100 protein-coding genes, 3 tRNA genes, 2 rRNA genes and 1 riboswitch (2 of these 106 running past the window's edge) are annotated in these 113,134 nt (G+C 65.0%); of the genes, 53 read left to right on the forward strand and 52 right to left on the reverse strand.

Features of this window, described 5'->3' with window-relative positions; genetic code table 11:
* From GGD65_RS22645 to GGD65_RS22660, 4 genes are all read right to left on the reverse strand, one after another.
* Positions 1-838 (reverse strand): 23S ribosomal RNA (locus GGD65_RS22645); it reaches 2,008 nt to the left of the window's first position.
* Between the two features lie 414 nt (positions 839-1,252).
* Positions 1,253-1,328, reverse strand: a tRNA-Ala gene (locus tag GGD65_RS22650).
* A gap of 109 nt (positions 1,329-1,437) precedes the next feature.
* Positions 1,438-1,514 (reverse strand) — tRNA-Ile (locus tag GGD65_RS22655).
* Positions 1,515-1,706: 192 nt separating this feature from the next.
* A 16S ribosomal RNA gene (locus tag GGD65_RS22660) occupies positions 1,707-3,195 on the reverse strand.
* Together the 16S and 23S rRNA genes with 2 tRNA genes alongside form the textbook arrangement of a ribosomal RNA operon.
* Before the next feature lie 1,154 nt (positions 3,196-4,349).
* Here GGD65_RS22660 and GGD65_RS22665 point away from each other — a divergent pair.
* Together GGD65_RS22665 and GGD65_RS22670 are read left to right on the forward strand one after the other, a co-directional pair.
* On the forward strand, positions 4,350-6,413 hold the full coding sequence (locus GGD65_RS22665) for a M23 family metallopeptidase (RefSeq protein WP_026201632.1): 2,064 nt from the start codon (positions 4,350-4,352) through the stop codon (positions 6,411-6,413).
* A gap of 152 nt (positions 6,414-6,565) precedes the next feature.
* Positions 6,566-8,185: an SMP-30/gluconolactonase/LRE family protein gene (locus tag GGD65_RS22670; protein WP_183236664.1), complete on the forward strand. Its 1,620-nt coding sequence runs from the start codon at positions 6,566-6,568 to the stop codon at positions 8,183-8,185.
* A gap of 93 nt (positions 8,186-8,278) precedes the next feature.
* Here the strand turns inward: GGD65_RS22670 and clpB are convergent, their stop codons facing one another.
* A complete protein-coding gene (gene clpB, locus GGD65_RS22675; RefSeq protein WP_179731856.1) occupies positions 8,279-10,918 on the reverse strand; it encodes an ATP-dependent chaperone ClpB in 2,640 nt (879 codons plus the stop codon).
* Between the two features lie 239 nt (positions 10,919-11,157).
* Between clpB and GGD65_RS22680 the strand changes: the two genes are divergently transcribed.
* The gene (locus GGD65_RS22680) at positions 11,158-11,946 is read left to right on the forward strand and encodes an MOSC domain-containing protein (RefSeq protein ID WP_183236665.1); all 789 of its coding nucleotides are present in this window, start codon (positions 11,158-11,160) and stop codon (positions 11,944-11,946) included.
* A 140-nt stretch (positions 11,947-12,086) separates the two neighbouring features.
* Here the strand turns inward: GGD65_RS22680 and GGD65_RS22685 are convergent, their stop codons facing one another.
* Positions 12,087-12,746: a TIGR02594 family protein gene (locus GGD65_RS22685; protein WP_183236666.1), complete on the reverse strand. Its 660-nt coding sequence runs from the start codon at positions 12,744-12,746 to the stop codon at positions 12,087-12,089.
* 216 nt (positions 12,747-12,962) lie between these two features.
* Here GGD65_RS22685 and GGD65_RS22690 point away from each other — a divergent pair, with 216 nt between their 5' ends.
* A complete protein-coding gene (locus GGD65_RS22690) occupies positions 12,963-13,823 on the forward strand; it encodes an alpha/beta fold hydrolase (protein ID WP_183236667.1) in 861 nt (286 codons plus the stop codon).
* A 344-nt stretch (positions 13,824-14,167) separates the two neighbouring features.
* On the opposite strand, the gene metW is transcribed toward GGD65_RS22690, so the two are convergent.
* Positions 14,168-14,830: a methionine biosynthesis protein MetW gene (metW, locus tag GGD65_RS22695; RefSeq protein WP_018316242.1), complete on the reverse strand. Its 663-nt coding sequence runs from the start codon at positions 14,828-14,830 to the stop codon at positions 14,168-14,170.
* Between the two features lie 2 nt (positions 14,831-14,832).
* Positions 14,833-16,038, reverse strand: a complete 1,206-nt coding sequence (locus GGD65_RS22700) for a homoserine O-acetyltransferase (protein WP_026201634.1) — start codon at positions 16,036-16,038, stop codon at positions 14,833-14,835.
* Between the two features lie 91 nt (positions 16,039-16,129).
* Positions 16,130-16,209: riboswitch (SAM riboswitch) on the reverse strand.
* 156 nt (positions 16,210-16,365) lie between these two features.
* Here GGD65_RS22700 and GGD65_RS22705 point away from each other — a divergent pair.
* The 3 genes from GGD65_RS22705 to GGD65_RS22715 are packed head-to-tail and all read left to right on the forward strand — an operon-like array spanning position 16,366 to position 19,280.
* Positions 16,366-17,214 carry a chorismate mutase gene (locus tag GGD65_RS22705; RefSeq protein ID WP_183236668.1) on the forward strand — a complete coding sequence of 283 codons (849 nt, stop codon included), beginning with the start codon at positions 16,366-16,368 and terminating at the stop codon, positions 17,212-17,214.
* Between the two features lie 36 nt (positions 17,215-17,250).
* Positions 17,251-18,348 (forward strand): histidinol-phosphate transaminase, encoded by a 1,098-nt coding sequence (hisC, locus tag GGD65_RS22710; protein ID WP_183236669.1) that lies wholly within the window; start codon positions 17,251-17,253, stop codon positions 18,346-18,348.
* Positions 18,345-19,280, forward strand: a complete 936-nt coding sequence (locus GGD65_RS22715) for a prephenate/arogenate dehydrogenase family protein (RefSeq protein ID WP_183236670.1) — start codon at positions 18,345-18,347, stop codon at positions 19,278-19,280. The genes hisC and GGD65_RS22715 overlap by 4 nt, the downstream gene beginning before the upstream one ends.
* Before the next feature lie 105 nt (positions 19,281-19,385).
* Here GGD65_RS22715 and GGD65_RS22720 read toward each other — a convergent pair whose 3' ends face one another.
* Positions 19,386-20,570 (reverse strand): DUF2125 domain-containing protein, encoded by a 1,185-nt coding sequence (locus tag GGD65_RS22720; RefSeq protein WP_183236671.1) that lies wholly within the window; start codon positions 20,568-20,570, stop codon positions 19,386-19,388.
* 110 nt (positions 20,571-20,680) lie between these two features.
* On the opposite strand from GGD65_RS22720, the gene GGD65_RS22725 reads away from it, so the two are divergent.
* Positions 20,681-21,289, forward strand: a complete 609-nt coding sequence (locus tag GGD65_RS22725; RefSeq protein ID WP_026201635.1) for a gamma-glutamylcyclotransferase — start codon at positions 20,681-20,683, stop codon at positions 21,287-21,289.
* Positions 21,290-21,386: 97 nt separating this feature from the next.
* Here the strand turns inward: GGD65_RS22725 and GGD65_RS22730 are convergent, their stop codons facing one another.
* The 4 genes from GGD65_RS22730 to ftsE all read right to left on the reverse strand — a co-directional run bounded on the left by GGD65_RS22730 (position 21,387) and on the right by ftsE (position 24,611).
* Positions 21,387-22,160, reverse strand: a complete 774-nt coding sequence (locus tag GGD65_RS22730; RefSeq protein ID WP_018316250.1) for a 1-acyl-sn-glycerol-3-phosphate acyltransferase — start codon at positions 22,158-22,160, stop codon at positions 21,387-21,389.
* Positions 22,161-22,183: 23 nt separating this feature from the next.
* Positions 22,184-22,888 carry a YdcF family protein gene (locus tag GGD65_RS22735; protein WP_018316251.1) on the reverse strand — a complete coding sequence of 235 codons (705 nt, stop codon included), beginning with the start codon at positions 22,886-22,888 and terminating at the stop codon, positions 22,184-22,186.
* Between the two features lie 102 nt (positions 22,889-22,990).
* Positions 22,991-23,959, reverse strand: a complete 969-nt coding sequence (locus tag GGD65_RS22740) for an ABC transporter permease (protein WP_018316252.1) — start codon at positions 23,957-23,959, stop codon at positions 22,991-22,993.
* On the reverse strand, positions 23,952-24,611 hold the full coding sequence (gene ftsE, locus GGD65_RS22745) for a cell division ATP-binding protein FtsE (RefSeq protein WP_183236672.1): 660 nt from the start codon (positions 24,609-24,611) through the stop codon (positions 23,952-23,954). The genes GGD65_RS22740 and ftsE overlap by 8 nt, the downstream gene beginning before the upstream one ends.
* A gap of 161 nt (positions 24,612-24,772) precedes the next feature.
* Here ftsE and GGD65_RS22750 point away from each other — a divergent pair, with 161 nt between their 5' ends.
* Both GGD65_RS22750 and GGD65_RS22755 read left to right on the forward strand, forming a co-directional pair.
* A complete protein-coding gene (locus tag GGD65_RS22750) occupies positions 24,773-25,654 on the forward strand; it encodes an MJ0042-type zinc finger domain-containing protein (RefSeq protein WP_183236673.1) in 882 nt (293 codons plus the stop codon).
* Between the two features lie 41 nt (positions 25,655-25,695).
* Positions 25,696-26,070 (forward strand): response regulator, encoded by a 375-nt coding sequence (locus tag GGD65_RS22755; protein ID WP_018316255.1) that lies wholly within the window; start codon positions 25,696-25,698, stop codon positions 26,068-26,070.
* Positions 26,071-26,262: 192 nt separating this feature from the next.
* Here the strand turns inward: GGD65_RS22755 and GGD65_RS22760 are convergent, their stop codons facing one another.
* Entirely contained in the window at positions 26,263-27,408 is a 1,146-nt protein-coding gene (locus tag GGD65_RS22760) for a DUF4175 family protein (RefSeq protein WP_183236674.1), read from the reverse strand.
* Entirely contained in the window at positions 27,396-29,345 is a 1,950-nt protein-coding gene (locus GGD65_RS22765; RefSeq protein ID WP_183236675.1) for a TIGR02302 family protein, read from the reverse strand. Before GGD65_RS22765 ends, GGD65_RS22760 begins: the two co-directional genes overlap by 13 nt.
* Before the next feature lie 165 nt (positions 29,346-29,510).
* On the opposite strand from GGD65_RS22765, the gene GGD65_RS22770 reads away from it, so the two are divergent.
* Both GGD65_RS22770 and GGD65_RS22775 read left to right on the forward strand, forming a co-directional pair.
* Positions 29,511-29,894 carry a carboxymuconolactone decarboxylase family protein gene (locus GGD65_RS22770; RefSeq protein ID WP_018316258.1) on the forward strand — a complete coding sequence of 128 codons (384 nt, stop codon included), beginning with the start codon at positions 29,511-29,513 and terminating at the stop codon, positions 29,892-29,894.
* Positions 29,895-30,127: 233 nt separating this feature from the next.
* Positions 30,128-31,018, forward strand: coding sequence for an NAD(P)-dependent oxidoreductase (locus GGD65_RS22775; protein ID WP_183236676.1), 891 nt, complete (start codon positions 30,128-30,130; stop codon positions 31,016-31,018).
* 103 nt (positions 31,019-31,121) lie between these two features.
* On the opposite strand, the gene lysA is transcribed toward GGD65_RS22775, so the two are convergent.
* The 3 genes from lysA to argH all read right to left on the reverse strand — a co-directional run bounded on the left by lysA (position 31,122) and on the right by argH (position 34,197).
* On the reverse strand, positions 31,122-32,387 hold the full coding sequence (lysA, locus tag GGD65_RS22780) for a diaminopimelate decarboxylase (RefSeq protein ID WP_183236677.1): 1,266 nt from the start codon (positions 32,385-32,387) through the stop codon (positions 31,122-31,124).
* A gap of 23 nt (positions 32,388-32,410) precedes the next feature.
* A complete protein-coding gene (gene lptM, locus GGD65_RS22785) occupies positions 32,411-32,704 on the reverse strand; it encodes an LPS translocon maturation chaperone LptM (protein WP_026201636.1) in 294 nt (97 codons plus the stop codon).
* Between the two features lie 95 nt (positions 32,705-32,799).
* Entirely contained in the window at positions 32,800-34,197 is a 1,398-nt protein-coding gene (gene argH / locus GGD65_RS22790; RefSeq protein WP_183236678.1) for an argininosuccinate lyase, read from the reverse strand.
* Between the two features lie 101 nt (positions 34,198-34,298).
* Between argH and tlpA the strand changes: the two genes are divergently transcribed.
* Positions 34,299-34,964, forward strand: a complete 666-nt coding sequence (gene tlpA, locus GGD65_RS22795) for a thiol:disulfide interchange protein TlpA (RefSeq protein WP_018316263.1) — start codon at positions 34,299-34,301, stop codon at positions 34,962-34,964.
* 5 nt (positions 34,965-34,969) lie between these two features.
* On the opposite strand, the gene GGD65_RS22800 is transcribed toward tlpA, so the two are convergent.
* The 6 genes from GGD65_RS22800 to GGD65_RS22825 form a co-directional block, all read right to left on the reverse strand.
* Positions 34,970-35,164: a hypothetical protein gene (locus GGD65_RS22800; RefSeq protein WP_018316264.1), complete on the reverse strand. Its 195-nt coding sequence runs from the start codon at positions 35,162-35,164 to the stop codon at positions 34,970-34,972.
* Positions 35,165-35,343: 179 nt separating this feature from the next.
* Positions 35,344-36,225, reverse strand: coding sequence for a 3-hydroxybutyryl-CoA dehydrogenase (locus GGD65_RS22805; protein ID WP_026201637.1), 882 nt, complete (start codon positions 36,223-36,225; stop codon positions 35,344-35,346).
* A 210-nt stretch (positions 36,226-36,435) separates the two neighbouring features.
* Positions 36,436-37,380, reverse strand: coding sequence for an electron transfer flavoprotein subunit alpha/FixB family protein (locus tag GGD65_RS22810; protein ID WP_018316266.1), 945 nt, complete (start codon positions 37,378-37,380; stop codon positions 36,436-36,438).
* Positions 37,380-38,129 carry an electron transfer flavoprotein subunit beta/FixA family protein gene (locus GGD65_RS22815; protein ID WP_018316267.1) on the reverse strand — a complete coding sequence of 250 codons (750 nt, stop codon included), beginning with the start codon at positions 38,127-38,129 and terminating at the stop codon, positions 37,380-37,382. Before GGD65_RS22815 ends, GGD65_RS22810 begins: the two co-directional genes overlap by 1 nt.
* Before the next feature lie 127 nt (positions 38,130-38,256).
* Positions 38,257-38,829, reverse strand: coding sequence for a cob(I)yrinic acid a,c-diamide adenosyltransferase (locus tag GGD65_RS22820; protein WP_018316268.1), 573 nt, complete (start codon positions 38,827-38,829; stop codon positions 38,257-38,259).
* Positions 38,830-38,895: 66 nt separating this feature from the next.
* Complete coding sequence (locus GGD65_RS22825) at positions 38,896-39,090, reverse strand: twin transmembrane helix small protein (protein ID WP_018316269.1); 195 nt, start codon at positions 39,088-39,090, stop codon at positions 38,896-38,898.
* Between the two features lie 233 nt (positions 39,091-39,323).
* Here GGD65_RS22825 and GGD65_RS22830 point away from each other — a divergent pair, with 233 nt between their 5' ends.
* The gene (locus tag GGD65_RS22830; RefSeq protein WP_026201638.1) at positions 39,324-40,217 is read left to right on the forward strand and encodes a YihY/virulence factor BrkB family protein; all 894 of its coding nucleotides are present in this window, start codon (positions 39,324-39,326) and stop codon (positions 40,215-40,217) included.
* Here GGD65_RS22830 and GGD65_RS22835 read toward each other — a convergent pair.
* Together GGD65_RS22835 and gluQRS are read right to left on the reverse strand one after the other, a co-directional pair.
* A complete protein-coding gene (locus GGD65_RS22835) occupies positions 40,144-41,424 on the reverse strand; it encodes an ATP-binding protein (protein ID WP_183236679.1) in 1,281 nt (426 codons plus the stop codon). The genes GGD65_RS22830 and GGD65_RS22835 overlap by 74 nt on opposite strands.
* 104 nt (positions 41,425-41,528) lie before the next feature.
* Entirely contained in the window at positions 41,529-42,401 is an 873-nt protein-coding gene (gene gluQRS, locus GGD65_RS22840; RefSeq protein WP_183236680.1) for a tRNA glutamyl-Q(34) synthetase GluQRS, read from the reverse strand.
* A 122-nt stretch (positions 42,402-42,523) separates the two neighbouring features.
* Between gluQRS and GGD65_RS22845 the strand changes: the two genes are divergently transcribed.
* Entirely contained in the window at positions 42,524-43,177 is a 654-nt protein-coding gene (locus GGD65_RS22845; protein ID WP_183236681.1) for a DNA-3-methyladenine glycosylase, read from the forward strand.
* A 31-nt stretch (positions 43,178-43,208) separates the two neighbouring features.
* Here GGD65_RS22845 and GGD65_RS22850 read toward each other — a convergent pair whose 3' ends face one another.
* A complete protein-coding gene (locus tag GGD65_RS22850; protein WP_183236682.1) occupies positions 43,209-44,096 on the reverse strand; it encodes a LysR family transcriptional regulator in 888 nt (295 codons plus the stop codon).
* Between the two features lie 179 nt (positions 44,097-44,275).
* On the opposite strand from GGD65_RS22850, the gene GGD65_RS22855 reads away from it, so the two are divergent.
* The 6 genes from GGD65_RS22855 to GGD65_RS22880 all read left to right on the forward strand — a co-directional run bounded on the left by GGD65_RS22855 (position 44,276) and on the right by GGD65_RS22880 (position 51,753).
* Complete coding sequence (locus GGD65_RS22855; protein ID WP_026201640.1) at positions 44,276-45,250, forward strand: nitronate monooxygenase family protein; 975 nt, start codon at positions 44,276-44,278, stop codon at positions 45,248-45,250.
* 35 nt (positions 45,251-45,285) lie between these two features.
* Complete coding sequence (locus GGD65_RS22860; protein WP_018316276.1) at positions 45,286-46,470, forward strand: ABC transporter substrate-binding protein; 1,185 nt, start codon at positions 45,286-45,288, stop codon at positions 46,468-46,470.
* 22 nt (positions 46,471-46,492) lie between these two features.
* Positions 46,493-48,019: an acyl-CoA synthetase gene (locus tag GGD65_RS22865; RefSeq protein ID WP_183236683.1), complete on the forward strand. Its 1,527-nt coding sequence runs from the start codon at positions 46,493-46,495 to the stop codon at positions 48,017-48,019.
* Positions 48,020-48,186: 167 nt separating this feature from the next.
* On the forward strand, positions 48,187-49,950 hold the full coding sequence (locus tag GGD65_RS22870) for an NAD(P)/FAD-dependent oxidoreductase (RefSeq protein ID WP_183236684.1): 1,764 nt from the start codon (positions 48,187-48,189) through the stop codon (positions 49,948-49,950).
* Positions 49,951-50,003: 53 nt separating this feature from the next.
* Positions 50,004-50,981 carry a peptidyl-alpha-hydroxyglycine alpha-amidating lyase family protein gene (locus GGD65_RS22875; protein WP_183236685.1) on the forward strand — a complete coding sequence of 326 codons (978 nt, stop codon included), beginning with the start codon at positions 50,004-50,006 and terminating at the stop codon, positions 50,979-50,981.
* A gap of 214 nt (positions 50,982-51,195) precedes the next feature.
* Positions 51,196-51,753 (forward strand): HNH endonuclease, encoded by a 558-nt coding sequence (locus GGD65_RS22880; RefSeq protein ID WP_018316280.1) that lies wholly within the window; start codon positions 51,196-51,198, stop codon positions 51,751-51,753.
* Between the two features lie 9 nt (positions 51,754-51,762).
* Here GGD65_RS22880 and GGD65_RS22885 read toward each other — a convergent pair whose 3' ends face one another.
* Both GGD65_RS22885 and GGD65_RS22890 read right to left on the reverse strand, forming a co-directional pair.
* Positions 51,763-53,232, reverse strand: coding sequence for a GH1 family beta-glucosidase (locus GGD65_RS22885; protein WP_183236686.1), 1,470 nt, complete (start codon positions 53,230-53,232; stop codon positions 51,763-51,765).
* A 2-nt stretch (positions 53,233-53,234) separates the two neighbouring features.
* The gene (locus GGD65_RS22890) at positions 53,235-54,236 is read right to left on the reverse strand and encodes a family 16 glycosylhydrolase (protein WP_183236687.1); all 1,002 of its coding nucleotides are present in this window, start codon (positions 54,234-54,236) and stop codon (positions 53,235-53,237) included.
* Between the two features lie 236 nt (positions 54,237-54,472).
* Here GGD65_RS22890 and GGD65_RS22895 point away from each other — a divergent pair, with 236 nt between their 5' ends.
* Positions 54,473-54,694, forward strand: a complete 222-nt coding sequence (locus tag GGD65_RS22895; protein WP_018316283.1) for a dodecin — start codon at positions 54,473-54,475, stop codon at positions 54,692-54,694.
* A 173-nt stretch (positions 54,695-54,867) separates the two neighbouring features.
* Positions 54,868-56,772 carry a sensor domain-containing diguanylate cyclase gene (locus GGD65_RS22900; RefSeq protein ID WP_183236688.1) on the forward strand — a complete coding sequence of 635 codons (1,905 nt, stop codon included), beginning with the start codon at positions 54,868-54,870 and terminating at the stop codon, positions 56,770-56,772.
* Between the two features lie 13 nt (positions 56,773-56,785).
* Here the strand turns inward: GGD65_RS22900 and GGD65_RS22905 are convergent, their stop codons facing one another.
* A complete protein-coding gene (locus GGD65_RS22905; RefSeq protein ID WP_183236689.1) occupies positions 56,786-59,971 on the reverse strand; it encodes an autotransporter domain-containing protein in 3,186 nt (1,061 codons plus the stop codon).
* A 378-nt stretch (positions 59,972-60,349) separates the two neighbouring features.
* On the opposite strand from GGD65_RS22905, the gene GGD65_RS22910 reads away from it, so the two are divergent.
* Both GGD65_RS22910 and GGD65_RS22915 read left to right on the forward strand, forming a co-directional pair.
* Positions 60,350-61,393 (forward strand): helix-turn-helix domain-containing protein, encoded by a 1,044-nt coding sequence (locus GGD65_RS22910; RefSeq protein ID WP_183236690.1) that lies wholly within the window; start codon positions 60,350-60,352, stop codon positions 61,391-61,393.
* Between the two features lie 56 nt (positions 61,394-61,449).
* Positions 61,450-62,097: an HAD family phosphatase gene (locus GGD65_RS22915; RefSeq protein WP_183236691.1), complete on the forward strand. Its 648-nt coding sequence runs from the start codon at positions 61,450-61,452 to the stop codon at positions 62,095-62,097.
* A 113-nt stretch (positions 62,098-62,210) separates the two neighbouring features.
* Here GGD65_RS22915 and GGD65_RS22920 read toward each other — a convergent pair whose 3' ends face one another.
* The 8 genes from GGD65_RS22920 to GGD65_RS22955 form a co-directional block, all read right to left on the reverse strand.
* The gene (locus tag GGD65_RS22920) at positions 62,211-63,179 is read right to left on the reverse strand and encodes an ABC transporter ATP-binding protein (protein WP_018316287.1); all 969 of its coding nucleotides are present in this window, start codon (positions 63,177-63,179) and stop codon (positions 62,211-62,213) included.
* Positions 63,176-64,171 (reverse strand): ABC transporter ATP-binding protein, encoded by a 996-nt coding sequence (locus GGD65_RS22925; protein ID WP_018316288.1) that lies wholly within the window; start codon positions 64,169-64,171, stop codon positions 63,176-63,178. Before GGD65_RS22925 ends, GGD65_RS22920 begins: the two co-directional genes overlap by 4 nt.
* Positions 64,171-65,088, reverse strand: coding sequence for an ABC transporter permease (locus GGD65_RS22930; RefSeq protein ID WP_018316289.1), 918 nt, complete (start codon positions 65,086-65,088; stop codon positions 64,171-64,173). The genes GGD65_RS22925 and GGD65_RS22930 overlap by 1 nt, the downstream gene beginning before the upstream one ends.
* Positions 65,054-66,013: an ABC transporter permease gene (locus GGD65_RS22935; protein WP_183236692.1), complete on the reverse strand. Its 960-nt coding sequence runs from the start codon at positions 66,011-66,013 to the stop codon at positions 65,054-65,056. The genes GGD65_RS22930 and GGD65_RS22935 overlap by 35 nt, the downstream gene beginning before the upstream one ends.
* Before the next feature lie 29 nt (positions 66,014-66,042).
* Positions 66,043-67,833, reverse strand: a complete 1,791-nt coding sequence (locus GGD65_RS22940; RefSeq protein WP_183236693.1) for a peptide ABC transporter substrate-binding protein — start codon at positions 67,831-67,833, stop codon at positions 66,043-66,045.
* Between the two features lie 261 nt (positions 67,834-68,094).
* A complete protein-coding gene (locus GGD65_RS22945) occupies positions 68,095-69,513 on the reverse strand; it encodes a M20 family metallopeptidase (protein WP_183236694.1) in 1,419 nt (472 codons plus the stop codon).
* A 142-nt stretch (positions 69,514-69,655) separates the two neighbouring features.
* Positions 69,656-70,045 (reverse strand): hypothetical protein, encoded by a 390-nt coding sequence (locus GGD65_RS22950; protein ID WP_179731913.1) that lies wholly within the window; start codon positions 70,043-70,045, stop codon positions 69,656-69,658.
* Positions 70,042-70,656 (reverse strand): hypothetical protein, encoded by a 615-nt coding sequence (locus GGD65_RS22955; protein ID WP_183236695.1) that lies wholly within the window; start codon positions 70,654-70,656, stop codon positions 70,042-70,044. The genes GGD65_RS22950 and GGD65_RS22955 overlap by 4 nt, the downstream gene beginning before the upstream one ends.
* Positions 70,657-70,894: 238 nt before the next feature.
* Here GGD65_RS22955 and GGD65_RS22960 point away from each other — a divergent pair, with 238 nt between their 5' ends.
* The 3 genes from GGD65_RS22960 (at position 70,895) to GGD65_RS22970 (ending at position 73,249) form a co-directional block, all read left to right on the forward strand.
* Positions 70,895-71,866 (forward strand): S1C family serine protease, encoded by a 972-nt coding sequence (locus tag GGD65_RS22960; protein WP_018316292.1) that lies wholly within the window; start codon positions 70,895-70,897, stop codon positions 71,864-71,866.
* Between the two features lie 22 nt (positions 71,867-71,888).
* Positions 71,889-72,959, forward strand: coding sequence for a phospholipase (locus tag GGD65_RS22965; RefSeq protein WP_183236696.1), 1,071 nt, complete (start codon positions 71,889-71,891; stop codon positions 72,957-72,959).
* A gap of 83 nt (positions 72,960-73,042) precedes the next feature.
* Positions 73,043-73,249 (forward strand): hypothetical protein, encoded by a 207-nt coding sequence (locus GGD65_RS22970; RefSeq protein ID WP_018316294.1) that lies wholly within the window; start codon positions 73,043-73,045, stop codon positions 73,247-73,249.
* 75 nt (positions 73,250-73,324) lie between these two features.
* Here the strand turns inward: GGD65_RS22970 and GGD65_RS22975 are convergent, their stop codons facing one another.
* The 3 genes from GGD65_RS22975 to GGD65_RS22985 form a co-directional block, all read right to left on the reverse strand.
* Positions 73,325-73,981, reverse strand: a complete 657-nt coding sequence (locus tag GGD65_RS22975; RefSeq protein WP_183236697.1) for a DsbA family protein — start codon at positions 73,979-73,981, stop codon at positions 73,325-73,327.
* 114 nt (positions 73,982-74,095) lie between these two features.
* Entirely contained in the window at positions 74,096-74,572 is a 477-nt protein-coding gene (locus GGD65_RS22980) for a PaaI family thioesterase (protein ID WP_183236698.1), read from the reverse strand.
* A 3-nt stretch (positions 74,573-74,575) separates the two neighbouring features.
* Positions 74,576-75,004, reverse strand: coding sequence for a thioesterase family protein (locus GGD65_RS22985; protein WP_183236772.1), 429 nt, complete (start codon positions 75,002-75,004; stop codon positions 74,576-74,578).
* 105 nt (positions 75,005-75,109) lie between these two features.
* Here GGD65_RS22985 and GGD65_RS22990 point away from each other — a divergent pair, with 105 nt between their 5' ends.
* Positions 75,110-75,658, forward strand: a complete 549-nt coding sequence (locus GGD65_RS22990; protein WP_183236699.1) for a TetR/AcrR family transcriptional regulator — start codon at positions 75,110-75,112, stop codon at positions 75,656-75,658.
* 128 nt (positions 75,659-75,786) lie between these two features.
* Here GGD65_RS22990 and GGD65_RS22995 read toward each other — a convergent pair whose 3' ends face one another.
* Entirely contained in the window at positions 75,787-76,278 is a 492-nt protein-coding gene (locus GGD65_RS22995; RefSeq protein WP_179731924.1) for a hypothetical protein, read from the reverse strand.
* Positions 76,279-76,483: 205 nt separating this feature from the next.
* On the opposite strand from GGD65_RS22995, the gene GGD65_RS23000 reads away from it, so the two are divergent.
* Together GGD65_RS23000 and GGD65_RS23005 are read left to right on the forward strand one after the other, a co-directional pair.
* On the forward strand, positions 76,484-76,765 hold the full coding sequence (locus GGD65_RS23000) for a PsiF family protein (protein ID WP_183236700.1): 282 nt from the start codon (positions 76,484-76,486) through the stop codon (positions 76,763-76,765).
* A gap of 100 nt (positions 76,766-76,865) precedes the next feature.
* A complete protein-coding gene (locus GGD65_RS23005) occupies positions 76,866-77,951 on the forward strand; it encodes an AbrB family transcriptional regulator (protein WP_183236701.1) in 1,086 nt (361 codons plus the stop codon).
* A gap of 149 nt (positions 77,952-78,100) precedes the next feature.
* Here the strand turns inward: GGD65_RS23005 and GGD65_RS23010 are convergent, their stop codons facing one another.
* The gene (locus GGD65_RS23010; protein WP_179731930.1) at positions 78,101-78,640 is read right to left on the reverse strand and encodes a disulfide bond formation protein B; all 540 of its coding nucleotides are present in this window, start codon (positions 78,638-78,640) and stop codon (positions 78,101-78,103) included.
* Between the two features lie 157 nt (positions 78,641-78,797).
* On the opposite strand from GGD65_RS23010, the gene GGD65_RS23015 reads away from it, so the two are divergent.
* The 6 genes from GGD65_RS23015 to GGD65_RS23040 all read left to right on the forward strand — a co-directional run bounded on the left by GGD65_RS23015 (position 78,798) and on the right by GGD65_RS23040 (position 86,126).
* Positions 78,798-78,882, forward strand: a tRNA-Leu gene (locus GGD65_RS23015).
* A gap of 192 nt (positions 78,883-79,074) precedes the next feature.
* Positions 79,075-79,377 carry a hypothetical protein gene (locus tag GGD65_RS23020; RefSeq protein ID WP_183236702.1) on the forward strand — a complete coding sequence of 101 codons (303 nt, stop codon included), beginning with the start codon at positions 79,075-79,077 and terminating at the stop codon, positions 79,375-79,377.
* A gap of 736 nt (positions 79,378-80,113) precedes the next feature.
* Positions 80,114-80,341, forward strand: coding sequence for a hypothetical protein (locus GGD65_RS23025; RefSeq protein ID WP_018316304.1), 228 nt, complete (start codon positions 80,114-80,116; stop codon positions 80,339-80,341).
* Between the two features lie 245 nt (positions 80,342-80,586).
* Positions 80,587-83,349, forward strand: coding sequence for a DUF2235 domain-containing protein (locus GGD65_RS23030; protein ID WP_183236703.1), 2,763 nt, complete (start codon positions 80,587-80,589; stop codon positions 83,347-83,349).
* A 150-nt stretch (positions 83,350-83,499) separates the two neighbouring features.
* Complete coding sequence (locus tag GGD65_RS23035; RefSeq protein WP_026201644.1) at positions 83,500-84,183, forward strand: response regulator transcription factor; 684 nt, start codon at positions 83,500-83,502, stop codon at positions 84,181-84,183.
* The gene (locus GGD65_RS23040; protein ID WP_183236704.1) at positions 84,180-86,126 is read left to right on the forward strand and encodes an ATP-binding protein; all 1,947 of its coding nucleotides are present in this window, start codon (positions 84,180-84,182) and stop codon (positions 86,124-86,126) included. Before GGD65_RS23035 ends, GGD65_RS23040 begins: the two co-directional genes overlap by 4 nt.
* Positions 86,127-86,262: 136 nt before the next feature.
* Here the strand turns inward: GGD65_RS23040 and GGD65_RS23045 are convergent, their stop codons facing one another.
* A complete protein-coding gene (locus tag GGD65_RS23045) occupies positions 86,263-86,553 on the reverse strand; it encodes a hypothetical protein (protein WP_018316308.1) in 291 nt (96 codons plus the stop codon).
* Positions 86,554-86,791: 238 nt separating this feature from the next.
* Here GGD65_RS23045 and GGD65_RS23050 point away from each other — a divergent pair, with 238 nt between their 5' ends.
* Positions 86,792-87,016, forward strand: coding sequence for a hypothetical protein (locus tag GGD65_RS23050; RefSeq protein WP_026201645.1), 225 nt, complete (start codon positions 86,792-86,794; stop codon positions 87,014-87,016).
* A 65-nt stretch (positions 87,017-87,081) separates the two neighbouring features.
* Here the strand turns inward: GGD65_RS23050 and GGD65_RS23055 are convergent, their stop codons facing one another.
* Together GGD65_RS23055 and mddA are read right to left on the reverse strand one after the other, a co-directional pair.
* On the reverse strand, positions 87,082-87,504 hold the full coding sequence (locus GGD65_RS23055) for a GFA family protein (RefSeq protein WP_183236705.1): 423 nt from the start codon (positions 87,502-87,504) through the stop codon (positions 87,082-87,084).
* Between the two features lie 216 nt (positions 87,505-87,720).
* Positions 87,721-88,509, reverse strand: a complete 789-nt coding sequence (gene mddA / locus GGD65_RS23060) for a methanethiol S-methyltransferase (RefSeq protein ID WP_183236706.1) — start codon at positions 88,507-88,509, stop codon at positions 87,721-87,723.
* Between the two features lie 133 nt (positions 88,510-88,642).
* Between mddA and GGD65_RS23065 the strand changes: the two genes are divergently transcribed.
* Positions 88,643-90,190 (forward strand): winged helix-turn-helix domain-containing tetratricopeptide repeat protein, encoded by a 1,548-nt coding sequence (locus tag GGD65_RS23065; protein ID WP_183236707.1) that lies wholly within the window; start codon positions 88,643-88,645, stop codon positions 90,188-90,190.
* Positions 90,191-90,211: 21 nt separating this feature from the next.
* Here the strand turns inward: GGD65_RS23065 and irr are convergent, their stop codons facing one another.
* On the reverse strand, positions 90,212-90,697 hold the full coding sequence (gene irr, locus GGD65_RS23070) for a Fur family transcriptional regulator Irr (protein WP_183236708.1): 486 nt from the start codon (positions 90,695-90,697) through the stop codon (positions 90,212-90,214).
* A gap of 483 nt (positions 90,698-91,180) precedes the next feature.
* Between irr and GGD65_RS23075 the strand changes: the two genes are divergently transcribed.
* From GGD65_RS23075 to GGD65_RS23105, 7 genes are all read left to right on the forward strand, one after another.
* Positions 91,181-92,731 carry an ABC transporter substrate-binding protein gene (locus GGD65_RS23075; RefSeq protein WP_092255773.1) on the forward strand — a complete coding sequence of 517 codons (1,551 nt, stop codon included), beginning with the start codon at positions 91,181-91,183 and terminating at the stop codon, positions 92,729-92,731.
* Positions 92,732-93,001: 270 nt separating this feature from the next.
* On the forward strand, positions 93,002-93,973 hold the full coding sequence (locus GGD65_RS23080) for an ABC transporter permease (protein ID WP_018316314.1): 972 nt from the start codon (positions 93,002-93,004) through the stop codon (positions 93,971-93,973).
* Positions 93,970-94,809 (forward strand): ABC transporter permease, encoded by an 840-nt coding sequence (locus GGD65_RS23085; RefSeq protein WP_028139871.1) that lies wholly within the window; start codon positions 93,970-93,972, stop codon positions 94,807-94,809. The genes GGD65_RS23080 and GGD65_RS23085 overlap by 4 nt, the downstream gene beginning before the upstream one ends.
* Positions 94,810-94,811: 2 nt before the next feature.
* Positions 94,812-96,431 carry an ABC transporter ATP-binding protein gene (locus tag GGD65_RS23090; protein ID WP_183236709.1) on the forward strand — a complete coding sequence of 540 codons (1,620 nt, stop codon included), beginning with the start codon at positions 94,812-94,814 and terminating at the stop codon, positions 96,429-96,431.
* 375 nt (positions 96,432-96,806) lie between these two features.
* Positions 96,807-96,983: a hypothetical protein gene (locus GGD65_RS23095; protein WP_018316319.1), complete on the forward strand. Its 177-nt coding sequence runs from the start codon at positions 96,807-96,809 to the stop codon at positions 96,981-96,983.
* Positions 96,980-97,189: a hypothetical protein gene (locus GGD65_RS23100; protein ID WP_018316320.1), complete on the forward strand. Its 210-nt coding sequence runs from the start codon at positions 96,980-96,982 to the stop codon at positions 97,187-97,189. Before GGD65_RS23095 ends, GGD65_RS23100 begins: the two co-directional genes overlap by 4 nt.
* 160 nt (positions 97,190-97,349) lie before the next feature.
* A complete protein-coding gene (locus GGD65_RS23105) occupies positions 97,350-98,288 on the forward strand; it encodes an AEC family transporter (protein ID WP_183236710.1) in 939 nt (312 codons plus the stop codon).
* A 7-nt stretch (positions 98,289-98,295) separates the two neighbouring features.
* Here the strand turns inward: GGD65_RS23105 and GGD65_RS23110 are convergent, their stop codons facing one another.
* Positions 98,296-98,583: a hypothetical protein gene (locus tag GGD65_RS23110; protein ID WP_177237079.1), complete on the reverse strand. Its 288-nt coding sequence runs from the start codon at positions 98,581-98,583 to the stop codon at positions 98,296-98,298.
* Between the two features lie 208 nt (positions 98,584-98,791).
* On the opposite strand from GGD65_RS23110, the gene GGD65_RS23115 reads away from it, so the two are divergent.
* From GGD65_RS23115 to GGD65_RS23130, 4 genes are all read left to right on the forward strand, one after another.
* Positions 98,792-99,112, forward strand: coding sequence for a hypothetical protein (locus GGD65_RS23115; RefSeq protein WP_018316323.1), 321 nt, complete (start codon positions 98,792-98,794; stop codon positions 99,110-99,112).
* A gap of 224 nt (positions 99,113-99,336) precedes the next feature.
* On the forward strand, positions 99,337-100,062 hold the full coding sequence (locus GGD65_RS23120; protein ID WP_026201646.1) for an outer membrane protein: 726 nt from the start codon (positions 99,337-99,339) through the stop codon (positions 100,060-100,062).
* Positions 100,063-100,227: 165 nt separating this feature from the next.
* On the forward strand, positions 100,228-102,381 hold the full coding sequence (locus tag GGD65_RS23125) for a methyl-accepting chemotaxis protein (RefSeq protein ID WP_183236711.1): 2,154 nt from the start codon (positions 100,228-100,230) through the stop codon (positions 102,379-102,381).
* 326 nt (positions 102,382-102,707) lie between these two features.
* Positions 102,708-103,769 carry an MBL fold metallo-hydrolase gene (locus GGD65_RS23130; RefSeq protein ID WP_183236712.1) on the forward strand — a complete coding sequence of 354 codons (1,062 nt, stop codon included), beginning with the start codon at positions 102,708-102,710 and terminating at the stop codon, positions 103,767-103,769.
* Between the two features lie 34 nt (positions 103,770-103,803).
* Here the strand turns inward: GGD65_RS23130 and aroQ are convergent, their stop codons facing one another.
* Positions 103,804-104,235 carry a type II 3-dehydroquinate dehydratase gene (aroQ, locus tag GGD65_RS23135; RefSeq protein WP_183236713.1) on the reverse strand — a complete coding sequence of 144 codons (432 nt, stop codon included), beginning with the start codon at positions 104,233-104,235 and terminating at the stop codon, positions 103,804-103,806.
* Between the two features lie 340 nt (positions 104,236-104,575).
* On the opposite strand from aroQ, the gene hemA reads away from it, so the two are divergent.
* Together hemA and GGD65_RS23145 are read left to right on the forward strand one after the other, a co-directional pair.
* Entirely contained in the window at positions 104,576-105,805 is a 1,230-nt protein-coding gene (gene hemA, locus GGD65_RS23140) for a 5-aminolevulinate synthase (RefSeq protein WP_183236773.1), read from the forward strand.
* Between the two features lie 183 nt (positions 105,806-105,988).
* Positions 105,989-109,498, forward strand: a complete 3,510-nt coding sequence (locus tag GGD65_RS23145) for a PAS domain-containing hybrid sensor histidine kinase/response regulator (RefSeq protein WP_183236774.1) — start codon at positions 105,989-105,991, stop codon at positions 109,496-109,498.
* 37 nt (positions 109,499-109,535) lie between these two features.
* Here the strand turns inward: GGD65_RS23145 and GGD65_RS23150 are convergent, their stop codons facing one another.
* From GGD65_RS23150 to GGD65_RS23160, 3 genes are all read right to left on the reverse strand, one after another.
* Complete coding sequence (locus tag GGD65_RS23150; protein WP_183236714.1) at positions 109,536-110,096, reverse strand: cytochrome P460 family protein; 561 nt, start codon at positions 110,094-110,096, stop codon at positions 109,536-109,538.
* Between the two features lie 71 nt (positions 110,097-110,167).
* Complete coding sequence (locus tag GGD65_RS23155; RefSeq protein ID WP_183236715.1) at positions 110,168-111,196, reverse strand: alpha/beta fold hydrolase; 1,029 nt, start codon at positions 111,194-111,196, stop codon at positions 110,168-110,170.
* Between the two features lie 37 nt (positions 111,197-111,233).
* Positions 111,234-111,653, reverse strand: coding sequence for an organic hydroperoxide resistance protein (locus tag GGD65_RS23160; RefSeq protein WP_183236716.1), 420 nt, complete (start codon positions 111,651-111,653; stop codon positions 111,234-111,236).
* Between the two features lie 198 nt (positions 111,654-111,851).
* On the opposite strand from GGD65_RS23160, the gene GGD65_RS23165 reads away from it, so the two are divergent.
* Positions 111,852-113,134: the start of a tetratricopeptide repeat protein gene (locus GGD65_RS23165; RefSeq protein WP_183236717.1), read on the forward strand. Its footprint extends 1,579 nt past the window's final position; the window shows 1,283 of its 2,862 coding nt (coding positions 1-1,283); its start codon is at positions 111,852-111,854; its stop codon lies beyond the right edge, outside the window.

A 113,134-nucleotide genomic window follows, 5' to 3' on the forward strand; every position in this document is an offset into this window, starting at 1 on the left:
GCCTTTTTCAACAGGCACCCGTTCGGTCCTCCAGTGAGTGTTACCTCACCTTCAACCTGCTCATGGCTAGATCACTAGGTTTCGGGTCTAATACAACGAACTTGACGCCCTATTCAGACTCGCTTTCGCTACGCCTTCGCCTATCGGCTTAAGCTTGCTCGTTAAATTAAGTCGCTGGCCCATAATACAAAAGGTACGATGTCACCCAGAACGAATCTTGGGCTCCATCTGTTTGTAGGTGTCCGGTTTCAGGTCTATTTCACTCCCCTCGTCGGGGTGCTTTTCACCTTTCCCTCACGGTACTGGTTCACTATCGGTCGCTGAGGAGTACTTAGGCTTGGAGGGTGGTCCCCCCGCGTTCAGACAGGATTTCACGTGTCCCGCCTTACTCGTGGATACATCATCGAATTACTCGTACGGGGCTATCACCCTCTGAGGCCCAGCTTTCCTGACTGGTTCCGATTGTCTTTGATGTATCACTGGCCTGGTCCGCGTTCGCTCGCCACTACTAACGGAGTCTCTGTTGATGTCCTTTCCTCCAGGTACTTAGATGTTTCAGTTCCCTGGGTTTGCTTGAAACCTCCTATGTATTCAGAAGTCTCATACCTTCTCTTGATAACCGGAAATCCAAAACCTCGCGGTCATGGTCCCGATCATTTCTGGTCGAACACCAAGACACAAGGTCTTGGAGTTCCGGCTATCGAAGGTGGGTTTCCCCATTCGGAAATCCATGGATCAAAGCTTCTTCGCAGCTCCCCACGGCTTATCGCAGCGTAGCACGTCCTTCATCGCCTCTCAGCGCCAAGGCATCCACCGAACACCCTTAAGGCACTTGATTGCTCTCATTATCAATGTCCACACACTCGGCAGAATGTTGTCTGCAGAATTACCTTGCGGCACGCGCCCTCGATGAACGCTATCTGCAGCCGGACAATGATTAGAAAGACCAGCTTGCTTCGTAAGATCGTTCCGATAGCGAGGCGGTCAAGCTTCGCTAAAAGGATCATTTACAACTCGCTTGTCTTTCCAGCGCAGCCTTGTGAGCTACTCTTGAAAGACGCACGAGCGCCGAAATGATCCGGAGATAATGAAGTCTCGCGTAGCAATTGCTTGCTGCACGATCCAACTCGGATCGATCTCCTCTTTACGATGTCAGAAATCACGCAACTTGCTGTCTATCCAGACTAACAAGATGCGAAGTGATGTTTCGCGGACGATTGTAGGTGCACGATCAGTCGATGATCAAACCATCTGGTGGAGCCAGACGGGATCGAACCGACGACCTCATGCTTGCAAAGCACGCGCTCTCCCAGCTGAGCTATGGCCCCGTAACCAGAAGACGAATGCTTGCTTGATTAGCCTGCCTTCGCCAAGGCTACGGCACGGCAGCCTTCATATCGAAGGGCTCGCCTAGCCGAAGCAGCGAAGCGCGAAGGCTGGTGGGCCTGGGAAGACTTGAACTTCCGACCTCACGCTTATCAAGCGCGCGCTCTAACCAACTGAGCTACAAGCCCCTAACGCATATCCAGTCAAGGACCAGGGATTCTGCAAGCTTGCAGCCCCAGCGCGTGTTCGTCCGCGAAGAAAGAGAAACGAAGACGGCGAAATCCCGCCAATGCAGCTCAACAATCCTGACGATTGTTGGCCACTGATGTTTCTAAAACGATCCGATAGTGAGCCGAAGCTCGCTGAAGGATCATCCTTAGAAAGGAGGTGATCCAGCCGCAGGTTCCCCTACGGCTACCTTGTTACGACTTCACCCCAGTCGCTGACCCTACCGTGGCCGGCTGCCTCCCTTGCGGGTTAGCGCACCGTCTTCAGGTAAAACCAACTCCCATGGTGTGACGGGCGGTGTGTACAAGGCCCGGGAACGTATTCACCGTGGCGTGCTGATCCACGATTACTAGCGATTCCAACTTCATGGGCTCGAGTTGCAGAGCCCAATCCGAACTGAGACGGCTTTTTGAGATTTGCGAAGGGTCGCCCCTTAGCATCCCATTGTCACCGCCATTGTAGCACGTGTGTAGCCCAGCCCGTAAGGGCCATGAGGACTTGACGTCATCCCCACCTTCCTCGCGGCTTATCACCGGCAGTCTCCTTAGAGTGCTCAACTAAATGGTAGCAACTAAGGACGGGGGTTGCGCTCGTTGCGGGACTTAACCCAACATCTCACGACACGAGCTGACGACAGCCATGCAGCACCTGTGTTCCAGGCTCCGAAGAGAAGGTCACATCTCTGCGACCGGTCCTGGACATGTCAAGGGCTGGTAAGGTTCTGCGCGTTGCGTCGAATTAAACCACATGCTCCACCGCTTGTGCGGGCCCCCGTCAATTCCTTTGAGTTTTAATCTTGCGACCGTACTCCCCAGGCGGAATGCTTAAAGCGTTAGCTGCGCCACTAGTGAGTAAACCCACTAACGGCTGGCATTCATCGTTTACGGCGTGGACTACCAGGGTATCTAATCCTGTTTGCTCCCCACGCTTTCGTGCCTCAGCGTCAGTATCGGGCCAGTGAGCCGCCTTCGCCACTGGTGTTCTTGCGAATATCTACGAATTTCACCTCTACACTCGCAGTTCCACTCACCTCTCCCGAACTCAAGATCTTCAGTATCAAAGGCAGTTCTGGAGTTGAGCTCCAGGATTTCACCCCTGACTTAAAGACCCGCCTACGCACCCTTTACGCCCAGTGATTCCGAGCAACGCTAGCCCCCTTCGTATTACCGCGGCTGCTGGCACGAAGTTAGCCGGGGCTTATTCTTGCGGTACCGTCATTATCTTCCCGCACAAAAGAGCTTTACAACCCTAGGGCCTTCATCACTCACGCGGCATGGCTGGATCAGGGTTGCCCCCATTGTCCAATATTCCCCACTGCTGCCTCCCGTAGGAGTTTGGGCCGTGTCTCAGTCCCAATGTGGCTGATCATCCTCTCAGACCAGCTACTGATCGTCGCCTTGGTGAGCCATTACCTCACCAACTAGCTAATCAGACGCGGGCCGATCTTTCGGCGATAAATCTTTCCCCGTAAGGGCTTATCCGGTATTAGCACAAGTTTCCCTGTGTTGTTCCGAACCAAAAGGTACGTTCCCACGCGTTACTCACCCGTCTGCCGCTGACGTATTGCTACGCCCGCTCGACTTGCATGTGTTAAGCCTGCCGCCAGCGTTCGCTCTGAGCCAGGATCAAACTCTCAAGTTGGACTTGAACTTTGAACCGGCTGATCACAACGTTTGACGAGGTCCCACCATTATCGACCGAAGTCGATGTGCTGCCTGCGATTCACATCGCTGGCAACGATGGTGTTTCCTTTGAAACGTGTACCGCCGAAGTCTTTCGTCCGGTCCCGACCAGAAAAGCCGAAGCTTTTCAGGAGCGAGACCCGCAAGGACTCCGCCGTCCACGTTTCTCTTTCTTCATCTTCACTTGTCAAACAGCCCGGGACCGTGGAGGCCCCAACCTTCCTGAGAGGAAGGGTTCCGACACCCTTACCGACGATGGATGAACTCCAATCGACTTACGTCGACTGTTGTGTCACTCAACAAGGTGAGGAGCATCAGTGGCGCGTTCGCTCGCCTTGGTCAGTGACCCGGCGGCGCCGCGCTCAGTGGTCGGGTTATAGGCCCCCGCACTCGGGATTGTCAACGCCCATTGTCAACAAATCGTCGCACGGTGGATTGTCGCGAAAAACAACGTGTTTCCAGGCGGTTACAAGGACCGCAGATGCGCCGATCCGGTCGGGCCGGTGAAAAAACTTGAAAAAAGTTTGGGCCCCAGGGGGCTCCGGAGCCGACCTGGGAGGGGTTGTGGGTGGGACAGGGAAGCAACCTGGCGAGCCACCTGGGAAGCCACATCGGAAGCCACATGGGGAACGGCTTGGCGAGTGGATTGGCGCGCGGGTCGGGATCGACACAGGGTACTTGGGGAGGGCTTGAGGGGCGGCTTACCGTACCTTCGCGGTGGGAAGCAGCTTGCAGCACCCTCTCGGGAGGCCCCCGCCCTCCGGCCGTTCGGGAAACTTTTTCGATGACAGGCGCCGTACTTGAGCCACAATCCCGCGGCGTTCTGATAAGAGACAAGCTTGAATCGCAGGGATGCCAGTGGGGGCTGCCGGCGGTTTTCATGGGGTCAGAGGAAGGCGATCTTGCAGATGACGCGGCCTTCCTCCGACATTCGAGAGACATCGAGAGAGCTTCACCCGTCCAGCTGTTCGTAATTTCGGCCGGCCCCACCCGAGGGGCCTTCTGAGCACGGACGCCTGCGCGGCTTGCCTTTTCCGGCGATCCCCCTTCAAGAGGGCGACCAGGACGAGGTTCGAAAGCGGGCATCTTGGGTCGTTGATTGGGGGACTTGCGTTGAACCACAGGACATCACGCGGCGCTTACGGGCGTGAGACCGGGATCATCGATCTCGGCCACGAGCCGCCGCTGTCCGTCGATGGTTCTGAAGCCGCCGTAATCGACCGCCGCCGCGTCTCGGTGCAATGGTTCAGCGGGACAATCTTGACCGGACTCTGCGGCGCAGCCCTGATCGGCGGCGCCGTTTTCGCATCGCTCGACGGCGAGATGACCTTCGCCAAGGTGCCGGAGCGGGTCGAGGGCGCGTTGCGCGGTGCATTCGGCGCCGCCGATCGCGCCGCCACGCTGCACAAGAGCGACCGCCTGCCGCCACCGAGCGAATCCACGGCGTCCCGCAACATCATGCGCGTCTCCACGGTGGCGCGCGTCGGCAACCGCGACGTGATGCGGGTGCGCCCCTTCGTCCGAATCGCCGGCAATCTGTCGATGACGACGAGCGACCTGTCGGCGAAGATCCCGCCGTTCAACGCCCAGCGCCTGCTCACCGATGTCGGCTCCGATCCGAAGACCGCGTCCGACGATCCCAACAATCCCGAAGCGGTCGAGCCCGACGCCGAAGTGTCCTTTGTCACCAAGGACCTGTCGCCGGTGCTGCCGAAGGCCAAGATTTCCGCGGTGGTGGCGCTCGACGACATCCTGATGCGGGTGCGCGATGCCGCCAACTGGCGCGGCAATGGCGGAGTGCGCTACGCCTCGCTCGCCAATGCCGCAGCCGACGTCTCCGGCGCGACCGGCCCGTCCGACATCAGAACCGCCTACGCCGCCGAAGCTTCGCCCTCCGATCCCTATGCCGGCTTCGAGACGCGCGTGGTGCCGGAAAACGTCACGCTTCTGCCCAAGACCAAGGAGCAGATCACCGGCGGCAATCCCAACGGCGAACGCGTCCATCTGGTCAAGAAGGGCGACAGCGTCGCCTCGGTGCTGCGCGATCTCGGCGCGAACGCCGACGAGATCAAGGCGATCACCGCGACGCTCGGCCCCCGCGGCCGCGACGGCGGCCTCAAGGACGGCGAGAAGCTCCGCATCCTGATGGCGCCGGCGAGTCCTGGCGCCCGCCTCCAGCCCTATCGCGTCGTCGTCGCCAACGAGACCATGGTCGAGGCGATCGCGGCGCTGTCCGATCTCGGCAAATACGTCGCGGTCGACGTCTCCAGCATGAACACCGTCGCCGATGCCGCGGCCAGCGCCAGCAGCGATGACGACGATGATGACGACGGCTCCGGCGTGCGGCTCTACCAGAGCATCTACGAGACCGCGATGCGCAACAAAGTGCCGATGCCGGTCATCGACGACATGATCAAGATCTACTCCTACGACGTCGATTTCCAGCGCAAGGTGCAGCCGGGCGATTCCTTCGACGTGTTCTACGCCGGCGAGGACGAGGGCGTGACGTCGACGGAGAAGAACGACGTGCTGTTCGCCTCTCTCACGGTCGGCGGCGAGACCAAGAAATACTACCGCTACCAGAGCCCCGACGACGGCGTCGTCGACTACTATGACGAGACCGGCAAGAGCGCGAAGAAATTCCTGGTCAGAAAGCCCGTCAACAACGCCATCATGCGCTCCGGCTTCGGCGGCCGCCGCCACCCGATCCTGGGCTATGTGAAGATGCACACCGGCGTCGACTGGGCCACCGCCTACGGCACGCCGATTTTCGCGTCCGGCAACGGCGTGATCGAGAAGGCCGGCCCCGAAGGCGGCTACGGCAAATATATCCGCATCAAGCACAACAACGGCTACGAGACGGCCTACGGCCACATGTCGGCGTTCGCCAAGGGCATGGAGATCGGCAAGAAGGTGCGGCAGGGCCAGGTGATCGGCTTCGTCGGCTCATCCGGCCTGTCGACCGGCCCGCACGTCCATTACGAGATCCTGGTCAACGGCCGCTTCGTCGACCCGATGCGTGTGAAGCTGCCGCGCGGCCGTTCGCTCGAGGGCCCGATGCTCGCAGGCTTCGAGAAGGAGCGCGACCGGCTCGACGGCATGATGAGCGGCCGCGGCGGCGCCATCGCCCGCATGTCGGATGCGACCGGCGGCCCGTTGCAGGTCAGCAACCGCTAATTGCAACCGGTCGGCATCGGCCGGACATCTCAAGATCCGATCCGAATTGGACGTTCTCGCGCGAGGCGCGCTTGGCGGCGGCTCAACGTCAAGTTTTGTTTGCCAAAGCGGCACCAGGGGCGAATACTTTCCAAAAAACGGGAGGTCTCGCCATGAAGAACAGGCTCGCCTGCGCAGCATTCGTCGCTGCCCTTTTCGCTACCACGAGCGTATCGGCCGAGACTTGGGAGGTCACCAAGCTGGTCCAGGGCTCGGCGTTCCATGGCGTGCATGGGCTCGGCATCGACAAGGCCGGCCACCTGTTCGCCGGCAGCGTCGCCGGCGCGGCGCTCTACGAGGTCGACATATCAGGCGGTACCGCCAAGGTTGCAATCCCCTCGCCGATCGGAATGGCCGACGACATTGCCTTCGCGCCCGACGGCACCATGGCCTGGACCGGATTCCTCACCGGCGATCTCTATGCGCGCAAGGGCGACGGCCCGATCAAGAAGCTCGCGAGCGGCCTTCCCGGCATCAACTCGCTCGCCTTCCGCAAGGACGGCAGGCTCTACGCCACCACCGTTTTCCTCGGCGACACGCTCTATGAGATCGACGTCGAGGGCGTGAAGCCGCCGCGCCAGATCATGGAGAAGATGGGCGGCCTCAACGGCTTCGAGTTCGGTCCCGACGACAAGCTCTACGGTCCGCTCTGGTTCAAGGGCCAGGTCGCAAAAGTCGACGTCGACAAGTCCGAGCTGACCGTCGTCGCCGACGGCTTCAAGGTCCCGGCCGCGGTGAACTTCGATTCCAAGGGCAATCTCTTTGTGGTCGACACCGCGCTCGGCCAGCTCGTCCGCGTCGATCCCAAATCGGGCGCCAAGACCATGGTCGCACAATTGAAGCCGTCACTGGACAATCTCGCCATCGACGACAAGGACCGCATCTACGTCTCCAACATGGCCGACAACGGCATCCAGGAGGTCGACCCCGCGACCGGCCAGGCCAGGCAGATCATCATCGGCAAGCTCGCTTTGCCCGGCGGCATCGGCGTCACCTCGGAGAACGGCAAGGATACGATCCACCTCGCCGACGTGTTCGCCTATCGCACGGTGGATGGGGCGACCGGCGAGGTCACCGAAAAGGCGCGCATGCACGCCGCCGACACCACGCTCGAATATCCCATGAGCGCGACGGCGCGGGGCAACGACGTGGTGCTGTCGAGCTGGTTCACCGGCACGGTGCAGGTGATCGACGCCAAGACCGGCGCGACGCGCGACATGCTGCATGGCTTCAAGGCGCCGCATGATGCGATCGTGCTCGCCGACGGCAGCATTTTGGTCGCCGAGCTCGGCACCAAGTCGCTGGTCAAGGTGAGCGGTGAGCACGGCAAGGATCGCACCACGCTGATCGGCGACCTCGAGGGCCCGGTCGGGCTCGTTCGTGGCAAGACCGACGAGGTCTACGTCACCGACGCCTTTGCGGGCACTGTCTCGAAGATCGACAGCAACGGCGAAAAGACTGTGGTCGCCAAGGAGCTGAAGATGCCGGAGGGCATTGCGCGCGGCAGCGACGGCAAGCTGATCGTTGCGGAAGTCGGCGCCAAACGGCTGATCGAGATCGCGCCGGAGAGCGGCAAGATCACCGAGATCGCGGCCAATCTCCCGATCGGCCTCGCGGGCGCTCCTGGAGGGTTGCCGACCAACATTCCGACAGGCGTGGCGGTCGGGGCGACGGGGGTGATCTACTTCTCGTCCGACATCGAGAACGCGATCTACAAGGTCTCGAAGAAATAGCGATCGACCGGGGGGCAAGCCGGGCAAGAACAATTCGCCCCGGAGAGGATGACCTCTCCGGGGCGATAATGTTTAACGGCGACCGCCCGCGTTTCAGTTCAGCTTGCGCTTCGCCACCGGCGCCTCGAACTGGGTGATCTCGGCGGTCTGCGGCGCCTTGCCGTTGAAGGTCAGGACGTTGCCTTCGGACGAGATCGCGACAGTATCGCCGTCCCTGACGTCGCCGGCGAGGATCATCTCGGCGAGCGGGTCCTGGACGTGACGCTGGATCACGCGCTTCAGCGGCCTTGCGCCGTAGGCGGGATCCCAGCCCTTGGCGGCGAGCCAGTCGCGTCCGGCGGCATCGAGCGTCAGCACGATCTTGCGATCGGTCAGCAGCCTCTGCAGCCGCGCGAACTGGATCTCGACGATCCGGCCCATCTCGCTCCGCTGCAAGCGGTGGAACAGGATGATCTCGTCGACGCGGTTGAGGAATTCGGGGCGGAAATGCCCGCGCACCATTGCCATCACCTGCTCGCGCACGGCCGAGGTGTCCTCGCCCTCCGGCTGGTTCACCAGGAATTCCGAACCGAGGTTCGAGGTCATGATGATCAGCGTGTTGCGGAAGTCGACGGTGCGGCCCTGGCCGTCGGTCAGGCGGCCGTCGTCGAGCACCTGCAACAGGACGTTGAAGACGTCAGGATGCGCCTTCTCGATCTCGTCGAACAGCACCACCTGGTAGGGCCGGCGCCGCACGGCCTCGGTGAGCGCGCCGCCTTCGTCATAACCGACATAGCCCGGAGGCGCACCGATCAGCCGCGAGACCGAGTGCTTCTCCATGTATTCGGACATGTCGAGGCGGACCATCGCGGTCTCGTCGTTGAACAGATACTCCGCGAGCGCCTTGGTCAGCTCGGTCTTGCCGACGCCGGTGGGCCCCAAGAACATGAACGAGCCCGTGGGGCGGTTCGGGTCCTGCAAGCCCGCGCGCGAGCGACGCACGGCGGTTGCGACCGCGCGCACGGCCTCGGCCTGGCCGACGACGCGGGTGCCGAGCTGCTCCTCCATCTTCAGGAGCTTTTCCTTCTCGCCCTCCAGCATCTTGTCGACGGGCACGCCGGTCCAGCGCGAGACCACCTGCGCGATGTGGTTGGCGGTGACCGCCTCCTCCATCATCTCGCCGGAGCCTTCACGCGCCTCGATATCCGCAAGCTGCTTCTCGAGCTGCGGGATCCGGCCATAGGCGAGCTCGCCGGCCTTCTGGAATTCGCCGCGACGCTGGGCGTCGGCGAGATCGACGCGCAGCGCGTCAAGCTCCGACTTCAGCTTCTGGGCGTTGGAGAGCTTGTTCTTCTCCGCGCTCCAGCGTGCCGTCAGCGCCGCGGACTTCTCCTCGAGCTCGGCGAGCTCTTTCTGGAGCGCCTCGAGACGGGACTTGGAGCCGGGATCGCTTTCCTTCTTGAGAGCTTCCTGCTCGATCTTGAGCCGGATGATCTCGCGGTCGAGCGAATCCAGCTCTTCCGGCTTGGAATCGACCTGCATCTTCAGCCGCGCAGCCGCCTCGTCCATCAGGTCGATCGCCTTGTCGGGCAGGAAGCGGTCGGTGATGTAGCGGTTCGACAGCGTCGTCGCGGCCACCAGCGCGGAATCCGTGATCCGCACGCCGTGGTGCTGCTCGTACTTGTCCTTGAGGCCGCGCAGGATCGAAATGGTGTCCTCGACCGAAGGCTCGCTGACGAAGATCGGCTGGAAGCGCCGCGCCAGCGCGGCGTCCTTCTCGACGTGCTTCTGGTACTCGTCGAGCGTGGTCGCGCCGATGCAGTGCAGCTCGCCGCGGGCGAGCGCGGGCTTGAGCAGATTGGAGGCGTCCATCGCGCCGTCGCCTTTGCCGGCGCCGATCAGGGTGTGCATCTCGTCGATGAAGAGAACGTAGGTGCCCTCGCTCGCGGTCACCTCCTGGAGCACGGCCTTCAACCGCTCCTCGAACTCACCGCGGTATTTTGCGCCCGCGATCAGCGCGCCGAGGTCGAGCGAGAGCAGCTTCTTGTCCTTCAGGCTCTCCGGCACGTCGCCGTTGACGATGCGCAGCGCCAACCCTTCCGCGATGGCGGTCTTGCCGACGCCGGGCTCGCCGATCAGGACGGGATTGTTCTTGGTCCGGCGCGACAGCACCTGGATCGTACGGCGGATTTCCTCGTCGCGGCCGATCACCGGATCGAGCTTGCCGTCGCGCGCGGCCTGGGTCAGGTCGCGGGCATATTTCTTCAGCGCGTCATAGGCGTTCTCGGCGGTCGCGCTGTCGGCCGTGCGGCCCTTGCGCAGCGCCTCGATCGCCGCATTGAGGTTTTGCGGGGTGACGCCGCCCTTGGCGAGGATGGTGCCGGCCTCGCTGGTTTTTTCCAGCGTCAGGCCGAGCAGCAGCCGCTCGACGGTGACGAAGCTGTCGCCAGCCTTCTCGCCGGCCTTTTCGGCGGCATCAAAAGTGCGGGCGAGCTCGGGCGCCAGATAGATCTGGCCGGCGCCGCCACCGCTGACCTTCGGCACCTTGCCGAGGGCATCCTCGGTCGCCTTCAGGATTGCGCGGGAATTGCCGCCGGCGCGGTCGATCAGACCGGAAGCCAGCCCCTCATTGTCGTCCAGCAGGACCTTGAGCACGTGCAGGGTGGAGAACTGCTGGTGCCCCTCGCGCATCGCGAGCGACTGCGCTGACTGGACGAAGCCCCTGGAGCGTTCGGTGTATTTGTCGATATTCATCTTTTCTGTCCCTCGGCCTGCCCTCAGGGCCCTCTAAGGCACCCCAAACGGCATCTTCATTGGGTTTCCGATTACCGCATTGACGTTTCTCAACCGGTAACGGTCGTCTTCTGTCGGCGTTGCCGCCGGCCTGAGCCAGATGTGGGAAGCAGGTTGCGGATGCGAAAGAGGCGCGTTCACAATTTCGTGCGCCGATCCGTCGGCTTGGCGGGGCCAGGTCGAATCCCTTAAGTAGCGTCATGACAGCCAGCCAGACTGCCGAAATCACCGGCCTTTACCGCTACCCGATCAAGGGCCTGACGCCGGAGGCCCTGCGCCGCGTCCCCTTGCGGACCGGCCAGACCCTGCCCGCCGACCGCCGCTACGCCATCGAGAATGGCCCGAGCGGCTTCGATCCCGAGGCGCCCGAGTGGAAGCCGAAAATCCAGTTTCTGATGCTCGCACGAAATGAGCGGCTTGCCGAGCTCGACAGCCGCTTCGACGATGCCACCCATGTCTTGACCATCCGCAAGGACGGCCAGATCGTCGCCAGCGGCGATCTGGAAACCGCGGTCGGGCGCGCCGCCATCGAGCGCTACTTCGCGGAAAATTTCCAGCCGGAGCTGAAGGGCCCGCCGAAGCTGCTGTCCGGCCGCGATCACAGCTTCTCCGACGTCGCCCGGAAGGTGGTCTCCATCATCAATCTCGGCAGCGTCCGCGCCATCGAGACCATGCTGGGCGGGACCGCCGTGCATCCGCTGCGCTTCCGCGCCAATCTCTACGTGAAGGGCTGGCCGGCCTGGTCAGAGCTCGATCTCGTCGGCCAGACGCTGGCGATCGGCGCGGCGCGCCTGAAAGTGGTCAAGCGCATCGTCCGCTGCCCGGCCACCAATGTCGACCCGGTGACGGCCAAGCGCGATCTCGAGATACCGCCGACGCTCTCGCGCAATCTCGGCCACATGGACTGCGGCATCTATGCCGAGGTGATCGAAGGTGGCGAGATCAGCGTCGGCGATGCGGTCGCGGTGGAAGAGCCGAAGCTGGTTTGAGCCGGCACCGGTACCGTAGGGTGGGCAAAGCGACTTGTCCGCCATAGCTCGAAGAGCGACGGCGGAAGCGTGCCCACGCAATATCTGCGACGGAGAGAGATGGTGGGCACGGCGCAAGTTCCCACCCTACGGCTCCGTCCTTAGTTCGGCATCAAATATGCGTAGATCCGGCCGCGCGAGACCGGCGCCTCGCGGACGCGGTTGCCGTTGTTGCCGGAGATCATGATCGGATTGCCCTGTGCATCGATGCCGGTAATGATGCCGACATGACCGCCGCGGCGACCGCGCGACATCACTGCGATGGCGCCGACCTGCGGACCGGAGACGCGGGTGCCGTAGCGGGCGAACGAGCTCGCCATGTCGGAGCCTGAGCCCTTATGGCCGGTATGCTCCAGCACCATGTTCATGAAGCGCGCGCACCACAGGCTGCCGCGCCCGGTCGGATTGCCGCCGACATAGCGGCGCGCCTCGGACACCAGGCTCGATCCGCCGCCGAAGCCGCCGCTTGCAGCCATGGTGTTGTTGGCCATGCCGCCGCTGTTGGCGTTCGGATCATAGCTCGCCTGGGTGTCGGCGAATCCGCTCGCCCGCAACTGCGCCGCGCTGCGCTCGAAGCGCGAGCTGCGTGCATGGTGGCGGTAATGATGATGTCTGGCGTGGTGCACGTGTGCGTGCCGCTCTGCGCTATGACGATGATGCGGCCGCGCTGAGGCCGGAGAAACGAACGCGGCAACCGCCGCGAAGAAGATCGCCAGCGCGACTACACAACGCGACAGGCGAGACGCAAACAACTCAAACATTCTTCATCCTTCGTTGACACCCCACTTCCCGATCGGCCCGTGCAACGGCCGACATCGGTCTGGCCGTTAAGCCGTCCGATGTGGCGAGAAAAAGACGCGGGCTGCCTGCGAATAGCTGTGATGATTTTGCGCCGACACTGATCGAGGCCGCCGCATTGCGGACAACAGCATTAACTGCAATCCTGCAAAGGCGGCTTGAAGAGAGGGAAACGGTTAATGCCCCACGCCACGACCAGGGACGACGTCCGCATCTATTTTGAGGAAGCGGGTCAGGGAACGCCGATCATTTTTCTGCACGAGTTCGCGGCCGACTACACCAATTGGGAGCCGCAGATGCGTTACTTCTCGCGCGGCCACCGCTGCATCACCTATTCGGCGCGCGGCTACACGCCGTCGGACGTGCCGGAGGGCGAGGTTTACAGCTACACGCATTTCTATAGCGATGCGCTCGCGGTGCTCGATCATCTCAAGATTGAGCGCGCGCATCTGGTCGGCCTGTCGATGGGCGCCTACTCCTCGCTCCAGATCGGGCTCAACGCGCCGCAGCGCGCGTTGTCGATGACGCTGGCCGGCGTCGGCTCCGGCTCGGAGATCGAGAACCTGGAGGCCTGGCGCAAGCAGTGCCGCGCCAATGCCGAGCAGTTCGAGACGCTGGGCTCCGCCGAGGTCGCGAAAGTCACGCGCGAGGCGCCGAGCCGGATTCCCTTCCTGGTGAAGGATCCCCGCGGCCACGCCGATTTCTACGCCGCGCTGGCGCGCCACGACGCCAAGGGGTCGGCACGCACGATGCGCGGCTTCCAGGGCCGCCGCCCCTCGATTTACACGATGACGGATGCGATCAAGCGCGCATCGACGCCGGCGCTGATCATCTGCGGCGACGAGGACGATCTATGCGTCGGACCGAGCCTGTTCCTGAAGAAGCATCTGCCTGCGGCGGGGCTGGCGATGTTTCCGAAGTCGGGCCACGTGCTCAATCTCGAAGAGCCCGCGCTGTTCAACGCGAGCGTGGAGCGCTTCGTGGCGCTGGTTGAGGCCGGGCGATGGCCGGTGCGTGATCCCAGGTCGCTGGCGCATTAGGCACAGGCGCAGCAAATACTCCGTCGCGTAGCCCGGATGGAGCGAAAGCGTAATCCGGGATTGTCAACGCGGCGCGACTTGCCCCGGATTGCGCTGCGCTTCATCCGGGCTACGGGGTTCGGTTAGGTCTGCACTATGAAACGCCCCGCGCTCTCAACTCCGTCACCCTGAGGTGGCCGCTTCTTCAGCGGCCCTCGAAGGGCGACGGCCACGCTCTCGCCACAGCGAGAGATGAGCACGCCGAAACACTCGGCCGCTCATCCTTCGAGGCTCCCGGCGCGATGCTTCGCATCGCGCCACTCGCGCCTCAGGATGACGGGTCAGGCCGCAGCAGGCGAGAAAAACTACTTCCCCCCGCCGCGGCTGAGCAAGAACACCGCCTGCTCGCCGAACATGTTCCACACCCACCAGGGCAGATTCAGCGGCACCGGGCGGCCGTAGAGATCGAGCGCGACCGAGCGCTCCATCTTGACGTTGATCTCGTCGCAGAGCTGCACGAAATCCTTGATGGTGCAGAAATGGATGTTGGCGGTGTCGTACCATGTCGCCGGCAAATTCTCGGTGCGCGGCATGTGGCCGCCGACCAGGAGCTGCAGCCGCATCTTCCAGAAACCGAAATTCGGGAACGAGACGATGGCGCGGCGGCCGATGCGCAGCAGATTCTCCAGCACCACGCGCGGCTGCCGCGTCGCCTGCAGCGTCTGCGACAGGATCACATAGTCGAAGGCGTCATCCGGATAATTGACGAGATCGGTGTCGGCGTCGCCCTGCACCACCGCAAGGCCCTTGGCGACGCAGCGATTGACGCCCTCGCGCGACAGCTCGATGCCGCGGCCGTCGATGCCGCGCGTCTCCAGCAGCTGGAGCAGATCGCCCTCGCCGCAGCCGACGTCGAGCACCTTCGAGCCGGGCTTCACCATCTCGGCGACCAGCAGATGATCGGCGCGATATTGACCGGACGAGGTGGTCGTCACGCCGTTCAGCGGCAGCGCTTCCTGTACAGACATCGCTAGCCGTCCTTCTTGCCGGTGAGCCCGCGCGCCTTGCCGGCGGATTGCAGGAAGGCGCGGGAGATGTCGAAGAATTCGGGAACGTCGAGCAGGAAGGCGTCATGGCCGCGATCGGTCTCGATCTCGGCGAACGACACCCGCGCGCTCGATGCATTCAGCGCGTGCACCAGCGCGCGCGATTCCGAGGTCGGAAACAGCCAGTCGCTGGTGAAGGAGACCACGCAGAAGCGGGTCTTGATGTCGACGAACGCCTTGGCGAGCACGCCGCCTTGGTCGGCGGCGATGTCGAAATAGTCCATCGCGCGCGTCAGATAGAGGTACGAGTTGGCATCGAAGCGCTCGACGAAGGACGAGCCCTGGTAGCGCAGATAGCTCTCGACCTGGAAGTCGGCGTCGAACGAGAAGGTCGGCAGCTCGCGGTCCTGCATGCGCCGGCCGAATTTTCGATGCAGCGCCGCATCCGAGAGATAGGTGATGTGCGCCGCCATCCGCGCCACCGCGAGCCCGCGATGCGGATGGATGCCGTGATCGGCATAGCCGCCGCCGTGCCAGTCGGGATCGGCCATCACGGCCTGGCGGCCGAGCTCGTGGAAGGCGATGTTCTGCGCCGAGTGCCGAGTCGCGCAGGCAATCGCCAGCGCGGAGAACACGCGGCCCGGATAGGCGGCGGTCCATTGCAGTACCTGCATGCCGCCCATCGAGCCGCCGACCACCGCAAACAGCGTGTCGACGCCGAGCCGGTCGACCAGCATCGCCTGCGCACGCACCATATCGGGGATGGTGATGACCGGGAAATCCAGGCCCCAGACCTTGCCGGTGGCAGGATTGATCGAGGCCGGCCCGGTCGAGCCCATGCAGCCGCCGATCACGTTGGAGCAGATGATGAAGTAGTGCTTGGGATCAATCGGACGTCCAGGGCCGACCAACGTCTCCCACCAGCCGGGCTTGCCGGTGACGGGATGCACATTGGCGACATGTTGATCGCCGGTCAGCGCATGGCAGATCAGCACCGCGTTGGAGCGATCGGCGTTGAGCTCGCCATAGGTCTGGTAGGCGATCTGGAACGGGGTGAGATCGACGCCGCAATCGAGCCGCAGCGGCTGCTCGGCGCCGAAATGCGCGATCTGCGAGCTTGGATGATCCACCTCGTGCGACCGCTCGTCGGCGCTGATCGCAGGACTCGGTATCGACTTGACGCCACCCATCTGACCATCGACCTCGTTTGCGATCAAACGCGTGATCGCCACTTGCATCAGGCCATGAAAAACCCGGCCTGAACGATAGGTTCGGCCGGGATCGGAAGCGTCCCCGGCCTGTTTAGCGAGTTTTTTAACGTGGCTGCAAGCCGGCCGGCTCAAATGACCACGGAACGGGCAAAAACTACCGTCTTGGGTGGTTTTCGTCAAGTCGCGGCCGGGATCGGCCCAATTCGTCTCTCTCGCGTCATCCGAAAAGGACGTGATTTCTCTTTGCTTTCGCCGTCCCGACTGCCTAATCAGGACATCCCCCATCGAAACCATCGACAGCCAGACATGTCCCAACGTCCGCCCGCGCCACCATCGCTCCAGGAACTGCGCAAGGAGATCGACGCGATCGACGAGGGCATGCATCGCCTGCTGATGCAACGCGGCGACATCATCGATCGCCTGATCCAGGTGAAGCAGACCCAGGAGGTCGGCTCGGCGTTCCGCCCCGCGCGCGAGGCCGCCATGATGCGTGACCTCGTGCAGCGTCATCGCGGCATCCTGCCGCTCGACACGGTCGAGAGCATCTGGCGCGTCATCATCTCGACGTTCACTTACGTGCAGGCGCCGTTCTCGGTGCATGCCGACATCTCGGCGAGTGAGCCGGCGATGCGCGATTCCGCGCGCTTCCATTTTGGCTTCACGGTGCCTTACGTCGCGCATTTCAGCGCACAGGCCGCGGTCGAGGCGGTGGCGAAATCCAAGGGCGATCTGGCGCTGGTCTCGGCGACGTCGAGCCGCACGCCATGGTGGCTCTTGCTCGAAACGGAAGGCGCGCCGAAGATCATCGCGCGGATGCCCTTCGTCGAGCGCGCCGACCATCCGGCGGCGCTGCCGGTGTTCGCGATCTCGCGGGTCGCCGACAGCGCCCTGGTGACGGAGGTCGAGACCTTCAGCGTCCGCGTCTCCGGCTGGAACGCCGAGGTCGCGCGGGCCCTTTCGCCGCTCGCCGAGATCGTGGCGGTACCCGACACCGCCTTCGACGGCGCAGCGCTGCTGGTCTCGGTCACGAATGCGACCAGCATCGACAAAATCAGGGCTGCCCTGATCGAGGCGGGGGCCTCGGTGCGCTCCACGGCCCTCGTCGGCAGCCACGCAACGCGCTATACGGTGCCCCCGACCGGGGCGAAATCGTAAACCACGCGCCGCGCCCCGCCATTTTCGGAGTTCAAGATGTCCCGCCCCGTGCCGAATCCCGGCATTCTCGATATTGCGCCCTACACGCCCGGCAAGAGCCCGGTCGCGGAGCCGGGCCGCAAGGTGTTCAAGCTGTCGGCCAACGAGACGCCGTTCGGGCCTTCGCCCAAGGCAATCGAGGCCTTCAAGCACGTGGCGGACCACCTGGAAGACTATCCGGAAGGAACCTCGCGCGTGTTGCGCGAGGCGATCGGCCGCTCCTTCGGTCTCGACCCCAACCGCATCATCTGCGGCGCCGGCTCCGACGAGATCCTCAATCTGCTGGCGCACACCTATCTCAGCCACGGCGACGAGGCGATCTCCACCACGCACGGCTTCCTGGTCTATCCGATCGCGACCATGGCGGTCGGTGCCAAGAACGTCATCGCGCAGGAGACCAATCTGACCTGCGACGTCGACGCCATCCTCAAGGCAGTGACGCCGAAGACAAAGCTGGTTTGGCTCGCCAATCCCAACAATCCGACCGGCACCTATGTGCCGTTCGACGAGGTCAAGCGCCTGCGCGCCGGCCTGCCGTCGCACGTGCTGCTGGTGCTCGATGCCGCCTATTGCGACTACGTCTCGCGCAACGATTACGAGATGGGGATCGAGCTGGTCGCCACCACCGAGAATACGGTGGTGACGCACACCTTCTCCAAGATCCACGGCCTCGCCGCACTGCGCATCGGCTGGATGTTCGGCCCCGAGCACATCATCGACGCGGTCAACCGCATCCGCGGCCCCTTCAACGTGTCGACACCGGCGATGTATGCCGCGGTCGCCGCGATCGAGGACACCGCGCACCAGGCGATGTCGAAGCAATTCACCGAGACATGGCGCAACTGGCTGACCGAGGAGATCGGCAAGCTCGGACTGAAGGTGACGCCGAGCGTCGCCAATTTCGTGCTGATCCACTTCCCGACCGACAAGGGCAAGACCGCTGACGACGCCGACGCTTTCCTGACCAAGCGCGGCCTCGTGCTGCGCGGCTTGAAGAATTACGGCCTGCCGCATTCGCTGCGCATGACCATCGGCACCGAGGAGGCCAACCGCCTCGTCGTCGAAGGCCTGCGCGACTTCATGGCCGGCAAATGAGCGAGCAAGCGCACTTCCAGCGCGTCGCGCTGATCGGCTTCGGCCTGATCGGCGGCTCGATCGCGCGCGCTGCGAAGCTCCAGGGCCTGGCGGACGAGATCGTCACCACCGCGCGCTCGGAGAAGACGCGCGCGCGTGTGATGGAGCTCGGCATCGTCGACCAGGTCGTGGCGACCAATGCGGACGCGGTGAAGGATGCCGATCTCGTCATCCTCTGCATTCCCGTCGGCGCCTGCGGCGAGGTCGCGCAGGAGATCGCCGCGCATCTGAAGCCCGGCGCAATTATCTCTGACGTCGGCTCGGTCAAGGGCGCCATCGTCAGGGACATGGCGCCGCATCTGCCGAAGACCGTTCATTTCGTGCCGGCGCATCCCGTCGCGGGCACCGAGCATTCGGGGCCGGATTCGGGTTTCGCCGAGCTCTTCATCAATCGCTGGTGCATCCTCACCCCGCCGGAAGGCGTCGATGCGGCCGCGACCGATCGCCTGCGCGCGTTCTGGGCGGCGATGGGCGCCAAGGTCGAGGTCATGACGCCGGATCATCACGATCTCGTGCTCGCGATCACCAGCCATCTGCCGCATCTGATCGCCTACACCATCGTCGGCACCGCCGACGAGCTGGCGCAGGTGACGGAGTCCGAGGTGATCAAGTTCTCCGCCGGCGGTTTCCGCGATTTCACCCGCATCGCGGCGTCCGATCCGACGATGTGGCGCGACGTCTTCCTCGCCAACAAGGAGGCGGTGCTGGAAATGCTCGGCACCTTCACCGAGGATCTCGCAAAACTCACCCGCGCGATCCGGCGCGGCGACGGCGAGGCGCTGTTCGACCATTTCACCCGCACCCGCGCCATCCGCCGCGGCATCGTCGAGATCGGCCAGGATTCGGCGGCCGCGGATTTCGGCCGCCAGCACGGGGCGCTGAAGAAGCCGTGAGTTCGTAGCCCGGATGGAGCGCAAGCGTAATCCGGGATTCTTGATCGCGGCTGGCACCGTCCCGGATTGCGCTTCGCTCCATCCGGGCTACGGCAGCTACGCCACCTAATACAGCGGCGGGATCTGGCCGACCTTGACCGGGCCGAGCAGCACGGCGCCGTCGACGAACTTCAGCGGGAAGCTTCTCGCCTTCTTGCCTTCCAGCATGCTCTCGGTGCCGATCGAGTTGATGCCGGCGGCAACGCCGGCATTGGCGTTCTGCTTGATCACCTTGCCGAGGCCGGGAACGGCGCGATCGAGCGCGCCGAACAGATTGTTGAGGTCCTGCGACTTCACCCCGGGCGCGACGCGGTCGAGCGTGGCCTGCGGCACACCCTCCTCCAGCATCTTCTCGATGCCCAGCGCCGGGATCACGCGCTCGAGCCCCGTCACCGTCATCTGCAATTCGCCGTGGAGCCGGCCGTTGGCCGAGAGGGCGAGCGTGCCGGCCGCAACCGCGATCATCTCGCCCTGCTGAATCCGCGACTGCACGATCTCGATGTGGCCGCCGGCGGCCTGGATCTCGCGGAAGCGCTGCGGCCAGGGCTTTGGCGTCAGGTCTGACAGGCCCGTGATCTTGGCGCGCGTGTCCGCCTCGAACGGCTCGGCAAGCAGGGGATGAACGCCCTGGATGCTGCCCTGCGCGACATGGAGCACGGTCTCGATCACGGGATGATCGGCCGGCGAGCCATCCGCGAGGCGTCCGTGCAGCTCGACCTGCTTGGCGCGCGCGAGCGGCACCTGCATGCTGCCGTCGAGACGATTGATGTTGGGATCGTCGAACACGATGGAGGCGCGGTCCGGCACGGCCGGCAGGCCGACCACGCTGCTGCGGCCCTTGCTCCAGTTCACCACGAAGGTGTTCTGCGTGACGCCGTCGGTCAGCGTCGCGGGCGCTGAGAATTCGGCGATGACGAGCTTGGGATCGTACACCTGGGCAACGACCAGGATGTTGTCGAGCTTGGCCGTGAACGGCGTCTTGCTGGCATTCTGCGAGACCAGGGCGACGCTGGCGCCGGAGCACTGGACCTCGAAGCGGAACGGGAAGCCGGCGATCGAGCGCTTGGCGCAATCATAGATGCGGCCCGACTTGGCCTCCTGCGCCCGCCACGCGTCGGCGGCCACTTCGGCCTGCGAGGCCGCGTAGAACCAGAAGCAGCTCCAGGCGACGGCGAGGATCAGGACGATGACGGGGGCAATGAAAAGGCCCCAACGGGAACGGCGGCCTGCGGCAACGGTCATATTGGACATGCGGCGACCCTTTGGCCCCAGATTTTGGCAAATGTAAGCGAGGCCCGCCCCCGACGAAAGGCGGAGAATTCGCTTCGCTTGAGGGCGCGGTTCTGGTAGCCGTGCCCGAAATGTCCGAAATCACCCTCCCCTCCGTCACCACAGCCACGGGCGACCTCTGGGTGTTCGGCTACGGCTCGCTGATGTGGCGGCCGGGCTTCGACTTCGAGGAGCGCGTCCCGGCACGGCTGGTCGGCGAGCACCGGGCGCTCTGCGTCTATTCCTTCGTCCATCGCGGCACACCGGAGAAGCCGGGCCTGGTGCTCGGACTCGACCGCGGCGGCGCCTGCCGCGGCATCGCCTTTCGCGTCGCTGAAAAGAACCGCACCGACGTGGTCGCGTATTTGCGGGCGCGCGAGCAGGTCACCTCGGTCTATCGCGAGGTGATGCGCTCGGTGTGGCTGGAGAACGATGCGCGCCAGCGCGTCTCCGCGCTCGCCTATGTCGTCGACCGCGGCCATGTGCAATATGCCGGCCGCCTCTCGCTCGCCGAGCAGCACCGCCATGTCGTCCAGGGCCACGGCCAGTCCGGCGCCAATCGCGACTATGTCACCGCGACGGTGAAGGCGATCGAGGCCGAAGGTTTTCGCGATACGCAATTGCATCAGCTCGCGACCATGCTGCATGGGGAGGCGCATTCCCTGCACCCGCCGGCTCGCGACGATCGAGAGAGCCGCTAGAGCATGATCCGGAAAAGTGCGCAGCGGTTTTCCGGAAAGATCATGCTCAAACAATAAACTAAAGCGCGATGACGATTCATCCTAATCTCATCGCGCTTTAGCTCTCCGACGGGGCGTAACTCGGCGAGGCGCCAATCAGTTGCTCCTGCTCCTTGCGGCCGGCCTCGACGAGGCGGCCGGTTGCCTCTTCGATCGCCGTCTGCACACGGGAGAGAAACTCATCCTTCGGCAGGCCCGATGGCAACGGATCGAGGAATTCCACCACGAGCGTGCCGGGATAGCGCATGAAGGTGCGGCGGGGCCAGAACAGGCCGGAGTTGAGCGCGATCGGCAGACACGGCACGCCGCAGGACGAATAGATCTGCGCGAAGCCGGTCTTGTAGTCGGGCGGCGCGCCCGGCGCGCGGCGCGTGCCTTCCGGAAAGATGACGAGCTGCCGGCCCGAGCGCACCGCCTCGCGCGCCCGCCGCGTCATGTCCAAGAGCGCCTTCACGCCGGCCTTGCGGTCGATCGCGATCATCCCGGTCTTGACCAGGAACTGGCCGAACACCGGGATCTGCATGAGCTGACGCTTGAGGATGAAGATCGGACGATTGAAGAAGCCGGGCAGCACGAAGGTCTCCCAGAACGACTGGTGCTTTGCCACGATCACAAGCGGCCCCTGCGGGATGTTCTCGACACCGCGGAATTCGACCTTGATGTTGCAGACCACGCGCATCAGGACCAGCGTCGCCTTGGCCCACCATTGCGCGACCGTCAGCATGGCGCGCGGCGGCAATGCGAAGGTCGGCAGCGCCACGATCGCGAGGCAGACCAGCACGGCGTAGAACAGCACGTTGAACACGAGCGAGCGCAGGAAAATCAGGAACATCGACGATCCGATTAATTTGCCGATCAATTGGCCTGTGCGGTGGCAGGCCGCTTTGGCTGCTGACCTGCAGGCTGCTCCGACATCTCGGGCGAAAGGTCAATCCCGAAATCCTCCAGCCGCACCCTGAGCTCGGCCGCGACGTACTTGACATATTCCGACAGCAGCAGCCGCAAGGTGGACGCCGATGTCCACCACGGCTCCTCGCGCCATTTGTCGCCGACCACCGCGAACGGGATCAGCGTCGTCTGCGGCATCGCATGCGAGAATTCCACCAGCGCGCGCGGCATGTGATAGTTCGAGGTGACCACGATCAGCGACTTGAACCGGCGGCCGTCGGCCCAGCGCCGCGCCTCCGCCGCATTGCCGCGGGTCGAGAGCGCGGTGCGGTCGAGATCGACACAACAGGTCATGAAGGACTGGTTCTCCGGCAAGGTCCGGGAGATGTCGCTCGCCGTCGACGTCGGGTGCACGCCGGAGATCAGGAGCCGCCTGCCGTAGCCGGCGGCGAGCAGCTCCATCGCGTCCGACACCCGCGAGGAGCCGCCGGTCAGGACCACGATGCCGTCTGCCTTGCGGCTTGGGGCGATCTCGGCGCCGCGCAATTGCGACAGGAACGCGATGAAGCCCGCCGCCGCGCCGACGAAGGCGAGCGCAATCGTCGACACCACGGCCGCGCGCAGCCAGCCGCGCGGCAGGTTCGGCGATCGATCGTCGGTCGGCGAGGTCATATGATGTCGATGATCCCTTCCCTGAGGTGATTTTAAAAGGTTTTGAGGCGAAGTGGAGTCCGGTTTCTTCGCCCTCTCCTGCGGGAGAACGGAAGAAAGAACTCAATCAACATCGTTCAACGTCGCAAACAGGGTCTGGCGTGAGGCCACCGCGGTGATGGCGCCGATCAGCACGGCCTGGGCCGCGAGCACGATGTAGCCGGACGGCCGCAGCGAGAAGGTGCCGAGCAGCGCGGCGAACTGGTCGCCGACGGGGGTACCGGAAAACCAGCCGGCGATCGACTCGGAGAAGCCGAACACCAGCATGGCGGCGCCGCCGCCGATCACGCCGCCCTCGAGGCCCAGCCTCAGGAAATGACGCAGGAAGTGATTGGCGATGTAGCGGTCGCCGGCACCGACGAAATGCAGCACCTCGACGATCGGACGGTTCGCCGCCATGGCGCCACGGGTCGCGAACGAGACCGAGATGATGGTGGCGATGATGACCAGCGCGAGGATGCCGAGGCCGGCGAGCACGGTGGCGTTGGTCATCGAGCGCATCCGCTCGATCCAGGCGCGGTGATCGTCGACGCTGGCACTTGGCGCGACCTGGGTCACGCGCGCGCGCAAGGCGCCAAGATCGAGCAGCGTGCCAGGTTGCACACGCGCGATGATCATGCGCGGCACCGGGAGGTCGTCCATCGACAGCCCGGTGCCGAGCCAGGGCTCGAGCAGCTTGCCACTCTCCTCCCGGGTGAACGGCTTGACCTCGACGACGCCGGCTTGCGCGCGCATCGCCTCCGTCACAGCCGCGGTGTCGCGTTCGAGATCGCGGCCGGCCTGCGGGCGAACCTGGATGGTGATTTCGCTGGCGACGTCCGACTGCCATTCCGCGGCGGAGGCGCTCACCAATAGCACCGTGCCCGTGGTCATCGACGCCAGGAAGGTCATGATGGCGACGACGGCGACCAGCGCGCGGCCCTGGATCGAGGCGCGCGGCACGATCGGCGACATGTTGCGCGCGTTGGCCGGAAGCTGCGGACGCTCCTGTCCGAGGTCGACCAACACGCCGCGCTCGTCGGTCCTACTCATAGACGTGCAACCGTCCCTGGTGCAGCACCAGCCGCCGGGCCTCGTACTGGTCCATCAGGCCGATGTCGTGGGTCGCGATGATGACGGCGGTACCCGATTTGTTGAGCTCGATGAAGAGCCGCAGCAGGCGACGTCCCAGCGTCGGGTCGACGCTGCCGGTCGGCTCGTCCGCGAGCAGCAGTTGCGGCCGCGAGATCACGGCGCGCGCGATCGCCGCGCGCTGCTTCTCGCCGCCCGACAGGATCGGCGGCAGCGCGTCCATGCGGTCGCCGAGCCCGACCCAGCGCAGCAGGTCGATCACCTCCTTGCGATAGCTCGACTCGCTGCGGCCCATGACGCGGAACGGCAGCGCCACGTTCTCGTAGGTCGTCATGTGATCGAGCAGGCGGAAATCCTGCAGCACGATGCCGATGCGCTTGCGCAAATCGGAGATCTCGTCCTTGCCGAGACGCGAGATGTCGTGGCCGAACAGATTGACAAGTCCCCGCGTCGGACGGTGCGACAGGAACAACAGGCGCAGCAGCGAGGTCTTGCCGGCACCCGAGGGGCCGGTGAGGAACTGGAACGAATGCGCCGGGATCTGGAAGCTGAGGTCGCGCAGGATCTCCGGCCCCAGACCGTAACGCAATCCGACATTTTCGAACCGAACCAAGCTCAGCTCCGTTCGAGAGGGGACGCGGGTCGCACTGCTGCGCTCCGCCATACGCGACCAACGGGTTTTGCCGCCGTTATGGTTTCCGGTTCGTTAACGGTCGCCTTGTAGCATCCAGGGTGCCCGGTTCGGCGCGACTGGGTCATCGTCGAGGCCCGTCCATGCATATCGTCTGCCCCCATTGTATGACATCCTACGCCATCAAGCTCGCGAGCCTTGGGGCGAACGGACGGGCGGTCCGCTGTTCCCGCTGCAAGGAGACCTGGATCGCCCACGCCGAGGATGCCATCGAGGAGGCATCCGTCCCGGCCATGGCCGCGGCCAGCCAGGCCGACGACCAAACCGACCTTGCCGAGCAGTGGAACTCCTATGCCAAGGACGACAGCGCCACTGACACACCTGTCGTCGACAGTCCCTCGATCGCCAGCGACTGGCCCGATGAAGAGGCCCCCAAGGAAACCGAGGACGAGTGGTCCGCGGCGGCCCGGGAAGCCGAGGAGGAGGTCGTCGGCGCGCAGCACCAGTCCTGGTTCCGCGGTCTGTTCGGCCGCCGCGGCGCGCGGGTGAGCCGTCCGGTCGCCACCGCGTCGCCCAAAAAATCCCATTTCGGCCTGCCGACCGCCTGCGCCGCCTTGGGCGCGCTGGTGCTGGCGCTGGTGATCTGGCGCGGCGACATGGTGCGGCTGCTGCCGCAGACCGCCGCCTTCTACAAGATGGTCGGGCTCGAGGTGAACCTGCGGGGCCTCGCCTTCAAGGACGTGAAGCTGTCCAGCGAGACCGTGGACGGTAAGCAGGTGCTGGTGATCGAGGGCGTGATCGTCGGCGAGGGCAAGAAGCCGCTCGACATTCCGCGGCTGCGCTTTGCCGTGCGCGACGGGCAAGGCGCGGAGATCTACGCCTGGAATACGGTGCTGGAGCAGACCGTGCTGCGGCCCGGCGAGCGCGCCTTCTTCCGCTCCCGCCTGGCCTCGCCGCCGCCGGAAGGCCGCAATATCGACGTTCGCTTCTTCAACCGGCGCGACATTGCCGGCGGCAGCGTATAATTGCGCCGCCCGGTACCGAGGTTGGTCCGAAAGTTGGTCCCATGCCGAAGATCTTGATCGCCGACGACGAAGATTCGATGCGCACGCTGGTGGCGCGCGCCATCGCCATGGACGGGCACGAAACGGTCACCGCGCAGGACGGCGCCGAGGCGCTGGAGATCCTGACCCGCGAGGACGGCGCCTTCGACCTGCTGCTCACCGACATCCAGATGCCCGTGATGGACGGCATCGCGCTGGCGCTCTCCGCCGCGCGCGATTTTCCCGACCTGACCATCTTGCTGATGACCGGCTTTGCCGACCAGCGCGAGCGCGCCTCGAACCTCAATGCGCTGGTGCACGACGTCGTGACAAAACCGTTCTCGGTCGCCGACATCCGCACCGCCGTGGCGGATGCGCTGGCGGCGAAGAAAACCTGACACCTCAACACAGTCACAGCTGATCCGTCATCCTGAGGCGCGAGCCGTGCGGCGCAACGCGCTGCATGGGGAGCCTCGAAGGATGTACGGCCCCGATGTAACCGATCCAGCCGGGCCGTCGCCCTTCGAGGCTCGCCGAAGAGGCGAGCACCTCAGGGTGACGGTGATAGATAGGGCACGTACTGGGCCGCCTCAAAAATCCTTCAGCAGCCGCTCGATGTAGTCGAGCTCGATCTGCGGACGCGAGCTGTCGCCGAGGCGGCGGCGGAGCTCTTCGAGGATGCGGCGGACGCGCTGGGCGTCGATCTCGCCCGGGATCTTGACGGTGTAGTCGTCGCTGAGATCGCGGCCATGAAGCGGGCGCCCGAGCGGATCGGTCTGGTTGCCGCCGCTCTGCTGACGGCCGGCCCGATTGCCGGGACCATCGCCCTGCCCGTCGCCATCGCCCTGCTGCATCGCCTCGGCCATCTTCTGCGCGCCCTTGCGCATCGCGTCGAGAGCCTTGCCCTGCGAATCCACGGCACCGTCGGCATTGCCTTCACCGAGCTTCGAGCCGGCATCACCCATGGCACCGTCGGCGGCGTCGAGGCTGCCGTCGTCATCACCCTGATCGCCGTCCTGATCGCCGCTCTGGCCCGGGTCGCCCTGCTGGCCTTTCTGACCCTGCTGCCCTTTTTGACCCTTTTGTCCCTTCTGTGCGAGGCCGCGCTTGGCGAGCTCGTCCTGCAGCTTCTTCAGGCGATCGCGCAGCGACTGCTGATCCTGCTGCAGGTCCGACATCGACTGGTCGCCCTGCTGCTTGCCGCGCGAGCGGTCACGCCGGGAATCCTGGCCCTGCTTGAAAGTCTTGTCGCGCAACTGCTGCTGCTTGCGGATCATGTCGCTGAGCTCGTTCAGCGCCTGCTCCATGTCGCTCTCGCCGGATTGCCCGGGCTGCGCCATCTGTAGATTTTCCATGATCTGCGCGAGCTGCTCGAGCATGCGCTGGGCCGCCTCTTTATTGCCCTCGCGCGCCGCCTTCTCGATCTGCCGCAGGAGGTCGTCCAGATCGCGCTGCGTGATGACGGAACGATCGCGATTGGAAGACTGGCTTCTTTCCGTGGCGCGCTTGTATTCCTCGAGCTTCTGAATGGCGTCGGACTGGTTGCTCAGGCTCTTCCCGGATTCCTTCTGCCTGAGGCTGTCGCCGGATTCCTGCATCGCCTTTTCCGCGCTGTCGAGCAGCGCATCGGGATCCTGATCCAGCTGTGCGGCGGCCGGCGAGACGCCGCCCAACAGCAAGGCGAGGCAGGCGATCGATATCGCCTTCAAGACTGGCACGGGTGCTAGCTTCCGCATTTCCGGTCCCGCGTAAACTGGTTGGTCCTGTCGTCCCCCGCCTTGTTGGCACGGTTGTTCGCCGACTTGCGATAGGCCTGAAGCTGCTCGCGCAAGACGTCCTGCTGCTGCGCCAGCTCGGCGAGCTGCTCGGGCGTCGCGTGCTGGGTCTTTTGTCGCAGCTCGACGGCCTTGTCGAGGATGAGCTGGACCTCCGCCGGGAACGGCTGCCGGGCGCCGAGCGGATTCTGCTCGGCGCGGCGGGCGAGATCGCGCACCTTGCCGGCCATGGCCTCACGCAGCTTCTGCGTCAGCACCCTGAGTTCGTCCTCGCTCGCGCCGCGGTCCAGCGCCGCCTTGAGCGCATCCTGCGCCGAGCGCAGCGCGGCGTTGACGCTGCCGGCGACGCCGTCGTCCTCTATGGTCGTCGCGAAGGCCCACATGCTCGCCACCACGTTGCGCAGCGCATCGTCGGTGCGGGCAGCCTCGAGCTGGCTCGCGAGGCTGCGGAGGCCGAGATAGCAGCCAGCATCCGGCGTGAACAATTCGGGTGCGATCATCAGCGCGTCGAGCGCGGTGTAGACGTCCGAATTCCTGTTGGCGTCGAGCGCGAGGATACGGCGCTGCTCGATCAGCGCGCGTGCGAGCGAGTTGGTGAACAGACGCTCGGGCAGGCGCATGTTGAAGGGTTCGCTCCTGGCCTCGTTGCCGGCCTCGTCCTTGGCGGTGAGCGTCAGCGTGACGTCGGCGCCGGCATAGGGGTCCTCGCTGAGATCCTTCACGGTCTGGCCGACGCCGTTGCGGGTGCGCGCGTTCGGCAGCACGAGCGGGAATTGCGGCGGCTGGAACAGCGGCCGCGCCGCGGCCTTGCCGTCGGAATCCTTGCTGCCATTCTTGCTACCATCCTTGGCGTCGGCGGGGCGCAGGGCAATGTGGGCATCCGCGCCGGTCACGCCGTAATCGTCCTCGATCTTGTAGGAGAGCTGGAGCCCGCCGCGCGCCTGGCGCTCGGGATCCTTGGCGAGCGCGATCGTCGGTGCACGGTCCGGCGTTGCCGCAAACGCCCATTGCGGCTGGCCGGAGGGCGCGCGGACATGCGCGGTGCCATCTGCCGTGATGGTGAAATGCTTCTCGTTGGTGCCCTTGGGCGCGGCTTCCGCGGGAGCAACCTCCTTGAGGCCGCCGGAGACAACGACATCCAGGCTGCCGCCGGAGGAGCGTACGATCAGGGTCGAGCCGACGGGAACGGCAAGCGGGCCGGCGGCCGGCAGCGCCGCGGCCTCCTTGTTGGCGGCCGACAGGATGACCGGCGGCTTGCCGGTATAGAGCGGCGGAGTGACCCAGGCATCGACGCGAACATTGGCCGGCGCCAGCACGCCGTTCCAGTCGAAGGCGGCCCCGAGCCGCATCGCGCGCTCGTCGCCGGCGGCGAAGAAGGTCGCGACCAGCATCACCATGACCAGCGCGCGCAGCGCCCAGGGATCATGCAGCGCGAGCCGCGGATGCGGCAGCCCGGCGCGGATGCGCTTGAGCGAGGCCAGCGTACGCTCGCGCTGCGCCTGCCACAGCGCCTGTGCGACCGGGTCCTGCGAGGACAGCGTGTCCGTCAGCGTCGTGGCCGGGCGGTGACGGATGCCGGAGCCACGATCGAGCCGGCTGAGCGCCTCCGCGCGGCTCGGCCAGCGGAAGCGAATCAAGGGAAACAGGACGGCAATTGCGATGCCGGCGAAAACAACGAGACCGATGGCACGGGCAACGAACGGGAGCGCCAACCAGAGGCCGGCCCAGGACACCACCAGGAACAGGCCGACGACGGTCAGCAGCCGCGCCAAATTCGGCCAGGCACGCTCCCACGCGATGGCATAAATGGCCCGATCGAGGGCCTGCGCCAGCTTCAGCCGCGACAGAGCATCGCCGTTGCGGATCGGGTCTGACGGGTCGGGGGTGACGCCGTTCAATCAACTCTCCAGGTTGCCCGGTAGAGAAGCCTATCACAACGGCAGCACTGAGGCATCCGTTCCGGTACGGGAGACACCCCTTTTCCCGCATAACACGAGGACGTGACTGGCCCGCTGCAACCCCGTAATTTCCGCGCCGCCCCGAGGGAGACAAGAGGAAACGCCATGGACAAGAAGATGCACGACAAGGGCCTGGAAGTCCGCAAAGCGGTGCTGGGCGAGGCCTATGTCAACAACGCGCTGAAGAATGTCGACGACTTCAACCGCCCGTTCCAGGAGATGCTGAACGAATATTGCTGGGGCACGGTGTGGGGCCGCGAGGAGCTGCCGCGCAAGACCCGCAGCATGCTCAACATCGCCATGATCGCGATCCTCAACCGCCAGCACGAGTTTCGCGCGCATCTGAAGGGCGCGCTGACCAATGGCGTCAGCCGCGAGGAGATCCGCGAGATCCTGATGCAGGTCGCGATCTATGGCGGCATGCCCGCGGCAGTCGACAGTTTCCGCATCGCGCGCGAGGTGTTTGCGGAGATCGATGGCAAGGCGTGAGATGTCGTCAAAATCTCCGCTGTCGTCCCGGGGCGCGCGTAGCGCGAACCCGGGACCCATAATCACAGGCAGCGGTGGTTAGCGGGACTCGGAGTGACCGCTTCCGCGCAACGACTCCTCCCTGGGGTTATGGGCCCCGGGCTCATCGCTTCGCGATGCCCCGGGACGACGAGCGGAGAATGATCGCCGCTTCACGTTCAACCACCAACGAATGACAACCACAAGGAAACACCATGGACATCGGATTCATCGGGCTCGGAAACATGGGTTTCCCGATGGCGCGGCGGCTGATCGAGGCGGGACACAGGCTCGTCGTGTTCGACACGCGCAAGGAGGTGACGGGCAAGCTCGTAGCACTCGGCGCTAAGCCAGCGACATCGCCGAAGGACGTCGCCGATCAGGTCGAGACCGTGATGGCGAGCCTGCCCTCGCTGCAAGCCTCGCTCGAGGTTGCAACGGGAGCGAACGGCGTGATCGAGGGCCGCCGGGCAAAACGCTTCATCGACCTCTCCACCGTCGGCTCGGCGATGGCCGTGAAGATTCACGACCTGCTCGCCAAGCGCAACATCGTCCAGATCGACTGCCCCGTCTCCGGCGGCGTCGGCGGCGCCGAGAAGGGCACGCTAGCGGTGATGGTGTCAGGGCCGAGAGCGGAATTCGAGCTGCTCAAGCCCGCGCTCGACGTGATCGGAAAGGTGTTCTTCATCGGCGAGAAGCCCGGCGCGGCGCAGACCATGAAGCTCGCCAACAATTTCCTGTCGGCCACCGCGATCGTGGCGACGTCGGAAGCCGTGGTGATGGGCGTGAAGGCCGGGCTCGATCCCGCCGTGATGATCGACGTCATCAACGCCGGCTCCGGCATGAACACGGCGAGCCGCGACAAGTTTCCGCGCGCTGTGCTGCCGCGCAGTTTCGACTTCGGTTTCGCCACGGGATTGATGGTGAAGGACGTCCGGCTGGCGCTGGAGGAGATGAAGCAGCTCGGCCTGTCGATGGAGGTCGCGGACGCGGTCGGGCGGTTGTGGGAGACCGTGATCAGCGCGGAAGGCGCCGAGTCCGATTTCACCGCGGCGATCAAGCCGATCGAGAAGAGGGCGGGGGTGGTGGTGGGCGAAAAAAAATAACGCCAAACCCGTAGCCCGGATGGAGCGCAGCGTAATCCGGGGTTGTTACGGCTCGGCGAGAACCCGGATTTCGCTGCGCTCCATCCGAGCTACGATCACTGTCTCACAGCCACGGCGCCGGCGTGTCCATCGCGATCAGCTGCTCGACCTCGATGCGCGGGCGGACCACGGCGTACTGATCGTCCTTCACCAGCACCTCCGGCACAAGCGGGCGGGTGTTGTAGGTGCCGGCTTGCACCGCGCCATAGGCGCCGGCGGTCATGATGGCGATGAGATCGCCGGGCGCGGGCGTCGGCAGCGTGCGGTCGAGCGCGAGATAGTCGCCGGTCTCGCAGACCGGGCCGACGACGTCGGCCATGATGGTGGCGGCGCCCTTGGTGGGCTGCGTCACCGGCAGGATGTCGTGATGCGCCTCGTACAGCGTCGGGCGAATCAGGTCGTTCATGGCGGCGTCGATGATGACGAAATTCTTGCCGTCGCCATGCTTCACATAGATCACCTTGGCGACCAGGATGCCGGCATTGCCGACGATCATGCGGCCCGGCTCGAACATCAGCGTGCAGCCGAGATTGTGGCTGACGCGCTTGACCATGGCGGCATAGGCCGCCGGCGCCGGCGGCGCCTCGCGGTCCATGTAATAGGGAATGCCGAGGCCGCCGCCGAAATCGACATGGGAGATGTTGTGGCCGTCGGCGCGCAGCGTCTGCACGAATTCGGAGAGGATGCGGAACGCGGTCTCCATGCCGGAGAGGTCGGTGATCTGGCTGCCGATGTGCACGTCGGTGCCCGTCACCTCGATGCCCGGGAGTTTCGCGGCGCGGGCATAGACCTCGCGGGCATGCACGATCGGGATACCGAACTTGTTCTCGGACTTGCCGGTGGAGATCTTGGCGTGGGTGCCGGCGTCGACATCGGGATTGACGCGCAGCGAGACGCGCGCGGTCTTGCCCGTCTCGGTCGCCAGGCGCGACAGCAGCTCGAGCTCGGGCTCAGATTCGACGTTGAGACAGAGGATGTCGGCGGCGAGCGCGGCGCGCAGCTCCTGTTCGGTCTTGCCGACACCGGAGAACAGGATCTTGCTTGGCGGAATGCCGGCGGCGAGCGCGCGCTTCAACTCACCGCCGGAGACCACGTCGGCGCCGGCGCCGAGCTTGGCGAGCGTGCGCAGCACCGACTGGTTCGAGTTCGCCTTCATGGCGTAGCAGACCAGCACCTTCTCGCCGGCGAAGGCATCGGTGAAGACGCGATAGTGCCGCTCCAGCGTCGCGGTCGAATAGCAATAGAACGGCGTGCCGACGGTTGCGGCCAGCTCGGACAGGTTCACCGCCTCGGCGTGCAGCACGCCGTTGCGATAGTCGAAATGGTTCATGACGCAGGCTCGGTTGTCCCGGCTTATTTCTTGCCGGGAGGTTCGTCCAACAGCGGGTCGAGAATAAACGGTTTTTTCCTACCCTTGGCCGCCGCGGGTGCGGCATCCGCACCGGAGGTTGGGTCGAAGAGGCTCGGCGTCTTCTGGGCTGCGGTCTCGGTGTCGGTCGGAGCTGCGACGTTGCCCGTTGGCGCGTTGGAGGCGGTCGGCGGCAAATCCAGCGGACCCTTGCGGCCGCAGCCGGCAAGCGCGAGCGCCGTCAGGCTCAAGACAATGATGGCCCACCCCGAGCCGGCCGGGCGAAACTTTGACGTCACGACGAAATTCCCCACTACGCGGGGCGCACCATACAGAGATTGGCGCGCTCTGGCGAGAGCCGGATGACCATGAAACATAAGCGAAATTTTGCCCCTCAGCCCAATTTTCGCTCTTTTTCCAGCCGCTTCGCCCAGGCCTTGGCCTGCGACGTCACGTTCTTCGGCGCGGTGCCGCCGAAGCTGGTGCGGCTCTTCACCGACGATTCGACCGAGAGCACGCCGAGCACGTCCTTGGTGATCTTGGGCTCGATCGCCTGCATCTCCTTGAGCGGCAGCTCGTGCAGGGCGACGCCACCCTCGGCGGCCTTGGCGACGATACGGCCGGTGACGTGATGGGCGTCGCGGAACGGCATTTTCAGCGTCCGCACCAGCCAGTCGGCGAGATCGGTCGCGGTGGAATAGCCCTCGCCTGCAGCAAGCTTCATCTTGGCTTCGTCAGGCACGAGATCGCGAACCATGCCGGTCATGGCGCGGATCGCCAGCGACAGCGCGGCAAAGCCCTCCATGGCGCCCTGCTTGTCCTCCTGCATGTCCTTTTGATAGGCGAGCGGCAGGCCCTTCATCACGATCAACAGGCCGTTGAGCGCGCCGATGACGCGGCCGGTCTTGGCGCGCACCAGTTCGGCGGCATCCGGATTGCGCTTCTGCGGCATGATGGAGGAGCCGGTGGTGAACTTGTCGCTGAGCCGGATCATGCCGACCAGCGGCGAGGTCCAGATCACGATCTCCTCGGCAAAGCGCGACATGTGCACGGCGCAGATCGAGGCCGCCGACAATGCCTCCAGCACGAAGTCGCGGTCGGAGACGGCATCGAGCGAGTTCGCCATGGGACGGTCGAAGAGAAGCGCCTTCGCGGTGGCGTGGCGGTCGATCGGGAACGAGGTGCCGGCCAGCGCGGCGGCGCCGAGCGGGGATTCATTCAGCCGCTTGCGCGCATCCTGGAAGCGGCCGCGATCGCGCGCGGCCATCTCGACATAGGCGAGCAGATGATGGCCGAAGGTCACGGGCTGCGCGGTCTGCAGATGGGTGAAGCCGGGCATCACGGTTGCGGCATGCTCCAGCGCGCGATTGACCAGCGCGGCCTGGAACGCGGCGAGCGCCGCGTCGGTTTCGTCGATGATGTCACGGACGTAGAGACGGAAATCGGTCGCGACCTGGTCGTTGCGCGAGCGCGCGGTGTGCAGGCGGCCGGCGGCGGGGCCGATCAACTCGGACAAGCGGCTCTCGACATTCATGTGAATGTCCTCGAGCGCGCGCTTGAACTCGAAGCCGCCCTTGCCGATCTCTGACAAAATCGTGTCTAGACCCTTGCCGATATTTTTCGCATCAGAACCCGTGATGATGCCCTTCGCGGCAAGCATCGCAGCGTGGGCCTTGGACGCGGCAATGTCCTGGGCGAAGAGGTGACGATCGACGTCGATGGAGACGTTGATCTCTTGCATGATCTCGTCGGGACGTTCCGAGAACCGGCCGCCCCACATCTTGTTGCTCATGATCCCCTGCTCACGCCTTGATTTGCCGCACGTTTGCTGGCCGCCGCCAGCCGTATTAAGAGGCCCCTGATAGCCATATCTGCGACCGGATGACAAACGATATGCTCGACAAGACGCCCTCCGCCACGCGCCGGGTCCCCCTCGTCATCGCCACCGTGGCGGTCGTAGGGCTGGCCGGCTTCGCTGCGCTGTACGGACTGGGCCTGAGCCGGGCCCCATCAGGCGATCCGGCCTGCCGAGCGGCGGTGGCTACGGCGCAAAAGATCGCCCCGCTGGCCCATGGCGAGGTGGCGGCGCTGACCATGGCGAGCGCGCCGCTGAAGCTGCCCGACCTCGCCTTCGAGGATGCCGACGGCAAGCCGAAAAAGCTGTCCGATTTCCGCGGCAAGACGCTGCTGGTGAACCTCTGGGCCACCTGGTGCGTGCCATGCCGGAAGGAAATGCCGGCGCTGGACGAGCTCCAGGGCAAGCTGTCGGGCCCGAATTTCGAGGTGGTGGCGATCAATATCGACACTCGCGACCCCGAGAAGCCGAAGACCTTCCTGAAAGAGGCCAATCTGGCCCGGCTCAGCTATTTCAGCGATCAGAAAGCCAAGGTTTTTCAGGATCTTAAGGCGATAGGCCGGGCGCTGGGCATGCCCACCTCGGTGCTGGTCGATCCGCAAGGCTGCGAGATTGCGACGATCGCGGGGCCGGCGGAATGGGCGAGCGAGGACGCGCTCAAGTTGATCCGGGCGGCGACCGGCAAGGCCGCCGCAGCGCTCTAGGATTTTCAGGCGGTGATGTTGAGGTTGCCGCCGACGCCGGCACCGACATTGGCCAGCGAGGGCTGACCCGCACCGAGCAGCGTCAGGACGGTGGATTTCTCCATATCCGCGTTCTGCTTGGTCAGCGTCGCCGCAATATTCGACTGCAGCGCGCCTTGCTGAGCGGCCAGCATGGTGCTGACCATTGCCATCATGTCCATTACGCGAACCCTCTTACCGGCTGCAGCCTAGGCGCGAGGGGTTAACGCGACATGAATCGACACAGGATAGGTGCCGTAGGGTGGGCAAAGGCGCACTTGCCGCCGTGCCCACCCCCTCACCATGGTCGCGAAAAATGCGTGGGCACGCTTCGCTTTGCCCACCCTACGGCACCGCCGGCTTAGCGCGTCGGAACCGGCTTGGCGCCGCGGTAGTCGTAGAAGCCGCGCTGGGTCTTGCGGCCGAGCCAGCCGGCCTCGACGTATTTCACCAGCAGCGGGCACGGGCGGTACTTGGAATCGGCCAGCCCCTCATGCAGCACCTGCATGATCGAGAGGCAGGTATCGAGGCCGATGAAATCGGCGAGCTCCAGCGGGCCCATCGGATGGTGCGCGCCAAGCTTCATGGCCGCGTCGATCGCCTCGACATTTCCGACGCCTTCATACAGCGTGTAGATCGCCTCGTTGATCATCGGCAGCAGGATGCGGTTGACGATGAAGGCCGGGAAATCCTCGGACACCGCGACCTGCTTGCCGAGCTTGGCGACGAATTCCTTGGACGCCTCGAAGGTCTGGTCGTCGGTGGCGATGCCGCGGATCAACTCCACCAGCTCCATCAGCGGCACCGGATTCATGAAGTGAATGCCGATGAAGCGCTCGGGCCGGTCGGTGGCGGCGGCAAGCCGGGTGATCGAGATCGAGGACGTATCGGAGGCGACGATCGCCTCGGGCTTCAACACGGCGCAGAGCTCGTGGAAGATCTTGCGCTTGACCTCTTCCTTCTCGACCGCGGTCTCTATCACGAGGTCGCAATCGGCGAGGTCGTCCAGCTTCTCGGCGGACGTGATGCGCGCCATCGCCTTGGCCTTGTCGTCCTCGGAGACGGCCTTCTTGGAGACCTGGCGCGCCAGATTACCGTTGATGGTGGCCATGCCCGACTTGAGGCGATCAACCGAAACGTCGTTGAGCACCACGTCGAAACCGGCCAGCGCCGCAACATGCGCGATGCCATTGCCCATCTGACCCGCGCCGATCACGCCGACCTTCTTGATCACTGCCGCCATCTTGTCATCCACCGGAACGGCGCGCGACGAGCGCGCCTGCCTATCCCCCGAGCCGGGAGGTCTGATTTGATCAGAAGCTTGATTTAATCAGAACCCGGGCTCGAAACCTAGATTGGATCGCTTCGAAGGCGTGCCCCACGCCAAAGAAAACGCTTCAGAAATGAAACACCGGCCGGAGTTTATGCCTCCGGCCGGTGTTTTTGGCGTCTTTTACTTGCCGAGCTTGCCGAGTTCGGCCGTCAGCTCCGGAACCGCCTGGTAGAGATCGGCGACCAGGCCGTAATCGGCAACCTGGAAGATCGGCGCGTCCTCGTCCTTGTTGATCGCGACGATCACCTTGGAGTCCTTCATGCCGGCCAGATGCTGGATGGCGCCGGAAATGCCGACGGCGACATAGAGCTCGGGCGCCACCACCTTGCCGGTCTGGCCGACCTGCCAGTCGTTCGGGGCGTAGCCGGCGTCCACCGCCGCGCGCGAGGCACCGACACCGGCCCCAAGCTTGTCAGCGAGCGGCTCGATGTACTTGGCAAAATTCTCGCGGCTCTGCATGGCGCGGCCACCGGAGACGATGATCTTGGCCGAGGTCAGCTCGGGACGGTCGCTCTTGGCGACCTCCTCGCCGATGAAGGACGACAGGGCCGGATCGGCCGCCGCCGCGACGGTCTCGACCGCCGCGCTGCCGCCCTCGCCGGCTGCGGCGAAGGTCGAGGTCCGCACCGTGATGACCTTCTTGGCGTCCTTGGACTTCACCGTCTGGATGGCGTTACCGGCATAGATCGGACGCTCATAGGTGTCGGGGGCGACCACCTTGATGATCTCCGAGACCTGCATGACGTCGAGCAGGGCGGCGACGCGCGGCATCACGTTCTTGAAGCGCGAGGTCGCGGGCGCGACGATCGCATCGTAGCCGGAGGCCAGCGAGACGATCAGCGCGGCCAGCGGCTCGGCGAGATCGTGCGCGTAGAGCTCGCCATCGGCGAGCAGCACCTTCTTGACGCCGGCAAGCTTGGCAGCGGCATCCGCCGCGGCCTTGGCGTTCTGGCCGGCAACGAGGACTTCGACGTCCGCGCCGAGCGCGGCGGCCGCGGTCAGGGCCTTGTTGGTCGCATCCTTGAGCGACGCATTGTCGTGTTCGGCAATCAGCAGCGTCGTCATCAGAGCACCCCGGCTTCGTTCTTGAGTTTCGACACCAGCTCGGCGACGTCCTTGACCTTGACGCCCGCCTTGCGGCCGGCCGGCTCCGTCGTCTTGACGACCTCGAGACGCGGAGCGACGTCGACGCCGTAATCGGCGACGGTCTTGTCCGCGATCGGCTTCTTCTTGGCCTTCATGATGTTCGGCAGCGAGGCATAGCGCGGCTCGTTGAGACGCAGATCGGTGGTGACGATCGTCGGTCCCTTCAGCTTCACGGTCTGGAGACCGCCATCGACTTCGCGGGTGACCTTGAAGTCAGAACCTTCGACCTCGAGCTTCGAAGCGAACGTCGCCTGCGACCAGCCGAGCAACGCAGCCAGCATCTGGCCGGTCTGGTTGCTGTCGTCGTCGATCGCCTGCTTGCCGAGAATGATCAGGCCGGGCTGCTCTTCTTCCGCAACCTTCTTCAGGATCTTGGCGACCGCGAGCGGTTCGACCGTGCCCTCGGCCTTCACCAGGATGCCGCGATCGGCGCCCATGGCAAGACCCGTGCGGATCGTCTCCGACGCCTGCGCAGGTCCAATGGAAACCACCACGACTTCGGTCGCCTTGCCGGCTTCCTTCAGGCGCAGTGCTTCCTCAACCGCGATTTCGTCGAACGGGTTCATCGACATCTTGACGTTGGCGAGTTCAACGCCCGATCCATCGCCCTTGACGCGGACCTTGACGTTGTAATCGACCACCCGCTTTACCGGCACTAAGACCTTCATCGATCCTCTTTCACTCAACTTGGGAGGGGGGTTATCAACTGGCGCGGAACCTAAAGGCCCGATCTGCCCCGGTCAACGCGCGAACGAGTCTAATTTCGGCCTTCTGAAATGCAGAGGGCACGGTAGGTCAGCGGTTCTGGCCCGGAACCCAAAGCACGTCGCCGGCGCCGTTCCCGTTGGCGGCCCGGCTGGCCACGAACAGGAAGTCCGACAGGCGATTCATATATTGGATGCCAGCCGCGCTGACCTGCTCCCCGGGTTGCGCCGCCAGTTCCACGATCACCCGTTCCGCCCTGCGGCATATCGTGCGCGCCACGTGGAGATAGGCCGCAGTCGGCGTGCCGCCGGGAAGCACGAAGGAGGTCAGCGGCGCGAGCTTGTCGTTGAGCGCGTCGATGTCGCGCTCGAGCCGCTCGACCTGGCTCGCCACCACCCGCAGCCGCTCCGCCTTGCCCTCACGCTCGGGCACCGCAAGGTCGGCGCCGAGATCGAACAGGTCGTTCTGGATGCGGCCGAGCATCACGTCGAGCTCGGGCATGTCCGCGGTGTGGAGCCTGACCACGCCGATCGCGGCGTTGGTCTCGTCGACGGTGCCATAGGCCTCGATGCGCAGATCGTATTTCGGACGCCGCTCGCCGGTTCCGAGCGCTGTCGTGCCGTCGTCACCGGTCTTGGTGTAGATGCGATTCAGTACGACCATAGGAGACTCTTAATTTTGGGGCATGATCCTGTCGGAAAACCGCTTCACACTTTTCCGGATCATGCCCTAACGCCCCATCGCCCAGACCGCGAGCATCGCGATGATGATCGCCACGAATTGCAGCAGCACGCGCCAGCGCATCAGCTTCTGCGAAATGTTGGGCGAGCCGCCGCGCATCATGTTGATGAGCCCGAGCAGCAGCACCAACGCCACGGCGCCGGCTGCCGCCGGCAGGATGAAAGTCGTCAGGAGAGATGCCATTGGGGGGTGATAACACCGTGCGCGCCGGTCCGCCATGGTGCCGCGGCAGCCTCCGGCGTCATTCCGGGGCGATGCGAAGCGTCGAGCCCGGAATGACAGCGAGACGCTTCGCGAACTGGCTTTTGGGGCAAGAATATCAGATGGTATTGCGATGATTTCCGATTTGCGCCCATTGCCTATTCTCCTGACCTCTCCCTACGTGCGGGGAGAGCGGGCAGCGGTGTAGGTGCCATTTGAAAGCCATCCGCTACATTTACTGCGTCTTGGAGGATGCGTTCTACACGTTCCTGGCCGACGACGGCTGGGCGATCGCGAGCCATATCGCGCTGTCGACGTTGATGGCGCTGTTCCCGTTCCTGATCGTGCTGACCTCGCTCGCGGGCTTCTTCGGCTCCAAGGAACTCGCCGACCAGGCCGCCAGCCTGATGCTGCAAATCTGGCCCAAGCAGGTCGCCGATTCGATCTCGGGCGAGGTGCATGACGTGCTGACCACGACCCGCACCGGCATTCTGACCATCGGCGCGGCGCTGTCGGTCTATTTCGCCTCCAACGGCGTCGAGGCCCTCCGGGTCGCACTCAACCGCGCCTATGCGGTGGTGGAGATGCGGCGCTGGTACTGGCTGCGGCTGGAATCGATTGTCTACACGCTGATTGCTGCCTTCACCGCGCTCGCCATGGCGTTCCTGATCGTGCTCGGTCCGCTCCTGATCGAGGCGGCGCGGCGCCACATCCCGCTGTTCGTCGAATCCAACGAGAGCATCCTGACCTGGCTCCGCTACGGCATCACCATCGGTGCGCTGGTGGTGGCGCTGATCATCCTGCATGCCTGGCTGCCGGCTGGACGGCGGGGCTTCTTCCAGATCCTTCCCGGCATCGTCTTCACCATCGTGGCGTCGCTGATATCAGGCATCGTGTTCGGGCAATATCTGGCGCGCTTCGCCAACAATTACGTGACCATGTATGCGGGGCTCGCCTCGGTCATCATCGCGCTGGTGTTCCTGTATTTCATCGCCGCGATCTTCGTTTACGGCGGCGAGCTCAACGCCGCGATCATCAAGTCGCGGCTTCCTCACGGCGTGTCGCTTCAAGCAGCGCAGTCGCTAGCGCCCGCGGAGACACAGGCTTGACCAGGAAGGCGTCGGCACCGGCCTCGCGCGAGGCCGCCTCGTCCTCGCCGCGGCCGGACACCCCGATGATCGGGATCTGAGCCAGCGGGGCCTCCATGGTGCGGATCCGCCTGATGGCCTCGACGCCGTCGATGCCCGGCAGCACCATATCCATCAGCACCGCATCGAACGCGCCTTGCGCCAGCCGGCCGACGGCGTCCTCGCCGCGCCCGATGAACTCGGCATGATGGCCGAGCTCGGTCAGAATCGTGTTGAGCACGACGCGGCCGAACGGATTGTCCTCGACGCTGAGGACGCGCAGCGCCGCGGCCACATCCGCCTCGGTTTCGCCCTTCGCCTTGCGGGATTTGCGCGGTCCGGCCGCATCGAGCGACACCGTCAGCGTGAAGGTAGCACCACCGCCCCGGCGTGGGGCGACGGTGATGTCGCCCCCCATCGCGCGCGCCAATTGCTTGACCGAGGACAGGCCCAAGCCAGCGCCGCCGAAGCGCGAGGCGATGGTGACATTGGCCTGGGTGAACGGGCGGAACAGCCGCTTGATCTCGGCCATGGTCAGACCGATGCCGCTGTCGGACACCGCGAAGGCGACGCCGACCCTGCCCTTCTCTTTTGGCTTGCCCTTCGCTTTGCCTTTGGCTGGACGCCAGGGCGCGACCTCGAGTGCCACGCCGCCCTGGTCGGTGAACTTCACGGCATTGTCGATCAGGTTCTCGAGCGCGGCGCGCAGGCGGACGGGATCGCCGACCACGAGGCCGGGGAGCTTGTCGGAGATCTCGACCTGGGCCAGGAGACCCTTGGCGGCGGCGCGGCCGGCCAGCGAATCCCCGGCGCTGCGGGCGAGCGTGCGCAGATCGAACAGGTCCTGCCGCAGCGTCCCTCCGCCCTTTCCGGCCCCCTTGCCGGTTCGGGCGGCATCCACGAACAGCGTGGCAAGGCTCGCCAGATGCTCGGCGCCGGCCTTGATGGTGTCGGCCCAGCGCCGTTCCCGCTCGCCGAGATCGGAGGTCGCAAGCAGGTCGCTGATCGCCAGAATGCCGGTCAGGGGGGTGCGGACCTCATGGGCAAAGGCGGCGAGCGCCGCCTGGACCACGTCCGGGGCGACCGCCTTTGTGCTGCGCTTGCGCAACCCGCCGGCCGTCCCGGACCGCTTCCGAGGCGGTCGCCTGGACGTCCGCGTGGTGCGCGCTGGGCGCGTTTTCGCCGCCATAAATCCCCTTCGAAGTATCCCCTTCGAACCCCGGGCTGTCGGCCAAGCATGGCACGGCGGAACCCCCGGAGTCACGGCGGCGTTTGGCTAACCCCCAGAGAAACTTAATCTAATCCCACCAGCTGACGGATGCCGGCAGGCGTGATGCCGGCCGCGCGCAAGGCGCGCAGACCGGTCGAGCGGCTCGATTTCGACAGCTTCCGCCCGTCGCTGTCGCAAATCAGCCGGTGATGGCGGTAGGCGGGTTCGGGCAGGCCGAGCAGGACCCGGAGCAGGCGGTGGACGGCGGTGGCGTGAAACAGGTCCTGGCCACGCACGATCTCGCTGACGCCCTGGAGCGCGTCATCGACGACGACGGACAGGTGGTAGCTGGTCGGCGTCTCCTTGCGCGCCAGGATGACGTCACCCCAGGCCTCGGGCCGCGCCGGGACCGTGCCGCGCTCGCCATCAGGCCCCTCGCCCAGCTCATTCCAGGTCAGGCCGGCGACGCGCCGACAGGCGGCCGCCATGTCGAGCCGCAGCGCGTAGGGCACGCCCGAAGCCATGAGCCGGTCGCGCTCGGAAGCTGAGAGCGATTTCGCATCGCCGGGATAGAGCGGCGCGCCATCGGGATCGCGGGGCCACGGCCCGTCAGCCTCGCGCGCGGAGACGAGCTTTGCGATCTCGGCGCGGCTTTCGAAGGCGGGATAGATGAGCCCAAGCGCCGACAGCTTGTCCAGCGCGGCGCGATAATCAGCGAGATGCTCCGACTGCCGCCGCACCGGCGTCTCCCAGTTGATCCCGAGCCAGGCCAGATCCTCGTAGATCGCCGCCTCGAATTCCGGCCGACAGCGCGTCGCATCGATGTCCTCGATCCGCAGCAACAAGCGGCCGCCGGTCTCGCGCGCGCGGTCGAAATTCAGCAGTGCGGAATAGGCGTGGCCGAGATGGAGGTGGCCGTTCGGGCTCGGGGCGAATCGGAAAACGGGTGGTGCCATCACATGAATCTCGTCATGGCCGGGCTCGACCCGGCCATCCATCTTCCAAGGACTCTGTTACGATAGGAGATGGATGCGCGGGTCAAGCCCGCGCATGACGTCGAAGAGAACTTGCCGATCGCATGACCATCCATCTCGAAACCCAATCCGATCTCGAAGAGGCCGTCCAAGCGCTGATCAAGCGCGACCCGCGCCTCAAACCCGTGTTCGAGATCGCGGGCATGCCGGCGCTGCGGCGGCGCGAGCCGGGTTTTGCGGGCCTTGCCCACATCGTCTGCGGCCAGCAGCTCTCGACCGCGAGCGCCGCGGCAATCTGGGGACGGTTGTCGGCCGCCTTCGATCCGTTTGACCACGACGCGGTGCGCCGGGCTCGCACTGACCGGCTGGGACGGCTCGGCCTGTCGGCCGCCAAGATCAAGACGCTGAAGCATCTCGCGCGCGAGATCGGCGCGCAGCGGCTGAACCTCGAGGTGCTCGCCGAGGAAGACGCCGACGCCGCGCATCACACGCTGATCGCGCTGCCCGGAATCGGCCCCTGGACCGCGGACGTCTATCTGTTGTTCTGCCTCGGCCATGGCGATGCCTGGCCCGCCGGCGACCTCGCCGTGCAGGAGGCTATCCGCGTCGGGCTCGGCCTTCAGGCAAGGCCGACGGAAAAGCAGATGGCGCCGCTCGCCGAGCCCTGGCGTCCCCTGCGCGGCGCGGCGGCGCATTTGTGGTGGAGCTATTATCGCGCGGTGAAGAAGCGCGAGGGCGTGCTCGCCGGCTCGGGCTAAAGAAACCGCTGCGCACTTTTCAGGATCATGCCTAGCCCCGCAGCCTCGCGCGGTCGGCCCGGGCGCATTCGGCGACGAAATCCACGACGGCGCGCACCGCCGGAAGCTCGACGAGGTCGGGATGGGCAAGCAGCCAAAGGTCCGCCACGCTGGCGAGCTTTTGCGGGGCGACGCGCACGAGGTCGGGATAGCTTTCCGCGACGAAGCAGGAGAGCGCCGAGATCCCAATCCCGGCGCGGACCGCTGCCAGCATGTCGCCCTGGGAAGAGCAGCGCATCACCACCCTGGCCTGCCGGGTGACGACGTCGCTCCAGCGCGCAAGCTGCGCGTTGGACGCCTGGTCGGCGAAGCCGACGACGCTATGCTCCTTCCACTCGCCGCGCCGTTCGGGCAAGGACCGCCCCGCGGCATAATCGCGCGAGGCATAGAATCCGGTCCCAAGGCGGCCGATCTTGCGGCCGACCAGGTTTTCCTCGCCGCTGTCGAAAGGCCTCAGCACCACGTCCGCCTCACGCCGGCGCACACTCGCCGGAAACGGGTGGGTGATGATCTCGAGCTGGACATGGTCATGCGCACGCAGAAAGGCAGGCAGGCGCGGCATCAGCCAATGCGAGGCCAGCGTCGCGCCGATCGAAAGCTTGACGATGCCGCGTGCCTTGTGTCCTCCGGCCGCGACCGCGGTCTCGGCCCGCAGCGCCGCCGCCGCCATGGCCTCGGCGTGCTCGCGCAATGTCCGTCCGTCCGCGGTCAGTGCCAGGCCGTCGGCGGCGCGCGCCACCAGTCTGGTGCCGAGCTGAGCTTCCAGCGCCGCGATCTCGCGGCTGACGGTGGGATGGCTGGTGCGGAGCCGGCGGGCGGCGGCGGTGAAGCTTCCGGTATCGGCGACCGCGACGAAGGTCTTGCAGAGATCCCAGTCCAATCGGCCCTCCGTTCATATCTGAATGACTATCCGTTCATTATTGAACGATCGGAGCGCGCCGTCCAACCTTATAGTGGGTTCAAACCCGCAACACGGGCGGCAATCGCCCGCGCGACAATCAACAGGGAAACGCCTCGTCATCCGCCCGCCGGCGGAGCCGCGTTTTCGAGGAGGACATGATGGCGCTGCCCGCTCTCTTGAAGGATTCGCTCGCGCTGCCCGTGGTGGGCTCGCCGCTCTTCATCGTCTCCGGACCAGAGCTGGTGATCGCCCAGTGCAAGGCGGGCGTCGTCGGCTCGTTTCCGGCGCTCAATGCCCGTCCGGTCGAGAAGCTCGACGAATGGCTGAGCCGCATCGAGGACGAGCTCGGCCAATACAAATCGCTCAATCCGGGCAGGAAGGTCGCGCCCTACGCGGTCAACCAGATTTGCCACGCCTCCAACGACCGCCTGATGAAGGACATGGAGACCTGCGTGAAACATCGCGTCCCCATCATCATCACCTCGCTGCGGCCGCCGGCGGAGATCGTCGAGGCCGCGCATTCCTACGGCGGGCTAGTTTTCCACGACGTCATCAACGTCAAGCATGCGCGGAAAGCGGCTGAGCACGGCGTCGACGGCCTGATCCTGGTCTGCGCGGGCGCCGGCGGGCATGCCGGAACGCTGTCGCCCTTCGCGCTGGTGCGCGAGGTCAAGCAATGGTTCAAGGGCACGATCCTGCTGTCAGGCGCGATCAGCGACGGCTTCGGCATCGCCTCCGCGCTGACGCTGGGCGCCGACCTCGCCTATATCGGCACGCGCTTCATCGCGACCAGGGAAGCCAACGCCGACGAAGCCTACAAGGCCGCGCTGACGCAGCATGCCGCGCACGACATCGTCTACACCAACCTGTTCACCGGCGTGCACGGCAACTATCTCGGCCCCTCCATCGCCGCCGCGGGACTCGATCCGGACAATCTGCCGGTGGCCGACAAGACGAAGATGAATTTCGGCTCCGGCGGCAACACGAAATCAAAGGCCTGGCGCGACATCTGGGGTTCGGGCCAGGGCATCGGCCAGATCACCGACGCGCCGCCCGTGGCCGACCTGGTCGACCGGATGAAGGCGGAGTTCGATCAGGCCCGCCAGGATTTCCTGCTCCGCGCCAGCGCCTGACGTCTCGGACTGACAAGAAAAAACGGGAGGACACCATGAAGCTCGCAGCCGCATTGATCGGCATGTCGTTGCTGACGCTCGGCGCCGCCAGCGCCCACGCCGAGGGCAGCGCCGAGATCCGCATCGGGCAGACCCTGCCCTATAGCGGCCCGGCCTCCGGCTTCGGCGCGATCGGGCGGACACAGGAAGCGTTCTTCGAGAAGATCAATGCCGAAGGCGGCATCAGCGGCCGCAAGGTCAAGTTCATCACGCTGGACGACGCCTATTCGCCGCCGAAGACGGTCGAGCAGACCCGCAAGCTGGTCGAGCAGGACGAGGTGCTGATGATGTTCGGCTCGCTCGGCACCGCCACCAACAGCGCCGTGCAGCGCTATCTCAACGCCAAGAAGGTGCCGCAGCTGTTCGTGCTCTCGGGCGCCACAAAATGGGCCGAGCCGCAGAAGAATCCGTGGACGATGCCGGGGATGGCGGCCTACGAATCCGAGGGCGTGGTCTATGCCAAATACATTCTGCAGACCAAGCCCGACGCCAGGATCGCGATCCTGGCGCAGAACGATGATTTCGGTCGCGACTATGTCGCAGGCTTCAAGCGCGCGCTCGGAGCCAAGGCGGCCGGCATGATCATCGCGGAGCAGACCTACGAGACCAGCGCGCCGACGATCAGCTCGCAGCTCTCGACCCTGAAGGCCTCGGGCGCCAACGTGCTGTTCGGCGTCGTGCTCGGAAAGTTCACCTCGCAGATGGTCAAGGGCGTGGCCGAGATCGGCTGGAAGCCCGAGCTGTTCTTCGTGCCGACCTCGGCTTCGTCGATTTCGTTCCTGGAGCCGGCCGGGCTCGACAACGCCGTCGGCCTGATCTCGTCGAGCAACCAGAAGGATACAATGGACCCGCAATGGGCCAACGATCCCGGCGTGAGGGAGTATTTTGCCTTCATGAAGCAATACATGCCGAACGCCGACCTTTCCAACTCCAACTACGCCGCCGGCTACCACTATGCGACGCTGCTGATGACGGTGCTGAAGGCGTGCAAGGATGATGTCAGCCGCGACAACATCATGCGCCAGGCGGCCTCGCTGAAGGAGGTGAAGCTGCCGCTGCTGCTACCAGGAATATCGGTTACGACCGGTCCCGACGATTATCTGCCGTTCCAGCAGCTTCAGCTCCGCCGCTTCAACGGCAAGAGCTGGGTCGGCTTCGGCGACGTGCTGGACGATCGCTAGGCTCGCGCGGGAAGGACACGCCATGATCATCAGCGGCGAGCGCCGGATCAGCTATGACGAGATCCAGTCACGCATCAGGCGGGCGGCAAGCGGATTCCGCGCCCTGGGCCTTGCCGAGGCCGCACCGGTTGCGATGATGCTGCGCAACGACTTCGCCCTGTTCGAGGTGGTTGCGGCCTCCGCCGCCCTCGGCAGCCCGGTGGTGCCGATCAACTGGCATCTCAAGGCCGAGGAGGTCCGCTACATCCTGACCGACAGCGGCGCGAAGATCCTGGTCTGCCACGCCGACCTGCTGCCGCAGATTCGTGACGGCGTGCCGGAGGACGTCCGTCTTCTTGTGGTCCAGACGCCGCCCGAACTGGCGACAACGTTCGCCGTGCCCGCCGCTCTGACGCAAATCCCCGCCGGACTGACCGATTGGGACCGCTGGCGCGACGGCCAGGTGGAAGCTCAGGAACCGCCGCGCCGGGCCGCGGCAATGATCTACACGTCGGGCACGACCGGGATGCCGAAGGGCGTGCGGCGCATGCCGATGCAGCCCGAGCAGGCGGCCGCCTCCGAACGCGTCGGCGCCATCGCCTATGGCATCAAGCCGCGGGACAACCAAATCGTGCTGATCAACGGGCCGATGTATCACTCGGCGCCGCATTCCTACGGCATGATGGCGTTCCGCAATGGCTGTACCATCATCCTCCAGCCGCGGTTCGATGCGGAGGAGCTGCTGGCGCTGATCGAGCGTCACCGCGTGACGCACATCCACATGGTCCCCACCATGTTCGTGCGGCTGCTGCGGCTGCCCGAGACGGTCAGGCGTCGCTACGACCTGTCGTCGCTGCGCTTCGTCGTGCACGGCGCTGCGCCCTGCCCGCCCGAGGTGAAGAAGGCGATGATCGATTGGTGGGGGCCGGTCATCAACGAGTATTTCGGCTCGACCGAGACCGGGATCCCGGTGTGGCACTCCGCCGAGGAGGCGCTGAAGAAGCCCGGCACCGTCGGCCGCGCCATCGAAGGCGGCATCGTCAGGATCTTCCGCGACGACGGCAGCCCGTGCAACGCCGACGAGGTCGGCGAAATCTACATGCGTCAGACGGCGGTGCCCGATTTCGATTATCACGGCAAGGCGCAGGCGCGCGCCGAGGCGGGGCGCGACGGCCTCGTCAGCGTCGGCGACGTCGGCTATCTCGACGAGGACGGCTATCTGTTCCTGTGCGACCGCAAGCGCGACATGGTGATATCGGGCGGCGTCAACATCTATCCCGCCGAGATCGAGAACGTGCTGATCGGCATGCCCGGCGTGCGCGATTGCGCCGTGTTCGGCATTCCCGACCCGGAATATGGCGAGCGGCTCTGTGCCTGCATCGAGCCCGACACCGGCGAGCAGCTCTCCGCCGCCTCAGTGCAGGCTTTTCTGCGCGAGCGGCTGGCGAACTTCAAGGTGCCGAAGGAGATCCGGTTCCTGGATGCGCTGCCCCGGGAGGCGACCGGAAAGATCTTCAAACGCAAGCTGCGCGATCCCTATTGGACCGGCCGCGGTCCGGGCGGCGCTTAAACCCTCACCGGCCGGCGTCCCGCGCACGAGTGGAGGGCCAGGCCATATTCCGCCCGAGCAGGGCTGCATGCCTGCCTCGCTCGGGTCGGCAGCTTTTGGCGGGCGAGGAAACCGTATAGCGTTCGATCTCAGAGGAAACGCCGCGAAAGACGGCCAAGAGGTCGCGCATGCTCGACAAGATCAAGGATCTATCCGCCTGCGCCCAGGCCTGGCTCGATGAATTCGAGCGCGCGCTGGGCAGGCCCGATCCCGCCACGCTGGACCGCCTCTTCCTCGTCGACAGTTTTTGGCGCGACGTGTTGGCGCTGAGCTGGAACCTGCAAACAATCCCCGGCCACGAGACGATTGCGCAAGCGCTGACCGCGCTCGCGCCCAAGGCGGCACCGACCAACTTCAAGATCGCGCCGAACCGCGCGCCGCCGCGCTGGGTGACACGCGCCGGTACCAATAACATCGAAGCGATCTTCGATTTCGAAACCGCGACCGGGCGTGGCAGCGGTATCCTGCGGCTCATTCCCGACAGCGCTGACGGCGACCGCCTGAAGGCGTGGACGCTGCTCACCGCCCTTGACGAGCTCAAAGGATTCGAGGAGCGGCTCGGCACATCGCGACCGCGCGGCCAGGCTTATTCCCGCGATTTCCGCGGGCCGAACTGGCTCGATTTGCGCAACGCCTCGCGCGACTACGCCGATCGCGATCCGGCCGTGCTGGTGGTCGGCGGCGGCCAGGCCGGGCTCGCGATCGCAGCACGGCTGAAGCAGCTCAAGGTCGACGCGCTGATCGTCGATCGCGAGATGAGGATCGGCGACAATTGGCGCAAGCGTTATCATGCGCTCACCCTGCACAACCAGGTGCAGGTCAATCACCTGCCCTACATGCCGTTCCCGCCGAACTGGCCGGTCTATATCCCCAAGGACAAGCTCGCCAACTGGTTCGAGGCCTACGTCGATGCCATGGAGCTGAACTTCTGGACCGGCACCGAATTCGCAGGCGGCGCCTATGACGAGGCGAAGGGACGCTGGACGGTCACACTGCGCCGCACCGACGGCAGCAAGCGGACCATGCATCCGCGTCATGTCATCATGGCAACCGGCGTCAGCGGCATCGCCAATATTCCTGCCATTCCGACGCTCGACAATTTCAAGGGAACGCTGCTGCATTCCAGCCGCTACGAGGATGGCGAGAGCTGGACCGGCAAGCGCGCGATCGTCATCGGCACCGGCAACAGCGGCCACGACATCGCGCAGGACCTTCATTCCAGCGGCGCCGAGGTGACGCTGGTGCAGCGTTCGCCGACGCTGGTCACCAATATCGAACCCTCAGCACAGCTCGCTTATGCGACTTACAACGAAGGCACGCTCGAGGATAATGATTTGATCGCGGCCTCGATGCCGACGCCACTGGCGAAGAAGACGCACGTCATGCTGACCGAGCAATCGAAGCAGCTCGACAAGGAGCTGCTGGACGGCCTCTCCCACGTCGGCTTCAAGCTCGACTTCGGCGAGGCCGGCACCGGCTGGCAGTTCAAATACCTCACCCGCGGCGGCGGCTATTATTTCAACGTCGGCTGCTCCAACCTGGTCGTCGAGGGCGCGATCAAGCTCAGGCAGTTTGCCGACATCGAGGGCTTCGTCGAGGAGGGCGCACGGATGAAGGACGGCACGCTCCTTCCCGCCGACCTCATTGTGCTCTCGACCGGCTACAAGCCGCAGGAATATCTGGTGCGAAAACTGTTCGGCGAGGCCATCGCCGACCGCGTCGGGTCGATCTGGGGCTTTGGCGATGGTCTTGAGCTGCGCAACATGTACGCGCGCACCAGGCAGCCCGGGCTCTGGTTCATCGCCGGCAGCCTCGCCCAATGCCGGATCAACTCGAAATATCTCGCGCTGCAGATCAAGGCGATCGAGGAAAGGATCTTGGGGCGAATATAGCCGTCATTCCGGGCGCGCGTAGCGCGAGCCCGGAATGACAAGAGGAGAGATCAATGCCAGCCATTCTCGGCAGCGGCGAGCACCGCTACCGCGTTGTCGACAATTTCGCGAAACTGCCCGACGGCTGGCAGCTCACCGACGTCGCCTCCGTCGCGGTCGACAGCAAGGATCGTGTCTACGTCTTCAACCGCGGCCCCCACCCGATGGTGGTGCTCGACCGCGAGGGCAATTTCCTGCGCAGTTGGGGCGAAGGGCTGTTCTCGCGCGCACACGGGCTGCATATCGACGCCGACGACAATCTCTACTGCACCGATGACGGCGACCACACCGTGCGCAAATGCACCACGGACGGCAAGGTGCTGCTGACGATCGGCATCCCCGAGAAACCGGCGCCGTTCATGAGCGGCGAGCCCTTCCACCGCTGCACCCACACGGCGCTGTCGCCGAAGGGCGAGATCTACGTCTCCGACGGCTATGGCAATGCGCGCGTGCACAAGTTCACGCCGGACGGAAAGCTGCTCAAGAGCTGGGGCGAGCCGGGCACGGATCCCGGCCAGTTCAACATCGTGCACAATATTGCCACCGATGCCGATGGCTGGGTCTATGTGGCCGACCGCGAGAACCACCGGGTGCAGGTGTTCGATGGCGAGGGCAAATACGAGACGCAGTGGAACAACCTTCACCGCCCCTGCGCGCTGTGCTGCTGCGGTGGGGGCAAAAGCCCGACCTTCATGATCGGCGAGCTCGGCCCGGGCCTCGCCATCAACCGCAAGGTGCCTAATCTCGGCCCGCGGCTGTCGATCGTGGACGCCAAGGGCAAGCGCATCGCGCGCCTCGGCGGCGAGGAAGGGCCGGGTGTTGCGAGCGGAAAGTTCCTGGCGCCCCACGGCATCGCGCTGGATTCCAGGGGCGACATCTATGTCGGCGAGGTCGGCGTGACCAACTGGGACACCAGCTTTCCCGACGAGGAGATGCCGGCGGCGGTGCGCGCGACGCGGTGCTTGCAGAAGCTGGAGCGGGTACGGGAGTAGCTTCCGCAGCAGGCCAAGAGCCGCTGGTCACGGCGGTTCCTAGCCAGCCGCGTACCTCCTCCAAAACGCGGCTTTTTGAGCACTTTCGCCACCCCGGCGCCGCATTGCTTGCACCTGAATAAGTCGCTCAACGGGCTTCACAATCCCGTCACGCTGCATGTAGTATGTCAGTACATGCTGCTTCGCAGCGTATATTGGAGGCCGGGAGCGTTACTTGAACGCACATGTCTCGCAAGGCAGTTGGCCGGTGTTGGTGCTGAATGCGGACTTCCGGCCGCTGAGTTACTACCCGCTGTCTCTTTGGTCGTGGCAGGACGCGATCAAGGCGGTGTTCCTCGATCGCGTCAACATCGTCGCACATTACGATCAGGCGGTTCATAGCCCCACGCTGCAAATGCAGCTGCCGAGCGTCGTCTCGCTCAAATCCTTCGTCAAGCCGACCACCCATCCGGCCTTCACCCGGTTCAACGTCTTCCTGCGCGACCGTTTCGCCTGCCAGTATTGCGGCTCGCCCGAAGACTTGACCTTCGATCACATCATCCCGCGCAGCAAAGGCGGCCAGACCACCTGGGAGAACGTGGTCGCGGCATGCTCGCCGTGTAACCTGCGCAAGGGCAATCTCACGCCGGTGCAGGCAAAAATGTTTCCGCGCCAGCACGCCTTCGCCCCGACCGTGCACCAGCTTCACCGCAACGGCCGCCTGTTCCCGCCGAACTATCTGCACGATAGTTGGCTCGACTATCTGTACTGGGATACGGAGCTGGATCCGTAGGGTGTGGTCTCACGCCCCGATCGCATTCCGTGCCACCACGTCGCGATAGAACGCCGCGCTCAACTTCGGCAGCCTTGCCTGGGTCTCGAAATCGACCCGGTAGAGGCCGAAGCGCTTGCCGTAGCCGAAGATCCACTCGAAATTGTCCATCAGGCTCCAGAGGAAGTAGCCGCGGATCGGCACGCCCTCGGCGGTCGCGCGCTGCATCTGGGTCAGATAGTTGCGCAGGAACATGATGCGGTCGAGGTCGTAGACCTGGCCGTCGGCAGCGATCTTGTCCTCGGACGAGGTGCCGTTCTCGCTGATATAGATATTCTCGATGTTCCAGATCTTTGCAGCGAGGCGCGGCGCCCAGTAGATCACTTCGGGGCCGATCCGCAGCCATTCCGAATTCATGTGCGGGAACGAGGTGGGGAACGGCAGCACGTGGAAGCCGGGCGCGCGGTCGGAAGCCGTGACGTAATACTGCGGCGCGTAAATGTTGAGGCCGACGAAATCGTTCGGCGCGCCGATGATCTTCAGTTGCTCGGCGGTGAATTTCGGCGCATCCGCGCCGGCATAGGCCAAAAAGCCCTCGGTGTATTTGCCCTCCAGCACCACGCCGAGGAAGCCGGCGTTGAGCTCGCGCGTCGCGATCTCGGCGGCGTGGATGTTTTCCGGCGTCGCGATCGCCGGCACGCAGGCGGCGATGTTCTCGGCCGGGCCGACGCGGGTGCCGGCGCGGCCGGAGGCGCGGATCGCCTGCACGGCAAGCCCGTGCGCCAAGGCGACGTGATGGCGCGCCTGATTGAGCTGCGCGGTCGGCAGCTTGAGACCGGGCGCATCGATGCCCCAGCCATAGCCGAAATTCACGAAACGCCCGACCTCGTTCACGGTGAAGATATTCTTCACCCGATCGGTCAGACGCGCGGCGACATGCGCAGCGTAATCGGCAAAAGCCTTCGAGGTGTCGCTCGACGACCAGCCGCCGACGCGGTCCTGGAGCGCCTGCGGCAGGTCCCAATGATAGAGCGTGGCATATGGTTCGATGCCGTTCGCGAGCAGCTCGTCGACGAGACGGTCGTAGAAATCGAGCCCCTTGGGGTTGGGCTGGCCAAAACCTTCCGGAAACACGCGCGGCCACGCGATCGAGAAACGGTAGGCCCTGACGCCAAGCGCCTTGATCAGCGCGACGTCCTCCTTGTAGCGGTGATAGTGCTCGTTGGCGCGGTCGCCGGTCGAGCCGTCCTCGATGTTGCCGGGGATGTGGCTGAAAATATCCCAGATCGACTTTCCGCGACCGTCCTCATCGACCGCGCCTTCGATCTGGTAGGACGAGGTCGCCGTGCCCCACAAAAAATCCTTCGGGAACGGCGCCGGCAGGTGCCGGTCGGTCGATGCGGACTTTTCATTCTCCGCGGCCCGGACACCTGCGGCTACGCCCAGCGCCGCGAGGCCCGTGAGCTTGGCAAAACGGCGCCGCGAGACATCGGCTGGCATCGCTATCTCCGTGCCAGCTCCAGATCGATCTGATAGACGGAAATCCGGTCGATCTCGAACGCGACACTCGCTGGCGATTCCGCATCGACCTGACTGACACCCGGAAAAAACTTCGACCCGATCGCCAGATTGACGATCATGTACATGGGATCATCGAAGCCGATCGGCACCTTGATGTCGGAGACCGGCCTGCGGTCGATGAAATAGACCAGCCGATCCTCCTGCCACAGCACACCGTAATTGTGGAATACGCTCAAGGCGTCGCCGACCGCGAAATCGAAGCCGCAGGACTGGATCTTCTGGGTCGAGGGGATCCGCCAATGCGTCGTCATCACCAGATCTCCCGGCCGTTCGCCGCGGCCTTCCAGCACGTCGACCTCCGGCGGCCAGCCGCCGTCGTCCGCCAGCATCCAGAACGCCGGCCACACTGCGTGGCCGACCGGCACCTTGGCGCGAATTTCGAAATAGCCGTGCTTCTGGGCGAATGTGCCCTGGGTCGTCAGGATGCCCGAGATGTACTCATTGTTGAACAGCACCGGCTTCAATTCCGGCGGGGTGCGGCTGGCGATGATCGATAGCACGCCGTCCTTCACCCTGAACGGATCGAGCCCGAGCGGCGCGGCCGCGCGGCCCGCATAGCGCGGGTCGACGTAGATCTGCTGCTCGCCATTGGCGCTGGTCTTGCGCTTGAAGTCGGAGCCGTCGCCACCCCAATATCGCGCCTCCGGCCATGCCGCGCCGCCGGCATAATGCGGGACCCAACGTCCCGTCGACAGCGGATGCTCGTCGAAATCCTCGCTGAAAGTCCGGCGCAGCGGCAGGAACACCAGCGAAGCCGGATTGACCGTATCGAGCCGGCGACACGCGATGGTGGAAGGATCGGTCGTGACCTGCAGCGACATGCTCGCCGGCGCGCCATCGAGCTCATCCTGCGCCATACAAGGCGCGGGCAGCACGCCGAGGCCGATCGCAACCAGGGTGCCCCTCGTCCAACGGTCGATCATCACCGCACTCGAAGCTGCCACGACATGCGCAGAGGTTAGCTCATCCGTCTTCGCGCGGGCAACCGCGGCATCCAGCGCCGGCGGGCGATTTGAAAACCATTTCTCGCCTCCGCTCCGGGGCCATCGGGCGCTGGGAACCGGAAGCGTCCACGCCCGTTCAGAGTCAACGCCATGCGCTCGCATGCACGTTCCATCGAGCGCGTTTGTCCGCTGCAAGATGAGACAAGGGAAGACCCATGGCCGCAACCGAGAGTGATCATGTCTACAAGATCCTGGACCTCGTCGGATCGTCCGAAACCTCGATCGAGGACGCGATCAAGAACGCGATCAGCCGCGCGTCCAAGACCATCCGCGAAATGAAATGGTTCGAGGTGGTGCAGACGCGCGGCCACATCGAGAACGGCGCCGTGCGCCATTATCAGGTGACGCTGCGCGTCGGTTTCACGCTGGAGGGATGACGCGGCGGGCAGCAGACGGAACTGTCGCACTGCGGTAGCGTGGCTCCGCCGACGAGCCCTGGCGACATCGGCAATCCTTCCGGTTGATTACGGACCCCGCACAATCATCGCGGATTTTGCAATAGGCCGTTAAGGCGAAAGTGAGAGGTTTGCCCCAATTTGGAGCAAGCCCGATGGTCACCAGCCGCGAACTCGGCAAGGCGCGTCTTCCGCTCTGGGCGGCGGGCTTCGTTGCGCTGATTTGCGTGACGATCCTCGGCTTGAGCGCCTGGCGCGAATGGGAAGCTCGCAATGTCGACCTCAGGAACGCCGAGATCGACGTCGCCAACCTCGCACATTCACTGATCCAGCACGCGGACGATACGTTCGAGCTTGCCGATACGCTCCTGGTCGGGCTGGTCCACCGGCTCGAACTCGACGGAACCGGCCCCGACACCATCACAAAGCTCCAGGCCTATCTGCCGACACGCAAATCATCGGATCGCATTCGCGGCATCTTCGTCTATGACGCGACGGGCCGGTGGCTTGCCACGACCGAGCGCCTCGACTTCTCCAAGCTCAACAACAGCGACCGGGAGTATTTCCAGCGCCATCGCGCCTCCCCGGCAACGGGCACGCTGATCGGCCCGCCCGTCAAGAGCCGCTCCGGGGGCCAGTGGATCATCACGGCGTCCCGTCGGATCAACGATCACGACGGCGGCTTCGCCGGCGTTGCCCTGCTCACCATCGACGTCAGCTATTTCGTCAAATTCTACGAGCGGTTCGACGTCGGGCCGAACGGCTCGGTATCGCTGCTCAACAATGGCGGCATCATGCTGGCACGCAGCCGAGACGAGAGCGGCGCCTTCGTTGGACGCGACCTGTCCAATGCGCCCTTGTTCAAAAGCTGGCAAAGCCGCCCCGCCCAAGCGGTCTATTATTTCAAGTCGCCGCTCGATGGCGTGCAGCGCCTGAGCTACTACCAGCGCAGCAGCCGCTATCCCCTGATGGTGCTGGCGAGCAAGTCTCGGGACGACGTGCTGGCTCCCTGGCGACGCGCCGCCGCCACGCGCATCACCTTCGTCGTCGGCCTCGTCCTGCTGATCGCGGTGATCGGCTCCTACCTGGTCCGTCAGCTTTGGCAGCGGCAGCGCATGGCGCAGGCCCTGGTCGCCAAGGAGGCCAATTTCCGCCTGCTGGCCGAGCAATCCAGCGACATGGTGACCCGGATCGGGCTGGATAACCGGCTACTCTACGTCTCTCCGTCATGCGTGCGCATCACCGGCTGGACCGCCGAGGAACTGCTGAACTCGTCGGCCCTGGCCGGCATTCACGCCGACGACATGGAGCGGGTCGAGCAGGCCATCACGGCACTGAAGAACGGCGAGGCCGAGGAAGCGCGGTTCGTCTATCGCCAGCGTCATCGCGAAAAAGGGGAGATCTGGGCGGAGGCGGCGCTGCACGTGACGGTGGCATCGGACAGCGGCGCGATCGACGGCGTCGTCGCGGTCGTGCGCGACATAACCGAGCAGAAGGATCTTCAGGACAAGCTCGCTTCGCTTGCGAGGACCGACGGCCTCACCGGCCTTGCCAACCGGCGCGCATTCGACGAACGCCTCACTGAGGAATGGGCGCGCGCCCGGCGCGACGGCACGCAGCTTTCGCTCCTGCTGATCGACGTCGATCATTTCAAGAAATTCAACGACCATTACGGGCATCTGGCGGGCGACGGGTGTCTGCGCGCGCTGGGCCGGATCCTGTCCGCCCAGGCCAGGCGCCCCGCCGACCTCGCGGCGCGCTACGGCGGCGAGGAATTCGCCGTGTTGTTGCCGAACACCGGCCCGGATGGCTGCGTGGAGGTCGCAGAAGCGGTCCGCCAGGCGCTGCACGATCTTGCCATGCTGCATGCGCAAAATCCGCCCTCCCGGCTGGTCACGGTAAGCGTCGGCGCCGCAACCGGGGTTCCGTCCCTGACCTCCACGGACTTCAGCACGCTGGTCGCCGCGGCTGATCGTGCGCTCTATGCCGCGAAGGACAGCGGCCGCGATCGGCTGGTGATGTCCGGACAGGTCGTGCCCTGGCCCGCGAAGACCGCGTGACGGGACCCACCGCTCACCAATTGTAGCGAACGCTGCCCTTGCCGGCGTAGCTGCGGGTGACGCTGGAGAACTCGCCTTCGAACGTGGCCCCCGCCGACCAGCCGTTCAGCCATTTCATCTCGACCGATGCCGTCGTGAGCGCGGCGTCGCGGGCCTGCGCTGCGCCGTTGACGACGAAGCTTGCGACCGGCAAAGCCTGAAAGGTTGCGGCGGCCGCACGATCGGGATTGAAATCATGCGCCCAGGCGACACGGCCGCGCAGTGCCAACACGCCGGCCAGCGTGGCGAACGACTTGTCGGTACGCAGGCCGAGCTCGCTGCGGCTGTCGGTCACGCTCTTCGCGGCGTAGTTCAAGGCGAATGCCGATGAACCGGAGACGACGTGTTCGGCATAGGCTGGCCGGTCGAGCGTCGTGAACTGCATCGCCCCATAAGGCGTGAGGCCGATCCCGCCGATCCATGTCCCGACCAGGCGGTAGCCGCCTTCGAGACGACCGGAATACGCATTGGCGTCGAATGCGGCGCGCAGGCGGTCTGTGCCGGCGACCGTCACGGTGCGATCGGTGGTGATGTTCTGCCAGCCATAGGCCAGCGCGGCGGAGACGTAGACCGGGCCGTTCGCGTGATACAGATAGGCGCCGGCCTGGAACAGGTCGGAGCGGCCGGAGCCGAGGGCGTTCACGCCGAAGCTGGTGCCACCGCCGGCAAGCGCGAAGCCGAGCTTCGTGTTCGGCGCGAGCCAATAGTCCGCGCCGACCGCCGTGCCGGCGATGCGGCTCGTCATGTCGTTCGAACCATCCGTCGTACGGCCGTCGGTCGATTGCGATCCACCGAAGCCGGCAGCCCACACGCTCCAGCGCTGTGCAGATCCCTGCGCCGGCGTCTTGGCCAACATGCCGAACGCGTCGGTGGGCCGGCGTGCGGCATAGGCGCTCGCCTGAACGTCGTCGACAAATCCGGCCGTACCATTTGCCGGGCTCGAGCCTCCTTCCCGTTGCGCGAAGGGACCCGTGAGCAGGCCCATGAACTGGCTCATTGCGCTGATCGTCGTCTGCTGCGCGGCCGTGCCCTGTTCGCCCGAGGCTTGGGTCAACCCGGCCACCGTCATGCGACCGTAGACCAGCGGAATGCCACCATTGACGTCGAAGGAATGGACCAGTGCATTCGCCACCGCCTGCTGATTGCCGTTCAGGCCGGAATTCGGCGGCGGGACGAAGGCGAGCGACAGGTTGAGATAGGCATTGTTTGCGTCGTAGCTGAGATCGGTCTTGAAGTTCGCCGGGAGATTGCTGCTGGCAACGGCCGAGGCAAAGCTGCCGGAGAGGCCGCCGCCCGCGCTGAGGATGGTGTATTTCTTCTCGATATAGCTGCCGGCTGCAAGCACCGCGCTCACGGTAGCCCCGCTCAGCGTCGCACTGCCCGTGACGTTCGCATGGGACGCCGTCGACGGATTGACCTGGACCTGATAGATCGCGCCCGATTGCAGGGCGAGATCGCCGACGATGCTCGTGACGCTGCCGGGCGTGCCGTTGCCGGGCGCGAACGTGCCGCCGCCGGCGATCGCCACCAACAGCGGATTGATCGTGCCCGATCCCATCAGCACGCCACCGGCATTCACGGTGACTGAAGAGGTGCCGGTGATCGTTCCTTCGACGTCGAGCACACCGCCATTCACGGCCGTGGCTCCGGTGTAGCCGTTGTTGCCGAGCAACATGGTGAAGCCGGCCGTCGTCGTCAGGCTCGCGGTCCCGCCGACGCCGTTGAGGACGCCTCCGACGGAGGTAATGGGCGCGTTCAGATTGCCGTTGCGGATCGTGCCGCCGTTAAGGCCGACCGCGCCCTGGGTCTGCGTCGTGCCGCCCAGATCGAGTGTGGCACCGCTGTTGACCGTGGTCGTCCCGCCGGCGTCGCCCAGCGTGCCGGCGCCGCTCAGGGCCAGCGTGCCACCATTGACGAAGGTGCCTCCGCTGTAGCTGTTGACGCCGGTCAGCGTCAGCGTGCCCAAACCCGTCTTGGTCAGGGCTCCCGTGTTGATGATCTGTCCTGACAACGTCGCATTGAAGCCGTTGGTGTCGATCGTGCCGCCGCCGGCCAGCAGCGAGATCGTCCGTGCGGTGTTGAAAGCACTCGTGAAACGCAGCGCACCGCCGTTGAAATTGACGTATTGCCCGAAGGCCAGTGCCGTGAGCGCGGCATCGCTGCCCGCTGAGACCGCCCCTCCCGCCGCAACGATGACGTTCGGCCCGATGAAGGCGGTCCCGGCATTGCCGTTGTCCACGATCGGCACGGTGACGAAGGGCAGGAGCGTGTTGGTGGCCGTATCCATCACGAAAAACCCGAGGGGAGACGTGATGTAAGCCCGGCTGCCGTCGGGCGTCACGGTCACTCCGATGCTGTTGCCGGACAGGCCGCCGGGCAGGGTCACGCTTGCCGTGATGGTGTTCGTCAGGGCATTGATCACCACGACCTGGTTGGACTGCGTCGTCACATAGATCCGCGATCCATCCGGGCTGGCCGCGACACTCAGGGGGGCTCCGGACACCGGAACCGTCGTAACCACCGATTGCGCCGCCGCATCGATCACCGTGACGCCACCACCTTGATTGGCCACGTAGATGCGGCTTCCGTCCGGAGACATCGTGATGCCGGAAGGGGAGCTCCCCGCCGCGACCGTGCCGATGACGGTTTTCGACGCGGCGTCGATGATTGAAATGTTTGAGGAGCCCTGGTTGGCGACGTACACCCGGGTCCCGTCCGGCGAAACGACGACGCCGTAAGGGGTTACTCCCACCGCGATGGATGAGCCGACCGCGAGATTGGTCGCGGTCGAAATCACCGTGACCGAATTGTGAAAGGAGGAGGTCACGTAGAGGCTCGCGCCGTCCGGGCTGAGCGCCAATCCTGCCGACGATCCGGGGACGGGTATAGTCGCGACGACCGTCCGGCCGACGACGTCGATGACCTCCACCGCGCCGGACATGGCAACGACATAGGCGAAGCGGCCATCGGCCGAAAGCACCGCGCTGTGAGGATATATGCTCGTTCCGATCGGGGACCCGATCGGAGCGTTGCTCAGCGTGCTGAATTCGATCACCTGCCCCGGCGTGCTGTTGAGTCCGGTCCAGATGCCGTAATTGTCGATCTGCGCCCGGCTGGCGGTGGTCGAGCCGAGATACGGCAGGACCAGGATGACGAGCATCCCGCAAGCTCGCACTGTCCGGCGACGACGGCAGCCGCGCGGACGTCGTTGCCGACGCCCAGCGCCCTCAATTCCCATTGACCCCACGCGACAACCCCATTCCGACGGCGCAGCCCCGCATGGCGCGCTCGCATTCCAGAGACGGGAGAATCTCTAACAGGACGGCAGACCGGATGATGTGCCCAGCGTCTCAGCGCGACAAAATCCAAGCAAATCTCCCGATGATTGCAAATACACAGGAGCACAATCTATCTCGACCTCGCTTGCGCACCGATTTCCGAATGGCTACATCCAGACCCGACATTGGCTTGCCGCCGATCTCGAGAAATCAGTTGCATGCGGTCTTCCGCATCGCGAGGGGATGTGGACGGGACTGCGTTGAACGGAAGCACGGCGGCGGACATTCCCGGGCGCGGTCCGGAGGCGCTCGCGCAGTTGCGGGCCATGACGGTCGACATTTGTGAGGTCATTCCGCGCACCGCGGAGGACGACTTCCATGTCACTACGGTGACGAGGATGACCCGCAACGCCCTGCTGATCGACACGCGTGCCACCGACCAGGACTATGACCGCACGCCCGCGCACGTCGCCCGCGGCGTCATGGATCATTTTCAGATCACCCTCTGCGTCGAGGGCGAGATGCAGTTCAGCTCGGGCCGGCGCGAGGTCGCGCTGCGGCCCGGCGACATCGTTCTGATCGACATGGCGCAGCCAAACCGGACCGCGCTGCGCGCCGCTGGCAGCCGCACCCATCTGATGTCGATCGTGCTGCAACGCGCGATTTTGGCGCCTCGGCTCGCCCATCCGGACGCGGCGACGGCAACCCTGCTGCCGTCGGATCACCCTCATGCACGCCTGCTCGCCAGCCACTATGCCGCGCTTGCCCTGCCGTCCGAGCCCGGGACGGACACCGCGACCGGCCATGCCGAAGCCACGGTCGAGGCGATCGCCGATCTCGTGGCGGCCGCCGCCGGCGGGACGGCCGAGATCGTCGCGGGCCTCGAGCGCGCCGAGCGGCACCTCTACCTCACGATGATCAAGCGCCGCATCGCGAACAATCTCGAAACCGATGCGCTCACCAGCGAAGAGCTCTGCCGCCACTTCCAGATCTCGCGCGCGACCCTCTACCGGCTGTTCGAGGCCGAGGGCGGGCTTGCGCATTATGTGCGGGAGCAACGGCTCAATCTCGCGTTTCGGCGCTTGATATCGCCATCCGCGCAGGACGGCCGTCTGATCGAGCTCGCCGTCGACATGCGCTTCAGCAGCGATTCCACCTTCATCCGCGCGTTCCGTCGCAAGTTCGGCCTGACGCCGGGCGAATTGAGGGAATTGGCCGACACGTGGCTGCGCGAGACCGGAGCGGTGCCGGCCGTCGACACGGTGCTGCATCAACTGGCGCGGCGGCGCGCATCGCAGCCCTAGCCAGCACCTGATTTGTCGCCCGCGTTCCGGCGGGATATGACTCACGCCAGGGCCGGATGTTCGGCCAATGCGCGAGCGTCGCCGTGACTGATGCCATCAAGCTCATCCTCTTCGACATGGACAATGTCCTCTGCGACTACGACAGGGCGACGCGCGTCGCCTATCTGGCGGAGCTTGCGGGGACCAGCAGCGAAGCCGTCCACAACGCGATCTGGGACAGCGGATTCGAGCTGCTCGGCGATGCCGGCGCGCTCGAGGCCGCCGACTATCTGCGAGGTTTTGGCGAACGCATCGGCTATCCCCTCTCGCTCGATGACTGGGTGGAAGCCCGGCGTCGTTCGATGCAGGCCGATCGCGCGATGCTGGACATTGCCGGAAGCCTGCGAAATACCGTCGATATCGCGGTGCTGACCAACAATACCACGCTGGTTGCCGACCACATCGACACGCTGCTGCCGGAATTGCGTCCGCTGTTCGGCTCCGGGATCTACACCTCGGCCCAGTTCAAGACGGCGAAGCCGGACCCGCACTGCTATCGCCTCTGCCTCGCGGAGCTCGGCTTGAGGCCGCAGACCGTCCTGTTCGTCGACGATCTCGCAGCCAACGTCGCCGGCGCGCGAGAGGCGGGCCTGTTCGCGCATCAGTACACGTCCGTGGCGACCTTCACGCAGGCCCTGTCAGAGCACGGCCTGCTTCGCGACTAAGATGGAAGTGCGTAGGGTGGGCAAAGGCGCGACAGCGCCGTGCCCACGTCTTCAGAATCGTGGGCACGCTTCGCTTTGCCCACCCTACAGGTTCTGAACTCGCTTTCGGAGCCTCAAGCCAGATGACACGCCACGAAATGCCCGCCCGCCCCTTCCTTCAGCACGGGCGCGCTTTCCGCGCAGCGCGGCTGGGCGATCGGGCAGCGGGTGTGGAAGTGACAGCCCGACGGCGGCTTCATCGGGCTCGGCACGTCGCCCTTGAGGCGGATGCGCTCACGCTTGAGCTTTGGATCGGGCACCGGCACCGCCGACAGCAACGCCCTGGTGTAGGGATGCTGCGGGTTGCGGTAGAGATCGCTTGCTTTCGCCAGCTCGACGATCCGGCCGAGATACATCACCGCGACGCGGTCGGAGATGTGCTCGACCACCGAGAGGTCGTGCGCGACGAAGAGATAGGTGAGGTTCAGCTCGGCCTGGAGGTCTTCCAGCAGATTGATGACCTGGGCCTGGATCGACACGTCGAGCGCCGAGACCGGCTCGTCGCAGACGATCAGCTTCGGCTCGACCGCGAGCGCGCGCGCGATCACGATGCGCTGGCGCTGGCCGCCGGAGAACTCGTGCGGATAGCGCCGCATGTGCTCGGCCTTGAGCCCGACCTTGACCAGCAGGCCCGCGACGCGCTCCTCGCGCTCCTTGGCGGAGGTCGCAAGGTTATGGATGGTGAAGGCCTCGCCGAGGATCGCGCCGACCGTCATGCGCGGATTGAGCGAGGCGAACGGATCCTGGAACACCAGCTGCATGTTGCGCCGCATCGCGCGCAGATCGTTGCCGCCGAGGCTGCGCACGTCCTGGCCGTCGAATGTGACCTCGCCGTCGGTCGGCTCGATCAGACGCAGCACGCAGCGTCCCGTCGTCGACTTGCCGCAGCCGGATTCACCGACGAGACCGAGCGTCTCGCCGCGATTGACCGAGAACGACACGCCGTCGACCGCATAGACGGTGCCAACCTGGCGCGACAGCAGGCCACCGAGCACGGGGAAATGCTTCTTCAGATTGGAGACTTGCAGCAAGGGTTCGCTCATGCCGCGCCTCCCAGATTTGTATCGCCGAGATGACAGGCCATGCGATGGCCGGGTGCGATCTCGCGCAGCAGCGGCTCCTTCTCGGTGCAGACGTTCATGGCGAACTTGCAGCGCGGCGCAAAGCGGCAGCCGACCGGCGGATTGATCAGGATCGGCACCGAGCCGCCGATCGCTTCGAGCCGCGTCTTGTGCTCGCTGTCGAGGTCGATGCGCGGGATCGAGCGGATCAACCCTTGCGTATAGGGATGGCCGGGATGGCCGAACAGATCGTCGACCGGCGCTTCCTCGACCACCTTGCCGGCATACATCACCACGACGCGTTGCGCGGTTTCGGCGACGACGCCCATCGCATGGGTGATCAGCATCACCGCCATGCCGAAGCGCTCCTTCATGTCCTGGAGCAGGTCCAGGATCTGGGCCTGGATGGTGACATCGAGCGCGGTGGTGGGCTCGTCGGCGATGATCAGCTTCGGCTTGCAGGCGAGCGCCATCGCGATCATCACGCGCTGGCGCATGCCGCCGGAGAACTGGTGCGGATAGTTGTGCACGCGGCCTTCGGCGTTGGGGATCTGCACCAGCTTCAGCATCTCGATGGTGCGATCGAGCGCCTGCTTCCTGGTCACGGCCTCGTGGCGGCGCAGGCTTTCGGCGATCTGCTCGCCGACGGTGAGCACCGGGTTGAGCGAGGTCATCGGCTCCTGGAAGATGAAGCCGATCTCCTTGGCCCTGATCTCGTCGAGCTCGTTGCTGGTCAGCGGCACGAGATCGCGCCCCTCGAAGATGATCTGACCCGCCGCGATGCGGCCCGGCGGCATCGCGATCAGCTTCAGGATCGACATCGCGGTGACGGTCTTGCCGCAGCCGGATTCGCCGACCACGCAGAGCGTCTCGCCCCGGTTGATGGAGATGTCGACGCCGTCGACGGCCTGGAGGATGCCGTCGTCCGTGGAGAAGTGGGTCTTCAGTCCCTTGATCTCGAGCAGCGGCGCCATCAGATCACCCGTCGCGCATCGAGCGCGTCACGCAGGCCGTCGCCGATGAAGTTGATGGCGACCACCGCGATGAAGATCGCGCCGCCCGGGAACAGCGCCCAGTGCGGGCCGATGTCGAGAAAGTCCTTGGCATCATACAGCAGCCGGCCCCAGGTCGGCGTGTCGGGCGGGAAGCCGAGGCCGAGGAAGGACAGCGTCGATTCCGCGATGATCGCGGCGGCGACGTCGATGGTGCCGGCGATGATCACCGGACCGAGCGCATTGGGCAGGATGTGACGCACAACCTGCCGCACCGGGCTCGCCCCGAGCGCCCGCGCGGCCTCGACGAATTCCTTCTCGCGGATCGACAGGAACTGGGCGCGCACGAGCCGCGCCACCGGCATCCAGCGCAGGCCGCCGATCACGAGCACGATCAGGATGAAGATGCCGCCCTCCGGACCGAACGCGGCCTTCAGACCGTCGCGGAACAGATAGATCAGCAGCAGCAGCAGCGGCAATTGCGGCAGCGACAGGAAGAGGTCGGTCAGCCACATCAACCCGTGGCCGAGCGCACCGCGCGACATGCCGGCGAGCGCGCCGATCAACACACCGACGAAGACCGAGACCAGCATCGCGGCGAGGCCGACCGCGAGCGAGATGCGCCCGCCATAGATCATGCGGGCGAGGATGTCCTGCCCGAGATCGTCGGTGCCGAAGGGATGCGCCGGCGAAGGCCCCTGCATGCCTGCGACGATGTCGATGTCGTCGATCTTGACCCGCCAGATGAAGGGGCCGAGCACCACTGCCAGGATCAGAACGAGCAGCAGGAACGCGCTGACCACGGCAAGCTTGTGGCGGCTGTAGCGCCGCCACGTCTCGCGCCAGGGCGAGTAGACGCGCCGCTCAGCGGAGGGAGATGCGAGGGTCAAGCCAGCCATAAAGCACGTCCGCGATGAGATTGAACAGCACGACCAGACACGCGAAGACGAAGGTGACGGCCATCACCACCGGCGTGTCGTTGGAAAGGATCGAGGAGATCAGCAGCGAGCCGATGCCGGGAATGCGGAAGATCTGCTCGGTGACGATGGCGCCGCCGAACACCGCGGGCATTTGCAGCGCGATCAACGTCACGACCGGAATCATGGCGTTGCGCATGACATGCTTGACGATGACCTTGGCCTGCCCGAGCCCCTTGGCGCGGGCGGTGGTGACATAGTCGAGCCGGATCACGTCCAGCATCGCCGAGCGCACGAAACGCGTCATCGACGCCGCCTGGAACAGGCCGAGCACCGCCACCGGCATGATCGCCTGACGGACCATCTCCAGCACCCAGTGGATGCCGGTGCCCTTGATGTCGGTGGTGTAGACGAACGGCAGCCAGTCCAGCGTGACCGAGAAGATCAGGATGAACAGGATGCCGGTGAAGAACGTCGGCAGCGAGAAGCCGACGAACGCGAGTGTGTTGGCGATCTGATCGAACAGCGAATAGGGCTTGGTGGCGGCGTAGACGCCGACCGGAATCGCGATCAGCAGCGCCAGGATCTGCGCCGAGCCGATCACGTAGAGCGTGGCCGGCAGGCGCTGCAGGATGAGCGTGTCGACGTTCATCCGGCTGACGAAGGAGAAGCCCCAGTCGCCGTGCAGCATGGCGTTGAGCCAGTGCAGGTAGCGAAGGTGGATCGGATCGTCGAGGCCGAACTTGGCCCGGAGCGCCGCCTGTACCTCGGGCGGCACGTTCGGGTTGGTCGCCAGCTCGGAAAACGGATCGCCGGGCGCGAGCGCGAGCACGACGAACAGCACGACCGAGATTCCGAGCAGGCTCGGAATCGCGATCATCAGGCGACGCAGGACGTATTGGCTCATGAGGGAAGGCCCCGTCTAGAGTTGGGGGATCATTCCTCGCGGTACCAGTCGAACAGATTGTCGGTTTCGTTGGCCCAGCCGGACACGACCGGGCGCAGATTGTTGGCCGCCGCCTCGACCTTGAGGCGATGCTGCACCGGAATGAACACGGTGTCCTGGTACATCAGGTCGTTGGCCTTGACGTAGAGCGCAGCGCGCTTGACCGGATCCATCTCGCCGTCCGCAGCCTGGATGGTTGCGTCGTACTCCTTGTTGACCCAGCGTGGGAAGTTGGTGCCCTGCCACTTGTTCTCCTTGGTGGCGACGAGGGTCGAGAGATAGCGACGCATGTGCTGCGACGGATCGGGCTGGCTCAGCGGGATCTGGAACATCTCCATGTCGGCGTAGAATTTGGAATAGGTATCGGGATTGCCGACATCGGACGAGAAGAACACGGAGGCGACGACCGACTTCAGCTCGACGTCGATGCCCGCCTTCTGGCAGGCCTGCTTGACGATTGCCTGGGTCTTCTGGCGCGGACCATTGATCGAGGTCTGGTAGAGCAGCTTCAGCTTCTTGCCGTCCTTCTCGCGGATACCGTCGGCGCCCGGCTTCCAGCCGGCCTCGTCGAGGATCTTCGAGGCCTTCTCGATGCTGAACTCCCACGAGGTGTTCTTGGAGACGAACTTTTCGGGACCGTTGAGGAAGTTGGCCGTGGTGCGGCCGGCGCGACCATAGATCGCCTTCTTGACCGACTCGCGATCGATCAGCAGCGAGAGCGCCTTGCGCACCGCCGGATCCGAGAACAGCGGGTGCTTGGTCTTGATCGAGGAGCGTTCGCCATCGACCTCGGTGTTGGGATCGGTGAAGTTCAGCGCGATGAACTCGGTGTCGCCACCGACCGCATAGACGGTCTTGCCCTTGCCGCCCTTCTCCAGGCGCAACAGCACGTCGTCCTCGACCTGGATGTTCCAGCCGAAATCGTATTCGCCGGTCTGGATCACCGCGCGTGCGGCCGAGACGGCGTCGCCGCCACCCTTCATCTCGACCGAGTCGAAATAGGGGCGGTTCGGCATGTGATAATCGGGGTTGAGCACGCCGCGGACGAGGTCGCCCGGCTTGAACTCGACGAACTTGTAGGGGCCGGTACCGACCGGCGAGAGGTTGGTCGGCGCCTCCCGCGATTTGGACCCCATATAGTCCTTGAACAGATGTCTCGGGATAATGGTGTTGGGCGCACCGACGAAGGCGTCGGCCCAGAACGGCGTCGGCTTGTTGAAGAGGATGCGGACCGTGAGGTCATCCACTTTCTCCACCGTGATGTCGCGGAGCGTCGCGATCGTCAGCGCGGAGGTCGCGGGATCCTTGGCGTATTCCCAGTTGAACACGACGTCGTCGGCCGTGAACGGCGCGCCGTCATGCCATTTAACGCCGGGCTTGAGCTTCCAGGTCACCGACTTGCCGTCGGCGGCCAGGCCGCCGTTCTGGATCGAGGGAATTTCGGCGGCGAGAACCAGCTTCATGTTGCCGTCGGGATCCCAACAGGCCAGCGGCTCGTAGAACAAGCGCGCACCGTCCTGGTCCTTGGTGCCGGTGGCGAAATGCGGATTGAGCAAGGTCGGGCCCTGCCACCACAGCAGCTTCAGCGCACCACCGCCGCCACGCTTGGTCGGCTTGTAGGTCGAGGCGCCCTCGGCCATGGCGACGCCGCCGAGCGCGAGGATCTGGTTGGCCAGCGGGGCAGTGAGACCGACCGCGGCCATGCGCGTGATGAAGGCGCGGCGATCCATCCGTCCGTCCTTCACCTGGCCGATCATCGAACGCAGTTCTTTATCCAGCATGGTTGTCCCCCGTCTGGTTCCCATCGTGATGAAGACGGCCGTCAGAGGCGGCCGCCCAATTAGCTGGCAGTAGATGGCACACCGAATGGGGGGCGCGTCAACTGGGACCGTGTGTATGCAAACGGTCTTCTGGCTGTCTGTTGGGCAAAACTGTGTTCTGCAGCCCATCCGTTCGGCAATCCAGCATCAAAACATGCTGGATTGCACGCTGCACTGCGGAAAATTTGTTCGCAGGATCAGACGAAGTGTGGAGGCGAAATTCTACGCGACGGACATGTCGAGCGGCGGCTCGACGTGATCCGGCAGCGGACAGACATACGGCGTCTTGGCCGTTCGCTTCTTCAAGTCGGCCTTGGCCGCCTTGATCAGTTCCGGATCTGTCAGCGCCTTGATGCCGAGACCGGCCATCGCCTTGGCGGCCTGCACCATGGCCTTGTGGGCATGCGGGCTCTTGCCCTGCGCCACCACCTGCCAGGTGTGGAACGGCGTGCCGATTGCAACCGTGGGGGCGTGAACCTGCACGGTCGGCACCACCCAGCTGACGTCGCCGACGTCGGTCGAGCCGACCAGCGGGTTGCGCTTGGCATCGAGCGGCACCAGGAAGTCGGCCAGCGGCCGATCGGTCTGCTCCATGCCGATCGCGTAATAGACCGACGCGATATCCTTGTCGCTCAAGGTCGCGCGGATCTGGCTGGCAAAGCCCTTGTCGGCATCGTCGAAATGCGGCGGTCCGAGCTCTTCCATGACCCGGTGCAGCGCCTGCTCCAGCGGCGTGTTCGGCAGGATGTTGGAGACCGCGGAGATGATCTTCATCTCGACCTTGGTCTCGGTCATCAGCGCCGCGCCCTCGGCGATCTTGCTCACACGTCCGACCAGCTCGTTCATGCCGGGAAGGTCACGGGCGCGGATCGAATAGCGCACCCGCGCATGGGCCTGGACCACGTTCGGCGCAATGCCGCCGGTGTCGAGCAGCGCGTAATGCACCCGCGCATCGCTCGGCATGTGCTCGCGCATGTAGTTCACGCCGACATTCATTAACTCCACCGCATCGAGCGCGGAGCGGCCGAGATGCGGCGAGGCCGCGGCATGCGAGGTGCGACCGGTGAAGATGAAATCCGCGCGCGTGTTGGCGAGCGACGGCGTCACCGCGACCTCCCAGAAGCTGTGCGGATGCCAGGTGATGGCGATGTCGGCGTCCTCGAACGCGCCGGAGCGCACCATGAACGCCTTTGCGGCGCCGCCTTCTTCAGCCGGACAGCCATAATAGCGCACGCGACCTGGCACCTTGTTTTCGGCAAGCCAGTCCTTCACCGCGGTCGCGGCGAGCAGCGCGGCGGAACCCAGTAGATTGTGACCACAGCCATGGCCGTGCCCACCGGCTTCGATCGGACGATGCTCGGCGACACCCGCTTCCTGGCTGAGACCGGGAAGGGCGTCATATTCGCCCATGAATGCGATGACCGGACCGCCCTCGCCCCACTCACCCATCACCGCCGTCGGAATGCCGGCGACGTTCTCGGTGATGCGGAAACCCTGATGACGCAACTCGGCGAGATGCTCGGCGGCGGACCGCGCCTCGGTGTAGCACACCTCGGGCATGCCCCAGACCTTGTCGCTGAGGTCGATGAAACGCCCCTTGATCGTGTCGACGCCACGCCAGATGTCGCTGCGGTTGTCCATTGCTTCGGTCCGTGATCCCTTGGTCAAACGAAGCGGCAATGGTTAGCAGCTTAGGGAGGGGCCGCCTAGCAGCGGCAGGGACACCAGCCATGCGGCCCGACAGGGTCTCACAGCGCGGCCCAAGGCGACCGCCCCTACGGCGCTACATTCTCGGCCTCGAGAGCGCGTCTTTGCTTACGAACAGGAGGCGTCGCCGGAACGCCGTCGGACTCTCGGCAACCAGCACCCCCTTCAGAGATTGTAGACCGCCTGCGAAGAAGGGCTCGCGAAGCCCATTACCGTGAACCTCGGTCCATTCCGGTATTTGTAATCCGTAAACGCGCGCAAGGTGCTCTGCCACGGCCGCCGTATAGGCGTCGTGCACAGCGTCGATGGAAGCGGGTCGTTCTTCGATGGCCTGCTGGCGTGCGTTCGGGTTCATGTAGAACCAATCGAGAAATTCGCGGAGCGACGGGTCGAACTTCTGCTCGCCAGCTTGTACGCGGCGAACGACGTCACCCAGCGTTGCGGGCTTCTTGCCGAACAGGCTCATGGTTGGCTCGACGGAGGCGTGTGGTCATCTTCGGGCCCAGTCTCGAGATTTGAGAAAATCTCCTCGAGACCCAATCGGGTCTTGGGTTGAAGCGCATTCTGCGGATAGAATTTTTCGACCAACGTGAGTGCATCCTGGCTGTTCTTGATGCCTATCGCGCGGGCGAGGAGCTTGATGTCGTCAATGTCCGAATTCGTTTCGACACCGCCGACACGCATCGCCCGGCACTTCATGGCAAACAAGTATTCCGGTCTGGCGGTATAGACGCGGAGGCCCGGCTGATCCTCGGTGGGGTAGGTCTTGAATAGAGCCTTTACGTCAGGATCCGCGTCTCTCTTGCTCAACCACCCCTTCACACCGTCGTTCAACCAGTTTTCGTCCCAGCCGAACTCCTCCGCCATCTCGGCCGCAAGCCGCTTGATGAAATCCTTGTTTCCTTCAAACACCGCATCGACGTCACCGGTGTTGATCTGCCGATTCAAGGTCAGCAGGAGGGCCGATCCGCCGTAGACGACGATTTCGACGGTGCGGCCTGCAGCGAAGGCCCTGCGGCCCAGCTCGGCCAGTGCATTTTCCAAAGTTAGCCGATCGAAATTCTTGTCATCGCTCATGGCTTGTTCCACAGACCGCGAACGATACGCTTGCCACTCTGGGTCGACAACGTCTTTTCGCGCGGACACCGGGACCCACAAGGCACGATCGGTCCAGAATTTCTGCATTTCCCGACCGACCCAGGCATGGCGGTCTTTAAAGAGGGGCGTTTGCGGCATAGATTGTCTTTGATTTAGCGCGGCGCTTCTCGTGCGCGAGAGGTATGTCAAAGCGCCAAGGAAAGACCAGGAGAACTCCATGCCCGCTTTGACCGAATGGAGAGTGCCGCCGGCCAATCAGCCGCGTGCGGGCGACTACGGTTTCGATCTCGACCGCGCGCTCGCATCCGTCGTTGGCCTGCACGCCATCGTCCCGCCGGACGCCTTCAGCGCCGAGACGCTGGGCACCGAACGCGCCGGCAACGGCGTCGTGATCGATCACGGACTGGTGCTCACCATCGGCTATCTCATCACCGAGGCGGAATCGGTGTGGCTGCACCTCGGCGATGGGCGGGTGGTCGAAGGCCATGCGCTCGGTTTCGATTCCGAAACCGGCTTCGGCCTGGTGCAAGCACTCGGTGAGCTCGACGTCGAACCGTTGCCGCTCGGCAGTTCGGCGGAAGCCGGGATCGGCGACCGCGTCGTGGTCGGCGGCGCCGGCGGCCGCACGCGCTCGGTCGCCAGCCAGATCGTGGCCAAGCAGGAGTTCGCCGGCTATTGGGAATATCTGCTGGACGAAGCCGTCTTCACCTATCCCGCGCATCCGAACTGGGGCGGCACGGCGCTGCTCAACGAGCGCGGCGAGCTGATCGGCATCGGCTCGCTTCAGCTGGAGCGCGAGCGCGACGGCAAGGCCGAGCATGTCAACATGGTCGTGCCGATCGACCTCTTGAAGCCGGTCCTGGACGATCTGCGCAAGTTCGGTCGCGTCAACAAGCCGGCGCGCCCCTGGCTCGGGCTCTACTCGACCGAGATCGACAACCGCTTGGTCGTAATCGGGATCTCCCCCAACGGCCCTGCCGCGCGCGCCGAGCTCAAGACCGACGACATCATCCTCGCCGTGAACGGGGACAAGGTCACGAGCCAGACCGCCTTCTACAAGAAGATGTGGGCGCTCGGCACCGCCGGCGTCGACGTGCCGCTGACCGTGTACCACCAAGGCGTCACCTTCGACGTCACGGTGACCTCCACCGATCGCTTCAAGCTCTTGAAGGCACCGAAGCTGCATTGATCCCACGCTGAAGGAAGCCGCGATGAGCGAGGCCGTGATCGACGACATCGTGGCCGTGCTGCCGCCGCTGCTCAATGCGCTGGAAGCGCTCGGCTTCTTCCAACGCCATCTGCATCCGCCGGCGTTCGCTACCGTGATGAACGCGATCGGCGCACCGGATCAGGCGCTGCAAACGGCACACGCGGCTATTGGAGAGTGGCCGGAGCAGTTCGCGGGCCTCCGCGAGCGGCTCGATCGCGCCTGCGGCGAGACGCTCGCCGCCTTTGCCGGGATCCGCGAGGTCGAGCGCAGCAATGGCGATCTCGTCGCTGTCTTCCGCGCGCTGCGCCACGTGCCGCGCGCGCAGGAGGCGCTTTATCCCCTGGCGATGCAATTTCCTCCCGTAAGCAGCTTCTTCCTCAACACCGCCAATCGCGAAAATGCGGATCTGTTGTCGCGGCTCGACGTCGGCGCGAGCGAAAATACTGGCATCTTCCACGATCACAACGAACCCGGCAGTCGCGGCGGCTTCTCGGTCTATGTGCCTGAGGACTATACGCCCGAGCGTGCCATGCCGCTGGTGATGGCGCTGCATGGCGGCAGCGGCAACGGACGCGGTTTCCTGTGGAGCTGGTTGCGCGACGCCCGCAGCCTTGGCACGATTCTGGTGGCGCCAACCGCGACCGGTCCGACCTGGGCGCTGATGGGCGATGATGCCGATACGCCTAACCTCATGCGTATCCTCGAAACCGTGCGCAGCCGCTGGAGCATCGACGCCTCGCGCATGCTACTGACCGGCATGAGCGACGGCGGCACCTTCAGTTACGTCAGCGGCCTCGACGGCGCCTCGCCTTTCACCCATCTGGCGCCGGTCTCGGCAACCTTCCATCCGCTGATGGCGGAGATGGCCGACGCCGCGCGCCTGCAGGGGCTGCCCATCTTCATCACCCACGGCAAGCTCGACTGGATGTTTCCGGTGCAGACCGCGCGCCAGACCCAGGCCGCGCTCGCAGCGGCCGGCGCTGATGTCACCTATCGCGAGATCGACGACCTCAGCCACACCTATCCCCGCGAGATCAACGCGGAGCTGGTGCAGTGGCTGAACGCGGGGTGAACAACCCGTCCTTATCCGCGCCGCACTGCCGCGGAACCATCGCTTCGGGCCGACGTTATTGCTGGCCCACCGGAGGTTCGCAAATGCAGACTTTTTTCGGAATGATCCTTGGCGCGCTGCTGCTTGCCGGCGGCGTGTATGTCTATGACTCCATGCAGACCTCGTCCGTCGCCAATGGCGAGGTCGCGACCACCAATCGCACCATCGTGAACTGGGATGTCGCGAAGGCGGATTGGGATGCGCTGCGCGACCGCGCGCACAAGGACTGGGTCCGGATCTCGTCGAAGTAACAACGCCCATCATGAACGAGGCGCCGTCGCGAGCTCCGCGGCGGCGCCTTTGCGTTGGCTACCGACCGATGCGCCTCAGTTCATCTTGGCCTTGCGCGCATCGGCGATGACCTGCTCGAACTCGGTCATGCTGAGCACGCCGGGGACGCGGTACTTGCCGACGATGAAAGACGGGGTGCCGCTGAAACCGAAGGCTTCGGCCTGCTCGTTGTTGCGCTTGAGCAGCGCATCGATATCGCTGCCATGGCCGGTGAGATCGCGCTTCAGGCGATCCATGTCGAGGCCGGCGGCGGCAAGCAGCTCGTTGATGCGCGGCTCGGTCAGGCGCGAGCTGACGCCCATCAAGGCATCATGGGCCTGATGGTATTTGTCCTGGAATTTTGCCGCGAGAGCGGTCCGCGCCGCGGTGACGGAGACCGGCCCGAGGATCGGCCAATCCTTCATCACCAGCCGCACCTTGCCGTCGTCCTGGACGACCTGGCGCAGCTCGGGCTCGAGCTTGCGGCAATAGGGGCAATTGTAGTCGGACCATTCGACGATGGTGACGTTACCGTTGGGATTGCCGGCGACGGGCGTGTCGGGATCGCGCAGCACCTTGGCTTCGGTCAGCACCTCGTTGTCGTCGGTCGCCGCGCGCGCCGAGGCGCCCGTCAGTGCGAGGGCGCCCGCCCCGATCAACGTCAACGCCGCGCGCCGCGTCGGCGCAAGGCCCTTAGTCCCAAATCCAGCCATATCTCGTCCCGTTTCGGTCCCATCTCCCTGAATACGGTCGGGACCGGGAATTGTTACTCGTCATATAGAGTGTCGCGGCGGCGATGTCATCGCACCAGCAGCGTGACCATCAGGCTATGCGCCGGACGCACTCGCCGCGGGCGGCGCTGCAATGCGCGGCAGCATCGCCATCAACGTGCCGGTCATCGTTGCGATCAGCGTGGTCTTGCCCTCGTGCTCGGCAAACGCCCTGGCCTCGCAGAACGTCAGCGTGCGGCCGGGCTTGACGACCTCGGCCTTGAAGACGAAGCGCTCGCCTCTAGCCGGGGCCAGCAGCGTGGTCTTGAACTCGACGGTAAGGATATCAGCCTCGCGCGGCATCAGGGTGAAGGCCGCAACGCCGCAGGCGTTGTCCAGCCCGGCGGTGATGATGCCGGCATGGACAAACCCGTTCTGCTGGGTGAAGGCCGCGGAATGCAGCATCGCCAGCTCGGCCTCGCCCGGTGCAAGGCGGACGATCACGATGCCGAGCGTGTGCATCGCCGGCTGGCCGTCGAACATGGCGATGGCCGCCGCCCGATAGCCCGGGTTCTTCGGCTCGAACGCAGCCATGGCTCAGGCCTCGGCCGGCTCGGCGAGATGCCGAAGAGCGATCTCGCGGACGGCATCCGTGAACGGCGCCGATTTGCGCTGGGTTCGATCCATGTGCACGCCGGTGATCTCGCAAATCGCCGCGATCTCGCCGGTCTCGGCATTCGTCATGTCGTGCCGGAAGCGGATCGACTTGTCGCGCACCTCGAGCAGATGGCTACGGATCTCGACGATGTCGCCGGCGAGCAGCTCGCGCCTGTAGGCGATGTTCTGCTGCACGGCGGCCATGCCGCGGCCGGAGGAGCGCAAATAGCTCGGCGTGAGGCCGAGGCGGGCGAATAGATTCCAGTTGGCTTCGTCGAATTTGCCGACATACCACATGATGTTCATGTGGCCGACATGGTCGCATTGCCACGGATAGACCGTGCCGCGATAGGTCACCTCCTGCTCCATCGCCATTTTCCGCCCTCGTTGGTTTATTGATTGATACGGTAGCGTATCAGGCACGAGACGCGTTAGCAATACGGCACCGTATCAAGAGTTCGAGAGGCTTCTTTCATGAGCGACGGCAAGGGCGATGTCTGGGTCGAGGCGGGATTTGCCGAGCTCGCCCGCGCGGGGGTCGAGGGTGTCAGGGTCGAGGTGCTTGCCAAGAATCTCGGCGTCACCAAGGGCGGCTTCTACCGCCGCTTCGCCGACCGCGCCGCGCTGCTCGATGCCATGCTGCAACATTGGCGCGAGGGGCGGGCCGCGTCGATCGCGCAGCAGACGCGCCTCGATGGTCAACCGCCCCGCGAACGGCTGAAGACGGTGATCCAGCTCTACTCCGAGCGGCTCAATCCGGAAGCCATGGCGATCGAGCTCGCGATCCGGCAATGGGCCCGCTCCGACGAGAGGGCCGCGGCGGCCGTGGCGAGCGTGGACGCAGCGCGGCTCAAGCACGTGGCCGAGCTCTACCGCGCGACCGGGCTTGCGACTGAGGAGGCCGAGGCGCAGGCCTTCCTGTTCTATTGCTTCATCTTCGGCCAGAGCCTGTTGTTCGTCGAGCGCGGCCCGCGCAAGCGGTCGCAACTGGTGGCGAAATCGGCCGAAAAGCTGCTCAACTAGAGCATGATCCGGACCCGAAGGGCCGCGTGAGCGCAAAGTGTGCAGCGGTTTTCCGAAAGATCATGCTCCAACTCAAAATCAAGTGAAAAGGCCGGAGCGGTGCTCCGGCCTTCGTATCGATTCGAAGCTCAGGCGGCGCCCTTCAGCTTCTTGTTGCATTCGCTGTAGTAGCCGCCGCCCTTCTGGATCCACTTCATGCCGCCGTTGCCGTTGGTGGTCTTGTTGGCGTTGTACTGGTCGACGCAGGTGTGCAGGCGTCCCTTGCCCGGGGTCTCCTTGGCATATTTCGGATCGATCGCGTTCGGATAGATCGCAGGTCCCGCCGGCAGGGTCGGCGCGGCGGCGGGGGCCGCCTCCTTCTTTGCCTGCTTCGGCTCGGCGGGCGCAGCCGCGGTCGGTGCAGGAGCAGCCGGCGCGGCGGCAGCCGGCGTTGCATCCGCGCCGCACTGGGCCTTGCGGAAGTCATTCCACTTCATGGTGCCGAGCGAGCCGTCCTTCTTGGCCGCCTGGTATTTGGCGCTGCACTCCTGCGACGTCAGCGCCTGCGCCGGCGCCGATACCGAGAGCGCAGCAAATCCCGACAACGCAATCGCGCACAGCATTTTTGATTGAATGGTCATCCTTAGGTCTCCTCCTTGGTCTTCCCCCGAGGGGAAGTGAAACAAGAATTGCTATCCTAGCGTGCCGGCCATTTGCGACAAGGAAGCGATGGCTCCCGGCCGCCAAAATATAGTAACGGCGCCGTTCAGATTATTCATGTCGCGTTCAGCAATGCGAGCCGACGTTCGCAGCCCTTCGCAATTCTCGCAAGATGAGTGCAACACCATGACCCTCGCCTCTCGCCTCGCCGCCGTCGCCCTCGCCTCCCTGCTCGCCGGCGGCACTGCCTTCGCGCAGACCGCCGCGCCGGCGGCCAAGACCGATATGAAGACCGACGCCGCCACGGCCGACAAGAAAGCCCCGAAGGAGCGCTCGGCCGAGTCGCTCGAATGCTCCAAGCAGGCCGACGCCAAGGGCCTGCACGGCAAGGAGCGCAAGAAATTCCGCTCCGAATGCATCAAGACCGCCAAGGCGGGCGCCGCCGCGCCGGCTGCCGACAAGAAGTAGCCCCGACACGATCTTCCGCGAGCTTCCAGCGAGAGGCGCGCGCATTGCGGCATGACGAGCCTGCAATTGTGCGCCTCTCGCTGATTTGCGATAAGGTGGCGTGAAGCAAATCGCCGCCTCCCTGTCGTTTGAATGGCCGAGCCGTGCCAAGATCTTGAGCACGGCGGAGACGCTCGTCATCGGCACCGCCGGCGGCCTTGTGTTTCTCCTCGCCGGCCTTCCCGGCGGGTTGATCTCCGGCTCGATGATCGCGGTCGGGATCGCCGCGATCGCCGGGCGCCAGCTCGCGCTGCCGCCGCTCCTGACCCAGACCGTGCTGGTGCTGCTCGGCATTTCGCTGGGCTCGGTGGTCTCGCGCCATCTGCTTCAGCAGGTCGGCGCATATCCCCTCACCATCGGGCTGCTTGCGCTCGCGACCTTCTGCTCGACCTTCGGCTCGAGCTATTACCTCCAGCGCATCCATGGCTGGGACCGCACCTCGGCCTTCCTGGCCGGCAGCCCCGGCGCGTTGTCGCAGATCACGATCCTGGCGGTCGAGCGCGGCGCCGACCTGCCGGGCATCGCGGTGGTGCAGACCATGCGCGTCATCATCCTCACCGCGGCCCTGCCGATGGTGCTCGCGTTTGCAGGCGTCGTCCCCTCGGCCGCGCCGTCGCTGGCGACGACGATCGCTTCGCCGCTCGATCTCGTCGAGCTGGTCGCGGCCTCGCTGGCCATGGCGCTGGTCCTGCGCCTGATCAGGTTTCCGGCGAGCTGGATGTTCGGCGCCATGATCGGCTCGAGCGTGCTGCATGGCGCCGGCTGGGTCGAGGGCGGCCTGCCGGACTGGGTGCGCGGCGTGGCGCTGGTCGGCATCGGCGCGCTGATCGGCAGCCGCTTCGCGCGGATGCGGATCAAGACGCTGGCCGGCCACCTCAACGCGGCGCTGGGCTCGTTCACGGTCGCCATCGCCGTCTCCGCCATCTTCGTCGGCATCGTGGCGCTGACCACCCAGGTCAGATTCTCCGACGCCGTCGTCGCCTTCGCACCGGGCGCGATGGATGCCATGCTGGCGCTGGCGCTGACCTTGCACATCGACCCGATCTTCGTCGGGGCCCACCATTTGTCGCGTTTCGTGTTCGTGACGATCGCAACGCCGGGCATCGTGCATCTGTTCGGGCGCACGCAGGACGATGTGGATGATTGATGGCGCGCAGTGCGCCTCGCGAACTCCGCTCTCGTAGGGTGGGCAAAGGCGCATAGCGCCGTGCCCACGTTCTCTTTCGACCTTATCACTACGAGGTGGTGGGCACGGCGCGCGAAGGGCGCGCCTTTGCCCACCCTACGGCAGCTGACCTAGCCTCTCGCCGTCTTCGCAAATCCCCACGCGGCAATCGCGGCCATCAGCAGCGAGATCAGGACGTTGTAGCCGGCGAGCGAGAGGCCGAGGAAGCGCCACTGCACCTCGTCGCAACGCACCACCTTCACGGTGTCGAGCTTTGAGAACAGATCGCCGGCATTGCCGAGATTGACGACGGGACCGCTGCAATCGGTCGGCCCCTTCCAGAACCCCCACTCAACGCCGGAATGGTAGGTGCCGAGTCCGGCATTGGCGAGCGTTGCCAGCGCGAGGATCGCCAGCCCCGCCAGCAGCAGCGGCCGCGGCGCGCCGCTCCGCGCCGCCAGCGCCGTGAGCGCACCGAGCGGAATCGCGAGATAATAGGCGTAGCGCTGCTCCAGGCAGAGCGGACAGGGCAGGATCTCCAGCACGAGCTGGAAGAACCAGGCGCCCGCGATGGTCGCCGCGGCAATCAGCGTGACGAGCAGCGAGGCCGTCAGCGCAGCGCCGCTCGCAGCCGGCTTGAACGCAGGTATGGCGGCACTCTGGGTCGTCACGGCAGCCTCTTTCCGGTAGGTCGCGCTCCTAAGCCTCTAGACCCGCTCCATGCGGCTGTCGAGAACGGCTGACATCACTTTGGCGCGGGTTGACCCCGCTTTGTCCATGGCTATAGTCCGCCGGCTTCGCGACGCTCCCTGCAAGGGCCGACCGAGGGCCCCTGTGGCGGAACTGGTAGACGCGCTCGACTCAAAATCGAGTTCCGCAAGGAGTGCTGGTTCGATTCCGGCCAGGGGCACCAGCCTTCGCTGCTTCGCAGCTACGGCTCGGCAAGCCGGGCGCAGCCATATCCATGCGAAGCGGCGAAGGCTGTCGCGCCGAAGCCTTGGCGAAGGCGGACTGGCTCAACACACTCGCTCTCCCCCCTCCCTAGCCATCCCCTCATCTCCACTGTATAAACCGGTAGCTTCTTCCGTAACTCGAAGGAGCTCATATGAACGACCTGCACGCGTGGCTCTCGCAGCAACACCACGGTTTGCGGACCTTCCAGACCTTTCAGCAGAAGCTCGAGACGCTCGGCCAGCACGATCCCGCCCAGCGCGGCCTGTGCCGCCTGCTCAGCGGCGTCATCGGCAGCTATGTCGAGGCCTTTGACGAGGCCCCGCTGCCGGTCGACATTGCCGAGGACGCCTATCGGCGCCTGCTGACGCTGGTCGGAAGCCTCGATCTGCACGGAAATGCCGCTCGCCGGCTCGCCGACATCAACCGCGTGGCGACCTGCGAGTTGTGGCGGTGATCGTCAGGACCAGCGTGCCCACTTCAATTTCTAGGTAACAGGACACGCCTCTTCGGCCTCGCGACGCATGACGCCCGAGTCTTGAGCTTCTCTTGACGCCCCTTCCTTGGAAAGGGCGCAGGGAAGGCCGGGCGCCGGCTGGCACCCGCGGTCCGCTGCGCGCAAATTGCGAAGACAAATGCACAGCGGCATACAGGGCAGCCCAGGACATCCCGGCCTTTCCCTGCGCAATGGTTTTACGGCTTATGGCGCGCTCTCCCCGGGGAGCGATGCACTATTGCCCCCGTCGCCTTGCGGATGACTGGCGCGCGTGCCCGGTCGGGCCGCTTCACCACCACAAGCCTTGACGCACAGACCCCGGGCGTCAGGACGACACGCTTTTGCCGTACGCGGACCGCACTGGTCGTGTGCGCGCTGCTCAACCGCTCACGGGCCAACCCGCCCTGCGATTGCTGGCGCGCCGATGCACTCCACGTCCACCGCCACCCGGCCCGCGCATCGTGACGATCGCGAAACGCCCCTTATCCTTGGGCCGGGATGACGCAAAGCTACGATATTTCCGAATTTCGGTCAACCAGAATCTTTTGGGCCGGCTCTTGAGGTTTGGGCTATGATTTTCCTGCGGCCCATCCTTTGAGACGCCCAGCAGGCCCTAAGCGGCTGCCCTGCCCCGTTCCACTTCGCCGCGCCAGTCTCTATATCCTGTGGCAGCAGATGTGATGCAGCGGACAGTTTGATGGCCAGGACACGCAGGACGGACGCCGACGACCTCCCCCGCTATTTCGTCTGGGTCCGGGGCCTCGAAGGCCCCGAGCCGCAGAAATGGATGGCGATGGATTTCGGCGTCGGCGACTGGAAGCGGCCGCTGGTGCTTGCCTATCTGGAGTTGCCGGCGGACGAGCGCGATCTGTCGCTGTCGATGCTGGCGCGCCGGTATCCGCCCCCGCGGGTGGATCTTTCGTAACGGCGTCAGCCCATCCAGCACAAGTCTGTCGCCACGGAGACAATGACCGCTCGATGCATCGCCGCTGCCAGCCAGCGACGACCCGACACGGCGACGCCGCACGATCCCGCTTGCTACCTCAACGCGACTGTGCGCAGAATGCATCTGTATTTTCATGAGTCAGAGATTTCAACCACTGATTGATTTCGGGAAATGATGCCCGGTTTGGCCTGACGCTTTCCTTGTCGAATTTGCCGGAGGGGCCCATGACGCATCATGATGTCGGGGGGAACGCCGATTCTCCGAGGCCGGAACGCGCGCCCAGCGACAGGGATAGGAATGCCGGCGGGGGCGCGGGCGCGGCCCTGCCAAGACGCAAGCTGGTGCTGTTCGCCGACGGCACCGGCAATGCGTTCACCAAGCAGGAATCCAGCGTCTGGCGTCTGTATGAGGCCCTGGACCATACCCAGCCGGACCAGATCGCGCATTACATCAAGGGTGTCGGCACCGCCGGCTGGGCACCGCTTGCCGCGCTCGACGGCGCCACCGGCATCGGCGTCCCCGGCAACGTCCGCAAGCTCTATCGCTTCCTGTGCTGGAATTGGCGACCCGGCGACGAGATCTACATCTTCGGCTTCAGCCGCGGCGCCTTCACCGCGCGCACGCTGGCGGCGCTGATCGCGAGCCAGGGCCTGGTGCCGGCGGAGATCGACGACACGCCGGTGTCGCACGCGGAGATGGGGCGCAACGTCAAAGCCGCCTGGCGCGAATATCGGCGCGAGACCGTGCCCTGGACCAAGAGCCTGCCGACGATCTGGGTCACGCGCTGGATCCGCGACTTCCTGCTGTTCGTCTATCACTGGCTTTGCGGGCACCGTAGCTATGCCGAGGTGCGGAGCAAAATGAACGGGCGCAGCGAGGTCGAGATCGCATTCCTCGGCCTGTTCGACACCGTCGAGGCCTTCGGCGTGCCGGTCGAGGAGCTCCGCCTCGCCGTCGACTGGGCAATCTGGCCGATCTCGTTCCGCAATCACCGGCTGTCGCACAAGGTCAGGCACGCCTGTCACGCGCTCGCGCTCGACGACGAACGCACCACCTTCCATCCGCTGCGAATCGACCAGAGCCATCTGGCGGAAGGGCAGATCGTCAAGGAAGTGTGGTTCACGGGCGTCCATTCCGATATCGGCGGCGGCTATCCTGAATCCACGCTGTCCTTCGTGCCGCTAGTCTGGATGGTCGAGCAGCTCGGCGACCGGTTGCGCTTCCAGGACGGCGAGATCGAGCATTTCAGGGAATATCAATCGGCGCTCGGGCCGCGGCATGATTCACGCAGCGGCGCAGCGGTGCTGTACCGCTACGGGCCGCGTCCGATCCTCGGCGGCGACGTGAATGGCGGGCTGCCGGTGGTGCACTTCGCCGTCATCGAGCGCATGCTGCTCGGCTGCGACGATTACGCGCCTATCATGCTTCCGGCGAACTGCCTGGTGCTGCTGCCGGACGGAACGAGGTTGCCGCTGCGTTCTGAGGGAGAGACCAAGAATCTCGACGAGCAGCATGCGCGCGAGGTCATGAAGGCCGCCTATCTGCAAAAGGCGACGGGACCGCGTCGTACCGAGGAGGCCAGGGCCTTCACCACGATGAGCACGCCCGACGCCACCATGTCGAGCCTCACGCGCGACACCGTGTGGTGGCGGCGCGTCGCCTATTTTTCGCTTTTGTTCATGGCCGGCGTGATCGCCGCCTGGCCGTGGATCGCGCACGCGCTGGTGCAGTGGTCCGAAGACCGCGCCCTGGAGGGCACTGGCACACTGTCTTTCATCACCAATGTCGACTGGGTGATGGGCGCGATGGTGGCGCCGCTGACCAATCTGCTGCGAGACGTGCTGCCGTCCTATGCTGCCCCCTGGCTCAACATCGCGACCTACTATCCCTTCCTGACCTCGATCGTGGTGATCGTCACCTGGTGGATCTGGCACAAGAACGGAACGTTGCGTGACGACATCGAGGAGCGGGCACGTCTTGCCTGGAACACGTCGCGCCGCAGGGCGAGCATGGAGCACATCGACAAGCCGGGGCCGTTGATGCGGCTCGGACACTGGATGCGCCTGAACGCCAGCCCGGCGCAGCACGTCATCACCAGGGGACTGGTGCCGGCGGTCTTCCTGATCGCGATCTTCGGCTCGGCCGCGCTGATCGTGTCGAGCAGCCTGTTCACCGCACGTCTCGCCCTCGGATCGGTCTGCTCGCCGCCTGCGGTCAAGGGCTCGGCCGCGTTCCAGACCGGCACGCCGGTGACGGACGAGCCGGTCGACGCGCGCGCGTTATTCGACACCAGGGACTTTTGCTGGTGGAGCGGGCTCGCCGTCGAGAAGGGCCGCAAATACCGCGTCTTTCTCGAGATCAAAGAGCCATGGTTCGACCGCACCATCATGAGCGGCGTGAACGGATTTGCGACCTACGAGCCGCACAACTACGTGGCGCTGCCGGAGCGTCGTCTGTTCGCCGCGGACTGGTTCCAGCCCGTGGTGCGCGTCGGCAGCAAAGGCATCAACGACCTGCCGCTCAAGGCAGTCAATGTGATGCCGGCCGACGAATTTCCCCGCCGCATGAAGCCCACCCTGCCCGCGGAGGACGACATCAGCAGGAGCCGCAACAGGTACCCCGTGCGGCTCGACGACACGGCCGAGTTCAAGGGCAGGCTCGACGGACTCGGCAGATTCGAACCGATTCCGCCGGCCATGCTCGCCGAGGCAGGCCCGGTCTGGACGAAGCAGCTGTTGACCGGCCGCGTCGTCTCCGAATTCGTGGCGCCCGAGTCCGGCGAGCTGTTCTTCTACGTCAATGATGCCGTCCAGATATTCCCGCGGCTGCTTCCGGAGTCGTGGGTCCCGTCCTGGCTCGATGCGATCCAGGGACCGCACGATCTGTTCTACCGAAACAATAGCGGCACTGCGAAGATCAAGGTCCAGCGCCTGCCGGCCCCACCGATGCCACCGGACAAGCCGTCATTACCGCTGGCGAGCAACTGAGGCCCAGCGGGCCCCCGCCTCGGAGCTCTCCGTGCCGCGACTTGGACACGGGGCATTCCCGCCCCCATGATTATGGGTGTCGCTGCCTGCATCCGGCGGTTAAACTTGCCCTTGCGCCGCGGGGGACACGCGGGTCGCGGGACCATGATCATGACCGAACAGGGCGAGACGGGTGAAGCCATCACCATCCTCCTCGTCGAGGACGACGCGCCGACCTGCTGGCGGCTGCAGGATGCGCTGGTCAAGGCCGGCTACGAGGTGCGCAGCGCCGGCACGCTCGGCGAAGCCCGTTCCGCGCTTGCCGGCGGCGCGCCCCGCGTGCTGCTGACCGATCTGCGCCTGCCCGACGGCCACGGCATCGAGCTGATCCGCGAGATGAGGCAGCGCTTCCCCGACACCGAGATCATGGTGATCTCGGCACTCGGGGACGAGGAAAGCGTGATCTCGGCGATCACGGTCGGAGCCACCGGCTATCTGCTCAAGGACGCCTTCCCCACCGACATCGCCACCACGGTGCGCGATCTGGTCGCCGGGCATTCGCCGATCTCGGCCTCCATCGCGCGCTTCATCGTGCGCAGAACCCAAGGTGCCGCGCCAAATTCGGCGGAGCCGCCGCCCGGCCCGGCGCTCAACACGGCGAGGCTGACACCGCGCGAGATCGACATTCTCTGGGGCATCGCAAAAGGCTTCAGCTATGCCGAGATCGCCAGCCATCTCGGCCTGTCCAAGCAGACCGTGCCCGGCCATATCAAGAACATCTATCGCAAGCTCGAGGTGCACACGCGCAGCGAAGCGGTCTTCGAGGCGGTGCAGCAGGGCCTGATCAAGCTGTGAGCGAGATCGCGGCCAAAGCACCTATCAAGGCAGCTACGAAGGCGCCTACGCGGCCGCGGCGCCGGCTGATCGCCTCGCGCCTCGTGCCCTATCTGCTGCTGCAGGCCCTGATCGTGATCGCCACCATTCTCGGGCTGCGGCTGCTGCAGCCGAGCGACCCCGACGATTTTGCGCTGAACGGGTTTTCGCTGCGGCAGGACGGCGTGACGCTGCCCGTGAACCTCCCGCATTTCACGGCGTCGCGCTATTCCCTGGACGACCCGCCGCTCTACACCGGCAGCTTCATGTTCCGGCGCGGCGAAGCGGCCGCGGGATGGTCGGTCTATCTGCCGCGCTTCAGCAACGCGGTGGAGGTCGCCGTCGACGGCGTCGTCGTGCTCGATTCCCGGCGCGACGCCAATGCCAACCGGCCCGACCGCAACACGCCGCAGATCGCAGCGATACCCGCCTCACTGCTGCGCGAGGGCGCCAACGAGATCACGGTGCGCCTGTTCGTGTGGGGGCCGTTGAAGGGTTTTCTCGACACTGTCTATGTCGGGCCGGATGCCGCCTTGCGGCCAGCCTATGAGACGCGCACGCTGCTGTTTGTCACCCTCCCCGTGGTGTTTTCGGCCTGGCAGTCGATCCTCGCCGTCATCCTCGCGATCATGTGGCTGATGCGGCGCCGCGAGCCGGTCTACGGCGTGTTGGCAGCCGCGATGGTGCTCGGCGTGGTGCAGGCGTACGTACCGCCGCCGGTTCCGCCGGCCGCCACGTCGCGGCTTGCCGCGGTGCTGCTGGCGTCCGCGCCGATCGAGAGCGCGTTGGTCGTCATGTTCGGCGTGCTGTTTTTCGGCTGGCGCTGGCCGCGCTACGGCATGCTGCTGTTCGTGCCAGGCCTCGTCGTGTTCGTGGTCGGGCTGATCGGGGGCCCGCCGCTGCCGCGCATCCTCTTTCTGGTGCTCGGCATCCCCACCGTCGGGATTTGCCTGTTTCTGATGGCCTGCGTGACCGCGACCGCGGTCGTCCGGCGGCAGGACGCGGCAAGCTTCACGATCGGATGCGCCGTCACCATCGTGCTGGTCTGCTGGGTCCAGGACATGTTCACGGTGTTCGAGATCGTCGCCAACGAACGCATCTTCGTCTCGCGCCTGTCCTATTCGGCGATGCTGGTCGCGATCGGGGCCGGCTTGACCTGGCGCTTCGCCCGCGCGCTCAACCAGGTCGACAGCTTCGCCGGCCAATTGGTGACACGTGTGCGCGAGGCCGAGGAGCGGCTGAAGGCGAGCTTCGTCCGCGAGGAGGAGCGCGCGCGCGCCGCCGCGCTTGCCAATGAGCGCACGCGGCTGATGCGTGACCTGCATGACGGTCTCGGCGGCCAGCTCGTCAGCATCGTCGCGCTCTCCGAGCGCGGCCATGAGGGCGCGACCATCACCGACGCTGCCCGTGCCGCGCTGAAGGATCTGCGTCTCGTCATCGATTCCATGGACGACATCGGCGGCGACCTGATGCTGGCGCTCGGCTCCTGGCGCGAGCGCGCGAGCGCGCAATTGCGGCCGCACGACATCACGCTCGACTGGCGCGTGGCGACCCCGCAGGGCCTGCCACTGCACCCTGAACTCAGGCCATGGCACGTCATCCAGATCGTGCGCATCCTCGACGAGGCCGTGACCAATGCGGTCAAGCACGCACAGGCACACCGCATCGCGGTCACCATCGAGACGCTCGATGCGAGCGAGGGGCCGTACGGCCTGATCAGTGTGACCGACGACGGCCATGGCTTTGCACTGGCCGGCAATGGCGAAGCCGGGCGCACCGGCCAGACCGCGCGCGGCTTGCGCAACATGAGAAGCCGCGCCGCGCGCTGCGGCGCGGTGCTCGACCTGAGTTCCGACGCTTCCGGGACGCGGGTGCGGCTGCAATTGCCGCAGCGTTTTCCCGACAGCGACGCGGCTGCGGGCTGAAAACCCCCCTCTCCGAGCGTGTGGGACGCGCGGAGAGAGGGAACGGGCCGGGTGATTTGCCGGCGGAGGACGGGGGGTTCGTCCGCAGGGCGCCCTGGGCCCGAGGCGATGCAATCAATTCAATCGAATGGAAATGTCAGCGCACGCCGACACGATTGACCGGGCCGCCGCGATTCATCGGCGTTCCCGCGCGCACGCCGACCCCGGGCGCGCCGACGCCGGGCGTTGCGACCGCGGCCCTTGCGACCGGCGCTCCCGGCGCGACCACCACCGCCGCCGTCGGCCGCACCACGCAGCCCTTGGGCACGCCGACCGTCTTGCAATAGACCACCGCCTGTGCCGGGCTCGTGCCCAGCGACACCATCGCCGCGCCGGCCAGCGCCATGACCGTCAGCCCCGCACTCAGCGCTCCAGCTCTCTTCGACATCCTTTGCTCTCCTGCTTCCCGTTCGGCGCCCCGATGCAATCACCGGGTTTCGCAGCCGAGGTGCAGCCTGAATGACAAAAGACGGCGCGCGGATACATGCCATGAAGATGGGGGTCGCTGCGGCCGGGACACCGGGCCGACGCCATGAACATGGCATGGACCCATGCACGACCTTCGCGAGATGGTCCGGCCCGATTGATCCCGGTCGGGACCAACGTCGATTCCAAAGAGGTGCTTTATGAAGATTTCAGCTGTTGCCGCGCTGCTGCTCGCCGCTTCCGCCGTGCCCGCTGCTGCACAATCCGGTCCATCGGTCCAGGAGCAAATGGCCTGCCGTGGCGATGCCAGCAAATTCTGCGCTGAGCATATCGGCAAGCCCCCGCAGATGAATGCCTGCCTGCGCGAGAACAAGTCGAAACTCTCGGACAGCTGCCGCAAGGTCGTCGAATCGCGCGGCGGCTGATCTGCCAACGTTCTCGCGAAGAAGAGAGGAGCGGCGTGCTGCCGCCCTCTCAACACCTGGCGCCGCTACTCCTGCATCATCTCGCCGCTGCCGCCGAACTCGGCCGGAAAATCCTTCAGCTTGGGCAGGCCGTCGCGCATCGGCAGCACGGTCTCGGCATAGTTGACGTGAACGCCCGGCGCGAATGCGAGCGTCGGGATGGTGGCGGTAAAGACGTCGACCAGTCCGAGCGGCGGATGATTGGTCATGAGATGGCCGCCGCACTTCTTGCAGTATTTGCGCTCGCTGAGCGGCGTCTTGGCAAACGTCTCGACATTCTGGGCGCCTTCGGTGACGCGCACGGCCTCGGGCTTCCACAGGCTGAAGGCGTTGACCGGGCCGCCCGACCAGGAGCGGCAGGAGCGGCAATGGCAATAGCCCATCGCCTCCGGTGCGCCCGTGACCTCGATCGTGACCGCGCCACAGAAGCAATTTCCGACATGTTTCATTTGGTCGTCTCCGTTTGATGAAGAGGAAGAAATCCTCTCCCCGCTCCTCGTCCACAATATGTCGGGACCGATGGGAATGCGGGGAGAGGTGTCGGGGTGAAGGGGGACATCACCCCGGGGGACGTTGAGGGGACGGGTATGTGAGATGCTCGCATACCTCAGCCGGCGCGGCCAAGCGTCCTCCGTTCGGCGGACGCGCGCGATGCCGCGACGAGGCTAGAGTGACCGGCGCCAGGGAATAAGCATCGACACCCGTTGTTTGTACTGCCGGTACTCGTCGCCGAAGAGAGCGACGAGGTCGTGCTCCTCCAGCGCGATGCCGACGAAGATGTAGAGCGTGGTGACGACCGCAAACAGCAGATGCCCCGCGGTCATGGTCGGCGCCGCCCAGAACGCAATGATGAAACCGAGATAGATCGGATGGCGGACGAAATTGTAGAGCAGCGGCGTCCTGAAGCGCGGCGGCGTCATCTCCTTGCCGACCAGATGGTTGGTCACCTGATGCAATCCGAACAATTCAAAATGATTGATCAGGTAGGTGCTGGTGAACACCAGGATCCACCCAGCGAAGGACAGCGTGACCAACGTCACGGCGAGATCCGGGTTCTCGACATTCCATACGATCGCAGGCAGCGGGCGCCACTGCCAGAACAGGAGCAGCAATGACAGGCTCGCGAACAGCACATATGTCGAGCGCTCGACGGGCTTGGGGACGAACTGCGTCCACCACGCCTTGAACTGCTTGCGTGCCATCACGCTGTGCTGAAGGGCGAACAGCGACATCAGGAGGAGATTGACGATGACGGCTTCGGCCGTCGGCGTGTCGGTTCCGGTATCGATGGTCTTGGGCACCACCAGCCCCATGACGAAGCCGATGGCGTAGAGAATGGTGACGAAAAACACGAGATATGCCGCAATTCCGTACAGAAAGGCGATGAACTTGAAAATGCGTGAGCCCGCAACCTCCGGGCTGAGGGAATGAACCTGGTGATCAAGTTGGGTCATAGAACGCTCCGTTGTGCCGAGGCATCGACACTGTTTGGTCTTTGCACCATGCCGGATCGGACGTCCCCAGACTTTCGCGACCGGTTGATTTTCGCCTGAGACGACTTTGATTTTTGCTTGAGACGACAGAAACGTGCGATTTCGCTTTGAAAACAACGTGCTCGACGGCGACCTGCGGGAACTCACTTGCGGCGGGACAGCCGTGCCGTTGCAGCCGCAGGTGTTCGATCTCTTGCTCTATCTCGTCGCGCAACGCGCGCGTGTGGTCAGCAAGGATGACCTGATCAGCCAGATCTGGAGCGACCGGATCATCTCGGATTCGGCGCTGAACAGCCGGATCAACGCCGCGCGCAAGGCCCTCGGCGACGACGGCGCGACGCAGCGGCTGATCAAGACCATTCCGCGCAAGGGCTTTCGTTTCGTCGGCGAGGTCCGGGAAGATGTGGCAGCGTCAATCGTGCCGGCCGAAGCCAGGCCCGCCCCCTCGCGCGTGGGGGACCGCCCGGCGATCGCGGTGCTCGCCTTCGAGAACATGAGCGGCGATCCCGCGCAGGACTATTTTGGCGACGGGATCAGCGAGGACATCCTCACGGCGCTGTCGAAGCAGCGCTGGTTCATGGTGATCGCCCGCAACTCGTCCTTCACCTACAAGGGGCGCGCAGTCCACCTCAGGCAGATCGCGGAGGAGCTCGGCGTCCGCTACGTCGTCGAAGGCAGCGTGCGCAAGGCGGGCAATCGGCTGCGCATCACCGCGCAGCTGAACGATGCCACGTCAGGCAGCCATCTGTGGGCCGAGCGCTACGATCGCGAGCTGGTCGACGTCTTCGCCGTCCAGGACGAGATCACCAACGCGATCGCCGCGGCGATCGAACCGCAGATTCACGCGGCCGAGAGCTTTCGCGCCCAACGCAAGGGACCTGCGAGCCTGGACGCATGGGATCTGCTGATGCGGGCGCTGTCGCATTATTGGCGCGTGACCCGGCACGATCACGAGACCGCACGGACGCTGCTGGAACGCGCGATCGGGATCGATCCGAATTACGGTCAGGCGCTGTCGGTGCTGGCGGCGAATTACATGTTGGGCGTGCATCTCGGCTGGGCCGAGCTCGCCACCGTAGCGCCGGTGGCGGAAGCCGCCGCGCTGGCCGCGGTGCGCTGCGACCATGAGGATGCCTGGGCGCATGTCGCGCTCGGCAGCGTCTGCTTCTCGACACGCAGGCTCGGGGACGCGCTGTCCGAGTTCGAGCAGGCGCTCGCGCTCAATCCGAACTTCTCGCTGGCGCAGGGTTATTACGCGCTGGCGCTGTCCTATGCCGGATGTCCCAAGGATTCGTTCGAGGCTGCGCAACGGGCGATCCGGCTATCACCGCGCGATCCGTCGCTGGCGATCTATCACGGCATCGCCGGCTATGCGCGCTTCACCGAACGCCGTTATGACGAGGCCATAGCGCTGGCGCGCGAGGCGATCCGCCATCGCGGCGATCTCACCGGCGCCTACCGCGTGCTCGCGGTCTCCGCCGGCATGACCGGCGACGGAACGCTTGCGGAGACGGCGCTGGGCGAGCTCCGCCGCACCCAGCCCGACATCTCGCTGCACTGGATCGCGACGCAACTGCCGTGGGCCAATGACGGGGATCGCGAGCACTATCTGGAGGGATTTCGGCGCGCGGGACTGCGCTAGGCGGCTGCTCTTACCCCGGCGCTACGCGCGCTTGCGGCGCAAATGGACGATGACGTCGAGCCGCGCGATCTCGTGGCCGGGAAGCGCCTCCGGAATCCTGGTGAAGGCGAGGCCTTCGGCAACGTCGACCAGCACGTCCTCGCCCTCGAGATAGAAGTGCGGATGCACCGACGTGTCGGTGTCGAAGAACGACTTGATGCCGTCGGCGGCGATTCGGCGCAAGAGGCCCGCCTCGGTGAACTGGTTCAGCGTGTTGTAGACGGTCGCGAGCGACAGATAGGCGTTCGCCGCCATTGCTTCTTCGAACAGGCTCTCTGCGGTGACATGACGATGGCCGCGCAGGAACAGCAATTGGCCGAGCGCCAGGCGCTGGCGCGTCGGGCGCAGGCCGGCATCGCTGAGCAATTGCAGACAGTGCTGCACCCCTGCATCGGGCGGCAGCTCGAGGCCGGCGACATCAGGATCGCTATCGTCGCGCGCAGGGAAATTCGTGGCCTGGATGTCCATCGATCGTCTCACGGCTCAGGGGAGCAGGACGCACAGCGCCGGGTCCTGCCAGTTGCTATTCGATCGCAAAAGCGGCGGCCTGGCTTTGATCCGGATCAAATCCGGAGCGGGGCCGCCTCTGACCTATCGCAAGGCGATCCGGTTTATTCCTGGCCGGTTGGGCGGCGCCGGGCTCGGCGCATCATGATGGCCTGACGCTTTTGGTCGCAGGCGCAGGCTTGTGCAACGCCTTCGCAGACTCTCGACACGAGTAAGGCCGCCTGATCGCCCGGAGCGGGCCGATCCGCCGTGCGCGAAGGTATGCGGAAAACAGGACGCGCTGTACATTTTTTGTGCGAGCACTGTCGCGACTTTCATCTTGCGGCGCCGAACGGGACTGTGTGAGCCTCGATATCGGATGGGGACTGGGATGGACCGGCCGTAGCTTCGCGCGCCATGACGTGCGAAGCGCTGACGGCTGGTCTCGCTTGAGAAAGATACGACATGCCGAAACGAGTGTTGCTTGGTCTCCTCCTGGCGTGCGGCCTCACGGCCCCGACACTGGCGCAAGAGCCGAAGACCGGAGGTGTGATCAATGCGGTGATCCAGCCCGAGCCGCCCGGCCTGATGCTGGCGATGGTCCAGAACGGCCCCGTGCAGATGGTCTCGGGCAACATCTTCGAGGGCCTGCTGCGCTACAGCCCGAAGCTCGAACCGCAGCCGGAGCTCGCCGAGAGCTGGAGCGTCAGCGAGGACGCCAAGACCTACACGTTCAAGCTCCGGAAGGGCGTCACCTGGCATGACGGCAAGCCCTTCACTGCCGCGGACGTCTTGTTCTCGATCGAGATGCTGAAGCAGACCCACGCGCGCGCCCGCAACAACCTCGCGCAGGTCGACAAGGTCGAGGCGCCCGACGATTACACTGTCGTGTTCACGCTGAAGCAGCCGTTCGGCCCGTTCCTCGGCATCTTCGAGGTCGGCTCGATGCCGATGGTGCCGAAGCATCTCTATGAAGGCACCGACTGGAAGACCAATCCCTACAACAACGCCCCCGTCGGCACCGGCCCCTTCATGTTCAGGGAATGGCAAAAGGGCTCATTCATCCGCCTGGTCAAGAACCCGAACTATCACGAGAAGGGCAAACCCTATCTCGACGAGATCTACTGGCAGATCATTCCCGACGCTGCGGCGCGCTCGGTGGCGTATGAGACCGGCAAGGTCGACGTGCTGCCCGGTGGCTCGGTGGAGAATTTCGACGTGCCGCGGCTTTCCAAGCTGAAGGACACCTGCGTCACCGGCGCCGGCTGGGAGTTTTTCTCGCCGCTGGCCTGGCTGTGGCTGAACAACCGCCAGGGTCCGCTCGCGGACAAGCGGGTACGGCAGGCGGTCATGTATGCGATCGATCGCGACTTCGCCAAGGACGTGATCTGGAACGGGCTCGGCAAGGTCGCGACCGGCCCGTCCGCCTCGACCATCAAATATTACACCGACGACGTGAAGAAATATCCGTACGATCCGGCCAAGGCCAAGGCCCTCTTGAAGGAGGCCGGCTACAAGGGCGAGAAGATCCGGCTGTTGCCGCTCGCTTATGGCGAGACCTGGCAGCGCTGGGGGGAAGCGGTGAAGCAGAACCTCCAGGACGTCGGCATCAACATCGAGACCATTGCCACCGACGTCGCCGGCGGCAACCAGAAGATCGGCGACTGGGACTACGACATCGCCTTCACCTATCTCTACCAGTATGGCGATCCCGCGCTCGGGGTTGGCCGCAACTACGTCTCCAGCGCCATCGCCAAGGGCCAGATGTTCAACAACGTCGAGGGCTATTCCAACCCCGAGATCGACAAGCTGTTCGCCGACGGCGCGGTCGCGACCCCCGACTCCAAGCGCAAGGAGATCTACGAGAAGGCGCAGAAGATCCTGGTCGAGGACGTGCCGGTGGCCTGGATGCTCGAGCTGCAGTTCCCGACCATCACCCGTTGCAAGGTCAAGAACCTGATCACCACGGGAATCGGGGTCAATGACGGCTTCAAGGACGCATGGCTCGACAAGTGACGGGCGCTTCGCGTCTGATCTCTCGTGCTGTAGCTTTCGCCGAATGATTGCCGTCCGGCCCACGGAAAAGGTGCACCTCTCCCGTTTGCGGGGGAGGTCGACGCGCGCCGGGCGATGCGAAGCATCGTCCCAAGCGCGGCGGGTGGGGGCTCTCTCCACTCGGGGACCTTCTCTGCGGAAACACCCCCACCCCTACCCTCCCCCGCAAGCGGGAGAGGGAGCGCACCGTCGCTGCGGCGACACTCTCGTCAAACAAGCGTCGCTCTAAGTATGCTCTCCTTTATCGCTCAGCGTGTCCTGAAGGGCGTGATCGTCCTGCTTGCGATCGTCGTCCTCAATTTCTTCCTGATCCGGCTTGCGCCCGGCGACCCCGCGGTGGTGATGGCGGGCGAGGCCGGGGCCAGTGATCAGATCTTCGTCAATCAGCTCAGGGAGAAGTTCGGCCTCGACAAGCCGTTGCCGGAGCAGCTCTTCATCTACGTCAAGGGTGTCGTGACCCTCGACCTCGGCTTCTCCTTCCGCCAGCAGGCGCCGGTCGCAAAGCTGATCGGCGAACGGCTGCCGGCGACGCTGCTGTTGACGCTGACCGCATTCGCGATCTCGCTCGCGCTCGGCATCCTGTTCGGCACCTTCGCCGCGCGCTTTGCCGGAACCTTCCTCGACACCGCCATCACCGTGTTCGCACTGATCTTCTACGCCATGCCGATCTTCTGGGTGGCGTTGATGGGCATCCTGCTGTTCTCGGTCACCATGGATTGGCTGCCGAGTTTTGGTTACGAGACGGTGGGCGCCAATCTGACCGGCTTCGCCCACGCGGTCGACGTCGCGAAACACCTGATCATGCCGGCGATGACGCTCGGCCTGTTCTTCATGGCGACCTATACCCGCATGACGCGCGCCTCGATGCTGGAGGTGAAGCGGCTCGATTTCGTCAAGACCGCGCGCGCCAAGGGCCTCTCCGACGCCGTGATCCAGCGCCGCCACGTGCTGCGCAACGCGCTGCTGCCCGTCGTGACGCTGGCCGGCGTGCATTCGGGAACGCTGATCGGCGGCGCCGTCATCACCGAGACCGTGTTCGCCTGGCCCGGCATCGGTCGCCTGATGTACGACGCGCTGTTGCAACGGGACTACAATCTGCTGCTCGGCGTCTTCGTGATCTGCTCCGCCATGGTCCTGATCTTCAACCTCATCACCGACCTGGTCTATCGCCTGGTCGACCCGCGCATCGAATTCGCCTCATGAAACAGTTCTGGAAATCGATGCTGCGCAGCCCGAGCGGCGTCATCGGGCTCATCATCCTGGTTCTCGCGATCTCGGTCGCGTTGTTCGGACCGATGCTGTTCCCAAACTCGCCATGGCGCATGGTGCAGCGGCCGTTCCTGCCGCCGTTTACGCTCTCCGCCGTGCCGCTCGGCACCGACGCGCTCGGCCGCGACGTGTTCGCCGGTATGATTTTTGGCGCGCGCGTCTCGCTGCTCGTCGGCCTCGTCTCCACGCTGGTCGCGCTGATCGTCGGCGTTCCCATCGGCGCCATGGCCGGCTATTTCGGCGGCAGGGTCGACGACGCCCTGATGCGCTTCACCGAGTTCTTCCAGACCATTCCGAGCTTCGCACTCGCGATCGTGCTGGTCGCGATCCTGCAGCCCTCGATCTATTCGATCGTGACCTCGATCGCGCTGGTGAGCTGGCCGCCGGTCGCCCGCCTCGTGCGCGGGGAGGTGCTGTCGCTGCGCACGCGGGAATATGTCCAGGCGGCCGTGGTCACCGGCCAAAGCAACACCTGGATCATTATGCGCGAAATCCTGCCGAACGCACTGTCGCCCGTGATCGTGCTGGCCTCGCTGATGGTGGCGACCGCGATCCTCCTGGAATCCTCGCTGTCGTTCCTCGGCCTCGGCGACCCCAATCTGATCTCCTGGGGCTACATGGTCGGCGCCGGCCGCACCGTGATCCGCCAGGCCTGGTGGATCACTGTGTTTCCCGGCGTCGCCATCCTGATCTCGGTGCTCGGGCTCAATTTGATCGGCGAAGGCCTCAACGACGCGCTCAATCCGCGCCTGTCGCGGGAGGGACGCTGACGATGACCGCCCCGCCCGCCGTCTCCATCAAGAACCTGCGAATTGCCCTTCCCAAAGGCGCCGAGCGTCCCTTCGCCGTCGACGGCGTCTCGCTCGATTTGCGGCCCGGCAAGATCGTCTGCATCGTCGGCGAGTCCGGCTCCGGCAAGTCGATGTGCGCGCATGCGCTGATGGGCCTGTTACCCGATACGGTCTCGGTGGCCTCCGGCGAGATCCAGTTCGAGGGTCGCGACCTGCTCAAGCTCGACGACGACGGCTGGCGCGATCTGCGCGGCCGCCGTCTGGCGATGATCTTTCAGGAGCCGATGACCGCGCTCAATCCGTTGATGCGGATCGGCGACCAGATGGCGGAGATGTTCGAGGCGCACGGCCTGCTCACGCCGAGGGAGCGGCGCGCGCGAGCGCTCGCTTTGGCACGGGAAGTCGGCCTGCCCGACCCTGAAAGAATTGTGCGCGCCTACCCGCACCAGCTCTCCGGCGGCCAGCGCCAGCGCGCCATGATCGCGATGGCGCTCGCGCTCGAGCCAGCCGTGCTGGTCGCGGACGAGCCGACCACCGCGCTCGACGTCACCACCCAGGCGCAGATCCTCAAGCTGATCCGCAACCTCCAGCGCAACCGCAACATGGCGGTGATGTTCATCACCCACGATTTCGGCGTCGTCGCCGATATCGCCGACCAGGTCGTCGTGCTCCGGCACGGCAAGGTGGTGGAGGAAGGTCCGGCCGCAACCGTCTTCAACGCGCCGCAGCACGACTACACCAAGGCGCTGCTCGCCGCGGTGCCCTCGATGGACCCGCCGGCGCGCGAGCCGCTCGACGCCCAGGCCAGGGCGGTCGAGGTGATCGGGCTCGACAAGACCTACGTCACCTCGGGCGGCTGGTTTCGCGAAGACCGCCGCGTCGATGCCGCGCGCGCGGTCAATTTCAACATCCTCAAGGGCGAGACGCTCGGCCTCGTCGGCGAATCCGGCTCCGGCAAATCGTCGGTGGCGCGCCTGGTGATGCGGCTGATCGAGGCCGACCGCGGCACGGTACGGATCGGCGAGACCGATCTCACTTCTCTTTCCGGCAAGGCGCTGCGCGCCGAGCGCCATCGCATCCAGATGATCTTTCAGGATCCGTTCGCTTCGCTCAATCCGCGCCGCAAAATCGGCCACATCATCGCCGACGGCCCGATCGCGGCCGGCCTTGATGCCAAGGTCGCATTCGACCGGGCCCGCGACCTCCTCAAGATGGTCGGGCTCGATGCCGGCGCACTCGATCGCTATCCGCATGAATTCTCCGGCGGCCAGCGCCAGCGCATCGGCATTGCGCGCGCGCTCGCACTCGAGCCCGAGATCATCGTTGCGGATGAGGCCGTCTCCGCACTCGACGTCTCCGTGCAGGCGCAGGTCTTGCGGCTGCTCGAAGACCTCAAGACCCGTCTCGGTCTCTCGATGCTCTTCATCACTCACGACTTGCGCGTCGCCGCCCAGATCTGCGACCGCATCGCGGTGATGCAGCGCGGCGCCATCGTCGAGCTGAAGCCGACCGCGCAGCTGTTCGCCGCGCCGGAGCATGCCTATACGCGCGAGCTGCTGGCGGCGGTGCCGGGACGTAAAGAGCGCGCGCCGGCGGCGTGACGATCGATCGCATCGAGTCGCCGAATTCCGGGATTGTTCCAAAAACTTGCACGCGGCCCGAGGTGAAACATATTCGGTCCAGAAGAATTTTCTTGACGAGAATATCCTTGCCGATGAGCGCAAGGAGCAAGTCGACACCAGCATTCGCTCGCGCGGCTCCAGAAAGCCGCGCGACGGATGTGAGCTGGTGAGCGGTCTCTCAACCCGGCGCATCAAAGGCACGGGAGACGTTGGGATTCCGGAGTGCGCTCACGCGCTTTTTACTCATTCGTGATGGGCGACACCGCTTCAAAGCCGAAGACGGCGTCATAGATGACGATGAAATGATAGCCGTCATCTGATGACGGGATTTGCCAACTGATATTCGGAGCCAACATGGGCGAAGTCATTCGATTTGTCTCCAAGTCCGAGCGCGAGCGAGCACGTCTCATCCAGGAGGCGCGCGCCATCTACGACAGTATCTTCCCGCCGACCGACCCGGCCAGCGAAGGCCAGGATAAGGCCGCGATGGGCCGTGCATATATCGGCCGCGACGGGGGTAACCTGTCGTGATCAAGATCATCGCCGTGCTTTGCAGCCTTGCCTCCCCGACCAATTGTCACGAGCAGGTCGTCACCACCTCGGATTTCGCGCAGGTTTCGGTGCAGTCCTGCCTGATGGGCGCGCCGCAGCTCGCCGACTGGATGAACCAGCATCCAGCCGAGCGGCTAGCTGCGTGGCGCTGCGTGATCGGTCAACAGGCCGGCCGGGGCATCTAGCGTCTGACGGCTGCGTTCGATCGGCGCGCCCGCCCGGCCATGACGGTCTCGACTGAAGGGAGCTCTTGGCCGGGGGCCGCGGCTCGACCAAAGCAGTGACGACACTCCATTGCCGGGGTAACCTCTCGTTGCGGCCATTGGCAGCAAGGGGGGAATCCGCATGGAAGTCGCGAGCCTCGTTCTTCCCGTATTCGCGATCATCGTCACCGGCTGGCTGGCCGGCGAGCTCGGCTATCTCTCCCGCTCGCTCGCCGACGCGCTGGTGCATTTCGCCTACAACGTGGCAATGCCTGCGCTATTGATCGTCACCATCGCGCAGGAGCCCGCGGGCAATCTGCTGGAATGGCGTTTCCTGCTCGCGTTCGGCGGCGGCTCCTTCGTCTGCTTTGCGCTGGTCTTCCTGGTGGTCCGCGCCCGCGGAAGGCATGATCTCGCCAGCAGCACGATTCATGGCATGGCGGCGGCGATGACCAATACCGGCTTCGTGGCGCTGCCGATCCTGCACGCGATCTACGGCCAGCCCGCCGTCCTGCCTGCTGCGGTAGCGACAGTATTCGTCGCGGCCGTGATGTTTCCGATCACAGTCATCCTGCTGGAAAGGGACGCGCGCGGATCGTCCGCGCGGTCCGCCGGCCTCGCGAAGCAGATCCTGCTCAATCCGATGGTGCTGTCGACGCTTTGCGGTCTCGTCTGGGCGATTACGGGCCTGCCGATTCCGGCGCCGGTTGCCGCCTACCTCAATATGGTCGCCGCCGCGCTCACGCCCTGCGCACTGTTTGCCATCGGGCTCGGCCTGTCGGTCGAGGGCCTGCGCTCCAACCTGAGGGCAACCTTCGCGCTCGCGCTCGTGAAGCTCGTGATCATGCCGCTGATCGTCTACGGACTTTGTGTGGTCACCGGCCTCAACGCGCTCTACACCGTCGCCGCCGTGATATGCGCCGCCGTGCCCACGGCGAAGACGGTGTACGTGCTGGCGCACGAGCACAAGGTCGAGGAGAAACTGGTCGCGGCCACGGTCTCGGTCACGACGATGCTGTCGGTAGCGACATTGCTGGTCGCGCTATACCTTCTCTCGGGTCTGGCGACCGGCACGCGCTAACCCGCACTTATCTCGTGGTGTTGCTCCAGGTGGGCGCCGAGTTGGTCACGCCGACCGAGGGCCAATTGTAAGATCCGACCGACGGTGCCGTGACCGTTCCGACCGTCTGGCCGGACGAGCCGTAGGACGCCCGCGGCTGCACAGCAGTGGGCGCCCCGGCGCCGCCATAGGTTGGGGCCACCACGCCCGTGCTGTAATGTCGGCTCGACCGCGCCTTCTTCGCTTCAGCCGCAAAGGGCGCGGCAAGCAGCCCGGTCGTGATGAGCGCGGCAATGGCGAGTTTGATGCTTGTCATGGCTGATCCCTCGATCGCTGGGGCCCTTGTGCCATGTGTTCATTGATCGCACGATGTCCATAGGCACAAGTTCATAACTCCGTGTGCTGGCGAATGTGCCGAAGCAATGCGTTCGTCACCTCCGCTTCGGGCGGATCATGCCCGCCTTCGGATGGACCCGAATCAGCGCTAGTGCATTGCCCTTGGCGACTTCGCGTATTGAGGCGACATGACCGGGCCCGAACTGAAGCAACTCCGCGCCGACCTCTCCGATGTCCTCGAGCGGAAGCTCACGGCGGCCGACATGGCAAAGCTCTGCGGATTGCCGGAGAAAGGCGGCGGCGACACCATCCGGCGCTGGGAGGTGAGCGGCCCGACACCGGAGGCGACCAAGGTGCTGCGCGTGCTTGCTATGGCGAGCGAGCGCTACCCGATCCTGGAGAAGTTCGACATCTTCGATCGACATGACGTGCGCGAGGAAGACCGTCCCGCGAAGCGCGCGGCGTTCCGCGCGCAGATGCGCGATGAGGCGCGACGGCGTCTCGGTTAACGAAGGACGCCCAGAAGTTACCGAAGGGCCGCGAGGTTAAGCCTTCCTTCACCACTTCTTAAGCCGGCATTAAGCACGAAATTCATTTGCAGCCCAATAAGTTAGGTTGGGTCGCGCTGTGCCATGCATGTGACAGCATTTTCGTCAAAAGGAAGCTATCTGCAAAACCAACGCGGCGCGGAAAGCGCGCCTGCCGGGGACCTTAAGTGTCGGAGTTCAAGACGATGAAGAAGATTCTGTTTGCGACCGTTGCGCTGCTCGTGATGGGCGCTGCTGCACCGGCCGTCGGTGCCGATCTCGGCAACCGCAACTATTACAAGACGCCCGCGCCGGCCTATGCCGCGCCGATCTACAACTGGACCGGCTTCTACATCGGCGGCCATGTCGGCGGCGCGTTCTCCAGCGACAACAATTTCAACGGCCTTTCCACCGGCAACAACGGCAACGGCCGCTTCCTCGGCGGCGTGCAGGTCGGTGGGGACTGGCAGTTCCACCCGAACTTCGTGGTCGGCGTCGAAGGCCAGTATTCCTGGCTCTCCGGCAGCGTCGGTGCCGTGTTTCCGGGCGGCATCGCCTACACCAACGATCAGCGTGGCCTCGGCTCGATCACCGGCCGCGTCGGCTACACCTGGGGTCCCGGCCTCGTCTATGTGAAGGGCGGCTACGCCTATTCGGACAACAACGAGAAGGTGACCGTCGGCGGCGTGCCGACCGCGTTCGTCATCACCGGCGATCACCGCAACGGCTACACGGTCGGCGCCGGCCTCGAATACATGTTCGCCCCGAACTGGTCGGCCAAGGCCGAGTACCAGTACTACAATTTCGGCGACTCGAGCTTCACCGGCGGCCCGCTCGCGGGTACCGGCAGCTTCACCACCGACGACCACACCATCAAGGCGGGCGTCAACTACCGCTTCAACTGGGCAAGCCCGGCCGTCGCGCGCTACTGATCGGTTACCACAACCTTACCAGGACGGAAGGGCCGGCGATTTCGCCGGCCCTTCTTTTTTCGCTCTGCGGAACACGCGCAACCGTTTGCGGAGATTGCGAATTTTTAACCGGCGGTGCGGATACTGCCGGCCGCAAACAGAAGCAAGAATGTTGGGGGAATTTCGATGGCGATCCGTTTCAGCCTTGGCGGCTCACTTGGCCGAATGCGGCCTCGTTTCAAAATGCCGACCTGGGGCGTGCGCGGCAGCCTGTTCGCGGCCTTTGCAGTGATCGCGGGCATGGGCCTCGTGATCGCAGCCGGCGCCGGCCTGGCGCTGCAGAACCTCGGCGGACGGATGACCGAGCTGAGCGGGCGGGACATTCCGCGCCTCACTGCCAGCCTGCAATTGTCGGCCCTGAGCGCCAGCCTTGCGGCACAGGGACCTGCCCTGCTCGCGGCTCAAAGCGAGGAAGCCCTGAACGAGCGCACCAAGAAGCTCAAGGAGCTGCAGGAGCAGACGCAGCAGAAGCTCACCGAGATCATCGGGCTCGGCGGCGACAAGACCGTCGTCTCCGGACTCAGCGAGACGATGAAGAGCATCAACGAGGCGGCGCAGAGCCTCGCCAAGGCGGCCCGCGAGCGGCTCGATATCGCCGCCCTCCATGACAAGCAATATGACGCGCTGCGCAGCGCCCAGGGCGCCTTCGTCGGCGCGGCCAGTCCGGCGATGCTCGACGCGCAGACCCGGGTCAACGCCATTCTCGGCTCGGCCGACCTGTCCGCCGCAGATGCCAACGATGCCGCGCAGACCGTCGGCCAGCTCGGCAACGTCGTCGCCAGCGGCAATCTCGCAGCCGCCAACATGAGTGCGGCACTGTCGGCGAACACCAGCGACAAGCTCGACGACATCCAGAAGGAATTCAAGACGGCACAGGGACGCCTGCGGTCCAACCTCGATCTGTTGCCGGACAATCAAGGCAACAAGATGCTGCGCGAGACGGCGGAGAAGCTGATGGCGCTCGGCACCGGCAAGACCGGCGTGTTCAATCTGCGTGAGAAGGAGCTCGACTCCGTCGACTACGGCCAGACCATCCTAGACGAGACCCGCAAGCTCAATGTCGGCCTCGGCATCAGCGTGCAGCAGCTCGTCGACGGCGTGCAGAAGGAGACCAACGCCTCGACCTCGCAGGCGCAGCAGGAGACCTCGCTCGCGACCACCGTGATGCTGGCCCTTGGTGCCTTGATGCTGGTCGGCTCGGCGCTGTTCGTCTGGCTCTATGTCGGCCGCAACATCCTGCGCCGCATCCGCGAGCTTCAGCGCGCCATGCAGCTGCTGTCGGCCGGCGACCTCGACACCGAGATCGTCCGCTCCCGGCAGAACGACGAGATCGGCGTGATGAAGGAAACGCTGACCGTGTTCCGCGACAGCATGATCGAAGCCCGGGCGCTCGCCGCCGAGCAGGACAAGGACCGTGTCGCCAAGGCCGAGCGGGCCGCGCGCATGGAAGCGAAGATCGCCGAATTCGAAAGCACGGTGCGCTCCGCGCTCGACAATCTGGCGCAGTCGGCCAATTCGATGCAATCGACCGCGCAGAGCATGTCGACCACCGCCGACCAGTCCAACGCGCTGGTCAACGCGGTCGCCTCCGCCGCCGAGGAGACCTCGGTCAACGTGCAGACCGTGTCGTCAGGCACCGAGCAGCTGTCGTCCTCGATCGAGGAGATCAGCAAGCAGGTCGTGACCTCGGCCGCAATCGCCAAGAAGGCGGTCGACGAGGCCGGCGCCACCGACACCACGGTGCAGAGCCTTGCCGACAGCGCGAGCCGCATCAGCGTCGTGGTCGACCTGATCCAGACCATCGCCTCGCAGACCAATTTGCTCGCGCTCAACGCCACCATCGAGGCGGCGCGTGCGGGCGAGGCCGGCCGCGGCTTCGCCGTGGTTGCCTCCGAAGTGAAAAGCCTCGCGAGCCAGACCGCCAAGGCCACGGAGGAAATCCGCACCCAGATCGCCAGCATGCAGGAGATCACGACATCGGCGGTGGGCGCCATCCAGGGCATCGGCCGGATCATCGGCGAGATCGACAACGTGACCACGACGATCGCAGCCGCGGTCGAGGAGCAGGGCGCCGCCACCCGCGAGATCGCGCGCAACATCCAGCATGCGGCCGGCGGCACCAGCGAAGTCTCCAGCAACATCGTCGGCGTCTCCACCGCCTCGGCCGAAGCCGGCGCCGCGGCAAACGAAGTGCTGGGCGCCTCCGACGCGCTCCGGCGCGAAGCCGACATGCTGCGCGGAGAGATCGACGCATTCCTCAACAACATGCGGGCGGCGTAAGACGGGACCGCCACGGGGACTCCACTCCCTCTCCCGCTTGCGGGGGAGGGCTGGGGTGGGGGTGCCTCAGACGCCTCGAAATTGTCCCCCAGTGGAGCGAGCCGCCACCCGGCGCTCCGCCGTAGCCGAGGCTTCGCCTCGGCGTCTCTAAGAGACGGCCGCCTTAGGCGGCCTAAGCCTCCCCCGCAAGCGGGAGAGGTGACCGAGTTCGGCGCACGAGCGTCCCACATCACGGAAAAACGCCGCCCGGTATGACCGCCATGCGGAGACCACGGACGGTCTTTTTTCGGCTGGCGTCCCGCCGTATGTGCGGGTACCGATAATGCATGAACGCAAAAACCGACACCGCACAGTCCTCGGCCGAAGCCCTGCGCTACCCCTGGGAACAGCACCCCGGCCACGACGAGGTCGTGGAGGTCAGACCCGGCGTGTTGTGGGTGCGGCTGAAGCTGCCGTTCCGCCTCAACCACGTGAACATCTACCTGCTCGCCGACGGCGACGGTTATGCGATGGTGGATACCGGTTTCGGCAACGAGGAGACGATCGAGGCCTGGACCAAGCTATTCGACGGGCCGCTGAAGGGCGTCCACATCACGCGCCTGATCGTCACGCACTCCCACCCTGACCATGTCGGCCTTGCCGGCTGGGTCGTCGAGCGGTTCAACTGCCCGCTGGTGATGTCGCAGGTCGAATATCTGCAATCGGTCTATCACCAGAACCGCGGCACCGCGGAGCGACAGGAAGCGCAGCGGCTGTTCTTCCGCCGCCACGGCATGGACGAGTCGCTCACCGAAAAGCTGCTGGGCCGCGGCCAGGATTATCTCAAGCGCGTTTCGGTGCTGCCGCCCTCCTACCGCCGGATCTCCCATGGCGAGGACGTCGTGATCGGCACGCGCCGCTTCAAGGTGATCACCGGCGGCGGCCACGCGCTCGACCAGGTGATGCTGTATTGCGCCGACGACAAGCTGTTCCTCTCCGCCGACCAGGTGCTGAGCAAGATCTCGCCCAATGTCAGTGTCTGGGCGGTCGAGCCCGACCAGAATTCGCTCGGCGAATACCTGGCTTCGCTCGCCAGCCTCACCACGACGCTGCCCTATGACGTCCTGGTGCTGCCCGGCCACGGCGTCCCGTTCTACGGATTGAAGACCCGCATCAAGCAGCTCGCCGACCACCATGAAGAGCGCTGCCGCCTGATCGCGGAAGCCTGCCGCGAGGTGCCGCAGACCTCGCGCGCCCTGGTGCCCGTCGTGTTCAACAAGCACGTGCTAGATGAACACCAGATGGGCTTTGCCGCCGGCGAACTCGTCGCCCACGTCAACTACATGATCGTCGAAGGCCGGCTGACCGCGGACACGAAGGACGGCGTGCTGCAGTTCAGGACGACGTGAGTCACTTCGTCATGGCCGGGCTTGTGGCAACATCTCACTTCATATTCGCGATCGCGTGCAGCGCCGCGATGTAGCCGAACGGGCCCAAGCCGCAGATCACCCCGGTCGCCACGAACGAGATCTTGGAGTGGCGGTGATATTCATCGCGGGCGTGGATGTTGGAGATGTGGACTTCCAGCACCGGCCCTTCGAACGTCTTGATCGCGTCCATGATCGCGACCGAGGTGAAGGAAAAGCCGGCGGGATTGATGATGATTGCATCGGCGCCCTGCCGCGCCGACTGGATCAGGTCGACCAGCACGCCTTCATGGTTGGATTGGTGGAAGGCGAGCTTGAGCCCGAGCGTTGCGGCAGCCGCCTCGCAGCTCGCGTTGACCTCTGCGAGCGTCGTCGTGCCGTAGATGTGCGGCTCGCGGATGCCGAGCATATTGAGGTTGGGACCGTTCAGAACCATGACACGCTTCATCGGGGCGTCCTTTCGCATGCGCTAGCCGGGCGCCGATCTGCGCCTCGTCGAAACAAGGCTACGACATCGGCGCGACCGGCTCAGCAATCATGGACGGAGCGCGCCCCATGGACAAAATGTCCAAGCCAGCTGCAACAGTCCCCGGCTTTCCCGGAGCCTCGGCCCGCGCGGGCGGGCCAGCGTTAGGCGTTTGATCCACATCAACTATCGCCGGTGAGACGCCGCTATCAATGGACCCGCGCGCCTCGTCACAAATGTGTGCGGGCGCATGGACATTGGAGCTGGAAAAGCTCTAAAAATGAGCGGCCGCCGTGGCCGGGTTCCGTTGCAGGTTTTGCCGATGGATTACAACCAGTTCTTCGATTCCGCCCTCGATCGTCTCCATTCCGAGCGGCGCTACCGCGTGTTCGCCGACCTGGAGCGCACGGCCGGCCGATTCCCCCACGCGGTCTGGCACTCGCCCAAGGGCAAGCGCGACGTCGTGATCTGGTGCTCGAACGATTATCTCGGCATGGGCCAGCATCCGAAAGTGGTCGGCGCCATGGTCGAGACCGCGACGCGCGTCGGCACCGGTGCCGGCGGCACCCGTAACATCGCCGGCACGCATCACCCACTGGTGCAGCTCGAGGCCGAGCTCGCCGATCTCCACGGCAAGGAAGCCGCGCTGCTGTTCACCTCGGGCTATGTCTCGAACCAGACCGGCATCCCGACCATCGCCAAGCTCATTCCGAACTGCCTGATCCTGTCGGACGAGCTCAACCACAATTCGATGATCGAGGGCATCCGCCAGTCCGGCTGCGAGCGGGTCGTGTTCCGGCACAACGATCTTGCGCATCTTGAGGAGCTGTTGAAAGCGGCCGGCCCGAATAGGCCGAAGCTGATCGTCTGCGAGAGCCTCTATTCCATGGACGGCGACGTCGCACCGCTCGCCAAGATCTGCGATCTCGCCGAGAAGTACGACGCGATGACCTATGTCGACGAAGTCCACGCGGTCGGCATGTACGGCCCGCGCGGCGGCGGCATCGCCGAGCGTGACGGCGTCATGCACCGCATCGACATCCTCGAAGGCACGCTGGCCAAAGCCTTCGGCTGCCTCGGCGGCTACATCGCCGCCAACGGCCAGATCATCGACGCCGTGCGCTCCTATGCACCGGGCTTCATCTTCACCACCGCGCTGCCGCCGGCGATCTGCTCGGCTGCGACCGCCGCGATCAAGCACCTGAAGACCTCGAACTGGGAGCGCGAGCGCCACCAGGACCGTGCCGCCCGCGTCAAGGCGATCCTCAACGCCGCCGGCCTGCCTGTGATGTCGAGCGACACCCACATCGTGCCGCTGTTCGTCGGCGATCCCGAGAAGTGCAAGCAGGCGTCCGACCTGCTGCTCGAGGAGCACGGCATCTACATCCAGCCGATCAACTATCCGACGGTCGCCAAGGGCAGCGAGCGGCTGCGCATCACGCCTTCGCCCTATCACGACGATGGCCTGATCGATCAACTCGCCGAGGCCCTGCTGCAAGTGTGGGAGCGCCTGGGTCTGCCGCTGCGCCAGAAGTCGCTCGCGGCGGAGTAGGTCTGTCTTACCTCCCCTGGAGGGGGAGGGTGAGAGCAGGCAGCTCGCCCTACGACTTAACGACAACCCCAGTTCCCACCGCCGCGCGGCATTTCGCTGTCGCCTCGCCCCGTCCAACGCGCTAGAATTACTGGGAAAATGAGCTCGGGCGCCGCCGGCGCCCTTTCGAGAAGCGCGCTCGCCATGCTGCACGATTGGGGCGTGATCGCCGCCGCCTTCGGCTATATCGGCTTCCTGTTCCTGGTGGCGAGCCATGGCGACCGCCGCTCGCCGGCCGGGCGCGGCCGTGCCTCCGGGCTGATCTATCCGCTCTCGCTGGCGATCTACTGCACCTCCTGGACCTTCTTCGGCTCGGTCGGCTTCGCCACCCGCGCCTCGACCGACTTCCTTGCCATCTATGTCGGGCCGATCCTGATGATCGGGTTAGGCGCCGGCGTATTGCGCCGCGTGATCCAGCTCGCGAAAACCCACAACATCACGTCGATCGCCGACTTCATCGGGGCCCGCTATGGCAAGAGCCAGGCGGTGGCGGCCACCGTCGCGCTCATCGCGATCATCGGCTCGGTGCCCTACATCGCGCTCCAGCTCAAGGCGGTCGCCTCCTCGCTCGAAACCATCCTGAGCGAAGACCAGGCCTTCTCCCACATCCCGATCGTCGGCGACGTCGCGCTGATGGTGACGCTGGCGATGGCGGCCTTCGCCGTGCTGTTCGGCACGCGTCAGACCGATGCGACCGAGCACCAGCACGGCCTGATGCTGGCGATCGCGACCGAATCCATCATCAAGCTGGTCGCCTTCCTCGCCGCCGGCATCTTCGTCACATTCTGGATGTTCTCGCCGCACGAACTGATCGAGCGCGCCATGAAGACGCCGGAGGCGGTGCGCGCCATCAACTATTCGCCGTCGATCGGCAACTTCCTCACCATGACGCTGCTGTCGCTCTGCGCCATCATGCTGCTGCCGCGCCAGTTCCACGTCAGTGTGGTCGAGAACTCCTCGGATGCCGAGGTCGGCCGCGCGCGCTGGCTGTTCCCGCTCTACCTCGTCGCCATCAATCTGTTCGTGATCCCGATCGCGCTCGCCGGCCTCGTCACCTTCCCGTTCGGCGCGGCCGACCCTGACATGTACGTGCTGGCGCTGCCGATGGAGGGCGGTGCGGGGCTTCTCAGCGTCGCCATTTTCGTCGGCGGCCTGTCGGCGGCGACCGCAATGGTGATCGTCGAATGCGTCGCACTCTCCATCATGGTCTCGAACGACCTCGTGGTTCCGCTGGTGCTGCAACGGCGGCCGGAAGGACGCGCCGGCGGCGCGGATTTCAGCGACTTCCTGCTGCGCTCGCGGCGGCTTGCGATCTTCGCCATCATGGTGATGGCCTATTTCTACTATCGCGCGCTCGGCAATACCCAGCTCGTGGCGATCGGCCTGCTCTCCTTTGCCGCCATCGCGCAGCTTGCGCCGAGCTTCTTCGGCGGGCTGCTGTGGCGGCGCGCGACCGCGCGCGGAGCCATCGGCGGCATGCTGGTCGGCTTCGTGGTGTGGCTCTACACACTGTTCATCCCGAGCTTCATGGATACCTCGACATCAGGCATCCTGCTGCTCCAGCATGGCCCCTTCGGCATCGAGGCGCTGCGGCCGCAGGCGCTGTTCGGCGCCGATCTGCCTTCCTTGATGCACGGCGTGATCTGGTCCCTGTCGCTCAACATCCTGACCTATGTGCTGCTGTCGCTGGCACGAAGGCCCTCGTCGATCGAGCTGCTGCAGGCCGATCTGTTCGTGCCCAATACGCTCGCGCCGATCTCACCGAGCTTCCGCCGCTGGCGCACCACCGTCACCGTGCAGGACATCCAGACCACTGTGGCGCAATATCTCGGACCCGACCGCGCCCGGCATTCCTTCGAGGCGTTCTCCGCGCGGCGCAACGTTCGTCTGGAGACGGGAGCGCCCGCTGATTTCGAGCTGTTGCAGCACGCCGAGCACCTGATCGCCTCCTCGATTGGAGCGGCCTCCTCGCGCCTCGTGATGTCGCTGCTGCTGCGCAAGCGCACGGTCTCGGCCAAGGCTGCACTCAAGCTGCTCGACGACTCCCACGCGGCCCTGCATTTCAACCGCGAGATCCTGCAGACCGCGCTCAACCACGTGCGCCAGGGCATCGCCGTGTTCGATGCCGATCTGCAGCTGATCTGCTCCAACCGGCAGTTCGGCGATCTCCTCAACGTGCCCCCGCATATCGTCCAGTTCGGCGAGCCGCTGCGCGATATCCTGGAATTCATCGGCGTGAGCGATCCGGACGACCCGGTCGAGCGCGAGGCCATGCTGGAGCGGCGCCTCGCCGCCTACACCACCGACAGCGAGCCATATCTCGAACGCCTGCCGGAACGCCACATGGTGATCGAGGTGCTCACCAATCGCATGCCCGGCGGCGGCTTCGTCATCACCTTTACCGATGTTACGCCCACCTTCGAGGCGGCGGAAGCGCTAGAGCGCGCCAACGCGACACTGGAAAAGCGCGTGCGCGACCGCACCGAGGAGTTGACGCGGCTGAACTCCGAGCTGGCGCTGGCCAAGAGCGCGGCGGAAGACGCCAGCATCTCCAAGACGCGCTTCCTCGCAGCCGCCAGCCACGACATTCTCCAGCCGCTGAACGCGGCGCGGCTCTATGTCACGAGCCTGGTCGAGCGCCAGCACAGCGGCGAGGAGACGCGGCTGGTCGAGAACATCGACGAATCGCTGCAGGCGATCGAGGAGATCCTCGGCGCGCTGCTCGACATCTCGCGGCTGGACGCCGGCGCGATGACGACCTCGACCTCGAGCTTCAAGATGGCCGATCTGATGCGCTCGCTGGAGATCGAGTTCGCGCCGATCGCGCGCGCCAAGAACCTGGACCTCACCTTCGTGCCGTGCTCGCTGCCAGTCGAATCGGACCGGCTCCTGCTGCGGCGCCTGCTGCAGAACCTGATCTCGAACGCGATCAAATACACCCCGCGCGGCCGCGTCCTGGTCGGCTGTCGCCGGCAAGGCCCTTCGCTCAAGATCTGCGTCTACGACACCGGCGTCGGCATCCCGCCGGTCAAGCGCGGCGAGATCTTCAAGGAATTCCACCGCCTCGAGCAGGGCGCGCGGATCGCGCGCGGGCTGGGGCTCGGCCTGTCGATCGTCGAACGCCTGGCGCGCGTGCTCAAGCACGGCATCGCCATCGACGGCAACAGGAGCGGCGGCTCGGTCTTCTCCGTGACGGTGCCGACGGCAAAAGCGATCACCCACACCGCCGCGGTGACCAGCGCGACGCCGCTGGCGCGCACGCCGATCTCCGGCGCCCTGATCGTCTGTATCGAGAACGACGCGGCGATCCTCGATGGCATGCGCACGCTGCTGAAGGCCTGGGACGCCGAAGTGATCGCGGTCGCCGATCCCGAAGGCGCGATCGCCGCCATCGAGACGGCGGGACGGCGCGTCACCGGCCTACTGGTTGACTATCATCTCGACCGCGGCAACGGCATTGCCGCGATCCGCGAGATCCGCCGCCGCTTCGGCGACGGCATCCCCGCAATCCTGATCACCGCGGACCGCAGCCCCGCTGTGCAGATCGCTGCGCGCGACGAGAAGGTCGCGGTGCTGAACAAGCCGGTCAAGCCGGCCTCGCTCCGCGCCCTGCTCGGCCAGTGGCGCACGCAGCAGATGGTGGCGGCGGAGTGAAGCGGCTTGCTGGCGACGGCCAGCACGTTTGCACAATTCACGGCGCCAGCCGCGTGAAGACGTAATCGCGGCTCTTGGCGCGAGCTTCGTGACAGCCCCAGCAAGTGCGGTGCTGGGCCTCGTCGACCGGTTTGCCGTTGATGAAACGGCCGAAGCCCCAGCCGCCCGTCGCCGCGTATTTTTTGGAATCCTTGACCATCACCTGGACCGTGGTGGCGGCACCAGGAATTGTCGCGGACGCAAACTCCGGCGATTGCTTCCGCTGCCAGGCGCGCTTGACCAGGATGGTGCCGTCAGGGAACGGAAGCTTGCCGGCCTGATACGCGTCGATTGCGGTCTGGTTGCCGACAACGGCGCGAAGCTCGTCGAGCGGCGCGGCTTCTTCGGCCGGCGCGATCAGCTCCCACTGCTTGTAACCGGGCGGAATCGTGACGCCGAAGATCGGCGAGGCGTCTGCCGTGTTTTGCGCAGGCCCCTCGGCAAGAGCGATCGAGACCAGATAGGGCACGCAAGTCAGCAGAACGACCAGAAGAAGCACGGCCAGCGTGATCGCCGTGACGTAGGATCGCTCATTCTTTTCAGGTTCGATAGATGGCATGACGTTTCTTCAAGCTGGGATCGCGGTACATCCCCGGCCCAGCCACGCTGGACCGAGGCACGCATGAATGATCACGCGCCGTCGGCGTCGATGACGGCCTTGGCAAAGGCTTGCGGCGCTTCCTGCGGCAGATTGTGGCCGATGCCGCCGGTGATCAGGCGAAACTCGTATCGGCCCGAGAACTTCTTGGCATAGGCGCTCGGGTCGGGATGCGGCGCGCCGTTGGCGTCGCCCTCCATCGTGATCGTCGGCACCTCGATGACGGGAGCTGCCGCCAGCTTCTTTTCGAGATGCTCGTATTTCGCTTCACCCTGGGCGAGCCCGAGCCGCCAGCGATAATTATGGATCGTGATCGCGACATGATCCTTGTTGTCCAGCGCCGCCGCACTTCGATTGAAGGTGGCGTCGTCGAACTTCCATTGCGGTGAGGCGAGCTTCCAGATCAGCTTGGCGAAATCATGCGTGTACTTCTCGTATCCGGCACGGCCGCGCTCGGTCGCGAAATAGAACTGGTACCACCATTGCAGTTCGGCGGACGGCGGCAACGGCGCGTTGCCGGCAGCCTGGCTGGAGATCAGATAGCCGCTGACCGACACCAGCGCGCGGCAGCGCTCCGGCCACAGCGCGGCGATGATGTCGGCGGTGCGCGCGCCCCAATCGAAGCCGGCGATAACAGCCTTCTTGATCTCGAGCTTGTCCATCAGCGCGATGACGTCGGCCGCCATCGCGGCAGGCTCGCCGTTGCGCGGCGTCTCGCTGGAGAGGAAATGCGTCGTGCCGTAGCCGCGCAAGTGAGGGATGATCACGCGATAGCCGGCCTTGGCCAGGATCGGCGCGACGTCGACGAAGGCGTGAATGTCGTAGGGCCAGCCATGCAGCAGGATCGCCACGGGACCGTTCGAAGGACCCGCCTCCGCATACCCGACATTGAGGACGCCGGCATCGATCTGCTTGATCGCCCCGAAGGACGCAGTCGATGCGGACGATTTCGGCGCTTCGGTCTCAGCGCGCGCGAGTTCGATCACGCCGAGGCCGACGGCGACGGTTCCGGCGGCGACGCCAAGGAACTGGCGGCGATGCTGATCGATGATCCGCTTCATGGTGGTGCTACCTTTCTTGATGGTTGGTGATGGCGCGTCAGATCAGCGCGACCGTGACGTCGACGTTGCCGCGAACGGCCTTGGAATAGGGGCAGGTCTGATGCGCATCATCGATGATGCCGCGTACGATCTCGGGGTCGAGGCCCGGCAGGCTGACATTGAGGCGCGCCCGGAGCGAGTAGGCGCCCTCGTCGAGCACGAGATCGATTTCCGCATCGATCGCGCATTTCCTGGGAAGCTCGATCTTCCGCTTGCGCGCCGCGATCTCCATCGCGCCTTCGAAGCAGGCCGACCAGCCGGCGGCGAACAATTGCTCGGGATTGGTGCCGATGCCTGCGGCGCCCGGCGGCGACAGCTTGACATCGAGGCGGCCATCGGAGCTGCGCGATATGCCGTCGCCTCGGCCGCCGCTGGTGTGGGTCTTGGCCGTGTAGAGTATTTTTGCCGCCTGCGTCATGAAGCTGTCCTTTCCGTTGCGCAACTGTCTAGCAGTGGCTGGTGCAGGACACCCGTTGGGAGTTGTGAGAAGTTGTGAGGTCAGACCTGGCGCGCTTAACAAGGCCTGCATCCGCGGCCTGATGCCGATGCAGCGACGGCCTTGCCGGATCGCGATCATCTGGCTATCGGGTCCTGTCGAAGGGACCCGAGATTTGCCATGACAGAGCCGGCCGGCACCGCAGCGGGAACTTTATCGTTCGGGCCATTCTCCGTGACGCCGCATGAAAGGCTCGTGATGCGCGACGGCGTCGCGTTGCCGCTGGGTGCGAAAGCGTTCGACACGCTGATGGCGCTGATGTCGCGGCCGAACCAGGTCGTCGGTAAATGGGACCTGATGGCGCTGGTGTGGCCCGGCGTCACCGTCGAAGAGGCCAATCTGCGCTTTCACGTCGCAGCGCTGCGCAAGGCGCTCGGCGACGGCAAGGACGGCGCCCGCTACATCACGACGCTCTCCGGCCGGGGCTATTGCTTCGTGGCGCCGATCTCGCAACTCGCAGCGCCGATTTCGCAAACAGGCATTGCGGCAGCCCAGCGCCCTGCGCCGCGGCTGGAATTGCCGCCGGTGAAACTGCCGAACCGGTTACAGCGGATGGTCGGGCGCGACGATGCGATCGCCGCCGTCTCTGACAAGCTCATCGCCTCGCGCTTTGTCACGATCGCCGGTCCCGGCGGCGTCGGCAAGACGGCGGTCGCAGTGGCGATCGCCCACGACCTGCTCGAGACTTTCTCCGACGCCGCGCACTTTGTTGATCTTGCCGCGCTCAGTGATCCCGATCTCGTGATCACCTCGATCCTGCTGATGCTGGGTTTGCCGGCCGAGACCGACGATCCCCTGCCCGCGCTGCTCGCGCATGTCAGGGACAAGCGGATGCTGCTGGTTCTCGACAATTGCGAGCACGTCATCGCGACCGCCGCGCCGCTGGCGGCGGACATCTTCCAGACAGCGCCACATATCCATATCCTCGCGACCAGCCGCGAGGCCCTGCGCGTCGAGGGCGAGCAGGTCTATCGATTGGCGCCGCTTGCCGTTCCGCCCGACGGCTCCGGACTGACGGTCGCCGCAGCGCAGACCTATCCAGCGCTGCAGCTGTTCCTCGAACGTGCCTCGGCCAGCGGCGCGCAGATCAGTCTCGATGACGCCAATGCCGCGATCATCGCAAGGATCTGCCGCAAGCTCGACGGCATGGCGCTGGCGATCGAACTCGCTGCCGGCCGGGTCGAAGCCTACGGCCTGGAGCAGACGGCCGCATTGCTCGACGAGCGCCTCAATCTGCTCTGGCAGGGCCAGCGAACGGCGCCGCCCCGGCAGAAGACATTGCAGGCCACGCTCGACTGGAGCTACGGACTGCTGTCGGATCTCGAACGCCTCGTGCTGCGCAGGCTTGCGGTCTTCGCCGGGCATTTCACCATCGACGCGGCGCTCGAGGTCGTGCCGGACGA

This window comes from Bradyrhizobium sp. CIR18 (assembly GCF_014198295.1).
Lineage (GTDB): Bacteria > Pseudomonadota > Alphaproteobacteria > Rhizobiales > Xanthobacteraceae > Bradyrhizobium.

What these genes read in the sequence shown, in the direction of transcription:
- GGD65_RS22690 (WP_183236667.1), top strand. Translation starts at nt 12,963, where the DNA reads ATGCCCCACGCCACGACCAGGGACGACGTCCGCATCTATTTTGAGGAA.
- GGD65_RS22915 (WP_183236691.1), top strand. Translation starts at nt 61,450, where the DNA reads ATGTTCGGCCAATGCGCGAGCGTCGCCGTGACTGATGCCATCAAGCTC.
- GGD65_RS23045 (WP_018316308.1), bottom strand. Translation starts at nt 86,553, where the DNA reads ATGTCGAAGAGAGCTGGAGCGCTGAGTGCGGGGCTGACGGTCATGGCG.
- GGD65_RS22845 (WP_183236681.1), top strand. Translation starts at nt 42,524, where the DNA reads ATGACCATCCATCTCGAAACCCAATCCGATCTCGAAGAGGCCGTCCAA.
- GGD65_RS22950 (WP_179731913.1), bottom strand. Translation starts at nt 70,045, where the DNA reads ATGAGCCTGTTCGGCAAGAAGCCCGCAACGCTGGGTGACGTCGTTCGC.
- GGD65_RS22820 (WP_018316268.1), bottom strand. Translation starts at nt 38,829, where the DNA reads ATGGTCGTACTGAATCGCATCTACACCAAGACCGGTGACGACGGCACG.
- GGD65_RS22715 (WP_183236670.1), top strand. Translation starts at nt 18,345, where the DNA reads ATGAGCGAGCAAGCGCACTTCCAGCGCGTCGCGCTGATCGGCTTCGGC.
- GGD65_RS22685 (WP_183236666.1), bottom strand. Translation starts at nt 12,746, where the DNA reads ATGTTTGAGTTGTTTGCGTCTCGCCTGTCGCGTTGTGTAGTCGCGCTG.
- GGD65_RS22970 (WP_018316294.1), top strand. Translation starts at nt 73,043, where the DNA reads ATGCAGACTTTTTTCGGAATGATCCTTGGCGCGCTGCTGCTTGCCGGC.
- tlpA (WP_018316263.1), top strand. Translation starts at nt 34,299, where the DNA reads ATGCTCGACAAGACGCCCTCCGCCACGCGCCGGGTCCCCCTCGTCATC.
- GGD65_RS22930 (WP_018316289.1), bottom strand. Translation starts at nt 65,088, where the DNA reads ATGGCTGGCTTGACCCTCGCATCTCCCTCCGCTGAGCGGCGCGTCTAC.
- GGD65_RS23080 (WP_018316314.1), top strand. Translation starts at nt 93,002, where the DNA reads ATGCTCTCCTTTATCGCTCAGCGTGTCCTGAAGGGCGTGATCGTCCTG.
- GGD65_RS22705 (WP_183236668.1), top strand. Translation starts at nt 16,366, where the DNA reads ATGTCCCAACGTCCGCCCGCGCCACCATCGCTCCAGGAACTGCGCAAG.
- GGD65_RS23025 (WP_018316304.1), top strand. Translation starts at nt 80,114, where the DNA reads ATGGCCAGGACACGCAGGACGGACGCCGACGACCTCCCCCGCTATTTC.
- GGD65_RS22990 (WP_183236699.1), top strand. Translation starts at nt 75,110, where the DNA reads ATGAGCGACGGCAAGGGCGATGTCTGGGTCGAGGCGGGATTTGCCGAG.
- GGD65_RS22900 (WP_183236688.1), top strand. Translation starts at nt 54,868, where the DNA reads ATGGTCACCAGCCGCGAACTCGGCAAGGCGCGTCTTCCGCTCTGGGCG.
- irr (WP_183236708.1), bottom strand. Translation starts at nt 90,697, where the DNA reads ATGGACATCCAGGCCACGAATTTCCCTGCGCGCGACGATAGCGATCCT.
- GGD65_RS22735 (WP_018316251.1), bottom strand. Translation starts at nt 22,888, where the DNA reads ATGACCTCGCCGACCGACGATCGATCGCCGAACCTGCCGCGCGGCTGG.
- GGD65_RS22805 (WP_026201637.1), bottom strand. Translation starts at nt 36,225, where the DNA reads ATGGCGGCAGTGATCAAGAAGGTCGGCGTGATCGGCGCGGGTCAGATG.
- GGD65_RS22775 (WP_183236676.1), top strand. Translation starts at nt 30,128, where the DNA reads ATGGACATCGGATTCATCGGGCTCGGAAACATGGGTTTCCCGATGGCG.
- hemA (WP_183236773.1), top strand. Translation starts at nt 104,576, where the DNA reads ATGGATTACAACCAGTTCTTCGATTCCGCCCTCGATCGTCTCCATTCC.
- GGD65_RS23155 (WP_183236715.1), bottom strand. Translation starts at nt 111,196, where the DNA reads ATGAAGCGGATCATCGATCAGCATCGCCGCCAGTTCCTTGGCGTCGCC.
- GGD65_RS22730 (WP_018316250.1), bottom strand. Translation starts at nt 22,160, where the DNA reads ATGTTCCTGATTTTCCTGCGCTCGCTCGTGTTCAACGTGCTGTTCTAC.
- GGD65_RS23130 (WP_183236712.1), top strand. Translation starts at nt 102,708, where the DNA reads ATGAACGCAAAAACCGACACCGCACAGTCCTCGGCCGAAGCCCTGCGC.
- GGD65_RS22815 (WP_018316267.1), bottom strand. Translation starts at nt 38,129, where the DNA reads ATGAAGGTCTTAGTGCCGGTAAAGCGGGTGGTCGATTACAACGTCAAG.
- GGD65_RS22925 (WP_018316288.1), bottom strand. Translation starts at nt 64,171, where the DNA reads ATGGCGCCGCTGCTCGAGATCAAGGGACTGAAGACCCACTTCTCCACG.
- GGD65_RS23115 (WP_018316323.1), top strand. Translation starts at nt 98,792, where the DNA reads ATGACCGGGCCCGAACTGAAGCAACTCCGCGCCGACCTCTCCGATGTC.
- GGD65_RS22855 (WP_026201640.1), top strand. Translation starts at nt 44,276, where the DNA reads ATGGCGCTGCCCGCTCTCTTGAAGGATTCGCTCGCGCTGCCCGTGGTG.
- clpB (WP_179731856.1), bottom strand. Translation starts at nt 10,918, where the DNA reads ATGAATATCGACAAATACACCGAACGCTCCAGGGGCTTCGTCCAGTCA.
- hisC (WP_183236669.1), top strand. Translation starts at nt 17,251, where the DNA reads ATGTCCCGCCCCGTGCCGAATCCCGGCATTCTCGATATTGCGCCCTAC.
- GGD65_RS22940 (WP_183236693.1), bottom strand. Translation starts at nt 67,833, where the DNA reads ATGCTGGATAAAGAACTGCGTTCGATGATCGGCCAGGTGAAGGACGGA.
- GGD65_RS22890 (WP_183236687.1), bottom strand. Translation starts at nt 54,236, where the DNA reads ATGATCGACCGTTGGACGAGGGGCACCCTGGTTGCGATCGGCCTCGGC.
- GGD65_RS22920 (WP_018316287.1), bottom strand. Translation starts at nt 63,179, where the DNA reads ATGAGCGAACCCTTGCTGCAAGTCTCCAATCTGAAGAAGCATTTCCCC.
- GGD65_RS23095 (WP_018316319.1), top strand. Translation starts at nt 96,807, where the DNA reads ATGGGCGAAGTCATTCGATTTGTCTCCAAGTCCGAGCGCGAGCGAGCA.
- GGD65_RS22885 (WP_183236686.1), bottom strand. Translation starts at nt 53,232, where the DNA reads ATGCCAGCCGATGTCTCGCGGCGCCGTTTTGCCAAGCTCACGGGCCTC.
- GGD65_RS23160 (WP_183236716.1), bottom strand. Translation starts at nt 111,653, where the DNA reads ATGACGCAGGCGGCAAAAATACTCTACACGGCCAAGACCCACACCAGC.
- aroQ (WP_183236713.1), bottom strand. Translation starts at nt 104,235, where the DNA reads ATGAAGCGTGTCATGGTTCTGAACGGTCCCAACCTCAATATGCTCGGC.
- GGD65_RS23110 (WP_177237079.1), bottom strand. Translation starts at nt 98,583, where the DNA reads ATGACAAGCATCAAACTCGCCATTGCCGCGCTCATCACGACCGGGCTG.
- GGD65_RS23085 (WP_028139871.1), top strand. Translation starts at nt 93,970, where the DNA reads ATGAAACAGTTCTGGAAATCGATGCTGCGCAGCCCGAGCGGCGTCATC.
- argH (WP_183236678.1), bottom strand. Translation starts at nt 34,197, where the DNA reads ATGAGCAACAAGATGTGGGGCGGCCGGTTCTCGGAACGTCCCGACGAG.
- GGD65_RS23150 (WP_183236714.1), bottom strand. Translation starts at nt 110,096, where the DNA reads ATGCCATCTATCGAACCTGAAAAGAATGAGCGATCCTACGTCACGGCG.
- GGD65_RS22995 (WP_179731924.1), bottom strand. Translation starts at nt 76,278, where the DNA reads ATGACCATTCAATCAAAAATGCTGTGCGCGATTGCGTTGTCGGGATTT.
- GGD65_RS22800 (WP_018316264.1), bottom strand. Translation starts at nt 35,164, where the DNA reads ATGGACATGATGGCAATGGTCAGCACCATGCTGGCCGCTCAGCAAGGC.
- GGD65_RS23075 (WP_092255773.1), top strand. Translation starts at nt 91,181, where the DNA reads ATGCCGAAACGAGTGTTGCTTGGTCTCCTCCTGGCGTGCGGCCTCACG.
- GGD65_RS22965 (WP_183236696.1), top strand. Translation starts at nt 71,889, where the DNA reads ATGAGCGAGGCCGTGATCGACGACATCGTGGCCGTGCTGCCGCCGCTG.
- metW (WP_018316242.1), bottom strand. Translation starts at nt 14,830, where the DNA reads ATGTCTGTACAGGAAGCGCTGCCGCTGAACGGCGTGACGACCACCTCG.
- GGD65_RS22980 (WP_183236698.1), bottom strand. Translation starts at nt 74,572, where the DNA reads ATGGCTGCGTTCGAGCCGAAGAACCCGGGCTATCGGGCGGCGGCCATC.
- GGD65_RS22810 (WP_018316266.1), bottom strand. Translation starts at nt 37,380, where the DNA reads ATGACGACGCTGCTGATTGCCGAACACGACAATGCGTCGCTCAAGGAT.
- mddA (WP_183236706.1), bottom strand. Translation starts at nt 88,509, where the DNA reads ATGACCCAACTTGATCACCAGGTTCATTCCCTCAGCCCGGAGGTTGCG.
- GGD65_RS22960 (WP_018316292.1), top strand. Translation starts at nt 70,895, where the DNA reads ATGCCCGCTTTGACCGAATGGAGAGTGCCGCCGGCCAATCAGCCGCGT.
- GGD65_RS23050 (WP_026201645.1), top strand. Translation starts at nt 86,792, where the DNA reads ATGAAGATTTCAGCTGTTGCCGCGCTGCTGCTCGCCGCTTCCGCCGTG.
- GGD65_RS22770 (WP_018316258.1), top strand. Translation starts at nt 29,511, where the DNA reads ATGGACAAGAAGATGCACGACAAGGGCCTGGAAGTCCGCAAAGCGGTG.
- GGD65_RS22720 (WP_183236671.1), bottom strand. Translation starts at nt 20,570, where the DNA reads ATGTCCAATATGACCGTTGCCGCAGGCCGCCGTTCCCGTTGGGGCCTT.
- GGD65_RS22865 (WP_183236683.1), top strand. Translation starts at nt 46,493, where the DNA reads ATGATCATCAGCGGCGAGCGCCGGATCAGCTATGACGAGATCCAGTCA.
- GGD65_RS23120 (WP_026201646.1), top strand. Translation starts at nt 99,337, where the DNA reads ATGAAGAAGATTCTGTTTGCGACCGTTGCGCTGCTCGTGATGGGCGCT.
- GGD65_RS23105 (WP_183236710.1), top strand. Translation starts at nt 97,350, where the DNA reads ATGGAAGTCGCGAGCCTCGTTCTTCCCGTATTCGCGATCATCGTCACC.
- GGD65_RS23090 (WP_183236709.1), top strand. Translation starts at nt 94,812, where the DNA reads ATGACCGCCCCGCCCGCCGTCTCCATCAAGAACCTGCGAATTGCCCTT.
- GGD65_RS23035 (WP_026201644.1), top strand. Translation starts at nt 83,500, where the DNA reads ATGACCGAACAGGGCGAGACGGGTGAAGCCATCACCATCCTCCTCGTC.
- GGD65_RS22835 (WP_183236679.1), bottom strand. Translation starts at nt 41,424, where the DNA reads ATGGCGGCGAAAACGCGCCCAGCGCGCACCACGCGGACGTCCAGGCGA.
- GGD65_RS22975 (WP_183236697.1), bottom strand. Translation starts at nt 73,981, where the DNA reads ATGGCTGGATTTGGGACTAAGGGCCTTGCGCCGACGCGGCGCGCGGCG.
- GGD65_RS22700 (WP_026201634.1), bottom strand. Translation starts at nt 16,038, where the DNA reads ATGGGTGGCGTCAAGTCGATACCGAGTCCTGCGATCAGCGCCGACGAG.
- GGD65_RS22860 (WP_018316276.1), top strand. Translation starts at nt 45,286, where the DNA reads ATGAAGCTCGCAGCCGCATTGATCGGCATGTCGTTGCTGACGCTCGGC.
- GGD65_RS23000 (WP_183236700.1), top strand. Translation starts at nt 76,484, where the DNA reads ATGACCCTCGCCTCTCGCCTCGCCGCCGTCGCCCTCGCCTCCCTGCTC.
- lysA (WP_183236677.1), bottom strand. Translation starts at nt 32,387, where the DNA reads ATGAACCATTTCGACTATCGCAACGGCGTGCTGCACGCCGAGGCGGTG.
- gluQRS (WP_183236680.1), bottom strand. Translation starts at nt 42,401, where the DNA reads ATGGCACCACCCGTTTTCCGATTCGCCCCGAGCCCGAACGGCCACCTC.
- GGD65_RS23145 (WP_183236774.1), top strand. Translation starts at nt 105,989, where the DNA reads ATGCTGCACGATTGGGGCGTGATCGCCGCCGCCTTCGGCTATATCGGC.
- GGD65_RS22760 (WP_183236674.1), bottom strand. Translation starts at nt 27,408, where the DNA reads ATGCGGAAGCTAGCACCCGTGCCAGTCTTGAAGGCGATATCGATCGCC.
- GGD65_RS22740 (WP_018316252.1), bottom strand. Translation starts at nt 23,959, where the DNA reads ATGAGTAGGACCGACGAGCGCGGCGTGTTGGTCGACCTCGGACAGGAG.
- GGD65_RS22725 (WP_026201635.1), top strand. Translation starts at nt 20,681, where the DNA reads ATGTCCGAAATCACCCTCCCCTCCGTCACCACAGCCACGGGCGACCTC.
- GGD65_RS22895 (WP_018316283.1), top strand. Translation starts at nt 54,473, where the DNA reads ATGGCCGCAACCGAGAGTGATCATGTCTACAAGATCCTGGACCTCGTC.
- GGD65_RS23055 (WP_183236705.1), bottom strand. Translation starts at nt 87,504, where the DNA reads ATGAAACATGTCGGAAATTGCTTCTGTGGCGCGGTCACGATCGAGGTC.
- GGD65_RS22870 (WP_183236684.1), top strand. Translation starts at nt 48,187, where the DNA reads ATGCTCGACAAGATCAAGGATCTATCCGCCTGCGCCCAGGCCTGGCTC.
- GGD65_RS22875 (WP_183236685.1), top strand. Translation starts at nt 50,004, where the DNA reads ATGCCAGCCATTCTCGGCAGCGGCGAGCACCGCTACCGCGTTGTCGAC.
- GGD65_RS22985 (WP_183236772.1), bottom strand. Translation starts at nt 75,004, where the DNA reads ATGGAGCAGGAGGTGACCTATCGCGGCACGGTCTATCCGTGGCAATGC.
- GGD65_RS22825 (WP_018316269.1), bottom strand. Translation starts at nt 39,090, where the DNA reads ATGGCATCTCTCCTGACGACTTTCATCCTGCCGGCGGCAGCCGGCGCC.
- GGD65_RS22955 (WP_183236695.1), bottom strand. Translation starts at nt 70,656, where the DNA reads ATGAGCGATGACAAGAATTTCGATCGGCTAACTTTGGAAAATGCACTG.
- GGD65_RS22935 (WP_183236692.1), bottom strand. Translation starts at nt 66,013, where the DNA reads ATGAGCCAATACGTCCTGCGTCGCCTGATGATCGCGATTCCGAGCCTG.
- GGD65_RS22670 (WP_183236664.1), top strand. Translation starts at nt 6,566, where the DNA reads ATGAAGAACAGGCTCGCCTGCGCAGCATTCGTCGCTGCCCTTTTCGCT.
- GGD65_RS22750 (WP_183236673.1), top strand. Translation starts at nt 24,773, where the DNA reads ATGCATATCGTCTGCCCCCATTGTATGACATCCTACGCCATCAAGCTC.
- GGD65_RS22680 (WP_183236665.1), top strand. Translation starts at nt 11,158, where the DNA reads ATGACAGCCAGCCAGACTGCCGAAATCACCGGCCTTTACCGCTACCCG.
- GGD65_RS22945 (WP_183236694.1), bottom strand. Translation starts at nt 69,513, where the DNA reads ATGGACAACCGCAGCGACATCTGGCGTGGCGTCGACACGATCAAGGGG.
- GGD65_RS22755 (WP_018316255.1), top strand. Translation starts at nt 25,696, where the DNA reads ATGCCGAAGATCTTGATCGCCGACGACGAAGATTCGATGCGCACGCTG.
- GGD65_RS22905 (WP_183236689.1), bottom strand. Translation starts at nt 59,971, where the DNA reads ATGCTCGTCATCCTGGTCCTGCCGTATCTCGGCTCGACCACCGCCAGC.
- GGD65_RS23030 (WP_183236703.1), top strand. Translation starts at nt 80,587, where the DNA reads ATGACGCATCATGATGTCGGGGGGAACGCCGATTCTCCGAGGCCGGAA.
- GGD65_RS23125 (WP_183236711.1), top strand. Translation starts at nt 100,228, where the DNA reads ATGGCGATCCGTTTCAGCCTTGGCGGCTCACTTGGCCGAATGCGGCCT.
- GGD65_RS23020 (WP_183236702.1), top strand. Translation starts at nt 79,075, where the DNA reads ATGAACGACCTGCACGCGTGGCTCTCGCAGCAACACCACGGTTTGCGG.